At 42.4% G+C, this 115343-nt stretch carries 104 protein-coding genes and 3 tRNA genes (2 of these 107 only partly in view); 64 read left to right on the top strand and 43 right to left on the bottom strand.

Translation table 11 applies throughout. The features are described from left to right. The 5 genes from B158_RS0106745 to B158_RS13505 all read left to right on the top strand — a co-directional run. On the top strand, positions 1 to 446 hold the 3' portion of the coding sequence (locus B158_RS0106745) for a hypothetical protein (RefSeq protein WP_018624603.1). The gene continues 58 nt to the left of window position 1, outside the view; 446 of the gene's 504 nt are visible here — the last part of the coding sequence; its start codon lies off the left edge, out of view; its stop codon occupies positions 444 to 446. Further along, positions 436 to 1167, top strand: a complete 732-nt coding sequence (locus B158_RS0106750; protein WP_156823050.1) for a hypothetical protein — start codon at positions 436 to 438, stop codon at positions 1165 to 1167. The genes B158_RS0106745 and B158_RS0106750 overlap by 11 nt, the downstream gene beginning before the upstream one ends. 166 nt (positions 1168 to 1333) lie before the next feature. Continuing rightward, positions 1334 to 2296 carry a reverse transcriptase family protein gene (locus tag B158_RS0106760; RefSeq protein WP_018624606.1) on the top strand — a complete coding sequence of 321 codons (963 nt, stop codon included), beginning with the start codon at positions 1334 to 1336 and terminating at the stop codon, positions 2294 to 2296. Between the two features lie 169 nt (positions 2297 to 2465). Further along, complete coding sequence (locus B158_RS13500) at positions 2466 to 3056, top strand: Vgb family protein (protein WP_018624607.1); 591 nt, start codon at positions 2466 to 2468, stop codon at positions 3054 to 3056. Positions 3057 to 3140: 84 nt separating this feature from the next. After that, the gene (locus B158_RS13505) at positions 3141 to 3509 is read left to right on the top strand and encodes a Vgb family protein (RefSeq protein ID WP_018624608.1); all 369 of its coding nucleotides are present in this window, start codon (positions 3141 to 3143) and stop codon (positions 3507 to 3509) included. Positions 3510 to 3675: 166 nt separating this feature from the next. Here the strand turns inward: B158_RS13505 and B158_RS0106770 are convergent, their stop codons facing one another. Continuing rightward, entirely contained in the window at positions 3676 to 4959 is a 1284-nt protein-coding gene (locus tag B158_RS0106770) for an NAD(P)/FAD-dependent oxidoreductase (RefSeq protein WP_018624609.1), read from the bottom strand. A gap of 306 nt (positions 4960 to 5265) precedes the next feature. Here B158_RS0106770 and B158_RS13385 point away from each other — a divergent pair, with 306 nt between their 5' ends. The 5 genes from B158_RS13385 to B158_RS0106795 all read left to right on the top strand — a co-directional run bounded on the left by B158_RS13385 (position 5266) and on the right by B158_RS0106795 (position 10721). After that, complete coding sequence (locus tag B158_RS13385) at positions 5266 to 5685, top strand: hypothetical protein (RefSeq protein WP_156823051.1); 420 nt, start codon at positions 5266 to 5268, stop codon at positions 5683 to 5685. A 127-nt stretch (positions 5686 to 5812) separates the two neighbouring features. After that, a complete protein-coding gene (locus tag B158_RS13175) occupies positions 5813 to 6376 on the top strand; it encodes a CPBP family intramembrane glutamic endopeptidase (RefSeq protein WP_169334650.1) in 564 nt (187 codons plus the stop codon). An 82-nt stretch (positions 6377 to 6458) separates the two neighbouring features. Then, on the top strand, positions 6459 to 7088 hold the full coding sequence (locus B158_RS0106785; protein WP_018624612.1) for a flavin reductase family protein: 630 nt from the start codon (positions 6459 to 6461) through the stop codon (positions 7086 to 7088). A 94-nt stretch (positions 7089 to 7182) separates the two neighbouring features. Continuing rightward, complete coding sequence (locus tag B158_RS0106790) at positions 7183 to 8628, top strand: bifunctional 2-methylcitrate dehydratase/aconitate hydratase (protein ID WP_018624613.1); 1446 nt, start codon at positions 7183 to 7185, stop codon at positions 8626 to 8628. A gap of 341 nt (positions 8629 to 8969) precedes the next feature. Next, on the top strand, positions 8970 to 10721 hold the full coding sequence (locus tag B158_RS0106795) for a hypothetical protein (RefSeq protein WP_156823052.1): 1752 nt from the start codon (positions 8970 to 8972) through the stop codon (positions 10719 to 10721). Between the two features lie 59 nt (positions 10722 to 10780). Here B158_RS0106795 and B158_RS0106800 read toward each other — a convergent pair whose 3' ends face one another. Further along, entirely contained in the window at positions 10781 to 11242 is a 462-nt protein-coding gene (locus tag B158_RS0106800; RefSeq protein ID WP_018624615.1) for a MarR family winged helix-turn-helix transcriptional regulator, read from the bottom strand. Between the two features lie 126 nt (positions 11243 to 11368). On the opposite strand from B158_RS0106800, the gene B158_RS0106805 reads away from it, so the two are divergent. Further along, entirely contained in the window at positions 11369 to 12535 is a 1167-nt protein-coding gene (locus B158_RS0106805; RefSeq protein ID WP_018624616.1) for a dipeptidase, read from the top strand. 84 nt (positions 12536 to 12619) lie between these two features. Here the strand turns inward: B158_RS0106805 and B158_RS0106810 are convergent, their stop codons facing one another. Beyond that, positions 12620 to 12889, bottom strand: coding sequence for a DksA/TraR family C4-type zinc finger protein (locus tag B158_RS0106810; protein ID WP_018624617.1), 270 nt, complete (start codon positions 12887 to 12889; stop codon positions 12620 to 12622). A 52-nt stretch (positions 12890 to 12941) separates the two neighbouring features. Beyond that, positions 12942 to 13724 (bottom strand): pseudouridine synthase, encoded by a 783-nt coding sequence (locus B158_RS0106815; protein WP_018624618.1) that lies wholly within the window; start codon positions 13722 to 13724, stop codon positions 12942 to 12944. Between the two features lie 471 nt (positions 13725 to 14195). Here B158_RS0106815 and B158_RS0106820 point away from each other — a divergent pair, with 471 nt between their 5' ends. After that, positions 14196 to 16688: an Ig-like domain-containing protein gene (locus tag B158_RS0106820; RefSeq protein ID WP_018624619.1), complete on the top strand. Its 2493-nt coding sequence runs from the start codon at positions 14196 to 14198 to the stop codon at positions 16686 to 16688. 182 nt (positions 16689 to 16870) lie between these two features. Here the strand turns inward: B158_RS0106820 and B158_RS0106825 are convergent, their stop codons facing one another. After that, positions 16871 to 17407 (bottom strand): hypothetical protein, encoded by a 537-nt coding sequence (locus B158_RS0106825; RefSeq protein WP_018624620.1) that lies wholly within the window; start codon positions 17405 to 17407, stop codon positions 16871 to 16873. A gap of 194 nt (positions 17408 to 17601) precedes the next feature. Here B158_RS0106825 and B158_RS0106830 point away from each other — a divergent pair, with 194 nt between their 5' ends. Next, complete coding sequence (locus B158_RS0106830) at positions 17602 to 18525, top strand: hypothetical protein (RefSeq protein WP_018624621.1); 924 nt, start codon at positions 17602 to 17604, stop codon at positions 18523 to 18525. A 12-nt stretch (positions 18526 to 18537) separates the two neighbouring features. Here B158_RS0106830 and B158_RS0106835 read toward each other — a convergent pair whose 3' ends face one another. Next, positions 18538 to 19293, bottom strand: a complete 756-nt coding sequence (locus tag B158_RS0106835; RefSeq protein WP_018624622.1) for an SDR family NAD(P)-dependent oxidoreductase — start codon at positions 19291 to 19293, stop codon at positions 18538 to 18540. A gap of 61 nt (positions 19294 to 19354) precedes the next feature. Between B158_RS0106835 and B158_RS0106840 the strand changes: the two genes are divergently transcribed. Both B158_RS0106840 and B158_RS0106845 read left to right on the top strand, forming a co-directional pair. After that, the gene (locus B158_RS0106840) at positions 19355 to 19858 is read left to right on the top strand and encodes a GNAT family N-acetyltransferase (RefSeq protein ID WP_018624623.1); all 504 of its coding nucleotides are present in this window, start codon (positions 19355 to 19357) and stop codon (positions 19856 to 19858) included. A 65-nt stretch (positions 19859 to 19923) separates the two neighbouring features. After that, positions 19924 to 20220, top strand: a complete 297-nt coding sequence (locus B158_RS0106845; RefSeq protein WP_018624624.1) for a DUF6694 family lipoprotein — start codon at positions 19924 to 19926, stop codon at positions 20218 to 20220. Between the two features lie 69 nt (positions 20221 to 20289). Here the strand turns inward: B158_RS0106845 and B158_RS0106850 are convergent, their stop codons facing one another. Both B158_RS0106850 and B158_RS0106855 read right to left on the bottom strand, forming a co-directional pair. Continuing rightward, entirely contained in the window at positions 20290 to 20859 is a 570-nt protein-coding gene (locus B158_RS0106850) for a PhnA domain-containing protein (protein WP_018624625.1), read from the bottom strand. Positions 20860 to 20941: 82 nt separating this feature from the next. Then, positions 20942 to 21475, bottom strand: a complete 534-nt coding sequence (locus B158_RS0106855) for a hypothetical protein (RefSeq protein WP_018624626.1) — start codon at positions 21473 to 21475, stop codon at positions 20942 to 20944. A 382-nt stretch (positions 21476 to 21857) separates the two neighbouring features. Between B158_RS0106855 and B158_RS0106860 the strand changes: the two genes are divergently transcribed. Beyond that, positions 21858 to 22379, top strand: coding sequence for a hypothetical protein (locus tag B158_RS0106860; protein ID WP_018624627.1), 522 nt, complete (start codon positions 21858 to 21860; stop codon positions 22377 to 22379). On the opposite strand, the gene B158_RS0106865 is transcribed toward B158_RS0106860, so the two are convergent. After that, positions 22376 to 24184, bottom strand: coding sequence for a tetratricopeptide repeat protein (locus tag B158_RS0106865; RefSeq protein WP_018624628.1), 1809 nt, complete (start codon positions 24182 to 24184; stop codon positions 22376 to 22378). The genes B158_RS0106860 and B158_RS0106865 overlap by 4 nt on opposite strands. A gap of 274 nt (positions 24185 to 24458) precedes the next feature. On the opposite strand from B158_RS0106865, the gene B158_RS0106870 reads away from it, so the two are divergent. The 10 genes from B158_RS0106870 to arfB all read left to right on the top strand — a co-directional run bounded on the left by B158_RS0106870 (position 24459) and on the right by arfB (position 34184). Then, complete coding sequence (locus tag B158_RS0106870; RefSeq protein ID WP_018624629.1) at positions 24459 to 26663, top strand: M3 family metallopeptidase; 2205 nt, start codon at positions 24459 to 24461, stop codon at positions 26661 to 26663. 671 nt (positions 26664 to 27334) lie between these two features. Next, positions 27335 to 28522: a GNAT family N-acetyltransferase gene (locus B158_RS0106885; RefSeq protein WP_018624631.1), complete on the top strand. Its 1188-nt coding sequence runs from the start codon at positions 27335 to 27337 to the stop codon at positions 28520 to 28522. A gap of 75 nt (positions 28523 to 28597) precedes the next feature. Then, positions 28598 to 29296, top strand: coding sequence for a DUF502 domain-containing protein (locus B158_RS12950; RefSeq protein ID WP_228127075.1), 699 nt, complete (start codon positions 28598 to 28600; stop codon positions 29294 to 29296). A 6-nt stretch (positions 29297 to 29302) separates the two neighbouring features. Next, entirely contained in the window at positions 29303 to 30298 is a 996-nt protein-coding gene (locus tag B158_RS0106895; RefSeq protein ID WP_018624633.1) for a serine/threonine protein kinase, read from the top strand. A gap of 76 nt (positions 30299 to 30374) precedes the next feature. Beyond that, complete coding sequence (locus tag B158_RS0106900; RefSeq protein WP_018624634.1) at positions 30375 to 30881, top strand: C40 family peptidase; 507 nt, start codon at positions 30375 to 30377, stop codon at positions 30879 to 30881. A gap of 20 nt (positions 30882 to 30901) precedes the next feature. Continuing rightward, positions 30902 to 31195, top strand: a complete 294-nt coding sequence (locus B158_RS12955) for a GIY-YIG nuclease family protein (protein WP_018624635.1) — start codon at positions 30902 to 30904, stop codon at positions 31193 to 31195. Between the two features lie 24 nt (positions 31196 to 31219). Next, positions 31220 to 31900: a M48 family metallopeptidase gene (locus tag B158_RS0106910; protein WP_018624636.1), complete on the top strand. Its 681-nt coding sequence runs from the start codon at positions 31220 to 31222 to the stop codon at positions 31898 to 31900. Between the two features lie 32 nt (positions 31901 to 31932). Then, positions 31933 to 32502: a hypothetical protein gene (locus tag B158_RS0106915; RefSeq protein ID WP_018624637.1), complete on the top strand. Its 570-nt coding sequence runs from the start codon at positions 31933 to 31935 to the stop codon at positions 32500 to 32502. A 287-nt stretch (positions 32503 to 32789) separates the two neighbouring features. Next, positions 32790 to 33764 carry an oxygen-dependent tRNA uridine(34) hydroxylase TrhO gene (trhO, locus tag B158_RS0106920; RefSeq protein WP_033414001.1) on the top strand — a complete coding sequence of 325 codons (975 nt, stop codon included), beginning with the start codon at positions 32790 to 32792 and terminating at the stop codon, positions 33762 to 33764. Between the two features lie 3 nt (positions 33765 to 33767). Beyond that, on the top strand, positions 33768 to 34184 hold the full coding sequence (arfB, locus tag B158_RS0106925; RefSeq protein ID WP_018624639.1) for an alternative ribosome rescue aminoacyl-tRNA hydrolase ArfB: 417 nt from the start codon (positions 33768 to 33770) through the stop codon (positions 34182 to 34184). Here the strand turns inward: arfB and B158_RS0106930 are convergent. Both B158_RS0106930 and pheA read right to left on the bottom strand, forming a co-directional pair. Next, positions 34181 to 35242, bottom strand: coding sequence for a 3-deoxy-7-phosphoheptulonate synthase (locus B158_RS0106930; RefSeq protein WP_018624640.1), 1062 nt, complete (start codon positions 35240 to 35242; stop codon positions 34181 to 34183). The genes arfB and B158_RS0106930 overlap by 4 nt on opposite strands. Then, complete coding sequence (pheA, locus tag B158_RS0106935) at positions 35232 to 36434, bottom strand: prephenate dehydratase (protein WP_018624641.1); 1203 nt, start codon at positions 36432 to 36434, stop codon at positions 35232 to 35234. The genes B158_RS0106930 and pheA overlap by 11 nt, the downstream gene beginning before the upstream one ends. 722 nt (positions 36435 to 37156) lie before the next feature. Here pheA and B158_RS0106940 point away from each other — a divergent pair. Beyond that, positions 37157 to 37336, top strand: a complete 180-nt coding sequence (locus B158_RS0106940; protein ID WP_018624642.1) for a PspC domain-containing protein — start codon at positions 37157 to 37159, stop codon at positions 37334 to 37336. Positions 37337 to 37417: 81 nt separating this feature from the next. On the opposite strand, the gene ggt is transcribed toward B158_RS0106940, so the two are convergent. Further along, positions 37418 to 39160 (bottom strand): gamma-glutamyltransferase, encoded by a 1743-nt coding sequence (gene ggt, locus B158_RS0106945; protein ID WP_026309287.1) that lies wholly within the window; start codon positions 39158 to 39160, stop codon positions 37418 to 37420. A 105-nt stretch (positions 39161 to 39265) separates the two neighbouring features. Here ggt and B158_RS0106950 point away from each other — a divergent pair, with 105 nt between their 5' ends. Beyond that, positions 39266 to 39739, top strand: a complete 474-nt coding sequence (locus tag B158_RS0106950) for a peroxiredoxin (protein WP_018624645.1) — start codon at positions 39266 to 39268, stop codon at positions 39737 to 39739. 61 nt (positions 39740 to 39800) lie between these two features. Here B158_RS0106950 and B158_RS0106955 read toward each other — a convergent pair whose 3' ends face one another. From B158_RS0106955 to B158_RS0106985, 7 genes are all read right to left on the bottom strand, one after another. Further along, positions 39801 to 40457: an MlaC/ttg2D family ABC transporter substrate-binding protein gene (locus B158_RS0106955; protein ID WP_018624646.1), complete on the bottom strand. Its 657-nt coding sequence runs from the start codon at positions 40455 to 40457 to the stop codon at positions 39801 to 39803. Positions 40458 to 40670: 213 nt separating this feature from the next. Continuing rightward, the gene (locus B158_RS0106960) at positions 40671 to 40997 is read right to left on the bottom strand and encodes a TusE/DsrC/DsvC family sulfur relay protein (RefSeq protein ID WP_018624647.1); all 327 of its coding nucleotides are present in this window, start codon (positions 40995 to 40997) and stop codon (positions 40671 to 40673) included. A gap of 10 nt (positions 40998 to 41007) precedes the next feature. After that, a complete protein-coding gene (gene tusB, locus B158_RS0106965; RefSeq protein WP_018624648.1) occupies positions 41008 to 41280 on the bottom strand; it encodes a sulfurtransferase complex subunit TusB in 273 nt (90 codons plus the stop codon). A 9-nt stretch (positions 41281 to 41289) separates the two neighbouring features. Beyond that, positions 41290 to 41655 carry a sulfurtransferase complex subunit TusC gene (tusC, locus tag B158_RS0106970; RefSeq protein WP_018624649.1) on the bottom strand — a complete coding sequence of 122 codons (366 nt, stop codon included), beginning with the start codon at positions 41653 to 41655 and terminating at the stop codon, positions 41290 to 41292. A 5-nt stretch (positions 41656 to 41660) separates the two neighbouring features. Next, positions 41661 to 42053, bottom strand: coding sequence for a sulfurtransferase complex subunit TusD (tusD, locus tag B158_RS0106975; protein ID WP_018624650.1), 393 nt, complete (start codon positions 42051 to 42053; stop codon positions 41661 to 41663). A gap of 137 nt (positions 42054 to 42190) precedes the next feature. Continuing rightward, positions 42191 to 43906 carry a dipeptidyl-peptidase 3 family protein gene (locus B158_RS0106980; protein ID WP_026309289.1) on the bottom strand — a complete coding sequence of 572 codons (1716 nt, stop codon included), beginning with the start codon at positions 43904 to 43906 and terminating at the stop codon, positions 42191 to 42193. 38 nt (positions 43907 to 43944) lie between these two features. Further along, on the bottom strand, positions 43945 to 44676 hold the full coding sequence (locus B158_RS0106985) for an FAD-binding oxidoreductase (RefSeq protein WP_018624652.1): 732 nt from the start codon (positions 44674 to 44676) through the stop codon (positions 43945 to 43947). A gap of 208 nt (positions 44677 to 44884) precedes the next feature. Between B158_RS0106985 and B158_RS0106990 the strand changes: the two genes are divergently transcribed. Together B158_RS0106990 and B158_RS0106995 are read left to right on the top strand one after the other, a co-directional pair. Next, positions 44885 to 46117, top strand: coding sequence for a choice-of-anchor H family protein (locus B158_RS0106990; RefSeq protein WP_018624653.1), 1233 nt, complete (start codon positions 44885 to 44887; stop codon positions 46115 to 46117). A 168-nt stretch (positions 46118 to 46285) separates the two neighbouring features. Then, positions 46286 to 48523 (top strand): carbohydrate binding family 9 domain-containing protein, encoded by a 2238-nt coding sequence (locus tag B158_RS0106995; protein ID WP_018624654.1) that lies wholly within the window; start codon positions 46286 to 46288, stop codon positions 48521 to 48523. 65 nt (positions 48524 to 48588) lie between these two features. Here the strand turns inward: B158_RS0106995 and B158_RS0107000 are convergent, their stop codons facing one another. Continuing rightward, positions 48589 to 49572 (bottom strand): HpcH/HpaI aldolase/citrate lyase family protein, encoded by a 984-nt coding sequence (locus tag B158_RS0107000; RefSeq protein ID WP_018624655.1) that lies wholly within the window; start codon positions 49570 to 49572, stop codon positions 48589 to 48591. 173 nt (positions 49573 to 49745) lie between these two features. On the opposite strand from B158_RS0107000, the gene B158_RS0107005 reads away from it, so the two are divergent. The 5 genes from B158_RS0107005 to B158_RS0107025 all read left to right on the top strand — a co-directional run bounded on the left by B158_RS0107005 (position 49746) and on the right by B158_RS0107025 (position 55578). Beyond that, positions 49746 to 50867, top strand: a complete 1122-nt coding sequence (locus B158_RS0107005) for an HpcH/HpaI aldolase/citrate lyase family protein (protein ID WP_018624656.1) — start codon at positions 49746 to 49748, stop codon at positions 50865 to 50867. Positions 50868 to 50875: 8 nt separating this feature from the next. Then, positions 50876 to 52531, top strand: coding sequence for an acyl-CoA synthetase (locus B158_RS0107010; RefSeq protein WP_018624657.1), 1656 nt, complete (start codon positions 50876 to 50878; stop codon positions 52529 to 52531). A gap of 25 nt (positions 52532 to 52556) precedes the next feature. Beyond that, complete coding sequence (locus B158_RS0107015; RefSeq protein ID WP_228127076.1) at positions 52557 to 53465, top strand: HpcH/HpaI aldolase/citrate lyase family protein; 909 nt, start codon at positions 52557 to 52559, stop codon at positions 53463 to 53465. Between the two features lie 52 nt (positions 53466 to 53517). Beyond that, positions 53518 to 54579 (top strand): MaoC family dehydratase, encoded by a 1062-nt coding sequence (locus tag B158_RS0107020; RefSeq protein WP_018624659.1) that lies wholly within the window; start codon positions 53518 to 53520, stop codon positions 54577 to 54579. A 96-nt stretch (positions 54580 to 54675) separates the two neighbouring features. Beyond that, positions 54676 to 55578, top strand: coding sequence for a DMT family transporter (locus tag B158_RS0107025; protein ID WP_018624660.1), 903 nt, complete (start codon positions 54676 to 54678; stop codon positions 55576 to 55578). Between the two features lie 11 nt (positions 55579 to 55589). Here the strand turns inward: B158_RS0107025 and pyk are convergent, their stop codons facing one another. From pyk to B158_RS0107045, 4 genes are all read right to left on the bottom strand, one after another. Continuing rightward, a complete protein-coding gene (gene pyk, locus B158_RS0107030) occupies positions 55590 to 57035 on the bottom strand; it encodes a pyruvate kinase (RefSeq protein ID WP_018624661.1) in 1446 nt (481 codons plus the stop codon). Positions 57036 to 57218: 183 nt separating this feature from the next. After that, on the bottom strand, positions 57219 to 60404 hold the full coding sequence (locus tag B158_RS0107035; protein WP_018624662.1) for an efflux RND transporter permease subunit: 3186 nt from the start codon (positions 60402 to 60404) through the stop codon (positions 57219 to 57221). Between the two features lie 11 nt (positions 60405 to 60415). Beyond that, positions 60416 to 61633 (bottom strand): efflux RND transporter periplasmic adaptor subunit, encoded by a 1218-nt coding sequence (locus tag B158_RS0107040; protein WP_018624663.1) that lies wholly within the window; start codon positions 61631 to 61633, stop codon positions 60416 to 60418. A 220-nt stretch (positions 61634 to 61853) separates the two neighbouring features. Then, complete coding sequence (locus B158_RS0107045; RefSeq protein ID WP_018624664.1) at positions 61854 to 63902, bottom strand: alpha/beta hydrolase family protein; 2049 nt, start codon at positions 63900 to 63902, stop codon at positions 61854 to 61856. 129 nt (positions 63903 to 64031) lie between these two features. Between B158_RS0107045 and B158_RS0107050 the strand changes: the two genes are divergently transcribed. From B158_RS0107050 to B158_RS0107060, 3 genes are all read left to right on the top strand, one after another. Next, positions 64032 to 64107: transfer RNA gene (locus B158_RS0107050), tRNA-Ala, on the top strand. Positions 64108 to 64208: 101 nt separating this feature from the next. Continuing rightward, positions 64209 to 64284, top strand: a tRNA-Glu gene (locus B158_RS0107055). Positions 64285 to 64676: 392 nt separating this feature from the next. Beyond that, positions 64677 to 64752, top strand: a tRNA-Glu gene (locus B158_RS0107060). Between the two features lie 232 nt (positions 64753 to 64984). Here the strand turns inward: B158_RS0107060 and B158_RS0107065 are convergent. Then, positions 64985 to 65188 carry a hypothetical protein gene (locus B158_RS0107065; protein ID WP_018624666.1) on the bottom strand — a complete coding sequence of 68 codons (204 nt, stop codon included), beginning with the start codon at positions 65186 to 65188 and terminating at the stop codon, positions 64985 to 64987. A gap of 253 nt (positions 65189 to 65441) precedes the next feature. Here B158_RS0107065 and B158_RS0107070 point away from each other — a divergent pair, with 253 nt between their 5' ends. Continuing rightward, positions 65442 to 65993 (top strand): nitroreductase family protein, encoded by a 552-nt coding sequence (locus tag B158_RS0107070; protein WP_026309292.1) that lies wholly within the window; start codon positions 65442 to 65444, stop codon positions 65991 to 65993. A 42-nt stretch (positions 65994 to 66035) separates the two neighbouring features. On the opposite strand, the gene B158_RS13455 is transcribed toward B158_RS0107070, so the two are convergent. From B158_RS13455 to B158_RS0107085, 3 genes are all read right to left on the bottom strand, one after another. Next, positions 66036 to 66212, bottom strand: a complete 177-nt coding sequence (locus B158_RS13455; protein ID WP_018624668.1) for a CBU_0585 family protein — start codon at positions 66210 to 66212, stop codon at positions 66036 to 66038. A gap of 105 nt (positions 66213 to 66317) precedes the next feature. Beyond that, a complete protein-coding gene (gene asnS / locus B158_RS0107080; RefSeq protein ID WP_018624669.1) occupies positions 66318 to 67715 on the bottom strand; it encodes an asparagine--tRNA ligase in 1398 nt (465 codons plus the stop codon). Between the two features lie 58 nt (positions 67716 to 67773). Beyond that, the gene (locus tag B158_RS0107085; protein WP_018624670.1) at positions 67774 to 67971 is read right to left on the bottom strand and encodes a DUF1289 domain-containing protein; all 198 of its coding nucleotides are present in this window, start codon (positions 67969 to 67971) and stop codon (positions 67774 to 67776) included. Positions 67972 to 68153: 182 nt separating this feature from the next. On the opposite strand from B158_RS0107085, the gene B158_RS0107090 reads away from it, so the two are divergent. Together B158_RS0107090 and B158_RS0107095 are read left to right on the top strand one after the other, a co-directional pair. Continuing rightward, positions 68154 to 68669 (top strand): GAF domain-containing protein, encoded by a 516-nt coding sequence (locus B158_RS0107090; RefSeq protein ID WP_018624671.1) that lies wholly within the window; start codon positions 68154 to 68156, stop codon positions 68667 to 68669. 7 nt (positions 68670 to 68676) lie between these two features. Further along, positions 68677 to 69102 carry a VOC family protein gene (locus B158_RS0107095; RefSeq protein ID WP_018624672.1) on the top strand — a complete coding sequence of 142 codons (426 nt, stop codon included), beginning with the start codon at positions 68677 to 68679 and terminating at the stop codon, positions 69100 to 69102. A 66-nt stretch (positions 69103 to 69168) separates the two neighbouring features. Here the strand turns inward: B158_RS0107095 and B158_RS0107100 are convergent, their stop codons facing one another. After that, positions 69169 to 70248, bottom strand: a complete 1080-nt coding sequence (locus tag B158_RS0107100) for a tryptophan 2,3-dioxygenase family protein (RefSeq protein ID WP_018624673.1) — start codon at positions 70246 to 70248, stop codon at positions 69169 to 69171. 174 nt (positions 70249 to 70422) lie between these two features. Next, positions 70423 to 71712 carry a citrate synthase gene (gene gltA, locus B158_RS0107105; protein ID WP_018624674.1) on the bottom strand — a complete coding sequence of 430 codons (1290 nt, stop codon included), beginning with the start codon at positions 71710 to 71712 and terminating at the stop codon, positions 70423 to 70425. 338 nt (positions 71713 to 72050) lie between these two features. Here gltA and sdhC point away from each other — a divergent pair, with 338 nt between their 5' ends. The 9 genes from sdhC to B158_RS0107150 all read left to right on the top strand — a co-directional run bounded on the left by sdhC (position 72051) and on the right by B158_RS0107150 (position 84773). Then, the gene (gene sdhC / locus B158_RS0107110) at positions 72051 to 72428 is read left to right on the top strand and encodes a succinate dehydrogenase, cytochrome b556 subunit (RefSeq protein WP_026309295.1); all 378 of its coding nucleotides are present in this window, start codon (positions 72051 to 72053) and stop codon (positions 72426 to 72428) included. Then, positions 72419 to 72772, top strand: coding sequence for a succinate dehydrogenase, hydrophobic membrane anchor protein (gene sdhD / locus B158_RS0107115; protein ID WP_018624676.1), 354 nt, complete (start codon positions 72419 to 72421; stop codon positions 72770 to 72772). The genes sdhC and sdhD overlap by 10 nt, the downstream gene beginning before the upstream one ends. A gap of 3 nt (positions 72773 to 72775) precedes the next feature. Continuing rightward, positions 72776 to 74554 (top strand): succinate dehydrogenase flavoprotein subunit, encoded by a 1779-nt coding sequence (sdhA, locus tag B158_RS0107120; protein WP_018624677.1) that lies wholly within the window; start codon positions 72776 to 72778, stop codon positions 74552 to 74554. A 30-nt stretch (positions 74555 to 74584) separates the two neighbouring features. After that, entirely contained in the window at positions 74585 to 75283 is a 699-nt protein-coding gene (locus tag B158_RS0107125; RefSeq protein WP_018624678.1) for a succinate dehydrogenase iron-sulfur subunit, read from the top strand. 289 nt (positions 75284 to 75572) lie between these two features. Next, the gene (locus B158_RS0107130) at positions 75573 to 78392 is read left to right on the top strand and encodes a 2-oxoglutarate dehydrogenase E1 component (protein WP_018624679.1); all 2820 of its coding nucleotides are present in this window, start codon (positions 75573 to 75575) and stop codon (positions 78390 to 78392) included. 38 nt (positions 78393 to 78430) lie between these two features. Continuing rightward, positions 78431 to 79678: a 2-oxoglutarate dehydrogenase complex dihydrolipoyllysine-residue succinyltransferase gene (odhB, locus tag B158_RS0107135; RefSeq protein WP_018624680.1), complete on the top strand. Its 1248-nt coding sequence runs from the start codon at positions 78431 to 78433 to the stop codon at positions 79676 to 79678. A 120-nt stretch (positions 79679 to 79798) separates the two neighbouring features. Beyond that, positions 79799 to 80965 (top strand): ADP-forming succinate--CoA ligase subunit beta, encoded by a 1167-nt coding sequence (gene sucC, locus B158_RS0107140; protein WP_018624681.1) that lies wholly within the window; start codon positions 79799 to 79801, stop codon positions 80963 to 80965. Then, positions 80965 to 81837 carry a succinate--CoA ligase subunit alpha gene (sucD, locus tag B158_RS0107145; RefSeq protein ID WP_018624682.1) on the top strand — a complete coding sequence of 291 codons (873 nt, stop codon included), beginning with the start codon at positions 80965 to 80967 and terminating at the stop codon, positions 81835 to 81837. The genes sucC and sucD overlap by 1 nt, the downstream gene beginning before the upstream one ends. A 191-nt stretch (positions 81838 to 82028) precedes the next feature. Next, positions 82029 to 84773 carry a M16 family metallopeptidase gene (locus B158_RS0107150; protein ID WP_018624683.1) on the top strand — a complete coding sequence of 915 codons (2745 nt, stop codon included), beginning with the start codon at positions 82029 to 82031 and terminating at the stop codon, positions 84771 to 84773. Positions 84774 to 84848: 75 nt separating this feature from the next. Here the strand turns inward: B158_RS0107150 and B158_RS0107155 are convergent, their stop codons facing one another. Then, positions 84849 to 86378, bottom strand: a complete 1530-nt coding sequence (locus tag B158_RS0107155) for a DUF4139 domain-containing protein (RefSeq protein ID WP_018624684.1) — start codon at positions 86376 to 86378, stop codon at positions 84849 to 84851. A gap of 97 nt (positions 86379 to 86475) precedes the next feature. On the opposite strand from B158_RS0107155, the gene B158_RS0107160 reads away from it, so the two are divergent. Together B158_RS0107160 and B158_RS0107165 are read left to right on the top strand one after the other, a co-directional pair. Beyond that, positions 86476 to 87045, top strand: coding sequence for a YceI family protein (locus tag B158_RS0107160; RefSeq protein ID WP_018624685.1), 570 nt, complete (start codon positions 86476 to 86478; stop codon positions 87043 to 87045). A 56-nt stretch (positions 87046 to 87101) separates the two neighbouring features. After that, a complete protein-coding gene (locus B158_RS0107165; protein ID WP_018624686.1) occupies positions 87102 to 87452 on the top strand; it encodes a hypothetical protein in 351 nt (116 codons plus the stop codon). A gap of 114 nt (positions 87453 to 87566) precedes the next feature. On the opposite strand, the gene hutH is transcribed toward B158_RS0107165, so the two are convergent. From hutH to hutC, 3 genes are read right to left on the bottom strand one after another with little or no spacing between them, the layout of a single operon-like run. Continuing rightward, positions 87567 to 89099 carry a histidine ammonia-lyase gene (hutH, locus tag B158_RS0107170; protein WP_018624687.1) on the bottom strand — a complete coding sequence of 511 codons (1533 nt, stop codon included), beginning with the start codon at positions 89097 to 89099 and terminating at the stop codon, positions 87567 to 87569. Positions 89100 to 89113: 14 nt separating this feature from the next. Beyond that, positions 89114 to 90799, bottom strand: coding sequence for a urocanate hydratase (hutU, locus tag B158_RS0107175; RefSeq protein WP_018624688.1), 1686 nt, complete (start codon positions 90797 to 90799; stop codon positions 89114 to 89116). Between the two features lie 25 nt (positions 90800 to 90824). After that, positions 90825 to 91556: a histidine utilization repressor gene (gene hutC / locus B158_RS0107180; RefSeq protein ID WP_018624689.1), complete on the bottom strand. Its 732-nt coding sequence runs from the start codon at positions 91554 to 91556 to the stop codon at positions 90825 to 90827. 185 nt (positions 91557 to 91741) lie between these two features. Here hutC and hutG point away from each other — a divergent pair, with 185 nt between their 5' ends. Continuing rightward, on the top strand, positions 91742 to 92950 hold the full coding sequence (gene hutG / locus B158_RS12960) for an N-formylglutamate deformylase (RefSeq protein WP_018624690.1): 1209 nt from the start codon (positions 91742 to 91744) through the stop codon (positions 92948 to 92950). A gap of 119 nt (positions 92951 to 93069) precedes the next feature. Then, positions 93070 to 93495, top strand: coding sequence for an azurin (gene azu, locus B158_RS0107190; protein ID WP_018624691.1), 426 nt, complete (start codon positions 93070 to 93072; stop codon positions 93493 to 93495). Between the two features lie 91 nt (positions 93496 to 93586). Here azu and hutI read toward each other — a convergent pair whose 3' ends face one another. Beyond that, on the bottom strand, positions 93587 to 94816 hold the full coding sequence (hutI, locus tag B158_RS0107195; RefSeq protein ID WP_018624692.1) for an imidazolonepropionase: 1230 nt from the start codon (positions 94814 to 94816) through the stop codon (positions 93587 to 93589). Between the two features lie 48 nt (positions 94817 to 94864). Here hutI and B158_RS0107200 point away from each other — a divergent pair, with 48 nt between their 5' ends. After that, on the top strand, positions 94865 to 96274 hold the full coding sequence (locus B158_RS0107200) for a formimidoylglutamate deiminase (protein WP_026309296.1): 1410 nt from the start codon (positions 94865 to 94867) through the stop codon (positions 96272 to 96274). Here the strand turns inward: B158_RS0107200 and B158_RS0107205 are convergent. The 4 genes from B158_RS0107205 to B158_RS0107220 all read right to left on the bottom strand — a co-directional run bounded on the left by B158_RS0107205 (position 96246) and on the right by B158_RS0107220 (position 100217). Beyond that, entirely contained in the window at positions 96246 to 97982 is a 1737-nt protein-coding gene (locus B158_RS0107205) for a response regulator (RefSeq protein WP_018624694.1), read from the bottom strand. The genes B158_RS0107200 and B158_RS0107205 overlap by 29 nt on opposite strands. Beyond that, entirely contained in the window at positions 97979 to 98992 is a 1014-nt protein-coding gene (locus B158_RS0107210; RefSeq protein WP_018624695.1) for an ABC transporter substrate-binding protein, read from the bottom strand. The genes B158_RS0107205 and B158_RS0107210 overlap by 4 nt, the downstream gene beginning before the upstream one ends. 129 nt (positions 98993 to 99121) lie before the next feature. Then, a complete protein-coding gene (gene ung / locus B158_RS0107215) occupies positions 99122 to 99787 on the bottom strand; it encodes a uracil-DNA glycosylase (RefSeq protein ID WP_018624696.1) in 666 nt (221 codons plus the stop codon). A gap of 130 nt (positions 99788 to 99917) precedes the next feature. Then, on the bottom strand, positions 99918 to 100217 hold the full coding sequence (locus B158_RS0107220) for a DUF6763 family protein (protein ID WP_018624697.1): 300 nt from the start codon (positions 100215 to 100217) through the stop codon (positions 99918 to 99920). Positions 100218 to 100401: 184 nt separating this feature from the next. Between B158_RS0107220 and B158_RS0107225 the strand changes: the two genes are divergently transcribed. Next, positions 100402 to 101610 carry a hypothetical protein gene (locus B158_RS0107225; RefSeq protein ID WP_033414010.1) on the top strand — a complete coding sequence of 403 codons (1209 nt, stop codon included), beginning with the start codon at positions 100402 to 100404 and terminating at the stop codon, positions 101608 to 101610. 48 nt (positions 101611 to 101658) lie between these two features. On the opposite strand, the gene B158_RS0107230 is transcribed toward B158_RS0107225, so the two are convergent. Continuing rightward, positions 101659 to 103596 carry a transglycosylase SLT domain-containing protein gene (locus B158_RS0107230; RefSeq protein WP_156823054.1) on the bottom strand — a complete coding sequence of 646 codons (1938 nt, stop codon included), beginning with the start codon at positions 103594 to 103596 and terminating at the stop codon, positions 101659 to 101661. A gap of 371 nt (positions 103597 to 103967) precedes the next feature. Between B158_RS0107230 and phhA the strand changes: the two genes are divergently transcribed. The 6 genes from phhA (at position 103968) to B158_RS0107265 (ending at position 110352) form a co-directional block, all read left to right on the top strand. After that, the gene (gene phhA, locus B158_RS0107235) at positions 103968 to 104771 is read left to right on the top strand and encodes a phenylalanine 4-monooxygenase (protein ID WP_018624700.1); all 804 of its coding nucleotides are present in this window, start codon (positions 103968 to 103970) and stop codon (positions 104769 to 104771) included. A 381-nt stretch (positions 104772 to 105152) separates the two neighbouring features. After that, positions 105153 to 106214: a 4-hydroxyphenylpyruvate dioxygenase gene (hppD, locus tag B158_RS0107245; RefSeq protein ID WP_018624702.1), complete on the top strand. Its 1062-nt coding sequence runs from the start codon at positions 105153 to 105155 to the stop codon at positions 106212 to 106214. Between the two features lies 1 nt (position 106215). Further along, positions 106216 to 107346 (top strand): homogentisate 1,2-dioxygenase, encoded by a 1131-nt coding sequence (locus tag B158_RS0107250; protein WP_018624703.1) that lies wholly within the window; start codon positions 106216 to 106218, stop codon positions 107344 to 107346. Between the two features lie 48 nt (positions 107347 to 107394). Further along, positions 107395 to 108384, top strand: coding sequence for a fumarylacetoacetate hydrolase family protein (locus B158_RS0107255; RefSeq protein WP_018624704.1), 990 nt, complete (start codon positions 107395 to 107397; stop codon positions 108382 to 108384). A 16-nt stretch (positions 108385 to 108400) separates the two neighbouring features. After that, entirely contained in the window at positions 108401 to 109048 is a 648-nt protein-coding gene (gene maiA, locus B158_RS0107260) for a maleylacetoacetate isomerase (protein ID WP_018624705.1), read from the top strand. 44 nt (positions 109049 to 109092) lie between these two features. Further along, the gene (locus tag B158_RS0107265) at positions 109093 to 110352 is read left to right on the top strand and encodes a DUF3466 family protein (protein ID WP_018624706.1); all 1260 of its coding nucleotides are present in this window, start codon (positions 109093 to 109095) and stop codon (positions 110350 to 110352) included. A gap of 66 nt (positions 110353 to 110418) precedes the next feature. Here the strand turns inward: B158_RS0107265 and B158_RS0107270 are convergent, their stop codons facing one another. Next, positions 110419 to 112074, bottom strand: coding sequence for an electron transfer flavoprotein-ubiquinone oxidoreductase (locus B158_RS0107270; RefSeq protein ID WP_018624707.1), 1656 nt, complete (start codon positions 112072 to 112074; stop codon positions 110419 to 110421). Positions 112075 to 112255: 181 nt separating this feature from the next. Between B158_RS0107270 and B158_RS0107275 the strand changes: the two genes are divergently transcribed. Both B158_RS0107275 and B158_RS0107280 read left to right on the top strand, forming a co-directional pair. After that, complete coding sequence (locus tag B158_RS0107275; protein WP_018624708.1) at positions 112256 to 113005, top strand: electron transfer flavoprotein subunit beta/FixA family protein; 750 nt, start codon at positions 112256 to 112258, stop codon at positions 113003 to 113005. After that, on the top strand, positions 113005 to 113934 hold the full coding sequence (locus tag B158_RS0107280) for an electron transfer flavoprotein subunit alpha/FixB family protein (RefSeq protein ID WP_018624709.1): 930 nt from the start codon (positions 113005 to 113007) through the stop codon (positions 113932 to 113934). The genes B158_RS0107275 and B158_RS0107280 overlap by 1 nt, the downstream gene beginning before the upstream one ends. 64 nt (positions 113935 to 113998) lie before the next feature. On the opposite strand, the gene B158_RS0107285 is transcribed toward B158_RS0107280, so the two are convergent. After that, positions 113999 to 114796: a DUF1338 domain-containing protein gene (locus B158_RS0107285; protein ID WP_018624710.1), complete on the bottom strand. Its 798-nt coding sequence runs from the start codon at positions 114794 to 114796 to the stop codon at positions 113999 to 114001. A 114-nt stretch (positions 114797 to 114910) separates the two neighbouring features. Next, positions 114911 to 115343, bottom strand: partial view of an inositol monophosphatase family protein gene (locus B158_RS0107290; protein ID WP_018624711.1) — the 3' portion only. Its footprint extends 344 nt past the window's final position; 433 of the gene's 777 nt are visible here — the last part of the coding sequence; its start codon lies off the right edge, out of view; it ends in the stop codon at positions 114911 to 114913.

Genomic DNA, 115343 nt, shown 5'->3' on the forward strand with positions numbered 1-115343 from the left:
AGAAGGACCTTTTCGCAAGAAGCGCATTCAATCGGTTTTATTATTCAGCGTTTTTAAAGACAAGAAGCACCCTAAAAATACTCAATCCTAGCTGGGGAAAATCGAAACATGCCAATTTACCGGAATTATTAGAAGGTAAGGTTATTAGTTTGGTTAAGGCTGAGTTGAAAAAACAGGTCGCTCAAGGGTTAATTACGATTGGACATAAAAGTCACAAGATTAACTCTCTAACCACAGCAACAACAGAGCTTGCAAACTTATTGAGAAGTGCATATGAGTTGAGGTGTATAGCAGACTACGAGCCTGAAATTAGCGTGGTAATAGAAGATGATAAATTTTCATTACAAGACATAACAATTGATGAAGCTGGTAACTGGCATAGTAGAGTGGGACATTTTTGTGGAGTAATACTAAGCGCCTGGAGGTATGCTGGACTTGTTCACTAAACAACTAATACTTGAAAATACACCAAAAGAGTTGCACGCATGTATTTCTAATGTCCGATATAGAGATGCTGATGAAACTATTTTAATTTTCATAAATAAAAGACACATTTCTAATACTAAAAAGAAAAATTATATTTCAGAACGTCAAATAAGAAGATTGATAGTCAATCTTAAGGATATTTTTTCAAAAGAAGTTGAGGTTATTTTTCAGAGTGATATAGAGATTGAAGAAAGTTTAAAATCATTATTGAAACTTAAATATGGAGATGACTTATTGTCACTTTTCATTTCTTTTAAAAATCACAATACAGCTCATGCTTGGATAGAGGTTACAGAGCTTAACGAAATATTGAAAGAAGGATTAGAAAAAAAATTAAAAATACTTTTAGATGAGTTGAGTATTTACTTAGAAGAAATAGAATGGATAGATGCTTTTTCGAAGATGCCAAATACTATGGCAATTTTAAGATATATTAAGATACATCAGCCTGTGAACTTGAGCTTTTTAATGCGAGAACTATCTACCCGATATGAAAATTTGAATGAGAAATGGCTCTCGAAAGAGCTTGACAAATTAAGGAAGAGTAACTTGCTAATATGGGATAAAAAACAAGAAAAATATTGCATTACTGAAAAGTCCTTAGGTCTTATTCCATCAACCGTTAGTGCAAATAGTTCTGATGTAGAGCGGGTTCTTGCATTAGGAAAGAAAACATGGTGAAATATTTTTTAGGAGTGGTGCTAATGGTTTGCGAGGGTGTGTATCATGCCCGTGAGCAAAGAGCTAATATAGAAGGGTGTTGGATACTTATCCTGCGCTCCTTCGAAGCACATGATAAGTATCCAACACGCACAAAGAAACTGTTTTGTATTAAGGCGTCAGTGCTATGAATGCTCCACCGCTCCTAGTTTCTTACTCAACTGTTGAGTCTTATTTATCTGCACTGTCTCAAGATTCAGTATCATCTTATCAAAAAGAAATTAATGATCTAGTAGCTAGAGGGTTACCTCCTGTTGTAAATACAAAGCTATTAGGCTTGCTTTTTGGTCTTTCCAATAAATTTATTACTTCATTATTAATAGATAAGAAAAGGCATTATCGTAATTTTAATTTAAGAAAGAAGGGTAAAGTAAGAACTATAAATGCTCCTAAAATGTCCTTAAAAGTTATTCAAAAATGGTTTGGCTCTCATTTGGCTTCAAGCATTGATTATGCAAGCTATGTTTATGGATTTATCCCAGGTAGAAAAGCTTTAGATGCTGCTAAAGTTCATTGTGGTAGTAGGTGGGTTTATTCTATTGATATTGAAGATTTCTTTCCATCGACGCCTTCCGAGCTTGTTTATGAGAGCCTAAAATCATTAGGATATACTGAGCTTGGAAGTAAAATTATTACAGAAATCTGCACATTAGATGGATATTTACCTCAAGGAGCGCCTTCAAGTCCGGCACTATCAAATCTAGTTGCTAAGAATTTAGATAGGCATCTTTATAAGTTATCAACAGATTTGGGGGTAAAATATACAAGATATGCTGATGATATAGTTTTCTCAGGAGCTGAAGATTTTCCAAAGAATTTACCTGAGATTATAATTGAAATCTTTGCCGATACACCATGGAGTTTGTCCGAACGCAAGAATTACTTCGCTGATACCCTCCTAGGGCATCGATTAAAGGTTCATGGACTTTTGGTAAAAGAAGATGCCGTCAGATTAACGAAGGGATATAGAAATAAAATAAGAGCTTATAAACATCTTTTAGAACAAGGAAAAATAAAAGATAGTGATCTACAAAGAATAAAAGGTCATTTAACTTATGCTAAATTAATAGATAATGATTCAGAACTTTGATTCTAATTTAATACGTTACTCAATTATTTCTTTTACTTTCTAAGTGTATACTTGCTTATGTAGTTAACAAAGCTGGTCATGAGTATTGGTTGGCCGTCATAAGGCCTCTTTGCTCTTCCCTGAACTTCCTTCTATACTGAGCTCCTGTGTCTAACTGCAGGAGTTCTTTATGTTTCACACCTCTTTGAAGTATCTTGTCTCTTCTATTTTCCTTTCAGGGCTTTTAGTTGTTTCAGCTGATGCTGCTGATAAGTCAACGCAACCGGAACAACTTCCATCATTATTAGATGTTAAGGCTTATGAGGTTGAGTGGGGCGGTCGTCCGCGTGATCCTTTTGTGGCTCCTGATGGGATGGTGTGGTTTTGTGGTCAGGCAACGAATTACATTGCTCGACTTGATCCTGAGTCGGGGGAGATGACGAAGTTTGAGATTCCTGAGGGTAGTCACCCGCATAATTTGATTGTGGATAGTGAAGGCTTCGTCTGGTATGAGGGAAATCGGAATGGACATATTGGGCGCATCAACCCTGAAACTGGCGATATAAAACAATACCCAATGCCAGAAGCCGTTCAAGATCCGCATACGTTGGTTTTCGATTCGAATGAGAATATCTGGTTCACTGCGCAGCATTCAAACGTGATTGGGCATTTAAATGTTGATACTGGTGATGTGCGTTATATCAGCATGACCAAGAAGCGTTCCCGTCCTTATGGTATTAAAACCGATGCTAATGACAATGTCTGGTCTGTATTACTTTGAACCAACAAGCTGGCTTTTGTTGATAAAGAAAGTTTTGCCTTAAGTGAAGTTACCATTCCTCGTGACAATGCTCGACCACGCCGTATGGAGATAACTGAAGACGGTAATGTCTGGTATGTGGATTTTATGGGCGGATATTTAGGCCGGTATAACCCTGAAAACAAAAAGTTTGAGGAGTGGCTATTGCCAGCAGGCGAGAGCAGTCGTCCTTATGGTACGGCGTTAGATGAAGATGGTGTTATCTGGATTGCTCAGACAGGCCCATACCCTAACGAAATGGTTGGCTTTGATACGAATAAGGAACAGTTTATCAGCAGCACAGTCATTAAAGAGGGCGGTTCGATTCGTCATATGTACTACGATCCTAAAGCCGATTCCTTTTGGTTTGGAATTGATACTGGGTATATTGCCAGAGGAAAGGTAATAGATAAGGACTCTGAAAAAGGAGAGTAAAGCTAGTTACTGGTAGGGGCAGGCCGATGTGCCTGCCCGGTTTGATACCACTGGATAGCAGATTTAAAAGCAGATCCTGACTTTCGTCAGGATGACAAGTGTTTGGTTTTTATAGGTTGGGTTTACCCAAAGGGCAGACACACAAACCGCTGGATGACGAAAAAGATTACTCTGTTTTCTCTTTCATCCAGTCTTTAAGCTCATACCACCAATAGCTCATTTGGGCTGCTATTGGGCCGAATGGGCCACCATTCCAGGGTAATCCCCAAGGCTGGAAGTTTTTATAAGTGTCATTTTGTTTGGTGATAGCCGCAGCTAGGATTTCACCGGCGGTAGTAGTCGGCGCTACACCATGACCGCCAAAGCCTATGCCATACCAGACATTTGGAGCAAGCTCGCCAATTTGTGCCATCTGATGACGGGCATAACCCATCCAGCCTTGCCAGTTATAGTCGACTTTTACGTCTTTGAGCTCTGGAAACACTTTCGCCAGATCGTGGCGTAAAATGTGATCCAAATCTTTCGGTTTCTTTGTATTCGCGTTAATTCGACCACCCCATAAAATTCGTGTGTCTTTTAACGGGCGGTAATAATCAAACGCGAAACGAGTATCGTAAACCGCCGCCTGAGTATTGATATAGTTCTGCAAGTCATCCCCAAGCGGCTCGGTGGTCATGACGTATGTAGCGATTGGCAGAATAGAATTCGCCACAGGCTTGCATAAGTCACCAATGTAGCCACCGCCAGACAATACAACGTTCTTTGCCTTAATGTTGCCATTGACGGTTTTAATGATTTTAGTGGCGCTCTTGTAGTCGATATCCGTTACCGCGCAATCTTCGAAAACTTGCCCACCTTGAGATTGAATCTGCTTTGCAATACCGCGGGCATAATTCAGTGGATGAAAGTGCATCGCGTTGGGTTCAAATAAAGCGCCATGGTAGCGGTCGGTTTTGAGCTGCTCGCGAAGCGCTTCAGGCTCAATGTATTGCCACTCTGTGCCCATCTTGTCACGCATAAAAGCCTGCTCATCAAGGAGTAGCGATTGATCCTTAAACCAATTAGCCCATAGGACGCCTTCATCCACCAGGTCACAGTCGATGTTGTATTTTTTCACACGCTCACGGATTAGGTTGACGCCTTCAATGGTCAGGTCGTAAAGTTCCTTCGCTTTAGCTTCACCAACCTGTTTAATGAGCTTTCTAGGACCTAACGAATAGCCACCGAACACAAAACCACCATTGCGCCCTGAACAGCCATAGCCAACTTTATGTTTTTCAATTACTGCGACATTGGTGTGGCCACGCTCAATTAAACTCAGAGCCGTCATTAGACCAGCATAGCCACCGCCAATAATACAGGTCTCAACCTCTAGATTCTGAGGGAGTGGGTTGGTTTCCAGTTTAGAGTTCAGCGTAGCTGCGTAATAGCTGTTAGGGTAGTTGGCCATAGTGACTGAGATCGGGAAATGATGCGCCAAATCATAATGTAAGCAGGGCAATAGTCAACCGAACTGGATGTCTATTTGAGCAGGTAGGATGAGCAGTGAGTTTTCCCAAATATTAGATGTAGGGGCAATTCATGAATTGCCCGTACGCCTGAATTAATGGAATATTCAGTAGCGTGAATCTTTGGTAACCGTGTTGGGTAGCCCGTATTAGAGCCTAATTGACCTTATCAATGATTGAGCCAGGCTAGACCTAACTCAATCTAAAGGTTACTCTGTCTTCACTAAAATATTAATGTCTTAATTCAGATGAACCGTTTTCGACTCTACCGATACCTGCTGGGTATAAACCTGCCGCCAATCCTCGGCGCAATACTATTTTATATTTATGTTGATTTTACGGACGATGGAACGGTAACACTCATTGACTCAGGCGATGACCCGTTTCTTCCTATCCGTGCATTGCTAGAAATTATAGGATTTGCCTACATGTTTGTTGGCATTCAGGCGCTGATAGCTACGGCGATTATGGAATTCCTCGTTTTAACAAAAGTAAAATTCTTTGTCCTACAGATGGTTATTGCAGGTTTCCTGGGGTTAATCAGTGGTGGCGTTCTTGGCGAATGGCTGTTTTTGGTAATCGGTCTTATCGTTGGGTTTTGTGCGGGTTACGGGTTAATTCTTATTAAGAACAAAGAAACAGCAATTAATGTAGCCAGCAAAACATGATAGGAATTATATTACTTGCCATTACCTGGTTACTATTGCGCATAGAAGGACGCTCGTTATCTGCAATGGTTTGAACCAACCCTTAATTAGAACGCAGGAATTTTTGGCTGGCTTTTGTATTGCTGCGTTGTTTGCAGTTGCTCAATTCACACTTGCTGCTGAGGTTGCTGATTTTTCATGGAAGATCAATTCTAATTATGGCTTTAACGAACTTGCTAACAGTTTACGCTGGGTTTTCAACTCAGTCATTTTTGAAGAGCTTATCTTTAGAGGGTATCTACTCTATAAGTTGATTCAGTGGCTTGGTCCCAAAAGGGGAGTTGCTTTATCTTCGATTAGTTTTGGAATCTATCACTGGTTTTCATATCAAGTATTTGGCCAATGGATGAATATGTTGTTTGTCTTTATCATGACGGCAACGTTTGGACTGATGCTGGCGTATGCTTTTTATAAAACCCGCTCAATCATTCTTCCTATCGCTTTGCACCTAGGATGGAATATTGTAACTTTAACAGTGTTTTCGAATGGCTCTATCGGGGAGCAATATCTTTATTCTGACCCAGAAGGCGGCATCAAACTGTTATCAGGTTATAGTGCATTATTGATAAACTTGGTCCTACCATTGTGCTTGCCCCTTCTTGTTTTGATGGTGTTGAAGAAAGCGCAGCTTAAAGGTAGGGTGAATAGTTAATATATTCTATCCAGAAACGTTCACATTTCCTCGACTTTTCTAATGGACAATACTGCTAGGCCAATTTTATAGAGTCAGCAGTATGTATATCGATAAAGAGCAAATCAATCGTTTAGATAGAAAGTTTCGGTTGAATCTGATTAACAGTATCACTGGTATTAAGCCAGCTAACCTGATTGGCACCAAGTCGCAAGAAGGAGTATCTAATCTGGCGATCTTTAGCTCAGTAGTCCATCTCGGCAGTGATCCAGCCCTTATCGGTATGATAGTACGCCCAGACAGTGAAGTGGCTAGAAATACCTTCGATAATATCAAGGACATGGGTTACTACACTATCAACCATGTTCCTCTGACTTTGACTCGTCAGGCCCATTACACCTCTGCTAAATTCCCTGCCGATATTTCAGAATTTGAGCGGTGCGCAATTGACGAAGAATATCTGAAAGGTTTTCCCGCACCATTCGTCAAAGACTCCCACATTAAATTTGGTCTTAAACATGTTCAATCAATACCCATCGAATTAAACGGTACAACCTTAGTGATTGGTGAGATTCAATTGGTAGTGGTTCCAGATTATGCGGTCAATGAAAAAGGGTATATTGATTTGCAAACTTGTGACACAACGGGAGTTGCTGGGTTAAATCAATATTACTGTTTGAGTAAAGAAGCGGAATACCCTTATGTAAGGTTGGAAGAGGTGCCAGAGTTTTAGTCAGACAGCTCTAAGTTCTTAGCACAACACATGACAATAATGATGAGCAGCGTTAGTATTGAACGATAATTTATCGTAAGACTAAGGAAAGGTTATGAGCACTAATGTTGAGTCGAATGTGCGTCAGGAGCCTGATCAGGTTCTGGTTGATATTGCTGAGTATGTTGCTGACTATGTGGTTAACAGTGATGAGGCAATGGAGACGGCGCGTTACTGCCTGATGGATACTCTGGGCTGCGGCTTTCTCGCGTTACGTTATCCTGAATGCACCAAGCACCTGGGGCCAGTCGTCCCTGGAACGATGGTTCCCTTTGGTTCGCGAGTTCCCGGTACTCAGTTTGAACTCGACCCTATCAAAGCCGCATTTGATATCGGTTGCATGGTGCGCTGGTTAGATTTTAATGACACCTGGCTGGCAGCGGAGTGGGGGCATCCGTCAGATAACCTTGGTGCCATATTGTCAGTAGCAGACTTTTTAAGTAGGCAAGCCATTGCCGAAGGTTATTCGCCTATGACCATGAAGGATGTACTTGAAGCCATGGTTAAAGCGCATGAAATACAAGGTGTATTGGCACTAGAAAATAGCTTTAATCGAGTTGGCCTCGACCACGTTATCCTCGTAAAAATAGCATCCACCGCAGTGGTTACCCATATGCTTGGTGGCGAAAAGGAGGATATTATTGATTCCGTTTCACAGGCTTTTGTGGATGGGCAATCATTACGCACCTATCGGCATTCACCTAATACAGGCTCAAGAAAATCGTGGGCAGCAGGCGATGCCACCTCTCGTGCGGTTCGCATGGCTATGATTACCATGACCGGAGAAATGGGCTATCCCGGAGCGTTAACCGCAAAGGGCTGGGGCTTCTACGATGTATCATTTGGTGGAAAAGAATTCCAGTTCCAGCGCGATTACGGCTCTTATGTTATGGAAAATATCCTATTCAAGATTTCTTATCCTGCAGAGTTTCATGCGCAAACTGCAGTAGAAGCAGCCATTCAGTTGCACGACCAATTGAAAAACAGACTTGATGACATAGTGAGAATTGAGTTGACGACACACGAATCAGCCATTCGTATTATTTCCAAAGAAGGGCCATTGCATAATCCAGCCGATCGTGATCATTGCTTACAATACATGGTCGCTTGCGGACTCCTGTTCGGTGATTTAGTGGCGGAATACTACGAAGACGATATCGCAAGTGACAAGCGAATTGATAATTTACGCGATAAAATGTCAGTCGTAGAAGATAAAGATTACTCAGAAGAGTATCACAATCCAGAAAAACGAAGCATTGCCAACGCCATACAGATCTTCTTCAAGGATGGTAGCTCAACCGATAAAGTCGAAGTTGAATATCCATTGGGTCATCGATTCCGTCGGGATGAAGGGATTCCAGTTCTGGTAGATAAATTTAAAAAGAATGTGTACACACGATTCCCTAAAAGACATGGTCAGGAAATTATCGATCTTTGTTTAGATGAAGAGGCATTTCTCGAAACACCGGTGAATGAGTTTATGAATTTGTTAGTGATTTAAAACTTCGCTTCGATAACATGCTTTTGTATTCCATGACATGAAACCTTGGGGTATTCATAAATTAAACATAATCGTTACAGTACAATCGAACCTAACTTATTACACAGTTTTGTCCATAGAGAACTAATATACTGTTTTAACAAATACTAAGAAATTCAGGTTAGAAGGATATGACTATTAAGTTTTCCACTTTTTTTATCCCTCAAGCAAAGATCATAAAACGTTGTTGTATAACAATGACGTTTGCTTTTTTAAGCACTTGTTTCATGGTTTCAATGGCGCAGGCTGTTTGTACGACCGAATCCCGAGGCAGTACTCCTAGCGGTGCCTGGGAGTTGCTTATGAATGAAATTGCTGCAATGGGTAGTTTCCCAGAAGCTAGCTTCGAAATTGGTAGTCAAAAGGTCTATAGGATGCGAAAGACGGGAGATGTTGGCACTAGTGACCGTTGGCTACAAAGTTTAAGAAGGCTTGCTCCTCGTATCGAAGAGCTTCAACGTTATTTTCCGACGGCTGCTGAGCGGGATGCTGCGGAGAGAAGGGAAAGGGAGGGTGATGAAGAGGCGTTAATTTATACACCAACGCCACCTGACAGACCTGTACTAATAATAGAAAGTGAAATCAACATTATTGATAATCCAGCATTTACTCACTGTACTGCAAGAGATCAAATTCATGACCTGGCAAATTATTTGGGTGATGACCTGGATAAAGAATTGCTACGAGGATTGTGCATAATCTTTATTCGATCGCATGTCATTGAGGGTGAGACCAAGAGTCGTTTTATTTTGTCGCATGAATGGATGCATACCATGCAGCATGGTTCTTACAATATTGCTGAAATGGAGCAGTTATGGTGGATTGAAGGTTCAGCTGATTGGGGCGCGCATAAGGTTGTCGAGGGCTTTACCGAGCGTGACCATAAGATTGAGCAGTTCTTTGATCGGCAGCCGGATTGCTCGTTGACTCAGCATGACTATGATGCGCAAACTTTCTTTTTCTGGGGTGAGCAAACGTTTGGTACGGATTGGGGAATTTCACTCGGTATGGGTGGGCCAGAATATCTCGATGAGCCGGAGCGAGCTGCACAAATCTTACCGCCCGAGCAATGGCTAGATTGGGCCACTTCTCAGGCTGATCATAAGATTACTATGCCCGATGAGCGTGATTTACCCTTCAATGCTAAAGTTGAACTGCTCGATTTAGAGCATTCTTGTGAAGCATCAATTGAAGGCCCTCCATTGTCAGTTCAATTACGAGAGCTACGCTTTCCGGAGGATGCTGCTTCATTAGTGACTATCGAGCCTGGAGAAGCACAGCTGGCTTATCGATTGCTTGATGCAGATGATGCTGGTCTACCAAGTTCTTGGACTCGAGTTACAGATACTGTAGAAATAGAACCGACCAGCGAGCCTTTGCTTTTAGCAGCGATTATGCCCTCAGGCAATGACTTAAACATTCAAATCAAACTGGAAAATAGTGATAGAGCTAATTGTGCTTGTCATATTGGTCGTTGGGAGGAGGTAGCTACCGCGGACTCCGAAGCCCAGGACACCTTCGCGGGGGCTCTTGAAGCGATAGATAATGCTCGAGCTTTCGTACCCCCTGAACAATTAGCTGAGCTTGAAAAAGCCAGACAGATGATCAGCTCATCAGATACCAAAGACAGGTTCCGTTTTAGAGGAGCGGCTGAGCAAATCTTTGAGATGGGTGGAGAAGGTGAAGTGACTTATGATAATGACGGTCCCATTGTGACCTTTAAAGGAGGAGGGGAATTTATTATCGAAGATCCTCATCGAATTTATGGTGACAAAACGGAGGTTGATTATCACACCTATATCCATTCAGGACGTTGGGACATTATTGGAGGCAAATTAAAAATTGATCTGCAAAAGTTTACTTTTGAAGGGACTGTTGAAGGCCCCATATCAGATGGCCCACAAAGTATTTCAGGGAGTAATCGTAACACGAGCTATGTTGGCGGAGGTGGCGACTGGATTATTTCTTGTGAAGGCGCTGGACTGAAACTGATTCCCGCTGATCCCTATGAACGTGGACCTGGAAAAGATGCGGTATTGAAAGTCCCTGAGTAATGAAACTTTTTATGCTGAGTATATCATTGTTCATTGAAATATGATCATTAGGGAGCTGACTACTTAATACCTTTAATGCGCTCCCATAATGATTTGCCTTGCAGGCTTTTTATGGCTTGATCAATGGCTTCAAATACATCAATGCCTATGTCTTTTGATACGGTATCGACCAGTTGTTCTGATTGATTGAGATAGGTTTGGACCTTTTCAGTTTGTGACTTACCCTTTACTGTTAATGAATAAAGGGTCCGCCTTTTGTCTTCTTTGTCCGGCCGCTGTTTGATCAGTCCCAGCTTGATCAATTTAGGAAGCTTTTGTTTCACCAGCTGGTGTGATTGTTCAAGATCTCTGGCAATATCCGCCAATGATGCTTGCTCTAATTTGTGCAGACACAGAAGGGTTGAGCATGATTTGATAGGGACTATGATTCCCAGGTTATCGAATATCGGTTGGGTTTGTTGTTCAATCAGGTTGCTGAGGTCTTCAGCTCGTTTTCCTAATAGCGCTTTGTTGCTCATCATCTTCTAACCCTTGTTTCTATGCTAGAAAGTATATTGTTTGACTTAGGATAAGCAATAAATGTAACATGTTGCGCAATATGTTGCAAAATATACTGGTTTCGACAGAACAAACTAAGGGATAACGGAATGAATAGACGGTCTTTTCTTACTAACACGGCTTTAGCATCTGCAGCCTTGGGATTGAATTTAACCTCTGGCGGTTTATTAGCTTCGACCAATGAAAAGAGGATGATTAGCCGTGAACAATACAAGAAATGGTTTGTGTTTGATGGATTAGGCGTTTTATATGACATCAACGATCCGACTGGCGGCATTCAGGATAATTGGCGCATGACGGATCGTTTAAGAAACGATTTGTTGGCGAGTGGCTTGAGTTGTTACCGCCAGACGACAGGAGCTCCTTTTCCCGCGTACCCCGGCGATGACGTCTTTGAAACCAGCGTAAGTATATTAAGCCAGCATCATAAACTCATCGATGCCAATTCAGATGTACTGACTTTGGTTCGAAATTTTGATGATATTATAAAGGCCAGAAAAGAAAACAAAGTTGCAGTTACCTTAGGCTTTCAAAATAGTCATGTGATTGGTAGTAATCTTGATCACATTGAAACTTTTAAGCATCTTGGCATTTTAACCATGCAGCTGACCTACAATGGCCAAAATCAAATTGGCGGTGGGGCAAATGTTAGTCCACGTTTACCTTTAACCGAGTTTGGCCATGAGGCTGTTGAGAAAATGAATGAACAGAATGTCTTGATCGATCTCAGTCATAGTGGAGTTCGAATTTGTCTTGAAGCTATTAAAGCCAGTAAAGCACCAATAACCATCAGCCATAGTGGTTGTCGTGCTCTAGCAGATTTTCCTCGTAATAAGACGGATAAAGAATTGCGTAGGATGGCCGATAAAGGTGGGTTATTTGGTGTTTATTTCATGCCTTTCCTGGCACCTGATAGCAAAGCAACGTCAGAGCATCTGGTTGCGCACATTGAGCATGCAATCAATGTCTGCGGTGAAGATCATGTTTCGATTGGCACCGATGGTGGTTATACGGGTATTGACGATATGCAGAAGGTAAGAGCCAGTACAGACAAGATGACTCAGCATCGAATCGATAATGGTGCTGCTGCCGCTGGTGAAAAAATCGGTAATTTGAACTTTATGCCTGATATTGTTGGTCCTGAACAGTTTTACTTGCTCGCCAATAAGCTTGCAGAAAGAGGCCACAACAGCACTCGAATTGAAAAGGTATTGGGGTTAAATGCTTATAATCTTATGCGAGAGGTTTGGGGATAACCTAATATTTTTTTGGGTTAGTGGTGCTCGTAGGTGTTACATTGAAGAGCTTTTGCGTTGTGAGTCGATCTAGTTAGCAAGTAATTATCGTAGTTGGCTATCTTTGCTCCCGCGACGATTCATACCGGCGGAGGCTTTTATTTCTTTCTCATACTCTTCCTGGCACTTAATACAAAAACGTACACCTTTTATCGCCTGTCTGCGAGGCTCAGGTATTTTGACATCGCACCATTCACAGTGTGTAAGTGACTCACCTGCAAGGTTCATTTCGCTACGCGCACGCTCAACGCCATCTTTGATGGTGCTTTCAATTTGTTCCTGTACGGCGCCTTCGCGCGCCCAACCTGAAGCCATAGGATTAAAGAGTAGTCGTATATATGTTACTGACTATTGTGGGGCTTTTTGTCTAAATTTCAAGCTGTACGCGGCTGGTGAAAATACAAGGCTCGTTGCTGAGTGGGTCTACGAAGCTGAGTTTGTTGGCCAATAATTGCAATGGTTGGTTGAAGTTATCAGCTTGTCTTGGTTGTAGGGAAGGGTAAAACCGATCATTCAGTATTGGAAAGCCGATAGACATCATGTGCAGTCGTAACTGATGGGTGCGCCCGGTTATAGGAGATAGCGTGAACAGTCCACGCTTGTGGTTATCCTCTTCACAATGGATAAGTGATTCTGCATATTGAGCATACTTATTATTTGGAGGCGTTTCATGGTTCTGGAAAATAAACTGAGGCTCTGAGCGAGCGAGATAATTGTTAACATGCCAGCTTTTTCCGCTAAGACATTCGCCTGCTTGAGTCTCGGCTATAGCCTGATAATGTTTTTTTATGTTTCTCTGGGCAAACAATTGATGATACTTGCTTCGAGTTTGCGGGTTGGTTGAAAACAAAACAAGTCCTGCGGTGTCTCTGTCCAGACGATGAACCGCCTGAAGATTTTGGTTGCCAGTTTTATTGATTAATCTCTGTTGTAAACACTCGTTAACAAAAGCACCACCCGGCATAACGGGCAGGAAGTGTGGTTTGTAAGCAATTAAGAAATGCTCATTGTGTTCAATAACCATCTCCGTAAAAGGAATCTTCGCCTCTTGTCCTACCTCGCGGTGATAATATAAAACCCTACCTGCCTGATAGTCTGCATCGACTGTAACCCTGGCGCGGTTTTCCCAATAGACTTTCCCCTCAGCCATTCGATTCATCCACTCAGATTCAGAGACATGAGGAAATGAATTAACCAGAAACGACAGAACCGACTGATAACTGCTATGAAGCGGAAGCGTTACTTTCGAGGGCTTATAGGCTTTGGGCACAATAATAGTATATGCGTTGGTAAGGGTGACATTGTATGGGTTTGGTGGACAAAGGCAAAGTTTCGCTCCCCAAGCTTTAAACCTCAAATGCCTACTCTATATAAGTCTTAACACCTGTCCCAGCGAGCGGCCATTTGTGTATCTCTTTGGAAGGGTTGATTAACTAATTAGTATTTTAGTTAAGTTATTGATGTTACAGGAAATTCAAGTCGTATTTGCATTTTTGTGTCAGAAAAATTTACGTTTTTCTTTACAAAATACTTGCATTGCACACAATGCAAAAGTAAAGTCTTAGTCGTTTTTTTGACCAGCAAATGGTCGTTTGGATTTTATACTAAATAGGAAATAACAATGAAAAAGGTCATTCCCTTTCTTGCTAGCGCATTAGCATTCTTGTCACAACACGCAATATCTCAAGAATCTGTTTTAGTCGACACTGGTGAAACCTATGGTCATGGCCCATATTATGGCGTGGAGTCTTATGGCAGTGCTTCATATGTAAATGACGGGAGCCAAGAGTTTAAGGTATTTGATGTTTCTGACGCGTCAAACATAACATTATCAGGTACAGTCGATGTTGGCTGTACTGTAGATGATTTGGACTTAGATGGCTCTACCCTTGTTGCAAAGTGTCCATTTGAAATTCATTTTTATGATTTAACGGATAATTTAGGTCCTGAGTTAGTAGGCTCATACGATTCAACTGGCTATGCAGTAAATAGTGTGGAACTTTCTGGAGACCGTTTGTATATTGGTGGCGGTAATAGCGATATAGCTATTTTCAATGCCACTGATTTAGCAAATATCCAGGAAATAAACACCCAAAACTTCACTTCTATTAGTACTTGGGAATTGAAAAAATTTGGTAATTACCTCTATACAGTAACAGATTTCGATAAAGTTAAAATCTTTGATATTTCGAATGAACAAAATATTGTTCTAGCTTCTGAAATTCTGGCGGAAGCAACTCTTTTCAAAGATGCTCTTATTATTGATACCACTCTATATGTAGCTGCAACTGAAGGTTTGGTTGTATATGATGTCGCTAATATGGCAAGCCCAAGCTATGTTAAGACCATTAATGCAGGTAGCATGTTTGATACTATTGATATGCTAACGTCTCTTCATTCAATTGGGAATGTACTTTATACAGGAAAAAGTAATGGTAGAATTTTCCAGTTTGACATTACTACTCGGCAAGCTCCTGTTTATTTGACACAAAATCGTTTTTCTACGGGTAATACTTATAAGATAACTGATAACGGGACAAACCTGAATTTTGCCTTTGGGGTCGATGGCTTAGTGACAGCAAGCATCGAAGTGAGTACAAAGTTAGACCATTACGCACAATCAATTCTACCCTATAATCTCAGTATGAGTAATGGGACCGTTTTGGTCAGTGACCAAACTGGTTTGTTCCACATTATTGATATCAGTGATGCAAATACTTTTAGCCCAAGAAGCAGAGAGCCATATACTAGCAATACATATGATGGAGAAATAGACGGTAATATTGCATGGTTAGGAACTGGCTCTTATTTAGAAACCCGTGACCTATCAGCTGATGCGTGGACACTGATTGATATACAACAGCCGGACTCATTTAGTAATATCACATTCCTTAGTAAGGATGATAACGTTTTATACTTAGGTACAAATCGTGGAATGGTTTCAATGTATGATATTACTTCAAACATACCCACTTTAATCTCATCAGTAAATTTTCCAGCAAACCCAGAAACCGGTGGGAATCACTTTATAACTGATATTGTACCTTACGGCGATTATTTACTTGTCTCTAGTACTGAATCTGAGCTTTTGGTAGCAGACTTTAGCAACTTGGAGTCTCCAGCAGTAATTGATATTCCTAAGATGTCCGAAGCTACAAGCGCGAACTTATTTGTATCAGGTAATATGTTACTTTCTACTGGTTATTGGGGAGCTTATCTAATTGACATATCAGATATTACAAACCCTGTTTACAATAATTCTCAATTATCGGAATTAGGATTAATATCAGCTGGAATAAAGCTCAATGATAGCCAGGTGCTTTTGAGTTCGTCAGAGGGGCTGATTACCGTTGATATAACTGACCCCGATAATATTTCGATAGTTTCAAAATTGACTAATACGCCAGAATTTTCAAAGTTAGCTACTGATGGAAACTTTTTAGTAGCTTCGATTCAATTTGCAAGTGAGTTAAAGCTTTATAAATTTAACAAAGCTCCAATGACATCAAACTATCAGTTTAATGTAAATGAAGACCTGAGTTTAGTAGAGGTTGTTAATTCTACAGATCCGGATGGAGATGAAGTTACTTATTCAATAGTGCAACAGGCTTTGAATGGTAACGTTAATATTACTACATCAGGGCAGTTTACATATCAACCAACTAATAATTTTAATGGGCAGGATTCTTTCATATTTAAAGCTGAAGATACTTACGGAAACAGTTCAGAGGGTACCGTAACTATTACAGTAGATGCTGTGAACGATGCTCCAACTGCTACAAATGTTTCATTGACTACTACTGTTGACTCTTCTGTTACAAGTTCTTTCAATGCCTCAGATGTAGACGGTGATGAATTGACTTACGAAAATACTAATCCGTCCAACGGCTCACTCAATGTATCAGGTTCAAGCTTCACTTATACACCTGCTGCAGGCTTTAGTGGCCAAGACAGTTTCCAATACACTGTAACCGACTCTGCTGGTGTATCTGTTACTGCAACCGTTACTATTACTGTAAACCAAGCATCATCAGGTGGTGGTGGTGGCTCAAGTGATCTTTGGTTGCTTGCGTTGCTTCTTCTAGGGTCTTCTTTCAGAAGACAATTTAAGTAATTCAATTTGATAAAAATTAAGCCACATTTCGGTGTGGCTTTTTTTATGACCAAAAAAAAGCTCCCGGTGAGGGAGCTAAAAAGTGATATAAGATAGTTGGGTTAGGAGGGATATCTTATATCTAGGGTAAGAACCTTTCCTCAAAGGTTATGACTAATCCATTAGAACAATCTATAAAATTCTTAATGAGTGGTCTGCATGAAATCAAACGGGATCACGGTATCAATTTCATCACTCAGTAAAGTCAATTGTGGATGGTTCTGGTTAATCGACCGCACAATCGCTTCTAAATCATTTTCCTTAATATCTATGAGCAGCAAATATTTGCCTTCTTCAACCAAATTGTAATATTTGCGTAGCTTATAATTTTTACTTTCAAGGCCCAGTAGGCCGCCTAACCAGGTACCAAAACCACTCAGTAATATAGTGGTAGCGACGAAGCCAAAGGTACTGTAAAGACCATCAAGGGCTTGCATGTTGTACAGCGTAGTAGCTACCAGTAAGCCAATAACTGTTCCTGCAATGAAACCTTTAAAGCTGCCATTGAGAACGTTGGTTTTGTACCAGAAATTTGCTGTGTTTAAACCACGACGCAATACTTTGCCTTGTTTCTTGGCGATGACATGTAAATCACTGTCTAAAATACCGTGTGCCTTAAGATCCTGATATGTGGCTTGTACATGTTTGAGTTTGTCTGACTCATATAGTAAACGACTCATAATAAAACTCCTGTAACACGAATTTAGGATTAACCTATCAGCCGGGGTGTGAAAAATATGTAAAGAAGAAGGGTAAGGGGATATTTTTGTTGATGCTTTTCTATGATGTTTTACAATGGATTTGACTATAACAAAGAATGACTACTTTTAAATTAAGTATATAACACTAAATATTTTAGATTGGGGAGAGCATTATGGAGTGGGAAATCAGTAAGGACCGTAACAATAATGAAGAGGCTCAAATCACACGAGATGTTGGGCCCGAGCTTGAAGAATGCAGAATTAAAATCAGAAGAGGTTTCTGGACAACTGTTGTAATCACAGTATTAACTTTGGCAATGACCATTTACGCTAATTATTCTGGTGGAATCATTGCAATTTTAAATTCAGAATTTTTTTATGACGTAGTAATTTTCGCCATTCTTGCCATAGGTATCTACTACAAAAGTCGTGTTAGCGCTGTCTTAGCTCTAAGTTATTATGTAGTGGGACGTATACTTCTTTACTCGGACACTGGCAAAGTATCTGGCATAATCTGGGTCTTAATCATTACGGCTCTGTTAGCTCAAGCAGCACTTTCTACTTTTAAATATCATCGTATTAGAAAAGAGTTTAATCCCGAATATAAAGCTACCAGTAAATTAACATGGTGGATGGCAACACCTATTAATATTGTTTTAGCATTCCTCTTGTTATTCATTGTAATGACTGAATCAGGTGTTTGGGTACCCGCGACGTTAGTAAAAGAAGACTCACTTTCAACTTCGCACTTAGAGACTTTACGACAGAATGATATTTTGAATGAGGGAGAACGCATTGAGCTATTTTTCTCGGAGGGTTTAACCTCCATATTAGAGGGCGGCAATATTGTAACGGATACAAGAGTTATCAGTTATGAGACCCTTGATGAGGAGTTATATGTGTATTCTGCGCCATTTTCTGAAATTTCCTTCGTTGGCATCGAAGAGAAAGGAACTAATCTAACATTTAGTCAAATATATGTAGAAACATATGATGGACAAGGTTTTTATTTGTTAGCTCCCCATGAAGAAGCGGAAGACGAACAGTTTGTGGAGGCCATTAAAGACAAGGCTAAGAGTGCACAGTCTGAATCTTAATTCAATTTGGCTTCACCATTCTATGGTGGAGCCATCCCAGGCAAAAAACTTACCGTTATCTTCAATAAATAGATTATCAATAATTTGGAACATTTTGCTGACAGAGTAATGAGATGAAAAGAGTTTTTCAGGCTTTACATTCTGCTGGAAGGGCTTTGAAAGATTGGTATCCGTTGTCCCTGGGTGAAGTGCTATAACGGCAGTGTTTTTATTTCTACGTACAGCTTCAATGGAAAGAGTCTTCACAATCTGATTAAGTGCAGCTTTACTGGCCCGATAGCTGTACCATCCCCCCAGGTGATTATCTCCAATGCTACCAACTCTTGCTGAAAGACTGGCAAAGACAGAGGGCATTGATTCAGACTTCTTGAGCAGTGAAATGAAGTACTTGGCAATTAATGCTGTGGAAGCGGTATTGATTTGAAAGACCTTATTGAAGTTTTCTAAATTAAAGTCTTCAATTTTTTTCTCTGGTTGTAGTCCATTAGAGTCATGCAATATGCCTGTGGCATTGACGATTAAATCAACATGGCCATATTGGCTGCTAACATGTTCCGCCAGTTGCTTTAGATGTTCCTCATCAAGCACATTCAATTGAACTGACTGTAAACCATTATCCATAGGTTTGATGTTTGGTAATGTTATATCATCAGCAATATCGGCTGCTGGCCTTGAACAGGCATAAACCACAGCATGACGCTCAAGAGCTTGTTTGACAAACTCTTGTCCAATACCACCATTAGCGCCAAATATGATTGCGATACTCATAGTGTTATTATTACTGAATGCTGTGAATGACAAGTGAAGATAATAATAGGAAGAAAGCCTCATGCAACCGATCTCAATTACCAAGGCAAAAGAAGAAGATCTAACCGCGATTGCCAATTTGGCCGATATTATCTGGCGTGAGCACTACACACCGATTATTGGACCTGAGCAGGTCGAGTATATGCTGCACAAGTTCCAGTCGGCTTCAGCAATGTCACAGCAGATTTCAGAGGGAGTTAGCTATTATACTTTGTGGCTAGATGACTTATTGGTAGGCTACCTTTCATTTTATACCAAGGGAGAGGTGCTATTTCTTAGTAAAATTTATGTCTTGTTACAGTTAAGGGGGCAGGGTGTTGGTCAACAGGCTGTTGAGTTTATTAAGGGGCAGGCTAAGGCCCAGGGGCTTGAACGAATACAGCTAACGGTAAATAAGAATAATACAGGTAGTATTACCGCTTATGAGCGAATGGGCTTCAAGAAGACTGAAGAGGTTGTTATGGATATAGGGGGTGGATTTGTTATGGATGATTATGTGATGGAACTTTTTTTAGGTGACTCTTAATTTTCGTTAGAAGCTCACATTATTTTCAAGTAAGATGGGTGTTGCTTAAATAAGAGGGAAGCACTATGACAATTTTAATCCGTTCTATATTTGTACTATTTTTGGCTCTAAGCTTAGCTGCGTGTAACAGCGAACCTACATTTGATGCAACTAATGATCAAACCATGGAAGCTTCTATGGAAGAAATGACGAAAGACATGACTGAAGAAGAAAAAATGGAGCTAGGTCAGGCGGTGATGAGTATTGCAATGCAAGTTGGTTTCAGTTCTATGGGTGATGAAGAAAAAATCGAAAAAGAATTGAAAGAGAAGCTTCATGGTAAGACTGCTCAAGAGATTATTGACCAGGCAAATGGTAAATAAGTAGAAGCTTTAAGATAAAAAAACCGGCTCATGCCGGTTTTTTTATGGCTCAATTTAATAGCTTGTGATTTAAGACTTCTTCACATAGGCAGCGATAATAACAATTCTCTGTCCATTAATGCGCCCTTCGATGTGGAGTGGGTTGTCGCTTAAGGATATGCCACGCACCGCGGTGCCTCTTTTGGCTGTGAAACCGCCACCTTTGACGTCGAGGTCTTTGATGAGTACGACATTGTCACCGGCCTGTAGTGGCGTACCGTTGCTGTCGAGAGTCGGTTCTCGTGAGTCGTCGGCAAGGGCCATTTCTGCCCATGCGCGTGTTTCATCATCCATGTACATCATATCCAGCTGTTCCTGTGCCCAGGTTTCTCCAAGGCCAGCCAGTACTTTGAGTCTGCGCCATGACACAACCTGAACTGCAGGAACCTGACTCCATATAGAGTCGTTTAGACAACGCCAGTGGTGAATATCTACTGGTTCCGGGTTTTCAAGTTGGCTTGAACAGGTTTCACAAACTAACACGCATTTGTCAGAGTTGGCTTCGGCGGGTGGAACTTCATAAACGGTCAGTCCTTTATTGGAGCGGCATAATTCACATCGGTTTTCAGCGCGCTCAATTAGGGTATTAAGAATGCTCATGGCATGGCTCCCTGAAAAAGGCGCTATTATGCCTTTTTTCAGGGATTAAGGAAAACGAACAAATGTATATTGCTAATAAACGCTAGTGCATTCGTTCCATGATATGAACTGGAATGGTTGTTTCTACTTCATCACTAACCAGTTTAAGGCTTGGGTGGTAGTTCATTACGCCTTTGACATGCTTTGCTTCGGATAAACTTAAATCAATCAGCAGCAAATAGTCACCTTCGTCAACAAAGTGATAAAAGTCTTTCAGTGCATGGTTTTTTGATTGTAAGCCGATAAAGCCACCGAGCCAGGTTCCAAAGCCTGTAAATATTGCCAGTGTGAACAGAACTCCTACAAAGCCGTAAAAGCCGCTAAATACATCGAAAGCCGCGAAAAACAAGCTGGCAAGAATGCCCGCTGCAAGGCCATAACGAACGCCCTGACTCCAGCCATTCAGAATATCTGTTTTGTACCAGTTATTGGCCACATTAAGTCCTCGCCTTAGGAGCTGGCCATCTTGCTTTGCGATGACATGTAGGTGGGCATCTTCAACACCTGCATCACGGAGATCCTTATAGGTGCTTTCAATTTCTGCGAGGTTGTCGCAGCGGTAAAGTAAGCGTGACATGATAAACCTCCTTATCTCGTAACACTTAGGCTTATTTTAGCACTTCTGCGTACAAAAAATGTACAGCTGTCCTCGTTTTAGAATATAAATTAAGCGTGCGGTGCGTTTAGAATTTTTGCTTAACGTGCGAATCGTCTTGCTTCGAAGTAGGGCAGAAATGATTGGTTTATTAGTTGGATGTGCTATGGGCATTGATGTCAAAAGAACTAATCATGTGTCTTGCAGATGCACATTAAAAAACACTTAACTCATAACCATATGATTTAAATGGCATTTACCCATTTTTACCCTGCTTATTGCTGGCTTTCTGTGTAGATTATGGATTAGAGTGACACTGCCAATAAGAATAGTTTCCATACAATCTTGGAGTCTAAAGTAGATTATGAATAAATTTTGCATTTCAGTAGCAGGCATTGGCTTGCTGACGTTATCTTCAACAATAAAAGCTCATGAATTACCCACTGACGCATTGAATACACAGAGCAATGTCGCGATAGCGGTATCGTTTAACTTCAACCAAAGCCAGCTTAACCACCAGTACGATAATTATGCCCAGTTTTTTGATTACAAATCCTGGCTTATTTACAAAAAAGGCTCAGAGCTTGAAGAAAGTTGCAGTATACAGAGTGAAAAGCTTGCGCAGCAGAAGACCTGTGGACAAGTTGATCACTTCTATCAGGCTGCCATGGTTGGAACTAATACCTGTAATGCCTATGCAGTAATTCATGCGGCTCAATACCCGCAAGGCTTGATCCCTCGCTTTACTGGACCAGCTACTTTTGTAGACAACATGCAGGCCAGTAGTGGCCATCATGACAACTATGACTTTTCCCATGGGCTGACATTTGACTGTGTCTATGAAATTAAAACTCTGGATCCAGTAAAAGTACAAAGTTCTTTCTAAGATTGGATTCCTTCAATTGACCGAGCCTTTATCATTGCCATGACTTGCTCAAGCTTGTCCTCGAGTATGGCTCGGTCAGCTGCCTCTAGGTTGCACTCTGCCAAAACGTAATGGCTTGTTCTGACCACATTTCTCCAGCGGGGATTTTGAGGGATTTTTTGAATGTTAAGATATTTATCCAGTGAGCGAGTTCTTAGTCGTCCTTCATCAATCGACACTCGCCAAATTCGGCTTTTTTCAGCCAGTTCAACCCTGTCTGATTGAGTGGTTTTCTCCCAAAGATTCACGGTTTCTATTAACAGCTCAACTAATGACTGTCTGAACTCTTCATCACTCCAGGACTGGACGTCATTTCTTTCATCATTTTCTGAGTGGCTTTGTTTCTGGTTATTTTCCTGTGTCACTTCAGATTCAAGCAGCAATAGTTTTTCTTTATGAGACTTGATTGACGCGAGCAGTGCCTGTTGTTCTTTTCGCTTCCGATAAACCAGAAATATCACCAGGAAGGTCAGGGCAAGCAAAATAATTAATGAGCCTAGAATGATATTCGACAGCGAACGGATTTTATTATCTTGTTGCTCTCTGGTCAGCTGCTCAGAAATGAGCTGACGCTCCAGACGTTCTTTAGCAATTTGCTGGTTGATTAGTTGTAGATCGGTTTGGTATTGGGCCTGTAATTCCTGCTCTTTGTACTGGTAATGTTTGTTTAAATGTTCAATGGCCTTTTGATATTGCTCTTGCTGCTGGTAAATAGTGTATAGCAGCTGATGCGAATTGCTCAGAACTTGAGGTTTATTCGCAGCTTGAGAATAACTAATGGCATTGTTGGCCTGTTGTATGGCCTGGTCAAAATCTCCCTCAAGATAACTGATGTAGGCATCAATGTAGGCTATCTCATCTTGGTAGTTTGAATTATTGCTGGCGAATTTTCGTGATTGTTCAATAAACTGACGCGCTAGTGAGCTTTGCTTTTGTTTGATATGGACTAGCGCTAGATTCTTGAGTGCTCTAACTTTTTCATTATCAGAAAGTCTGGTAGAGAAGGTGTATATAACCTTTTTGATATATTGGCTTTGCTTTTCGCTGTTACCGTGAAGCGCATATATGACTGCAAGATCTTCATATAAGTGTGAGATATTCGAGAGTACCCTGACATCATAGTCTTCTGTCTTCGTGTAATCTAAAAAGGTATCCAGAGCCTGTTCATAGTAATCTATGGCCTGTTCAATATTGCCGAGATCTTTGTTTAACAATCCAAGATTGTTAAGTGTTGTTCCTATGTAATACAGATTTCCGATTTGTTCTTTGTGTTTGAGACTTTCCTTGTAGAAAAGCAGGGCATTTTTATAGTCGAGTAGCTTAAAATATACCAGACCCAGATCGTTACTGCTTTTAGCTTGCCACGTAATGTCTTTTTCTCGTTGAGAAATACTATAACTCCGCTCCAGGTATTGTTTTGCCTGTTCATATTCTGTCTGATGCAGAAATTTGAGTCCAACCAGTCGATTCCATCGGTATTGGATTTGTGTATCGGCTAAATAGAATTCACTTTGTTTTACTTTAGCTAGATAGTAGTCAGCGTCTGAGTAAAGTCCCTGCTGAGAGTAAAGATCTGCGATTTCAAGCCACAGTTGGGTTTGAGCCTGAAAATCTCTGTCAGAGGTTGTCTTAAGAAGTGAACGACAGAGTTCTAATGCCTCAGTATGGGATAAAGAAGTGACGCCTTGCTGACACTTATCCACAGGCTCGCCGGCCAAGCCAATGCTGCATAGACCCCAAAGCAGTAAAAAGACCCCAATTCGCATAATATTTATTGTTTTGCCTAATGAGCGCAAAGCATAGCATATCAATAGCTTAACTGAGTATTAACAGAATGTAGCAGTTCGAATTAGCTCAATTTAGAAGAATGAACGTCATTGATTGTGTTTAGATTTGTTACATATTTGCCGACTGCTTGCCTTGCCTATTGGTCTTAGAGTCCGTATAAAAAGACGTTTGAGTTGATTTTGGGAAGTTCGGCATGTAGCTGAGCGACCACTGGGGAAATCTAAGTAAGGTAATAAACCTAAGGTAATTATGATGAAAAAACTATCTATCGCTGCGGCAGTAATGTCTGCGCTTTTAGCGGCTGGCTGCTCAAATGGTGACAATGATCAGAAAGTTACTGCTGAGTCGGAAAAGGCTCAGACGGTTGCTTCTAGTGGTGAAGCGCAGTCTTCAACTGAAAGCACTGATGTCACTGCAACTAACCCTTTCTTTGAAGACTGGGATACTCCATACGGCATCCCGCCTTTTGATCAAATTAAAGATGAGCACTTCAAGCCAGCATTTGAAAAAGCAATTGCCGAGGTTCGTGCCGAGGTTGAAGCGATTGCTAATAACCCGGAAGAGCCTACCTTTGCTAATACCATTGAAGCGATGGAATACAACGGTAAGCTATTAAATAAAGTCAGTAATGTGTTCTACAACCTGACTTCAGCCCATACTAACCCAACATTACAGGCGATTTCGAAAGAAATTGGTCCTGAGTTGTCGTCTTTGCGTGATGATGTCAATCTGAATGACAATCTGTTTAAGCGTGTTTCTGCCCTTTATGCCAAGAAAGACGAGCTAGGTTTGCGCCCAGACCAAATGCGCTTGCTTGAAGACGGTTACAAATCTTTCGTGCGTGGTGGTGCTGAGCTTAACGATGAACAGAAGCAAAAGCTACGTGACCTGAATAAGCAAATGACCCAGCTCTCATTGCAGTTTGCCGAGAATGTACTGGCTGAAACTAACAACTGGGAACTGGTCATTGATAATGAGGAAGATTTAGCTGGTTTACCACAATGGTTTATTGACGCATCTGCGAAAACAGCCGAAGAGCGTGGTCACGAAGGTAAATGGGTTATTACCACGCACCGTACCAGTAAAGATCCATTCCTGATTAATTCAACTAAGCGCGATCTTCGCGAGAAGGTCTATTACGCTTATACGCATCGTGGCGATAACGACAATGAGTATGACAACAAGAAAATTGCCATTGAGTTAGCAGAGCTTCGTGCACAAAAAGCCAATTTGATGGGCTACAAGTCACATGCTGACTTCGTACTTGAGGAGCGTACAGCCAAGAATGCTGATAACGTTTCTAAGTTGCTCGACCAGGTTTGGCCGGCAGCCATTAAGCAGGCTAAAGCAGAAGTAGCTGCCATGCAGGAAATGATCAATGAAGAGGGCGGTGACTTCACTTTTGCCGCGCATGATTGGCGTCACTATGCGGAAAAAATCCGCAAAGCCAAATACTCATTGAACGAAGAAGAAGTAAAACCTTATTTCTCTTTGGACAGTACGCTTGAGGGTGTTTTCTATACGGCAAATCGCCTATTCGGCATGAACTTCAAAGAGCGTTTTGATTTACCAAAGTACCATGAAGATGTCCGCACCTTCGAAGTGACAGACGAGAAAGGTGAATTGATTGGTATTTATCTGGCTGATTTCTACGTGCGTGACAGCAAGCGTGGTGGCGCCTGGATGAATTCGTACCGTAAGCAGTTTGTGACAGAAGATGGTGAATACGTTAAGCCGATTATCGTCAATGTTCTGAACTTCCCACGTCCAGTAGGTGATGAACCAACATTATTGACCTTCGACCAGGCAAGCACATTGTTCCATGAGTTTGGTCATGCCACCCATGGCTTGTTATCTGATGGTGTTTACCCATCACAAACCGGTACTTCAGTGCCTCGTGATTTTGTTGAGTTCCCATCGCAGGTTCTTGAGAACTGGATGTTAGAGCCGGAAGTATTGGCTCAATTCGCTAAGCACTACAAGACAGGCGAGGTTATCCCTCAGGACATGATTGATAAAATCCAGGCTGCTGCTCAGTTTAATCAGGGCTTTGCAACTACCGAGTACATGGCGGCAACCTTGTTAGACCTGGCCTGGCATACTCAGGAAGTTGGCGATGAAGTAAAAGATGCAGATGCGTTTGAACAAGCGGTTCTTGAAGAGGTTGGCTTAATCCCCGAGATTGCTCCTCGCTACCGTACCACTTATTTCTCGCATATCTTCTCAGGCGGTTACTCAGCAGGTTATTACAGCTATATCTGGTCTGAAATCTTCGCTGCTGATGCTTATCAGGCTTTCCGTGAGAATGGCATCTTCGATAAGGAAACTGCGGATAAGTTTGTTGAGTATATCCTGTCAAAAGGGGGTACTCAGGATCCATTAGAATTGTATAAGAAATTCCGTGGTAAAGAAGCTGATCCACAGTATCTGTTGAAAAGCCGTGGTTTGATTGACTAAATAGATTAGCTAATCATATAACACAAAAACAGCTGCCTTCGGGCGGCTGTTTTTGTTTCTAACGTTAATATTTATCACTTTAAAACAGACCTGCTTCACAATTTAAAATCAATGGGTTAAGAGATATTCTCTTAATCTGTATCAGTACTGCCGATCTCCGTTCGGATTTGATTTGAGGGTTTTCATAAGGATTAGAGTAACTTAGGCAAAATGTAATAATTTGTTACTTTTAGAATTTTGCAATTGTGACTTGTTAGATAAATAAAACTAATGTGTATCCTTAAAAAATATCCAGCGAAATTGTCTTAAATTTGTCACATAAGAGGCGTAGAATTAACCCCGTAACAAAGACATAGCGTTATTTACTCAAGGAGATAGACATGAACGAGATTACTGAAGGTGCATTAGAGATTGTAATTGCGGCCATCATTGTTTCAGTGCTAGCCATTGCATTACTATAAATTATTGAAATCATCAGAGTATATAGAATCTTCTGATGATTAGTCCTTAACAGGACACCCCCTATAGATTGTTTTGATTTGTTTTGTTTGATTTACCCAAAAACTTACCCCCAATTTTAGCCCACTTTGCTTTTGAGTGGGCTTTTTTTTGCTTAAGGTTTCGTGATAATTTGTCTGAAATGTCACTATCGATACTCATTGAGTCTTTCTTTGTCCCCAAAAATAAGTAGCACCAGCCCAGATCGAGACTTAACAATTAAGTTTATTGAATCCATATCGGATATTGCTGAATCTGAATGGCTGCAACTGGCAAGTATTGGCTCTTCATTAAATCCATTTGTTGATCCACGTTTTTTGTCGGTGCTCGAAAAGAGTCAGTCTGTAACCGCCGAAAAAGGGTGGAAGCCACTACATGTTGCTGCTTACACTGGAAATCAGTTAGTGGCTTTCATGCCTCTTTATCTAAAAGGTCACTCTTTCGGCGAATTTGTTTTTGATTGGGCCTGGGCTAATGCTTATCAACGGCATGGTCTCGAGTACTACCCCAAAGCCCTGACAGCCTCACCCTTGTCGCCAATCACCGGGCCTCGTCTGTTGCATTGTGGCTTAACCACGGAGCAGCAATTGGCAATAGTCGCTGCTGTATCTGATTGGTTGCAGCAAAATCACATCAGTTCCTGGCATATCAACTTTCCCGATCCTGAAGGCCGTGCTTTACTTGACCAGACAGACCTGCTCACTCGGCGAGATGTCCAGTTCCATTGGCGGAATCAAGGTTATACCTGTTTTGATGAGTTTCTATCGAACTTAAAAGCCAAGAAACGCAAGAACATCTTACGAGAGCGGCGTCATGTGTCTGCCCGAGGCTGGACCTTTGAATGGCTATCCGGTATTGAGGCTACCATGGAAGATTGGCAGTGTTTCTATGAACTCTATAAAAAGACTTTTGATGAGAAAGGCAGCTGGTCACAGCTGACGCCAGAGTTCTTTCCTCAATTGGCGGAGAGTATGGGGGAGCAAGTGTTGTTGCTGTTTGCTAGAAAAGATGCACAGCGGCTGGCTGGAGCTTTTTTCATAAAGTCGGAAACTCATCTATATGGACGCTACTGGGGGGCTTTAATTGATGAAGAGTTTTTGCATTTCGAAACCTGTTACTACCAGGGAATAGAGTATGCCATTGCTCATCAGCTTGAGGTGTTCGAGCCGGGAGCGCAGGGCGAGCATAAACTGGCTCGTGGTTTTAATCCTGTATTGACTTATTCTTACCACTATATAGTCGAACCTGCATTTCGAGAGGCGATTGATAAGGCGCTTCGTTACGAATCGAAAGAAATTGAGCAGCTTTTCGAGTATTACCAATCACACTCAGCTTACAAACTGGAACCAAAGGATCCATAGTCGCTTTGCACTAAGTATGCTATTGTTTTGGCATCTATTCGTAAGTGGAATAACGATAATATGAAAGTTGGTGGTATGAAAAATATTAGTGCAATTTTCCTACAGGGACTGATTGCCATCCTTCCTATCTTATTGACCATTGCGCTGGTTGGCTGGTTGTTGACTACGCTTGAAACTTATCTTCGAGAGCTCCTGCTGCTCGTCATTCCTGACGATGCTTATTGGCCAGGTCTGGGCCTGATTTTGGGGTTGCTTTTGATTTTTGGTTTGGGTCTGTTGATTAAATTCTATTTGGGGCAGGTGATTCTTTCTGGTCTTAATAAGCTGATGGAACGTATTCCGCTCGTTAATACGGTTTACAGTGCCTTTAATGATGTTATGCGCTTTTTGTCTCCTGATAAAGAAGAGGACCTGCGTCAGGCGGTTCTATGTGAGGTGAAAGAAGGTGTTGAGGTGATTGGCTTTATCACCGCCAGTAATGTCAGTCTTGGTGAGCGTGATGATCTGGTCGCTGTTTATGTACCGATGAGCTATCAGATTGGTGGTTTTACTTTTTTCATGCCTAAGTCCAAGTGCAAAGAGTTGGATATGTCGCCTAGCGAAGCGATGAAAAAAGTACTGACTGCATCTATGGGTTCAGACAAGTCTGTAGTCACACCGGATTCAGTTGATGACAAAGAAAGTGGTGATAATAAGCAGGATAGCCGTGAAGCTGAGCGAAAAGATGAAGCTAAATCCAAAGAAAAGAACGGCAATGAAAATGACAAAGGCTAAGGTTGTATGAGTAATACTCCTTTGGCTCATCCTTTCGATAAGCTAACTCCGGACTTTATTCTCGACGCAGTTGAGGCTTTGGGGTTTTATAGTGATGGACGAATACTGACCCTGAATAGCTACGAGAATCGCGTCTATCAGATTGGTATTGAAGAGCAGCAGCCAGTTATTGCCAAGTTCTATCGTCCAGAACGCTGGACTCAGGAGCAGATCCTTGAAGAGCATGAATTTACCACGGAGCTGGCAGAAGCTGAGTTGCCAGTGGTTGCACCTCTGTCATTGCACAGCAAAACCCTGTTTGAGTACGAAGGCTTTTATTATGCGCTATATCCGCGTAAGGGAGGTCATGCTCCAGAATTGGATGATCTCGATAGCCTGTTTACCCTGGGGCGCTTTATAGGTCGGATTCATGCTGTTGGAGAGAGCAGACCTTATCAGTTCCGGCCAAGTTTGACGGTTGATAGCTTCGGTCAGGAAAGTTTTGAGTATTTAATGGAGCACGCAGTTCCGCGAGAATATCATTTGCCTTATCGGACTCTGGCTGAAGATATTCTCAAAGAAGTACGTAAGCAATGGCAGGCGGTTGGCGAAGTGGACTATATTCGAACCCATGGTGACTGCCATATCGGCAATATCCTGTGGCGTGATGATAATCCGCACTTTGTTGACTTTGATGATTCTCGAATGGCTCCAGCGGTTCAGGACCTCTGGATGCTGTTATCCGGAGAAAGACCACAAAAGATTACGCAGCTTTCTGAGATTATTGAAGGCTATGAAGAGTTTCAGACTTTCCCGATGAAACAGCTTAGGCTCATTGAGCCATTGCGAACGCTGCGTATGTTCTATCATAGCGCCTGGTTGGCAAAGCGCTGGAGTGATCCCGCTTTCCAGCAGGCATTCCCTTGGTTTGACTCTATTCGTTACTGGGAAGAGCAAATTCTGGACTTGAGAAGTCAGTTTGCTGAGTTGCAGGAGCCAGCGCTAGAGTTGTTAAATGTTTAATGACTGTTACCGGTCGCTCAAAATGAGTGTGCACTGGTTTAGGGTAAGTTCAGTTTTCATCTGCTAGGGTAGGGCAATGAATAAATCACTTCCACAATATATCGTTATCTTGGCTACCAGCTTTTGGCTTTTTGCCTGCTCAAGTGCGCCCGAGCGCACTCAAAGCACCCAGCCACAACAGGGTTATAAAAGCATCAGGCCAGCTCCGGACAAAGGCGAAAATATTGCTTTAATGGCACAATCCATGATCGGCAAGCGTTATCTTTATGGTGGTTCATCGCCTCAGCAAGGGTTTGACTGTAGCGGACTTGTTTATTTCACCCATACTCAGGTTGGTGATTATGTTCCAAGGACATCTCGAGATCAGTTGTACGCATCTCGTAAAATAACACTGAATGAACTGCAGCCCGGAGATTTATTGTTTTACCGTATCAATGGTAAGCCATCGCATGTTGGAATTTATATCGGCGATAAAAAGTTTGTCCACGCGCCATCAAGCGGCAAAACTGTCTCGATTACGACTATGGACAACCCTTATTTTAAGCCACGCCTAATTCGCGCTGGCAGGCTCTACAAAGAGTAATTTATGAGTAAACCAATGCTATGAGCTGGCATCTGTACATTTTACGTTGTGGTGATGACACCTTATATACGGGCATCACTAATGATCTGCATAGACGTTTTGAAGAACATCAGTCTAACGGCCCAAAATGCGCTAAGTATTTGCGTGGCCGTCAGCCTTTAACTATGATTTTTCACACTGAGTTTGAAAGCAAATCGGAAGCGCTTAAAGCAGAGATTAAAGTTAAGCGACTAACCCGAGAGCAGAAAAAACTGTTAGCATCCGGGAAGCTAATCGTTAATGAGATCCCTCCTAAAAGCAAAGTAAAGCTATAAGCCACAGGTTATAAATCTTAATCAATGCAGCACGAACCTTTTAAGCTAACCATCACGCGCAGTAACCGCAAAACCCTGGTCATTTATATTCGTGATGATGGAGTAGAAGTGCGCGCGCCCTTAAAGGCTCCGCAGAACTGGATTGATGAATTTGTCGAACTGAAAAAGCCCTGGATTCTAAAAAAGCTCAAACTTCAGCAGCAAAAGAACAGCGAACGCTTGAAGCTTAAAGAGGGCGAAACGGTTTTATATTGTGGAAAAACTCACGTTTTGCAGCTGTCGCAAGGTAAAAATGCGATTAAAATTGAAGGTGAAAAACTTAAAATTCAAGCTCGCCAATTGGACGAAACCTATCTAAAAAAACAATTCCAACAATGGCTATTGCAAACAGCAAAAGCAGAGTTTGAACCGAGAGTCTGGCAAATCGCATCAATTATGGGGTTGGATAACCGAATAGAGGCAGTAAAATTTCGCAAGACAAAAACCAAGTGGGGACACTGTACTACCAAAGGTGTCCTGCAATTTAATCCACTTTTAATGATGGCACCAATATCTGTACAGGACTATTTAATCATCCATGAGCTGTGCCACCTCAAATACATGAATCATTCGAAACCTTTTTGGCAGCTGGTAGCAACCAATTGCCCCGACTATCTAGAATCGGAACAATGGCTGAAAGAGCATGGACATCGGATTTGGTGTTGAGTATTGGGTGTAATACGTAGTTTGGAGAAGTCATGAAAATTATAATGTTGGCTATAATACTTTTAGCATTGCTAGGAGCTGTGGATGCTAAGACAAAAGACTATGAATATTATTCATTAAGCTCAGGAAACATTTCTATATCAGTTTTAGACTCAAAGTCCGCCCAGCTAATTGAGTTCGGGACTGCTGATGTCACTGATATAGATGTTTGTTCTAAAGAACAGTTTAAAGTTTGCTTGATTATGTATAACTCTATAACTGTGGTTCCTAATGATTTATTTAAACAATTAAACACTGCCACATTTTGTGAAGACATATCTTGGCAATATGATGCTTATACTTTCAGAGTAGAGCTTTCTGAGGGGCATGGGATTCATTCTTGCGATGACAATGTAAAGCAATTAGAAGTAGCGGTTTTTGGTAAGAGTATAAACGTAATTCGAGTTAGTGTTTTTGACAATGAAGATAAACTCGTATCAAGTTATTTATTTTCAGAACTTAAAGGCTTAATTGCATTCTCTAGCTTTTCGGGTAGTGAATATTGGCTTTCCTCCCATTGTGGTTACGGGGCATCAGAAAAGTGCTATAGCAGAAATGAGTAACTTTAGCCTTTAGGGTTAGATATAACCATTGAGGATAGTATGTTGGTGGCCTTAATCCCTTATTTCTCTAGCTTACAGCTTTGTGATTTGGTTGAAAAATAAACATCACCCCTACACAAATCCTTCAATAACCGTTACAATCGCGCCTGAATTTTGCACTGGTTTTACGTTCCAGCGAGCGAGAGGTAACAATGAGTCAAACCAAATCTGTATCAGCAGAGTCGTCTGCTGTGTCTACATCATCTTCTGTTTATAACGAAACGACGCACCCGATTGTGGTCTGCGCCATGTATAAGTTTGTCACTCTTGAGGATTTTGAAGCTATTCGTCAGCCCTTGCTGGACGTGATGCTTGAAAATGATATTAAGGGGACTTTGCTGTTGGCGAAAGAGGGAATCAATGGCACTGTGGCGGGTACCCGTCAAGCGATTGATACGCTACTGGCCTGGTTTAAGCATGACGAGCGCCTGGCTGATATTGACTACAAAGAGTCGTATGATGAAGAGATGCCGTTTTATCGCACCAAAGTCAAACTGAAGAAAGAAATCGTTACCATGGGCGTTGAGGGTATTGACCCGAAACGAGTGGTGGGTACTTATGTGAAGCCAAAAGACTGGAATGCGTTGATTTCTGATCCTGAGGTGGTGCTGGTTGATACTCGTAATGATTACGAAGTACAGATCGGGACTTTCAAAGGGGCTCTTAATCCTAACACCGAAACTTTCCGTGAGTTTCCTGAGTATGTAAAACAAAACCTTGATCCGAATAAACATAAGAAAGTTGCTATGTTCTGTACTGGTGGTATACGTTGTGAAAAATCGACGGCTTACTTGAAAGAGCAGGGCTTTGAAAATGTGTTCCACCTGGAAGGCGGAATTCTGAAATATTTAGAAGAAGTGCCACAAGAAGAATCCATGTGGGAAGGCGAGTGCTTTGTTTTCGATAATCGTGTTGCAGTCGATCATGAGTTGAAAAAAGGTCAGTATGATCAGTGCCATGCCTGTCGTATGCCAATCACGGAAGAAGAAAAGCAACACGAAAAATATGAAAAGGGCGTTAGCTGCCCACACTGCTATGACAAGCAGACGCCAGAACAACGTCAGCGTTACGCTGAACGTGAACGCCAGGTACAATTGGCAAAAGCGAGAGGCGAAGAGCATATAGGCTCTGATGTGCTAACTGCTATTGCCATGCGTCGCCAACAGAAGAAGCGTATGCGTGAAATGCAAAAGCAGGCGCAGAAACACAAGGCTAAAAGTTAAATCATGTCGCTGGTCATTTCCAACAATGTTGCAATTCCTGATTCAGAAATAGAGTTAACGGCCATCCGTGCACAAGGCGCGGGTGGTCAGAATGTCAACAAAGTGGCCAGCGCAATTCATCTGCGATTCGACATACCAGCATCTTCCTTACCTGAGTTCTATAAATCAGAGCTATTGGCGCTTAATGATAATCGTATCACTCAAGATGGAGTGATAGTTATCAAAGCCCAAAAGCACCGTACTCAGGATCGCAATCGTGACGATGCACTTTCTCGATTACGCCTACTTATTCAGTCAGTTGCCAAGCCCAAAAAAAAGCGCATTAAAACCAAGCCAACCAAGGCTTCGAAAGAAAAGCGTCTTAATAAAAAGACTCAGCACTCGCAAAAGAAATCAATGCGAAAAAAGCCATTATTTTAGTCTAAAGCTGCAAAAGCCTCCCTCAACAGTTGCTCGGTAACCTCCCAGTCAATACAGCTATCAGTTACCGATTTTCCATACTCAAGCTGAGCGCTTAAAGGTTGACTCCCTGATTTTAAGTGGCTCTCCAACATGACACCTATAATGTTTTGGTTGCCATTGGTGATCTGGCGAACAACATCCTTCATCACAGTGGGTTGCTTGTTGTAATCTTTGTTTGAGTTTCCATGACTACAATCAATGATAACTGCTGGATTGAGCTGTTTTTGTCTTAGCTTCTCAATACATTTAGCAACGCTCTGGGTATCATAGTTTGGTGTATTCCCACCACGTAAAATAATATGGCAATCTGGATTACCTCGAGTGTGGAGCAGGGCACTTTGTCCTGAGTTATCTATACCAATAAAACTGTGGGGTGATGAAGCGGCCGTAATTGCATTAATTGCAGAATCTAATGAGCCATCTGTACTATTCTTAAATCCCACTGGCATGGACAGGCCCGAAGCCATTTCGCGGTGAGTTTGGGACTCCGTAGTGCGTGCACCTATCGCAGACCAACTAACTAAGTCGGATATATATTGTGGTGTGATTGGGTCAAGAGCCTCTGTTGCAACCGGAAGGCCAAGCTCTGCAAGCCATAATAGTAAGGAGCGAGCTTTGCGTAGCCCCAAGTTAATGTTATTACTACCATTAAGATCAGGATCATTGATTAGTCCTTTCCAACCTACAGTTGTTCTTGGTTTTTCGAAATAGACTCGCATAATAATAAAGAGTTTGTTCGATAGCTCTTGATGTAACCGATAAAGATTTGTTGCGTACTCTTTTGCACTAGCAATATCATGAATGGAGCAGGGGCCAGCGATAACGATAAGTCGCTTATCATTTCCTCTAAGTATTTGTCGGATAGCATTGCGACTATTAACTATGGTTCTTGTTACCTGTTGTGATATGGGTAGCTGATGCTTCAGTTCATAGGGTGGAGTCAGTATATCCAGTCTTTCAATATTTACGTTATCAACCAGGTTGAGGTTATTCTGCAATTGCAATTCAAGCTTCATTTTTGGCTTCCTTATGGTTTAGGGCATTTAAATCAAGTTTTGTTGCAATGACATCATGTTTTGGGTAGCAACCAAGAAGGTGAACCTGGTTAGCAACCTGCTTGAGATCGACTAAAGCCAGTGAAAGATCCTGTTCAGAAACATTGCCTTCTAAATCAATGTAAAATCGCTCGTGCCAAGGTTGTGTTGGAATGGGTCTGGATTCCAGTTTGCTCATGTTTATTTGATAGTTCTTGAAGACCTGTAAGCAATCTAATAAGGCTCCGGCATGTTGACCGGTATCTATAGATACTGTTGTTTTAGCGGGGATAGCTGATGGAACCTCGATCCACTCTTTTGCTATCAATAAAAACCTTGTGTAGTTTTCCTGATAATTATTGATTGCGTAAGATAGGACTTTTAACCCAGATTGTTGGGCTGCTTGCTCACTTGCAATGGCACCAATTGTCGGGTTCTGATATTCGGCAATCAGTTTTATAGCTGAACTTGAGCTACTTCGAAAGTGGCTTTGAATTTGTGGGTGGTCCAGAAAGAATTGTTTGCATTGAGCTATTGCCTGAGGATGCGAATAAACATCTCTTAAAGATTCAATCGAAGATTGCTCAGTACCCACCAAACAGTGTCGAACTTTAAGTTTTTCTTCACCAACAATGTTTAAGTTGTATTCACTGAGCAGGTCATAAATTTCTGTTATATTACCAGAAGTGGTATTTTCAATAGGCACAATGCCTAAGTCTGATTCGCCATTATTTACTTCCTTAAAAATCTGAATAAAGGAATTGCAGTGAGTAGTTTCAAGCTGTTGGTCTTTTGTTGAAAAGTGATTCTTTAACGCAATATGACTGTATGAGTCAGGTTCACCAAGTACCGCAACTTTTACCAGGCGCTGTCCATTAGCTTTTTGCTGTTGAAGAAAGTAATCATATTGCCCTCGAACAGAGTCTTCTATGATACTGTGAAATAAGGTTAAAGTTGTATTTGGTGCAATCCCAAACTCTTCGCCTTTTTCTATGAGTCTGGCAAGCAGTTTTTTCTCCTGCTCTTCGTCCCTTATCTTTGCGTTATTCTTTAATTTATAGGCGGCAACTTCAAGACTTAGTTGTCGTCTTTTTGCAAACGAATCTAGAATCTTCAAGTCTAGATTACCGATCGATTCCCTTAGCGATTTTAGAGTGTTTATTGGTTTATTCATATGTCATCTCATTCTTCAGGTTAGATAAAAGTGCCGGCAAAAAAAAACCTCCCGGTTGGGAGGTTTTTCAGTTGTTCTTAGTGTTTACTTTTATTGGCTCGAACAAGACTCCTCCGAAGGGATCAGAGTAAAGAAATAAAAGTAAAAGTTATAAGTTTGCTTGTTCATTATTCAATCCTATGAGCCACTTGTGGATCTGTCAACCTTATAATTACAGCTAGCTTTTCTAGTATTCTTCCTAGTTATAAGCTATTGGGTAAGTATATAAATATATGTAGATTTATCTCAGAATTGCTTCTAGAATGCCTTTCGTTCGCTTTCCACAGTTAATTACATTCTTAGCTAGTGGCTGAAAAGGATACTTTAGTTTAGCTAAACGGAAAGAATTGGGCGTTAATCACTCGGGATTGATAGTCCGTATAAGAAATTGATAAGTGGTTTATTCTCGCTAAGCCAACTCAAATTCGCTTATCTCAATATTTCAATTTGTAATTAACACATATAGCTGAAGGAAAGTTAACTTTAGACCTTTCTTGTTAGTATTTAAGGTTCTACCCCAGAGTCGCTATCGACTGTATGACTGAGCAGTCTTTAGCGACTCGACCCTAATTTCTTTATATAACCATTTCATGAACTAACACAAAGATTTACAAACTCCATGTTGGTCAATGGCTTAGCTGTTGTTATGCTAAATATAGTCAGTGAAATCGATGAGGGAAATTATGGCAGAGTTAAAACGTACAAAAGATCGTGTGATTGCCGGTGTTTGTGGAGGCCTTGCTAAGTGGTTGGGCTGGAATCCAAATACAACGCGAATTCTTTATGTTCTATTAAGTATCTTAACCGCTTTTTCAGGCGTACTGGTCTACCTGATTTTGTGGATAGTCATGCCTGAAGAGTAGACACTGGTTATTGGACAGATACAAAAAAGCCTCTGGTCATGATTAACCAGAGGCTTTTTTTTGTTTTCTACAGGATGCTAATCAGTAGCCAGCAGCTTGTCCATCTTTGCGTGATTCAGAAGCGCCATAATAAACACCTTCTTCTTCATCCCACATGATTGCCTGGTAACCACCAAAACCGCCATTACCAAAACGTACATCATGGCCTCTTTGTTGCAGGTCACGCAGGACTTCCTGTGGAATACCTGATTCAAACTCTACATAACCACCGTTTGTTAGATAAGCTGCTTGGCTTTCAGTAGGCTCGGTTGAGCCCATGTGTTGCCAACGAGGAGCATCTCCGGCTTCTTGAACATTCATATCATAATCGACCATGTTAATCAGAATTTGCACATGGCCCTGTGGCTGCATGGCGCCACCCATTACGCCATAGCTCATGAATGGCTTGCCATCTTTAGTAATAAAGGCAGGGATGATGGTATGGAAAGGACGTTTACCTGGTTCATACACATTGGCGTGGTCTGGATCCATTGAGAATAACTGACCACGATCCTGGAACACAAAACCCAGTCCTGGTGTTACGACACCAGAGCCCATGCCACGGTAATTACTTTGAATCAAGGAAACCATGTTGCCATCCTTGTCGGCTGTGGTCATATAAATGGTATCGCCTTCTTCAAGTCTAGGATTGCCAGCCTGGACGGTACGGGCTGCTCTATTGCCAATGAGCTTGGCTCGTTCTTTACCGTATTCTTCTGATATAAGTTCTTCAATAGGTTGTTTACTGAAATCTGTGTCCACGTAAAATTTTGCACGATCTTCAAATGCCAGTTTTTTAGCTTCAATCAATGTATGCAGTGATTCCGTGGTGTTAAAACCCATAGCCCTCAAATCATAGTTCTTAAGAATTTGTAGCATCTGTAGTGCCGCAATACCCTGACCATTTGGAGGTAATTCCCACAGGGTGTAGCCTTTGTAATCGACTCCCAGCGGCTCAACCCAGTCAGAAGTATGTTTGGCGAAGTCTTCATAACGAAGGTAGCCTCCTTCTTTTTTCATAAAGGCATCGATTTTCTTGGCTATTTCGCCTTTATAGAAAGCGTCTCGGCCTTTGTTGGCTAAGATACGATAGGTATTGGCTAAATCAGGATTTTTGAAAATTTGGCCTTTACGTGGAGCCTTGCCATCAATGGTAAAGGTTTCAGCAAACGCCCCTGGCTGTGGGCTGAGGCGAGGAACGCTGAGGTTCCAGTAATAGGCAATCAGTTCTGTAACAGGGAAGCCTTTTTCAGCATAGTCGATAGCAGGTGCTAGTACTTTTTTCATTGGCAACTTGCCAAATTTTTCATGCAACTCAAACCAGCCATCAACCGCACCAGGCACAGAGATAGGTAGCATGCCATAAGGAGGCAGATCGTCGCGGTTAAGTTTATCCAGTTCTGTTTTTAATTGATCATATGATAATCCAAGAGGGGAACGTCCGGACGCATTCAAGCCGTGCAGTTTTTTATCTTTCGCACTCCAGACAATAGCGTATAAGTCGCCGCCGATGCCGTTCCCTGTTGGCTCCATCAATCCTAATGCTGCATTAGCTGCAATAGCAGCGTCTATGGCGTTACCGCCATCTTTCATGACGTCTAATGCAATCTGGGTGGCTAAAGGATGACTAGTAGCTGCCATGCCATGTTGTGCAATGACTTCTGAGCGTGTGGCGAAATCTTTACCGGTAATTCTATCGGCTGCTTTTGCGCTGACCATACCAAAACCGCTTATTATTGAGCATACGATAATGGCTGTGGCGCAGGACTTTATGAATGGTGTCATGGATATTCTCCTCTGTTTAGAGACTCACTCTAATAAACTTTGCGCTCGAAATAAATATAGCGTTAAGATAATAGACCAGAAATCACAGTCAAATAGAGGAAAACTATGATTGGAGTAGGCGATACGTTACCAAATGTAACGTTAAAAGTGATGGGCGAAGATGGCCCAAAGGATATTACCACCGATGATATTTTTGCGGGCAAAAAGGTTGTTTTGTTTGCCGTACCGGGTGCTTTTACACCGACCTGTAGTGCTGCACATTTACCAGGCTTTGTGGTCAATGCAGATGACATCAAATCAAAAGGCGTTGATACCATTGCCTGTATGTCGGTTAACGATGTTTTTGTTATGGATGCCTGGGGTAAAGCACAAAACGCCGATGAAATCATGATGCTAGCTGATGGTAATGCTGACTTTACCGAAGCAATGGGCATTGAAATGGATGCTACCGGATTTGGTATGGGCGTCCGCAGCAAGCGATTTGCCATGATTGTTGACGATGGTGTGGTAAAAGCATTAGAAGTTGACGAGAAAGGTTTTGAGAAAAGTTCTGCTGAGAATATTCTTAGTAAGCTATAAATCGTTCTGTTGAAAATAAAAAAGGCCAGCTTTCATGCTGGCCTTTTTTATAAGTTGCTTTTTATGACTTTTCATTTGGTGCTTCGTCACTGATTTCAGTGGCACTTTTAGCTTTTTTGTTTTCTTCAGCAAGCTCTTTCAAGGTTGCTTCAATACCAACCTGAGCAATTCTCTCACGATATTGTGTCGCATAACTCTTAGCCATGCTGACGCCTTCAATAATAACATCCGTCACCAGCCATTTATCATCAGAGCCATACTTCAAACGGTAATCGATTAAGATTGGCTCGCCTTCTTGTGGAATGATCACTGAGCGTACGTTAGCAGTATTGCCACTGGTTGAATACTGAGTTTCTTCATAGGTAATTGGTTGTCCATCATAGTTTGCTAATCCTTTAGCATAGCTGTTCAATAACAGGCTGATGAACTCCTGTATAAAGGTTTTGCGCTGCGCTTCAGTTGATTCTTCCCAGTATTGGCGACCAAGAATACGTTTGGCCATGTACTCGGTATCAACCTCTGGAAGTAGGTACTGCTCAATTAAACCTTTCGCATATTCTGAATCAGTTTTGATTCTTTCTTTATTAGAAAGAATTTCTGCACTGATCTGCTTTGTGACTTCTTCCATGTGGATTTTTGGATCTTCTTTAGCCATAACTGTCTGGCTCAGACCAAAAAGTACTAACACTGCAAGCACTTGATTAATAATACGTTTCATAGGTTCACCTTAACCATTTATGTCGGGTTGTTATTCTTGGACGCATCAACGTCACATTTGCCATTAACTCAATGGCGGCTATTTTACTATTGCTAGCTATCCTAAACAATGAAACTTAACGCACGCTTAATGTGAATTTGTAACAGGCTGTGCGAATAAGTCAGCTAATAACCACATGATTTAAAATCAATGGGTTAGCTATTTTATTTGAGGTTAAATACAACGTGCTGGTTTGGGCAGGCCGGCAATTTTAGTAGCCTGCTTGGCAGGGCCTTCAGGAAATAGTATGTGTAAATAGATGCTAGTGCCTTTTTCTGGAGACCATTCTTTGGCTAAATACTTCACCAGGGGCCGGATGGAAGGGCTGGTATTGAACTCTTCGTAAAACTTGCGCACATACCAAATGACCTGCCAGTGATCGTCTGTCAGTTCTATACTCTCTTCTTTTGCAATGGCATTGGCGATTTTTTCATTCCACACACTGGAGTCTGTTAAGTATCCCTGCTTATCCCGAGCAAGCTCCGCCAGTAAATCAATCATTAGCTTACCTTCATAACCATGTAATGGATTTATCAAACGTTAAAGTGAGCTCTACAAACCGAGGGTAATCAACCAGCTCCCAACTAGCTTGACTCTTATCTTTTACTCCGCGTGCGATTAAGTCTTCTTCCAGAGCAAATTGGTTCTTGCAATGAGTTTGAGCGCTATCGCTTGTCGCCAGAACTACCGCATCTTCAATCAGCAGTATCCCATCATTTTCACCAATAAAGGGAAGGGCTTCGCTTAGTTTTTGGGGATTATTGATTATGTAAAGACTGTTCATTAAAGCCCCCTAAAGCGTTAACACAAAATCGCTATTTGCGATTCTGGATTTGATGACATCGGCTGACACATACTGTAACTCATCAATGCCTAACAGGTCGTTTTGACTTAGGTTAAATTGATGCAACGCATTCTGGTCAACTAATATTTGCTCAATGTCATATAGAGGAAGAGCTTTAAACGTTGCGGAATGATTTTTGATATTGAGTATATCTGGCTGTTGGTTGTTTATTAACTGATAGACGCCTTGCCCGGTAAATATTGCTGTTATTGGCATATCAAAAGCGGCAGCCATTAAAGCTATATCCAGCAGTTCGCGACCCGCTTGCGAGCCGTAAGGTGCTTTGTTGAATACAATACAGATGGATTTGCTCATGATGATTATCCAAATGTAATCACGCGATCACTTTCCAGCATCGCTTCGGTTAATTGACCAAGTCCACTAATTTCAAAAGCAGGGTCAAGATTATCGCCGGTTAAAGCATTGCGCTCTGCTTCTGAAGCATTAACGATGCCTCGCTTGTTGGCAGCAGTGACGCAGGCTATCAGTTCAATATCTTTTTCTATAGCCAGTTTTGCCCAGGACTTTGTTAAATTGATTTCGTCCGCTGGAGGAGCATGTAAACGACTTGCCACCAGAACGCCGTCTGCATAAAAGAATACGCGCAGAAGATTATGTCCTTGCTCTAACAAGGTTCTGGCAAACTCAATAGCGCTAAATTGTCCCTGTGAAGAGTAGGGGTTAGCGGTAACAAGTAAAGAAAAGGTGGCCATTGTCTGGTTGTCTGATTGCTCGCAGTCAAGATGTGCGCATTTTAACAGAGTGCTCGACTGAGGCCTAGTAATCATCACTGGCGATTCACAGGTATAAAAAAGGCGCCCGCAGGCGCCTGATATGTTTTGTGTATAGACTATTTTATGCCAAGTACTTCTTTGCCCTGATTGAATACAACATCAACAGGTATCTGCTTTTCTTCTAACATCTTCAAATCGCTGGCTAACTGATCGTCAACAATACCTTGTTCATCCAGAAGTTTCTTAGCCGCTTCGTAATCACCATCACCTTGAATGGTCAGGATTTTATTGGACAGGGCGTCAACCGCTTGAGACATTTTGTCGAAATTCACCTTGTAGTAGCCTGTTTCCTGATCGCGGCTGAAAGCGCCAGCTTCTTTGAAGAAGTTAAAGCGGACCATGTTTGCTCGGCCGTGTGCGCTAGATGCCCCAAAGCGGACAGAACGGAAGATGCCAGCGAGGAAGGTCACGTAGTTATCCATAAGCTCGCCATCTTTTATTTCGCCTTTTTCATAAAGCTTACTAACCATGTAGAGCCCCAAGATATCAGCTTTACCTTCTTCCAGGGCTGATGCGGTATCTTTGAGCGCTGCTCGCACTGTATTTGAACCATCGATAGTATTTTTGATACCAAGCCCATGAGCTACTTCATGGAACATGGTGTTGGCAAAAAAAGCATCAAATGTGATGTGCTTGCGTTGCTCCGGTGCAATCAGCTGCTCAGAAATCGGTACCAGAATTTTATCAAACTTAGCGCGCATCGCATTTTTAAGCTGTAATCGACGAGTGCCTTTCGCCAGTTGTACCTGTTCATCATTCGGTAGGTTAATGGCTATAGTTTTAGAACCTGCATTGCTATCACCTGCATAATACACAACATCATATGCATTCAGGTCACTATCTGTACCTGGCATTTCTTGCTTGTATTGATCTTCAACCGGTAAGCCTTTTTGCAGTTCAGGAAGGAAGGCCGCGAAGCGAGATAGACGTTCACTCCACTCAAGATCCTTGATCAGAACATAGGCAGAGAAGGCTGTTTTGTAACCAAAGAGCTGGTCTTCATAGTTTTCGATTGGACCAATAACCAACTCTACTGGATTCGTTTTCATATCCATCCAGGCCAGATCTGAAGGCTGGTAATTGTCAGTCAAAAGAGCATCGGCACGAAGCTCGAGGTATTGCTTAAAGCCTTCGTTTTCGGCAAGTTTTGAAGCTTCTTTTAATAGTTTACTGGCTTGTTCCAGTTCTTCCTTAAATGCAACTGAATAAGGTATTAGTGTTAAGTTACCGTTTTCGCCGCGACGCACAATTGAGTATAAACCGTCTTTATCTTCTTCTTCCCAGGCTTCAAACTGTGCCACTGTCATATCTGACGGATAAAACTGTGCGCCTTTATTCTTTTGCTCATAACCTTCAATGAAAGCTTTATTACCGTCAAGTCTATCCCATGGGCCATAGTTGATAATCGCAAACTGCTTAGCTTTTGGATCGTCAATTTTAGAAAGAAGCTCTTCTTTATTGCCATAAGACTGCTTCCAGAACAGGTTGTCCATAATCTTTCCTGCATCGATCAGCAGTGCGATCATTTGCTTCTGATTATCAGACAGATGAGATAAATCGCTTGTTAAAGTGAAAGGTGCATAAATATCAAAACGACTGTATTCAAAACTCTCTTTGCTCACACCTTGATCAGCTTTCGAAGTTTTGACTTCAGTTGCGACTTCGGTTTTTGGTGTTTCTGTTGCTGGAGTTTTAGTCGTTTCTGATTCATTGCTACAACCACCAATTGCCAGTGCAAAAGCAACGGCTAGGCTGCATACAGTCTTTTTCATTAATAAAGTCTTATTCATAGTCGTGTCCCATTCTTATCTTAATATTTACTAAATACGTACTTTTCTCGTTTAACCTGTTTAACACCGAACTCTTTGTCTTTTAATAGATTAAAAACATCATCCACCATATTGGGATTACCGCATAAATAAACCATATCGGTTTCAGGATTAGGTTGAAGGCTTTCTAAGGCATTCTGAACATATCCTTTATCGCAACCTGTTGGTAAAGGTTCCTGCCTGCTTAAGCAGCGATGGAAAAAGATATTGTTCTGCTCAGCTGCATGTTTGAAATCATCCAGGTAGAACATGTCTTCCTCATACTGAGCACCAAACAGGATATGAAACTCAGTATCAGGATAATTTTTAAGCTGATTGAGCATGCAGCGATACGGAGCAACCCCCGTACCTGTACCAACCAGAAATACTCTCTGTGGTAACTCCTTGGGTAGATATAACAGTCCAAAAGGGCCGGTAATATCGATTTCTATACCAGGTTTGGCATTAAAGAAGAACTCGGTAGCTTTACCGCCTTCAACATAAGCTACAACTATCTCAAGATATTGAGTATTTTCAGGGCTTTGTTCAAGATTCGCGATGGAATAGCTACGTTTTAATGGCTTGTCGCCCTCGTGTGGGAGAATGAAGGACACAAACTGTCCAGGAATGTAGGTGAACTGTTGTGGCTCCACAAACTCGAATACTAGTTTGTGGACTTTCGGTGTTATCTGTTCGTTTTCGGTTAATTTCACACGAAAAGTAGGTAATGGCATAAGTGCTCTCGATCTTCTATTTTGCTGTCATTATAGGTTATAGCAGTGAAATTTCCACACGCTAAAGTGTCTAGTATTCATCATTTCAATTCAGGAAGGATTCAGTTGACCATTGCTTTAATGAAGCCATTGATGAGCAATGAGTAAGTATTATCTACCCTCTAAAGTTGGTAAAAAATGTTACCAAGCTGGGTTAAAGGAGTCGATTATGAGTATAAGCAAAACATTAGTACCACTTGGAGTCACACTTTCTGCAATATTATTTGCCGGGCAGGCTGTGGCGGATGAACCACAGGTTAAAATATCCGGAAAATCAGCCACTACCAGTGTAGAAATGCAGCAAAAGGAAACTGGTGAGGTTGCTAACAAAACCGATAAGGTTCCTGCTGCCAGTAATCGAACTTCGTCTTACTCTTCAAAGCAGGTCACAACTGACCTTAAAGCTGAGCTTCAGCTTGAGCTAGATAAGACTACTGCTAAAACTCGTAGTGAAATGCGTGCACAAAAAAGTAATCTTCCAGAGAAGTCTGAAAAGAGCTTAAGTTCAGGAATGAACCACTTATATGTATATGATGGCTCTGTATACTTGTCAGAAGATTACGATGGTGATGGCTATTATACTAAGCTAAGCGTGAATTTTGATGTGGACGCATATTACAATGAATATTATGACGTATATGCAGAAATGTTTATCCGAAAAAATGGCGATAGTGAATGGACTCATTATTACACCACAGATGTGTTTACTATTTATGGTGATAACTCTTCTGATGACTACACGGTAACCACAAAGCTCAATAGTGGTTTTCCTCCTGGTCGATATGAAGTGTTAATTGATTTGTTTGAATACGGTTATTCCGGTGTTGTGGATACCTATTCTGAATATGACGATGCAGACCTTGGCTGGTTGCCACTTGAAGATAAAACCTATGAGGCTGGCAATGTATCCAGCAATACCTGGGTAACTACCGTTAAAACTGAGATCTGGACTGATAGCGATAATGATGGTTTCTATCGTGACTTCACCATCAGCTTCGATGTAGATACTGAGCAATCCTCAAGAGATGTTTACGCGATTCTTTATCAGAGAGTACCTGGCTACAGTTGGGAGTATGAAACAGAAACGGCTGTCTTGACAGTGGTTGGTGCCAGTGCTGATGACGTGATTTCAATTGATGCTGAATGGCAGTCAGGCTATCCGACGGATTATTATGACTTCCGCATTGAGCTTATAGATGCGGATACGGGTGAAGTGTTGGATGATGTTTCCAGTGAGTTTTCATCATTACTCGAGGTGCCACTGGAAGATGCAGGGCGCGATACTCGTAGCACAACGGTAACTCCGCCACCTTCATCAACCAGTTATGGTTCAGGCGGTGGTAGCTGGAGTTTATTGGGCTTGTCACTTCTGGGGTTATTCGCCTGGTTCAGACGTCGCTAATTCAATCAAAAATCAAGTCATAAAAAGCAGCTGTTTCAGCTGCTTTTTTGTTATTGGACGGCTTCTTGTAGTTCAGTCATGCTTGTAATATCCTGTTACAAGTTTAACCATCATAAGATTCTAATTTAATTACAATAATCATCATTTTGAAGGAAATCGAAAACAAGAATGCATTTACTGAAGTCCAGCTGCTGTTTGCTTGCGTTTGCGTCGTTTTTTGTCGCTACCGAAGGCCAGTCTCTAGAAAATATTAATATCCCAAAAGTAGAAGGGGACATTACCCTGGATGGCAAACTTGATGAAGCCATTTGGAATAATGCTATCAAAGTCTCTTTGGATTATGAGACTCGACCCGGAGAAAACACTCAAGCTCCTGTTGCAACCACTGCATACGTTGCTCAAAACGGTGACTCTTTGCTGGTTGCCTTTATTGCTGAAGATCCAGACCCTTCTAAGCTGTATTACTCCTTTCGCGATCGTGACGGGTGGGGTGACGATCAAGTTGGTTTTAAGGTAGATACATTCAATGATGGGCGAAAAGCATATAACTTTTTTGTTAATCCAGTTGGAGTTCAGTCTGACAGTATAGAAGATGACATTAGCCTTTCTGAAGATACTTCCTGGAATGGTATCTGGTACAGTGCTGCTCATATAACCAAAACAGGCTATAACGTTGAAATAAAGTTGCCCTTTAAGGTCCTCAGGTTTCCAGAAAATAGTGATAAATGGGGCATAGACTTCGTACGGTTCTATCCTCGAGGTTATATGTATCGACTGGCTCATTCACCACAGAGACGGGATATCAATTGTTATGTATGCCAGATAACAAAAGCCGAGGGTTTTGAAGGGATTGAAAGTGGTCGTAATCTTGAGATGACCCCCTATATAGTTGCACAGGATTCGCAGACACGAAGCCCACCAGCAGAACCTGCATGGCAGGGTGATGGAGTTGATTGGGAAGCCGGTTTAGATCTGCGTTGGGGAATTACAGATTCCTCGGTTCTGAATGCGACTATAAATCCAGACTTTTCTCAGGTCGAAACAGACGCTGCTCAACTGGATGTTAACACTCAGTTTTCTTTATTTTATTCGGAAAAGCGCCCATTCTTTTTAGAGGGTGCTGAGTATTTCAGAACACCTTTTACCTTGCTCAACACACGGACAATTGCTAACCCTGATTTTGGAGCCAAATACATAGGAAAGAACGAAGGCCATTCATTTGGTATCTTAGCGAGTCGCGATCAACAAACCTCCTTTTTAATACCAGGTAGCCTAAGCTCCTCTCTGGCTAGACTTACTGATGTTGATGGTAGCGACCTTGAGTCTGACGTATTCGCAGCAAGATATGCTTACGACCTTGGTGAAAAATCTCAAATTGGTGGCATGATTACTCACCGTAGTGCTGATGGCTACCGAAATAGTGTGGCAGCCATTGATGGCAAATATATGATCACCAACGTGGATGAGCTACGTTATGAAGTTATGTATTCGGATACAGAAAATCCTCAGCAACTTCAGCAAGACTATGGCCTGGCGCCAAGCAGCGATGGTCTTGGATATCGAGTGAATTATTCTCATAATGGACGCGATTGGGATGTTTTCGCAACCCACATTGACTTTGATAATGATTTTAGAGCGGACCTGGGCTACAAACCTCAGGTCGGATATGACCGACAGGCCTTTGGTGTTAAACGAAATTGGTATGGAACAGAGGCTAATAATGATTTTTTCTCTGATTACAGCTTGCAGGTCAAGGGCGAGCGAGTTACTGAGTATACCGATCAAAAACTTTGGGATCTGGCAACGATAACTTTAAATGCCAATGGCGAATATCGCTCAGGATTCACTTTAGTTGGAAATGTAAGTTATGAGTTTTATCAGGATAACTGGTTTCCACAAAAGTATTACTCGCATAGTGGTTCTTTTTACCCGGTAAATGCATTAAGAGTGGGGTATAACATTCGCTGGGGTGATGGTGTTGATTACAGAAATGCCCGAGCAGCGACTTATCAGGAATACGGGGTTTATAGTAACTGGCAAGTTACCCCGCATTGGTCATTCGGCGGAGAGTGGCAGTTCACCGACTTCGATGTTGAGCAGGGACAATTATTCAAAGCTGATATCTTTAACTTTGATACACGCTACCAATTTGATCAGTACAGTTATTTAAAGTTTGTAATCCGTTATACCGATGTTGATTATAATGCTCCTCTCTATTCAAACCCTAATCAGGTGAGCCGTGAAACTATTATCGATAGACAATTGTTATACGGTTACAAATGGAATCCAAGAACGGTTTTCTATTTAGGTTACTCGGATAATGGTTTTGAGGATAATACGGTTAATCAATTTGAAAGAACGGGCAAAACTTTCTTCTCAAAATTCAGTTATGCATTTCAGTTTTAAGTTTAGTTAGAAGACAAAAAAGCAGCCAACTTAGGCTGCTTTTTTTATGCATGAATACTTTTTATTTAGGCGAAGAATCGTTTTTGTGCTTGTTCCGGGATTGATAAGCCACTGACATGAGCGCGCTCAAGCAGTTGCCAGTAGTAACGGTAAGTGGCCCGATCATGCAGTTCACCTTCGTATTGGATAGGTCCCCAGTGATTATCCTGTGCGGCAATGAGAATATTGGCCGCATCATTAACCTCTGAGTAATCTGGCTTCATGGCATCCACTATCGACTGGATTTGAGTAGGGTAAATGCTCCACATACGCAGGAAGCCGAACTCGTTACGTGCGCGCTCAGCATCTTTATATGTCTGGTAGGGATTTTTCAAATCTAATGTGACGTTGTGCGATGGAACAACACCGTTGGCCAGTGCTGCTGCCGACATCTCAACTTTGGCACGAGCGAGCAATGGGTGATCAAATTGGCCTGGACTCCTCATGCATGAAGCTGGTATGGCTCCCTGGTGGCTGCTGACAAAATCCATCATACCGAAGTCCAATACCTGAACCGTTTCAATTTTGGCAATATCCCATACTTCTCTTAACGCTCCATGTGTTTCAATCAGGACGTGCACAGGTATTGAACGCTCAATTCCGTTCTGTTGGCACACGGTTTTAATGTAATCGACCATTTCCTGAATGTGGGCCGCACAGGTTGTTTTAGGAAGTGTAAAGTAGGTAACAATGTTGCCAATTTTTGGAATCAGAATATCAAGATCAGCTTTCCAATGAGGATGCTGATAATCATGGATGCGAACGCCAGCCATTTTGTGCTTATTCGCACCGCTGGATAATACTGTGGCAATCATTTCGGCATGCTCTTTTTCTTTGCCTGCCTGCGCTCCATCTTCACAATCACAAGTGATGTCAAATACCGGTCCAATGGTGTCCTGCATTTCGAGTGCTTTTCGGATTAATTTCTCGCTGCCGGCAAAGTGTTCACAGCTTGGAATGACTGGAAATGGCTTCTCAGCATCAAATAATGCATCTTTCGGATGAACCATTGAACTCACTATATTCTCCTTATTTATCAATTAGATAACATGTATTGCAACCTATTGTTCAGGTGCGTTGTCCAATTAATACTAGCGCGGAGCGAATAAAATTCAAACAAAAATTTGAAATAATCGTTTGAATATGATTTATTTATGCAAAATAACTGGTCGGATTAGTTAAAATGATGCAAGAGCATTCTTTCTTGGAAAAAGTAGACGAACAGATCGTGTTGGGGGGCTTCTGGCCAGGGATCCAGTTGTATTATCCGCCAGTAAAGTACTCTCCCGCAGATGGGGTCTATGAAACGATGGAGCAGGCCTCTGCGCGTATGAGGAAATACGCACATAATACCAGTGCACATACCTTACTTTTTGACCTTGAAGATGGTTGCCGTCAAAAAGCTATGAGCCGTGAGCTGTTACGGCAAGAGCTTCCTTTATTTGAAAATCGAACATTCCAAATCGCAGTCCGTATCAATCCATTCCGCACCGATGAGTATGAAGAGGACCTCAAACTTATTCGCGATATGTCGGATTACATTGATGTGATTGTATTGGCCAAGGCGGGCGAGGTTTACGGTGCAGCAGAAATTCGTGACTTATCGTCCTGGCTAGTTAGTGTTAATCCTAAAATTGAAATTCAGCCAATCATTGAGCATCCTCGCTCACTCAAGATTTCTCCAGAATTGATGCAGTATTCAACTGTGCGTCATGTCGTGTTTGGTATTCATGATTTCTCTAAAGCGATGGCAATTCACTTAACACCTGAAGGTTGGATTGATGAGTTAAAAACCTATCTTCGTATGTTGTTACTGGAAGCGCGTATTGCTGGGACTGGGGTGATAGGTGGCGTTGAGGTTTTAATTAATAAAACGCCAATGCCTGAGAGTTATATCGAGCCTCATGACGTTCGTCGTTGGTTAGATTTGCATGGTGAACGTGAATCACATGTTGTCCATCAACATGCATTAGTTGAGGCGCAAATGGGCCTTACCGGTAAACAGGTCATCCATCCTTTCCATATTCATTTGTGTAAAGTGGCTTTCACACCATCGCCTCTGCAGATTGAGCGAAACGTTAATATTCTCCAGGCCGCAATCGATGCCGATGCACTATTAGGCGGAGCCATTAAGTTTGAAGGCGAAATGCTCGATCCACCAATGTTTGGTAAAGCACTGCAGAGTCTGTTGCGTGCCTATGCATTAAAATCATTGGATGAAAAGGACAAAGCCTTTGCGTTGGATGTCTTGAAACGATTACCAGTTCATGTGATCCGTGAAAACTGGCCATACGGAATGATTTAAGGATTATTATGAAATATTCCTTTGAGGAAATTGTTCATTACAATCAACAAACCAATGAGTGGCAATGGCAATTACCGGCATACTTCAACATTTGTGAAGCCTGTGTTGATCAACATGCTTCATTGGAAAAAGCCAATCAGCCTGCTTTGATTGTCGAAGACGAGTCTCTGGGAACAAGCCAGGTTACATACTCGCAACTTGCGCAAAAAACTTCTCAATTCGCAAATCTACTACAATCGATAGCTCTTTCACCGGACAATCGTATTCTGATTCGCCTACCTAACTCATTGGAATACCCGATTGCATTTTTCGGTGCCATAAAATATTCAGCAATTGCGGTTCCAACCTCAACCTTACTTTCAGCCAGTGAAGTGTCCTATTTGGCAAATGATTCTCAGGCCAGTGTTTTAGTTACTCATAAAACAATGTGGTCAGAACTTGAAAATGATTTAAAGGACTCGTCTGTGCAGACCGTCTTGCTGACTGGCGAAGGTGAACTACCACAATCAAAAAGATTTAAGTTAATTGATTTTAACCAGGCGCTCGATTCACAATCGGTAGATTTCACCCCTGTTAAAACAACAGTAAATGATCCTGCCTATCTGGTATACACATCAGGTACAACAGGTTATCCCAAGGGCGTACTGCATGCCCAGCGAGCTTTACTTGGTCGATTGCCAGCAAGTCGCTACTGGTTTGATTTTCAGGATGGAGTATCTGAGCGAATCATGCATTCAGGTAAGTTCAATTGGACCTATGTCTTAGGTACAGCCTTGATGGACCCCTTACTGCATGGTCATACCGTGATAGCCTACGAAGGTCACAATGATGCACATACCTGGCCGAAGCTGATTCAAAAACATGAATGTAGTATTTTTATTGGTGTGCCAACCATTTACCGACAAATCATCCAAAAAACTGATTACGCAGGAAAAGATTTACCTTCGTTGAAACATTGTATGAGTGCAGGTGAGCATTTATCGGATGAAATGCAGAAATCATGGGAAGAACGCTTTAATGCGCCCATTTATGAAGCTATTGGCATGTCTGAAATATCCTATTATATCTCTCAACATAAAAAAGCCAGAGTGGTTCCAGGTGCCGCAGGCTTTATTCAGCCGGGCCATAAGGTTGAGTTATTAAATGATCAGCTTGAGCCTGTAGAAAATGGTGAAGAGGGCATGATCTGTATTCGTGCTGATGATCCTGGTTTGTTTCTTTCCTATTGGAATCTTCCTGAAGAAACTGTAAAAGCTGTTCATGATGGTTGGTTTTTTACGGGTGATTATGCCAAGCGAGATGAACAGAATTACGTTTGGTTTCTAGGCCGAAAAGACGACATCATCAATACTTTTGGTTTTCGGGTATCGCCACATGAAGTAGAGCGAGTCATAAAGGCACATCCGGATGTCGCAGACTGTGTAGCTTTAGGTGAAGACGTTGGAAAAGACAAAACGCTAATAGTGGTGTGTGTTATTCCGGAGCCCGATCACAATGTGACTGAAGAACAAATTTTGGATTATGGGCTGCAAAAGTTAGCCAAGTATAAAGCTCCAAAGAAAGTATACCTGGTGCGTGATTATCCACGTACCAAAAATGGCAAAGTACTTCGCAAGAAGTTACTGCAACACCTCGAACAGTATTTAATTTCTAGTGATGAATGACTAGACACTAATTTTCAAAGGATAAATGATGGAATCAACGCTGAATTATCGTCCTCGCAGAACAATGTTGTATGTCCCTACACACGTTGAACGTTATCTGGAAAAAGCCAGAGGGTTGGCGGCCGACAGTGTTATCTTTGATTTGCAGGAGTCAGTGCCACCTCAACATAAACAAACCGCACGCGATGGTTTGATCAAGGCATTTTCTCAGTCAAAAGACTTTGAGTATTCGGAGCGGATTGTACGCGTTAACCCCCTTCATACTGAATGGGGCAAAGAAGATCTGGAAGCTATTAAAAACCTCGATATTGATGCGATATTACTTCCCCGGATCGAATCCGCTGACTCCCTGATTCAATACATACAGCAGATCGATGCTATTCGATCGGATAAGCTTGATATCATGATTAATATCGAAAGTCCGCTCGGTGTTATGCATGCTGAAGAAATCTGTGCAGCCAGTGATAGAGTTAGTTGTGTGGTGATGGGGGTGACAGATTTATCCAATGAATTAAAAATTACTCAAACCAACGATCGCTCTGGTTTATTGACCAGTTTGTCATTGGTTGTTCTGGCAGCACGAGCTTATAAAAAATGTGTTATCGATGGCCCGCATTTTGATTTAAAAAATATTCAGGCTTGCGAGTTTTCCTGCCGACAGGCTCGCGATCTAGGCTTTGATGGTAAGGCTGTTGTTCATCCTATCCAGCTGGCATATACCAATGACGCCTTTACACCGAAGCTCGATGACATTAATCGTGCTAAAGCCATTATTGAAGCAATCAATCAAGCCAATGAAGAAGGGCGCAATGTTGCTGTAATTGATGACCGCTTAATCGAGCCTTCTTTGAAAGAGTGGGCTGAGCGAGTGCTAACGCTATACAACACAGTAAAAGAGTTAGGCCAAAACGAGTTAATTGGGGCTAGCCGATAAGTATGATTTCAGGTAGTGTTTAAACAATAAGACAAACTAATAGCGACAGCACATGAATAAATCATCCGCCGGACGGTTCTTTGAAGACTTTTCATTAGGGCAACTTATTGAGCATCCCATTCCGCGTACTATTACGGAAGGTGATGCCAGCCTGTATATAGCCTTAACCGGTAGCCGCTTTAGTTTGTTCTCAAGCCATCACCTTGCTCGCAAAGTTGGTTTTGCAAAACCACCAGTTGATAACCTATTACTATTTCACATTGCCTTCGGTAAAACGGTTCAGGACATTTCACTCAATGCAGTGGCTAATCTGGGATATGCCGAGGTGCAGTTTGTACTGCCAGCGTTTATTGGTGACACGATTTCAGTGCTTTCAGAAGTTATTGGTTTAAAGGAAAACTCAAACGGAAAGACTGGCATTGTTTATGTTCATTCTCGCGCTACGAATCAAGATGGCCATTTGGTAGCCAGCTGGAAGCGCTGGGTTATGGTGCATAAGAAAGAAGAGGGTATGCAGAATACTTATGCGGTTCAACCACAGCTCAACTCAGAAGTTAGTCCTGCGCACTTGGCTATGCCCGATCAGTTTAATGCTGATAACTACAGCTACATCTCTAGTGGAGAAACTTTTGTTTTCAAGGATTATCAAGTTGGGGAGTGGATTGATCATATTGATGGTTTGACGATTGATGCAACTGAACACACCATGGCTACTAAGCTCTATCAGAACAATGCCAAAGTCCATTTTAATTATCACCAGATGCAAGATAGCCAGCACCAGCAACGTCTGGTTTATGGTGGCCACATTATCTCGTTATGCCGCTCTCTTTCACATAATGGTCTAGCCAACGCACAATGGCTAGCGGCCATCAATGGTGGAGCACACCTCAACCCTACCTATGCAGGCAACACTATCTATGCGGCAACTCAGGTTCAGAATAAATACGATCTTGGGTTTGGTATGGGCGCACTAAGGTTAAAAACGATTGGTTTTAAAAACATTCAATGGTCTTCCATCAAAGAGCAGGTCAGTTCGGCAAATAGTGTTAAAGACTATCCTGATAATGTAGTGTTGGACTTAGACTATACCGTACTGATCCCTAATCCAAAATAGTTTAATCATGTAGGCTTACTTAAGTCTTTGTGGTAAGTTGCGTTCTCTTTGGCTCAATTCTTGGGCCACAATTTATTATTGTGTTGAGATCATGTTATGACATTTGGTTTGGGCGAGCTGTTTGCACTATCGTCAGCTATTTGCTGGGCCACAGCAATTATATTATTCAAACATTCCGGCGAAACGCTCAGTGCCAGCGCACTCAATCTTTTCAAAAATATTTTAGCGACATTTCTCTTGGTACCAACCGCATTCTTTATTGAAGGAATTCAGCTTCCCCAGCTTGATGCCTATCAATGGACGATTGTTGCTATTAGCGGTTTTGTTGGAATCGCTTTGTCTGATACCTGGTACTTCCTGGCCCTCAGAAAAGTTGGAGCTGGTAATACTGCCATTGTTTCCAGTCTTTACAGCCCGTTTGTCATAGTACTATCAGTATTATTCCTCAATGAAACATTACACTGGACTCAGTTTATTGGCTTTTTGATGGTATTGATTGGCATCATTTTGGTTACCTGGCAGCGAAATAGGAAGAATGTTGATGCCCCGGTACTTTGGCAGGGACTTGCTTTAGCTGCCGGCGCTGTATTTCTGAACGCCGTTGGCGTGGTTATGGTCAAGAGAATTCTCGAAGGTGATGGCTTTTTCTGGATTATCAGTTTGCGACTTATTGGTGGAATTCTGGGTTCAATTGGTCTTTTACTGATAAGTCAGAAATTGATAAAAGTGGTTAATGAATTAAAGCAACCGAGAGATTGGCGAATTTTGATTATTGCCAGTGTGCTTGGTACTTATATTTCGATGATTCTGTGGCTTTCAGGCTATAAATACACGGATGCTATTATCGCATCTGTTTTGAATGAGACTTCAGTTCTGTTTATTGTTTTGTTTGCCTGGATTTTCCTTAAGGAAGAAGTGAGTCGGCGCAGATTAGCTGGTGTGGTTTTAGCCTTCCTTGGCGTTTTGGTATTCGTCTATAACAGTGGTGGTCAGGGCTAGGGCTAGCTAGCTTAATGAACCTGGCCTACACGAACAATCTTCATGGCATTAGTTCCACCCAGTACTCCCATTGAGTCACCTTTAGTAATGATGACCAGATCACCATCTTCCACAAAGTTTCTCAGACGTAATTCTTCAACCGCTAAGCGGTTAACATCATGTTTGGCCAGTACAGTCGGATCAAACTCAATGGCTTCAACACCTCGATAAAGTGCTACTTTACGAAGAGTCTGCTCGTTTCTACTCAAGGCAAAAATTGGCATGCCTGAACGGATACGTGATAGCCATAAAGCAGTAGAGCCAGATTCTGTTAAGGCAACGATTGCTTTAACCCCTTTTAGGTGGTTAGCGGTATACATGGTTGCCATTGCAATGGCTTCGTCAATCAATTCAAACGACATTTCATTGCGGTGACGTGACATGCGAATCATGGATTGTTTTTCCGCGCCGAGACAGACATTTGCCATAGCCTGAACAGTGCGAGCAGGGTTGTCGCCAGTTGCCGTTTCGGCGCTAAGCATCACTGCATCAGTTCCATCCAGCACGGCATTGGCAACATCAAACACTTCAGCTCGGGTCGGAATAGGGTTGTGGATCATGCTTTCCATCATTTGCGTTGCAGTAATCACTACGCGATTTAAAGCACGTGAACGCGAGATAATGTGTTTTTGTACGCCAATTAGCTGTGCATCACCAATTTCAACGCCCAAGTCACCACGCGCTACCATGACAGCATCAGAGGCCATGATAATGGCATCGAGAATTTTGTCGTCATTAACGGTCTCAGCACGTTCAATCTTGGCAACCAGGTTACTATTACCACCAGCTTTTTGCAGAAGCTTACGCGCTTCATGCATATCATCTGCGCTTCTAGGGAACGATACTGCTAAATAATCCACGTGCATAGCCGCAGCAATTTTAATGTCAGCTCTATCTTTATCTGTCAGGGCTGGGGCCGAAAGACCACCTCCCAGCAAATTAATACCTTTGTTGTTGCTCAGCACGCCACCTATGATCACTTCAGTCACGATTTCAGTTGAAGTTAAACGCTTCACCTCTAGCTGAATACGGCCATCGTCGAGCATCAAATGATTACCTTCCTTCAAGTCAGAAGGAAGCTGTTTGTAATCAATACCAACACGCTCTTCGTCGCCAGCTTCTTTTTCCAGCTCTGAATCCAATATAAAAGTAGCACCAACCTCTAAGTTGATTTTGCCTTTTTTAAATCGGGCAATGCGAATTTTTGGTCCCTGAAGATCACCTAGTATGGCGACATATCGATTCATATCTCTTGATATACGACGGATTTGCTCTGCACGGTGGATATGATCCTTGGCTTCTCCATGCGAAAAGTTAAGGCGGAATACATTGGCACCAGCTTGAATTAATGAGCGAATGGTGTCGTCGGATTCTGTAGCGGGACCTAGAGTTGCAACTATTTTGGTGCGTTTAAACATATAATTTCTGCTCGGTTTTTGATCGATATGTTTGATAGGTAACAGTGTAAAGACAAGCTTTAGAAAAACAACACTATTGTAGTGAAAAAAGAGTAGGGCTGCTATTGATCAATATTAAGTTTTTATAAAATGGGGCACACAAAAAAAGGGGCGCAATGCCCCTTTGTAATATAGCTTAAGGTCTTAATTATTTTCGTATGCTTCTTCCTTATTACTTAGACTTTTTGCATCACGACCCAGGAACCAGTCTTTGATACTGCCTAAAGTTACGTATAGGCAAGGGACCCAGATTAGCGTAATTACCGTGGCAAAAACGATACCGAAGGCTAGAGAAACAGCCATTGGTATTACCAGTTGGGCCTGCAAGCTTGTTTCGGTGGTAATAGGTAGCAAGCCGAAGAAGGTGGTTAACGACGTCAGGATAATAGCGCGGAAACGTCTTGTACCAGCATTAATTGCTGCCTCAATTCGAGACATGCCTTCAGCACGCGCACGTCCAATGAAGTCCACCATCAATAAGCTATCGTTCACGACAACACCTGACAAGGCAATAATGCCAAAGAAGGAGAACATGCTTAGATTAATGTCTAGCAGCAGGTGTCCGACCATGGCACCAATAATACCGAATGGAATGGCTGACATGACGACAACTGGCTTGATATATGATTTCAATGGGATAGCCATTAAGCCATAAATTAAAATCAATGCAATTAAACCGCCAATTCCTAATTCTTTGGTCAGCTTTTGCTGGTCCTCACTTGGACCACCTGGCTCAAGTTTCACCGTTGGGTGCTGAGCTAAGATATCAGGAATGACATTTTGCATCATATCTTCATGGATTTCGCCAGAAGTAATAGCAGCCTGAGGGCTAACATCTGCGCTAATACGATTGGCACGAACGCCATCAATTCTAGAGATACGCGAAAAGCCTTCCTGTACATCATAATTGGCTACATCAGTGAAAGTTACGTATTCGCCTGACGGTGTTCTGATCGGCATTTGTTCCAGGTTACCGATAGAGCGTCTGTCATCTAATGGATAGCGAACAAAGACTTTGACTTCCTCGTTATCTCGAAGGAAACGTTGAGCCTCTGAGCCATAGAAAGCATTTCGCACTTGCTGAGAAAGAATTTGTGTACTTAGTCCAAGGTTATAACCGTGAGGCTTAACCTCTACTACGATTTCTTCTTTACCACCGGAAAGGTTATCACTGATATCGTAAACACCGTCATATTCGGCAAGTTTGGCACGAATTTTTTCAGTTACGATTTGTAATTCCTCGATATCTGTACCAACCAGTCGATAACCGACACCATCACCACCCGGTCCGCCACCACCGCCGCCAAAACTGATTTCTTCAACTGCGGGAAGGGTACCGACTTTGTCACGCCAGCGGTCGATCAGATCAAACTGGTTAATGGGCAAGTTTTCACTTTTAACCAGCTCAGTCCACATGTAAGCACCGGTATTTTCACGAGTCCACATAAATGCATGCTGGAATACACCAATACCATGCTCAGCTTCTACTTCACTGTGCAACTCATTTAGCTTATCCCAGACAATTTGCACATTGCTCATGGCCTGTTCAGCAGTAGCACCTTCTGCCATTTTGATTTCGACAAACACACCATCATTTGGAATGTTCGGGAATAAGCTGGTTTTAACCCAACCACTTCCGATAAAACCAATGGTCGTAATAAATAACAAACAAACAAAGGTTAAAATTGTCAGGCCTCTGTAATTAAGGAATGTCTCCAGCTTGGGCTTGTAAACATTATTAATAAAGCGCGATAACAGGTCTTTGACTTTTAGACGAATAGAGCGGAAGAATCCCTTTACAGCACGAACTTTAGGGTTCTTAGTGTCTTCAAGTTTATTGAGCTTCATATGAGCTAAGTGAGCCGGCAAAATAAGCTTCGACTCAATTAACGAGAACATTAAGCAGAACATTACTACCAGACCCATGGATGCCATAGCATTACTCCAGGGGCCGCTGATTGCCAGCATTGGGTAAAACGCTGCAATGGTGGTTAAAACACCGAAGGTTGCAGGAAGGGCGACTCGTTTTGCCCCTTCGACAACACTGTCGATACTATGACCTTTTTCTTCAATCGACGCCCAGGCGCTTTCCGCAATAATGATGGCGTCATCGACCACGATCCCCAGCACTAGAATAAAGCCGAAGAGGGTGATCATGTTGATGGTCATGGCAAAACCAGGATACATGTACATCAGGGCAAAGGCACCCAGGAAGCATAACGGAATACCAATCATTACCCAGAAGGCAAGTTTAAATCTTAAGAAGAGTGCTAGTACTATGAACACCAGAATAATACCGGCAAGCATATTCTTCTGCATCATCTCGAGACGGCCTTTCAGGTAATAAGTACCATCGCCCCAAGCTTCGATTGAAATGCCCGCTGGTAAAGTCGGAGTTTTTTTGTCTAGATAAGAGTAGATTTGTTCTGCAATTAATAGATCATCAGATTCTAGAGATGAGCGAACCCTTAAACTGACAGTGGGTTTACCATCAAAGCGTGATAAGAAATTCCACTCTGCAAAACCATCGTCGATTGCTGCGATATCTGCCAGTAGTAAAGTCGTACCATCTGGGCGTGTGATAACTGGAATTTTTGCGAAGTCATAGGCGTCATAGGCTTGGTTTTTTGTTCTTACCAGAATGTCGCCACCCAGAGTTTTAATAGTACCGCTCGGTAAATCTAGAGAGTGACTTCTGACCGCATTGGCAACATCTTGAAGAGTTAAACCATATTTGCGTAACTGGTAATCACTGACTTGAATGCCAACTTCGTAAGGGCGAGCACCTTCAACTTCAACCAAGCTGACGTGAGGCAGTGCTAAAAGCTCGTCTTTGATATCTTTAGCATACTCTTTCAGGGTACGCTCATTGGCATCGCCAAAAACATTTAAGCGCATAACCTGGCGTTGCATGCGGTTTTCATAAATAACCGGACGTTCAGCAAGATCAGGTAGGTTAGGGATCGCATCCACCCTAACTTTTATCTCATCCATTACTTCAGAGACTTCATAGTTATCTTCAATTTCGATATTAATGCTTCCCATTCCTTCAGAAGCCGTTGAAGTCACTTTTTTGATCCCTTCAATATCCTTAATATTTTCTTCGATCAGGATAACAATGCCTTCTTCCACTTCCTGTGGTGCTGCTCCTGGATAAGGCACTTGGATACTTACTGAGTTAATAATAATATCTGGGAATACTTGTTGGCGAAGGTGACTAAGTCCAATAAAGCCGGCAACAATGATAAAAATCATCAGAAGGTTCGCAGCAACAGAGTTGCGTGCAAACCACGAGATGATTCCGCTATGTGTATCGTATTGTTTGACCATCTGCGAATTCCTTATTGCTTAGCTGTATCAGCGCTGGTGTTAAGAGCGGTATCGTTTGAATTTGCAGAGCCAGATTTCGCCTGAGTACCAACTTTCTGAACCTTCATACCGTTTACTGGGTTGTGAACCGGTGTCACGATAACTTCATCACCAGATTGCAGACCGCTATCAATGTAAATGGTATTTGCTTCTGTGCGTGCAAGAGTAACTTCTTGCAAACGAACTTCACTTTCATTTTCAAGAATTAAAACTGTATTACCAAAGTAAAGTGCCTGTCTTGGTAAGGCAATTAAGCCTTCTCGTTCTTTACCGGCAATTTCGGCTCTCACGAAAGTACCAAAACGAAGTGGTGTGCTGTTATCTCTTTTGTTTTCCAGGTTGTAGGGATCCTCAATTTGAGCAACCAGGTAAGTTAAACGGTTGGTTTGTTCAACTACGCCTTCTGTACGAACAAGTTTGCCAAACCATATTTGTTCCTTGCCAGCATAGGTGCCAACTAAGCGTACCGCTGGCTGTTGCTGAGGATTGTCGATGTCTGGTACATCTAAAAAGGCAAGCTCCTGATCAGGGACAGGTAAGCGAACTTCTGCGTATTCTGTTCCATAGACGGTTGCAACTTGGCTTCCCACATTCACGAATTGACCCAGGCCAACCATTTTGCTTTGAATAAGCGCATCAAAATTAGCTTTAACTTTAGTGCGGTCTAAATCACGGCGAGCACGCATCAGGTCTGCCTCAGCTGATTGAACAGCGGCTTCGGCCTGTTTTAATTGAGGAAGTCTTAATACGAGATCGGAAGGCTCGCCTTTACCAATTTTTTTCCAGTCCTTACGTGCTTGCTCAGTTCTGGCTTTAGCGTCCTGGTAGTTTGCCTGTGCTTGTGCTAGCGCTGCTTCGGCGCTACGCATATTAGCAACATAGTTAGCAGGGTCAATGGTAAAAAGCACTTCGCCTTTTTCAACAAACGCACCCACACGGAAATTATCCGAAACGTCGGTAATACGCCCACTGACTTCTGCGACCAGTGTTGAGTTCTCTACTGGAAGAACCGGTCCCTGGCTATCGACAATGAACTGAACATCCTGAGCCTCAACAGCTTTAGTATCAACCACAATAGCCTGAACGAAAGGTTTCTTCTTCGGTGGCTCTGGCTTCATACTTACGAGGCCGACAATTATTACTATGGTTGCAACTAGTATTGCAGCACCAACAAGGATTCTCTTGGTCATTATTTTTTCCCGCTTTCAAAAATTTTAGGATTTCTCCAACTCTCGGTCATTATAACGCTCGGTAATTTCTAGAGCCTAATGTTCAGTAATGACAAAAGGTTAACAAATGTTTCAATACTGTATTTTAAAGGGTGGAATGTGAAAAAAAGGTGCCCGAAGGCACCTTTTTACGTCTTTTAGATAGTAATTGGCTATGAAAGGTTTAGTTCGATAGTTAAATTTATTCCTCGTTCAACCATTGATGTAACCAATTATTGACAACCTGATGCCATTGAATGCTGTTATTTGGCTTTAAAACCCAGTGATTTTCGTTTTCAAAAATTAACAACTGGCTCGGTATATTTTGACGTTGAAGTGCAGTAAATGTTGCCAGAGATTGAGTTTCAGGGACTCTATAGTCTTTGCTACCTTGAACAACGAGCATTGGTGTTTTCCAGTTCTTAACATAATGCACAGGGTTGAATTTTTCAAAGTTCTCGGGCTTATCAAAATAGGTACCGCCATTTTCCCACTCAACAAACCATAGCTCTTCAGTTGAGTAATACATCATACGGTTGTCAAAAATACCATCATGGTTAACCAGGCACTTAAATTGTTCTGTCCAATTGCCTGCAATCCAGTTGATCATATAACCGCCATAAGAAGCTCCCAGCGCGCAGGCATTGTCTGTATCAACAAAGTCGTAGTTTGACTCGATATAGGCCATGCCTTTTTGCAAATCTTCAAGAGGTTTGCCGCCCCAGTCACCAGTAATTGAGTCGGTGAAATCCTGGCCATAGCCTGTAGAGCCGTGGAAGTCGATCATGACTGCGACAAAACCCTGCCCAGCATAGGTTTGTGGATTCCAGCGGTAATGGAAGTGATCACCGAAACTGCCTTGTGGTCCACCGTGAATCAAAAACGCAAGTGGGTAGGTTTTATCTTCATCAAAATCGACAGGTTTAACGATATAGCCATAAACGGTTTCGTCTTTCCAACCTTTGAAGCTGAACTGCTCATAGTCGCCAAACTCAAGTTCAGACATGACTTCTTGATTGACTGCTGTCAGTTGACGTTTGTTACTGCCGTCCAGGTTCATCACAAACAGATCTGCAGGCTGGTTCAGATCGTCATATTGATAGACGATCTTGTTTTGGCCGACATTAAAAGCTGAAACATAGCCGTTATCGGTTAACTGCTGTTTCTTTTTCGTCGCAAGATCATATGACCAGATAACGTTTTTACCGATATGGTTGCCATAAAGAAAAACCTGGTTACCGTCATGACTGAACTGGAAGCCGTAAAACGAACGATCCCAGTCTTTAGTGACGTTTTCAGTCTTGCCAGATTTTAAGTCGCGAATCTTAAGTTGGCGACGATCAGCTTCAAACCCAGGTCGTTCCATTGCCAGCCAGGCAAGCTTTTTCCCATCTGGACTAAAAACCGGCTGAGTGTCCCAGGCCAAATTTTCTTTGGTCAGATTTTTAACTTTGCCACCGCTGATAGACACTTCATATAAATCGAAATTAGTAGAAATAGGCTCTTTGTTATCGGCAATTCGCAAAGTAAAGATCACTTTTTTTCCATCGGGACTGATGGTGTATTCCTCATCGCCACCAAATGGGCTGGAAGGGACATTACCGTTTAAACTGTGTGAAAGGGCAGTAGCGTCAGTAAACGGTTTGTCAGAAAGCTCTGCACTAAACAGGCGACTTTGAGTGCCGTCCAGCCAATGATCCCAATGACGCACAAAAATTTTGTCATACAGTTTGCCTTCCTGTTTGCTGTTACTGGCTGCTTCAGATTTATTCTTGCTGCATTCTAAGGTGTCACATTCAGGATAAACCGATGCGCTGAAAACCAGTGTGTTACCTTTTGGGGAAAGCTTATAGGTTCCAATGCTTACAGGCAGATCTGAAACCTGCTCAACATCTCCAGACTGAACTGGGTGACGCCACAATTGATTGCTGCCACTACGGCTTGATAAGAAATAAAGGTATTTGCCATCGGCAGACCACTTTGGACTGGTATCAGAAGCTGGGTCAGTGGTAATTTGCTGGGGAGTGCTTTCAGCATCTATGGTATCGACCGTGTAAATGTCATAAGTTCCTTTATCGGCTTCCAGATCAGTGGTGCGCAGCATATAGGCAACAGTTTTTCCGTCAGGCGAAAGAGCAGGGGAGGCTACCCGCTTCATGGTTACCATATCTTCAGCCGTGAATGGCTTAGAGGCCTCAGCTCCGCCAGCATTTAATGCCAGTAAGCCTAATAATAAATACAAAGGTTTCATATCTGACTCTGTCTTATGTCTATGTTAGGTGGCCAAAACTATACTGAGCTTTTCGAGCTAAGTCGATAATTTGCATCAATTTTCAGTTGACAGTAACAAGCTCCGTGCTAAAATGCGCGCCATTGTTTTGGGGCTATAGCTCAGCTGGGAGAGCGCTACACTGGCAGTGTAGAGGTCAGCGGTTCGATCCCGCTTAGCTCCACCAAATTTACTTGACTGCTTTGTTAAAAGAATCGTCGCTTACTATAGTAAGCTTCCTCATCTTTTGCCTCGCATTCAAATAAATTATTATTTTGAAAAGTTTGTGTCCCGTTCGTCTAGAGGCCTAGGACACCGCCCTTTCACGGCGGTAACAGGGGTTCGACTCCCCTACGGGATGCCATATAAAGAAAACCCAGCCCTTGTGGCTGGGNTTTTTTATATCTGTGTATATTGTAGGGGAGCCCTTAAACACTTCGACGACCAACAAGGATGTTGGAAGTGCAAGAAATGCAGGAGCAATTTCTTGCCGACCGCCAGGGCAGGATTTGTTCCCGACAAATCTCTGCATTTCCCAAATCCCTGTGGGGCGGTGCCATGTAAAGAAAACCCAGCCCTTATGGCTAGTTTTTTATATCTGTATATTTTGTATTTTTCTTAACCTATCTGGTTGATAAATAGTCATTCTCAACGAAAAGGATAAAAAAACAAAAAAATCCTTATAATTTTTTTGACAAACGAGGGTAGGGGCATTATTATTGCGCCCGCGTTTGAGAGAACAGTTTCAAACATTGTGTCCCGTTCGTCTAGAGGCCTAGGACACCGCCCTTTCACGGCGGTAACAGGGGTTCGACTCCCCTACGGGATGCCATATAAATAAAACCCAGCCATTATGGCTGGGTTTTTTTATATCTGTGTATTTTGTATTGGAGCCCCTAAACACTTCGACGACCGCCAGGCCAGGACTTGTTTCCGAAAGATTTCTGAATTCTCTCCATCCATGGAGGTCAGATGTTGGAAGTGTCGAAAAAGCAGGCTTACTGCTTCCATGACTCAAACAAAAAAGCCCAGCAAATGGCTGGGCTTTTGGTTTGCTATTAGGTCTAGGCAGTTTCTTCTGGTTCTTTATCAGAAGGTGCCATGAAAAATAAAACTGCACCAATTACTACTAAGCCACCACGAATTGTCCAGGCAATATTCTCGCCCCAGTTATTGATCCAGCCGAGTATTTTTAACTCATAGTCAAAAAAGAATAGAGCGATTGATGCTAACCCCAATATTGCAATAAAAGAGCCTAAGTTTTTCATAATATTTCCCCATATATTGTGTTTTGTTGTATTGTTCAAGAAACAACCTACTTAATAACTGCATAAAAATCAACCGGTTAATTCTTTGCAGAACAATTATGTTTCAGAGGCTTCTGTTTCAAAACTGTCGCAAAAATTGAGTAGTGTGCTTCTCTCTGACCCAAAAATGGCAACTATTTATTCATTTTAGGTTGTAACAAATATGCTATAGTCGCTAGCAATTATGACTATGAATTCTAAGAGTATTAGTGAGATGTTAGACACATTAATTAATCGAGTTTCCTGCGGTCGTCTTAAGTCCCCGGCACCTAATAAAGAAGAGATGAACCAGGTGTTTATGGCTGCATTAAGGGCTCCTGACCACAAGCGGCTGATGCCTTGGCAATACATTGTTTTCGAGGGGGAGAAAGCACTTAATGAGTTAGGCGAAAAGTATCGACTGGCAAGCATTTCTGAAGACCCCAATATTCCTCTAGAAAAACAGGAGCGAGCATTGTCATTACCCCATCGCGCACCTATGGTTGTAGTGGCTGTTGCAAAGGCTCGGGGACATGAAAAAGTTCCTCATATAGAAGAAGTTCTTTCAACAGGAGCAGGCGTACAAAACCTTATTTTGGGATTAGATAGTTTAGGTTATGGGGCTTACTGGAGAACTGGCCCATTGGCGTTTAATGAGCATTTAAAGCCATTATTGGGATTGGAGCAAAATGATACTATTGTTGGCTTTATCTATGTTGGAACGCCTGACATGGAGCTTAAATCAAAGCCTGTGCCAGAAGTTGATGACTTTGTGAACTGGGCTTAAATTTTTGGAAGAGTAAGCTTGATAGAACTTTGCTGGGAAGGCTTAAAAGTCTTCCCATAATTTCGATTTCCTATCTTTATAATCTGGGTTGTCGCGCTTTTCGTTGATTTCATCATACTTTGCTTTTTCAGCTCGACGGGAAGGTGAGTCAGGTTTGATCTTTTCATCAAGCTCTTTAAGAAAGTCTGTGATTTCACTGGTGTAGTTGTTTTTTGACATCACTTCGCCTCAGATTGGGTAAGACATTTTCTCTGGATAATTTGATACTAGCGTAAAGAATTAAAAAAGGCCACTGATGTGGCCTTTGTCATTTGTAATACGCGATTAAAACTTAACGTTGTTCGGTACACGTGGGAAGGGGATAACGTCTCGAATGTTCTGGACGCCGGTAACGTAAGATACACAGCGATCAAAACCCAGACCAAAACCCGCATGAGGTACGGTGCCGTAACGACGCAGGTCGCGATACCACCAGTAATCTTCAGCTGGTAAGCCCATTTCTTCAATACGCTTATCGAGCACGTCCAGGCGTTCTTCACGTTGCGCACCACCGATGATCTCACCAATGCCTGGCGCTAAAACATCCATTGCGGCAACAGTTTTTCCATCGTCGTTCAAGCGCATATAGAAGGCTTTAATGTCTTTTGGGTAGTTCATGACAACCGTTGGACGGCCAACATATTCTTCTGCAATGTAGCGCTCATGCTCTGATTGCAGGTCGATGCCCCATTCCACAGGGTACTCAAACTTCTTGTCAGCTTTTTTTAGTACTTCGATCACATCAGTATAATCCATGCGCTCGAAGTTGTGATTGATGACATTTTCAAGGCGGTTTATGCAGTCCTTGTCGACGCGTTGCTGGAAGAAGGCCATGTCATCGGCACACTCATCGAGAACTGCCTTGAAGATGTACTTCATCATGGCTTCAGCCAAATCGGCGTTATCTGACAAATTAGCAAAGGCAATCTCAGGCTCAACCATCCAGAACTCAGCCAGATGACGACTGGTATTTGAGTTTTCCGCACGGAAAGTCGGTCCAAAAGTATAAACCTTGGACATTGCCATACAGTAAGTTTCAACGTTTAGCTGACCAGAAACGGTCAAGAATGATTCTTTACCGAAGAAATCTTCACTATAATCAATGTTGCCTTTGTCATCTTTCGGCAAGTTGGTCATATCCAACGTGCTAACACGGAACATTTCACCGGCGCCTTCTGCGTCAGATGCGGTAATGATTGGGGTATGAATCCAGAAAAAGCCTTGCTCGTGCATAAAACGGTGAATTGCTTGTGCCAAGCAGTTGCGCACACGTGTTACGGCACCAATCAGGTTGGTGCGAGCACGTAGGTGAGCATTTTCACGTAAGAACTCAACGGAGTGTGGCTTAGGTTGGATAGGGTAGGTATCGGGATCATCAACCCAGCCAAGAACTTCAACCGCTGTTGCCTGAATTTCAAAAGACTGACCTTTACCCTGCGACTCAACCAGCTTGCCGGTTACCTTGACGGAACAGCCAGCGGTCAATTTAACCACTTCTGACTCATAATTAGCCACATTATTATCGACTACTGCCTGAATTGGATTAAAGCAGCTGCCATCGTGAATATTAACGAACGAAAGTCCAGCTTTCGAATCACGACGAGTACGTACCCAGCCTTGTACGGTGACTTGCTCACCGACGCCGGGTTTGCCCGCGAGGGCGTCGACAATAGATACTAACATGATAATAAGGCTCCGATTTACCTTCTATTTGAAATGAGAATGTTTATTAATATTGGTGTTAAAACTTTTGTTTTCCTTCGAGTTTCAGGCGAAGGTTGACTGCTTTTTTCTGGTCATCTGTAAAAGTATGCCAATTAAGCACTTCGTCGAATGTTCGACCGCAACCACGACACACTTCATCACCCAAAACGGTACTACAGACGCCAATGCAGGGCGAGGCAGTAGGACTTCTTTGGCCTTTGCTTGAAATGGACACGATTTCTCCTGCAAAACTCACGAAAAAACAAACGCCGTATGTTACCGTGACACGCGGCAGATGGCTAGTGATAATCATAATACATGAGCACAAGATGTGGTAATACACAGTTACGATTCAATGCTTGTAATTATTGACCTCGTCGGCTATCTTGCCGCTATTCTCAACTTGATGTGCATACCATGTTTCAACTAGACGAGTCACAAATTCAAGAGTACCGAAACGACAAACCTGAATACTATCGCCAGCTGGCGCTTCAACTGGATGCCTTATTAGCTGAAGATAGCAACTGGATTACCAATATGTCGCAAATGTCGGCCTTTATTTTCCAGATGCTTCCGGAACTCAACTGGTCAGGGTTTTATCTGGTTAACCCTGACAAAGCTGACAGTCTGATTCTTGGGCCATATCAGGGCAAGGTGGCTTGTGTCCATATTCCTTTTGGCCGTGGTGTCTGCGGAACCGCTGCTGCTACGCTTGAAACTCAATTAGTTGAAGACGTACATCAGTTTGATGGCCATATCGCCTGTGATGCTGCCTCTCAGAGTGAAGTAGTCATTCCTGTAGTGGTGGATGGGCAATTGAAGGGTGTATTGGATATCGATAGCCCGATTACCAACCGATTCGATCAGGATGATGCAGATGGCCTGACAGATTTGTTAAAAACCTTTATCAAACGTACACAATTTCCTAAATAGGTGTGCAATGAGTATTCGTCCGTTTCATTTAGCCATTCCGGTACATAATTTAGAACAGGCCAGAGCGTTTTATGGTCAGGTATTAGGATTTAGCGAAGGTCGTTCCAGTGACCATTGGATTGATTATGACTGTTATGGCCATCAGTTGGTGGTGCATCTTGATGAAGCTATGCCTGTTAATCAGGATAAAGCCAATAATCAGGTAGATGGACATGCCGTTCCAGTGCCGCATTTTGGAGTAGTGCTGGATATGCCTACCTGGCAGGACTTAGCAGACCGGTTAACGGAGCAGGGCATTCAATTTGCCATCGAGCCTTATATTCGCTTCAAAGGTCAGCCCGGTGAACAGGCCACTATGTTCTTTTATGACCCATCTGGAAATGCGTTGGAATTTAAGGCTTTTAACGACCTAAGTCAGCTGTTCGCCAAGTAAAGTGAACAGCAAAAAAAAGCAAAGCCTAGGCTTTGCTTTTTTCAATATCTATACAATATTCAATGGCTAGAAGTTCATTGCCTTAATAACTTCATCCGGCAATTCAGGAAGTGCCGAGCGCGGAATCAGGAAGGTAGTCAAATTGAATAAATCGCGGAAGAAGCGGTTGTTCTGAGTCGTTTGACGAAGATAGTCGTGCCCTGCAGAACCACCAGTACCAATCTTGGAGCCAATCATACGCAACACCATAGTGGTGTGACGATAACGCCAGGTGGTGAACTTCTCATCAATTTCAACCAGTCCCTGTAATAATCTAAACGGACCATTGAGCATAGGCTGTTCACGGTAAAGGTTAATGAACAGGGCGCTGAGTGTTGCTTCCTGGCTCATGCGGAATCGCCCCTGAGTTTTGAGCTTGTCATACTTGTCTTTGTCAAACAGTGCATCAAAAGTGGCGCGGGTATTCTCCAGGTCATTCAACTGGAAGGTTTTTTCAGCATCACTGAGGTAATCCGCTTCTTTAAGTACCTTCTCATCATGATTGAGCATGGTTTCAACGGCTTCTTTAAATATGTTCCAGAATTTAAAATCACCAAACTCAAGGAAAGGCATACGCTCCAACCATTTTTCAACCGCATCAAATAATGAGGGTTTCTCTTCAAGATCCATTAAGTAATTGCGGTCCTGTTCATTCAAGCGACTGTAGAAGGACTTTTTGTCGAAGTTAATGCGGTATTCGGACTTAAGTCCAAGCAGAATTTCAATCTCTTTGAACTGAATACTTTGAAAGCCTGAAGCTGGAATCAGGTAGTCACGGAAGTCGAGAAAATCCAGCGGAGTCATGGTTTCCAGAATATCAATTTGATCAACCAGAACATCTTGTATGCGATGAACGCGTTCAAGTCTCAGATTAACGGTACTGATTTTACTTTCATCAACATGGCTTTGGGAGAGAACCGGTAGGATTGAGTGAATCTCATGCAGTATTTGCTTAAACCATAACTCATAAGCTTGATGCACGATGATGAAAAGGGTTTCATCATGGGCTTCAGCACCGTATTTCTGGCTTTCCGGATGCTGTGCGTCTAGTAATTTATCCAGTTGTAAATAGTCTGGGTAATAACAGGGTTTGGTATTTTTTTGCATGGTCCACCGCTTATATTAAGAATGACAGGCTGTTTTGCCTTGCTCTTTTTTTAACTGTTAAACACTTTTGTTTGGCAAATAAAAAGGAGCACTCGAAGTGCTCCTTTAAATTATAGACCTTTGAAAAAAATATTGTCAGCAATAATTTTTCAAAGTTAGGTGTTTGTTACTCGATTAACGCTTATTAATATCTACGTAATCGCGCTCTGTAGCACCTGTATATAACTGACGAGGACGTCCGATGCGACGGTCATCTTCACCAATCATTTCGTGCCACTGAGAAACCCAGCCGACAGTACGCGCTAAGGCGAAAATTACTGTAAACATATTGGTTGGGATACCCATGGCATCGAGGATAACACCAGAGTAGAAGTCTACATTCGGGTAAAGCTTCTTCTCGATGAAGTATTCGTCTTCAAGGGCAATTTTTTCTAGTTCAAGAGCTACCTTGAAGATTGGGTCATCATGCTTGCCCAGTAGATCCAATACTTCGTGAGCACTTTCACGCATCACTTTAGCGCGTGGGTCAAAGTTTTTATAGACGCGGTGACCAAAGCCCATCAAGCGGAACGGATCATTCTTGTCTTTGGCACGCTCAATAAACTCAGGGATACGGCTTACATCGCCGATTTCGCGCAACATGTTCAAGCAGGCTTCGTTAGCACCACCGTGCGCAGGACCCCATAAGCAGGCAATACCTGATGCAATAGCAGCAAACGGGTTAGCGCCTGAAGAGCCGGCTAGACGAACCGTGGAGGTAGAAGCATTTTGCTCGTGGTCTGCGTGAAGAATAAAGATGCGGTCCATGGCTTTCACCAATACTGGATCAGGTTTCCAGTCATTGGTAGGCATGCTGAACATCATATTCAGGAAGTTCTCAGCAAGGCTCATGTCGTTATCAGGGTAAACGAATGGATGACCAACGCTGTAGCGGTAACACATTGCAGCAATCGTAGGTACTTTGGCAATCAGGCGCAGAGCACTGATGTCGCGGTGCTGAGGGTTATTGATATCCAATGAATCGTGGTAGAAGGCAGAAAGTGCACCAACTACAGAAACCATAATGGCCATCGGGTGGGCATCACGGCGGAAGCCATTGAAGAAGTTCATCATTTGTTGATGAACCATGGTGTGATTGTTTATTTTGGCAACGAAGTTTTCATATTCTTCTTTGCTTGGTAATTCGCCATTTAACAGAAGGTAAGCAACCTCTTCAAAATTTGACTGCTCTGCAAGCTGTTCAATAGGGTAGCCACGATATAGTAACTGTCCTTTTTCACCGTCAATGTAGGTGATTTTTGATTCACAGGCGCCAGTTGATACATAACCAGGGTCATAAGTGAAGTAGCCAGCTTTGCCTAACGCTCGTACGTCGATAACGTCTTTGCCCAAAGTAGGGGAAAGTACGGTCAAATCCAATTCTTCGCCATTGGGTAAGCTAAGTTTAGCTGTTTGTTGCGACATAAAGTCTCCTTTGGACTATAAATTGCTTACTTTTTACTCAATAAATCGAGTCTAATCTCAATCAGGTGGTGCATTCTACAAAATTTTGTCACATTTTACATGAGATATTTTTGTGACAGTTGATGATGATCAATAAGATTTTGGCATATATAGGAAATCTATCGGGTTAATTAATTGTAATCACCGACAAGCACTTATATAATTTGCGTCCGAAACTTTGTATCACTACGGGGTTCCTGTCTGCAGCGTATTTCGGTCGCATTTCACGCACTCATGCAAGGCAGGACACAGAGACTCTCACGCCCTGGCGACCTGGGCAAAAATAGATAAGATACGTCGTGAATCAAAAGAGACCAACAAACCTGAATCTTGCAACGATAAGATTCCCTGTACCTGCAATTTCTTCTATCTTGCACCGTATTACAGGCGTCATATTATTCTTCGCTGTACCTATCCTATTGTGGATGCTACAAAAATCCTTTACTCCAGCTGGCTTTAATGAACTGAAAACCATGTTTGCCGAGTCATTCTTATGGCAGTTCGTTTTATGGGCTATCACCACTGCTGTTGCATATCACGTTATTGCAGGTGTTCGTCATCTGTTGATGGATATGGGCATTGGTGAGACGCTAGAAGGCGGCCGTCGTGGTGCCTGGCTGGTAATAATTCTATCTGCGATTGCTGCAGTCGTATTAGGAGTATGGGTATGGGCGTAGTAACAGCATCAACAAGCCTTGGTCGTTCGGGCCTGCATGACTGGATCATCCAGCGTGTGTCAGCAATTGTAATGTTGGCCTATGTAATTTTCCTTGGCTACTTTATCTGCACAACTCCTGAGTTGTCATTCCCAGTATGGCAAGAGTTGTTTGCATCGACCTTTATGAAAGTTTTCTCGTTATTGGCATTATTGTCAGTAATAGGACATGCTTGGATCGGTCTGTGGATTGTGTCCACTGACTATATGCCAAAACTGGCAATTCGTTTTGTCTTCCAAGTACTTATTATTCTCATCTGCCTGGCACTATTAGTGTGGGGCATTCAGATTTTGTGGAGCCTATAAAGCATGTCTAACCAAATCTCCTCTATTCCAACACATACCTTTGATGCGGTAATCGTTGGTGGCGGTGGCGCTGGTATGCGTGCATCGCTGCAATTGGCACAAAGTGGCCAAAAAGTCGCATTGATTTCGAAAGTATTTCCTACTCGTTCGCACACAGTATCTGCTCAAGGCGGTATTACTGTTGCTCTGGGTAATTCTCACCCGGATGACTGGCGCTGGCACATGTTTGATACCGTTAAAGGTTCGGACTACATTGGTGACCAGGATGCTATTGAGTACATGTGTGAAAATGGCCCAGCAGCAGTTTATGAGCTTGAGCACATGGGTTTGCCTTTTTCTCGTTTAGATAATGGCAAAATTTATCAACGTCCATTCGGTGGTCAGTCTAAAGAATTTGGTGGCGAGCAGGCTGCTCGTACTGCTGCGGCAGCTGATCGTACTGGTCATGCCTTATTGCACACCTTGTATCAGGCTAACCTTAAAGCCAACACTCAGTTCTTTAATGAGTGGTATGCAATGGATTTGGTACGCAATGAGGAAGGTGACGTTTGTGGTGTCACCGCCATGTGCATTGAAACGGGCGAAATTGCTTTGTTTAAATCGCGTGCTACGGTATTTGCAACTGGTGGTTCTGGTCGTATCTATGCATCAACTACCAATGCATTGATCAACACTGGTGATGGCGTTGGTATGGCGTTGCGTGCAGGCTTGCCGGTTCAGGATATCGAAATGTGGCAGTTCCACCCAACCGGTATTGCTGGTGCGGGTACTCTGGTAACAGAAGGCTGTCGTGGTGAAGGTGGTTACCTGATCAATAAGGATGGCGAGCGCTTCATGGAGCGTTACGCTCCTAATGCTAAAGACTTGGCATCGCGTGACGTTGTAGCCCGTTCGATGATGAAAGAGATTCTGGCTGGCCGTGGTGCAGGTCCAAATGGCGATCACGTTTTCCTAAAGCTTGATCACCTTGGTGAAGAGGTCTTGAACTCTCGTCTACCAGGTATTAGCGAGCTTTCGAAAATTTTCGCTCACGTTGACCCTGCAAAAGATCCAATTCCAGTAGTTCCAACCTGTCACTATATGATGGGTGGTATTCCTACCAATAAGTTTGGTCAGGTCATTGACCGTACGCCAGCCGGTGAAGAGAAGGTTGTAAAAGGCTTCTATGCTGTGGGTGAAGTGGCATGTGTATCTGTACACGGTGCAAACCGCCTGGGCGGTAACTCATTGCTTGACCTTGTGGTCTTTGGCCGTGCTGCTGGTTTACACCTTGAAGAATCGCTACGTGAAGGCTTGCCTTTCTCTGACTATAACGACTCAGACGCTGAGCGTGCTCTAAATCGTATTAATCGTTGGGATAGTACTAACGAAGGTGAAGATCCTGTTGAGCTTCGTCGTGAACTTCAAAATACCATGCAGAACCACTTCGGTGTATTCCGTACCGGTGATTTGATGAAAGAAGGTCTGGACAAGATTAAGTCATTGCGTGAGCGTTTGAAAAACGCACGTTTAAAAGACAAATCAAAAGCTTTTAATACTGAACGTATTGAGTGTCTTGAGCTTGAGAACTTGATGGAAGTGGCTTACGCAACAGCCATGGCTGCTGAGTTCCGTACAGAAAGTCGTGGTGCTCATAGTCGTGAAGACTTCCCGGATCGTGATGACGAAAACTGGTTAGCGCACTCAGTTTATTACCCAGTAACTGAAGAAATGGGTAAGCGTGATGTCAACATGAGCCCAACCAAAATCGAAGCTTTCCCTCCGAAAGCCCGTACATATTAATCTGTAGCTACAGAATACGGAGTGAAGCAAATGAAATTTAGTATTTATCGCTACAACCCAGAGACTGATAAAAAACCTTATATGCAGGAATATGACTTAGACGTTCCTGAAGGTTCTGACATGATGTTGTTGGATGCTCTGGTAGCATTGAAGAATCAAGACCCAACATTATCTTTCCGTCGTTCGTGCCGTGAAGGTGTTTGTGGTTCTGATGGTATGAATATCAACGGTAAAAACGGCCTAGCATGTATTACTGCATTGTCTAGTCTGAAAGCACCGATTGTGATCCGTCCTTTACCTGGTTTGCCAGTCATTCGTGACCTGGTTGTGGATATGGCTCAGTTCTACAAGCAATATGAGAAAATTAAGCCATTCTTGATTGCGAATGATGAACCACCAGCAAAAGAACGCTTACAGTCACCTGAAGACCGAGCAAAACTAGACGGTCTTTACGAGTGTATCTTGTGTGCCTGTTGTTCAACATCATGCCCATCATTCTGGTGGAATCCTGACAAATTCGTTGGTCCAGCAGGTTTGTTGCAGGCTTATCGTTTCCTTATTGATAGCCGTGACACTCAGACAGAAGAGCGTCTCGCAGAATTGGATGATGCTTACAGCGTATTCCGTTGCCGCGGTATCATGAACTGTGTGGATGTTTGCCCGAAAGGTCTAAACCCAACGCGCGCAATCGGCCATATCCGTTCAATGTTGCTGAAAAGCGGAGTTTAACTGAGCTGATTTAACAGCAATTAATAGACGAAAAGACCGGGGCCTCAAAGCTCTGCTCTTTTCGTCTTTTTTTGCCAGAACGGCGATATTTTTTGATACATCAATTTTTTTGATGTCAGTTAAAGAAGGATTAGCTGTAGTATGTTGAAGGCAGTTAATTCATAAAAACAATGAGTTAATCAGGTTTTCTTAAACAGGACTTTTACAAATTAAAGACTTAATACTGTGTTAAGACTCCTGATTTTTAGTTATCATAGCGACTTAAATACCTAGAGTGGTGTTACGATACATGAAAAATGGGTTAGAGGCGATGTTCGAGAGCGCCTACCTATCCGGTAGCAGCGCAAGCTATCTGGAAGAATTATACGAGCAATACTTAGAAGATCCTCAGTCTGTTGATTCTGACTGGCGAGAAAAATTCGATGAGTTCGCCAAGAACGCTGATACAAAAGATGTCTCACATAGTGACATTCGTGAGCATTTTCGTCAGATTGGTCTTAACCGTCAAAAGATTGCCTTTACTCAAGGTGGTGGCTCCTCTGTTGCTGATCCAAAGCAAGTTAAAGTACTGCACCTTATAGAATCTTATCGTGCACGTGGTCATCACCACGCCAACATTGACCCTTTGGGCTTATGGAAACATCCTTACCCAACGAATTTAAGCCTGGAAAGTTTTGAGCTATCTGAGGCTGATCTGGATACCAAGTTCCATGTGGGTAATTTAGCGGGCCCTGACCAGCAAACTCTGAAAGAAATCCTACAGCGCCTGAAGGAAACCTATTCCAATACCATTGGTGCAGAGTTCTTACATATCAATGACTTAACAGAGCGTCGTTGGATTCAGGAAAAACTCGAAGAAGCTAACTCTTCTCATCAATTCCGTGAAGAAACTCGTAAAAAAATACTGGAAGGCCTAACAGCAGCTGAAGGGCTAGAGAAATATCTGGGCTCAAAATTTCCAGGAGCAAAGCGTTTCTCATTGGAAGGTGGCGATAGCTTAATTCCTATGATGCGTGACATGATTAATCAGTCAGGCATAAATGGCGCCAAGGAAGTTGTTATTGGTATGGCTCACCGCGGTCGTCTTAACGTTCTTGTTAACGTTATGGGCAAAAATCCGCAGGTGCTATTTGACGAATTCGCAGGAAAGAATGCAGTTGTTGAGAACGGCTCTTCCGGTGACGTGAAATACCACATGGGTTATTCCAATGATGTGGAAACAGAGGGTGGCCCAGTTCACCTTGCATTGGCCTTCAATCCATCACATCTTGAGATTGTTAGCCCAGTAGTTCTGGGTTCTGTGCGTGCTCGTCAGGAGCGTCGTAACGACAAAGACTGTGATCAGGTTATCCCAGTACTAATTCATGGGGATTCAGCCGTGACCGGACAGGGTGTGGTGATGGAGACCTTCAACATGTCACAAGCACGTGGCTTCTATGTTGGTGGTTCTGTCCATATTGTTATCAATAACCAGGTTGGTTTCACCACATCTAAACTTCACGATACACGTTCCACCGCCTACTGTACTGACGTTGCAAAGATGGTTGAAGCTCCGGTATTTCATGTTAATGGTGATGATCCAGAAGCAGTGCTATATGTAACCCGACTTGCTCTTGAGTTCCGTAAGAAGTTTAAGAAAGACGTTGTTATTGATTTAGTTTGCTATCGTCGTCATGGTCACAATGAAGCTGATGAGCCAAATGCGACTCAGCCTTTGATGTATCAAAAGATCAAAAAGCATCCAACACCTCGCAAAATCTATGAAGATAGGCTGATTGATAATAAGGTTTTGTCTGCTGAAGACGCTAAAAAAATGTTGGATGATTATCGTGATTTGCTAGATGCTGGCAAATCAGTAGTCAGTAACCGCATCGAAAACCATAAGCGCGAATATAACGTTGATTGGTCGCCATTTTTAAACCAAACTTGGCAATCACCGGCTGATACAGGCTTGAGCCAATCTAAGTTCGAAGAACTCGCAGAACGAATTTGTTATTATCCTAAAGACTTGCCTCTACAGTCACGCGTCAAAAAGTTGATGGGTGAGCGTAAAAAGATGGCAAAGGGTGAAGTCAACATGGACTGGGGCTTTGCGGAAACTATGGCCTATGCTTCATTACTTGACCAAGGTTTTGAAGTTCGACTTTGTGGTCAGGATAGTGGACGCGGTACTTTCTTCCATCGTCATGCGGTTTTACATGATCAGGATGATGCAGAAGTTTATATTCCACTGCAACACATTAAAGATGACCAGCCTCAGTTTACAGTTATTGATTCGGTATTATCGGAAGAAGCTGTATTAGCCTTTGAGTATGGCTATTCAACTAATGAACCGAACTCAATGGCTATCTGGGAAGCTCAGTTTGGTGATTTTGCCAATGGCGCTCAGGTAGTAATTGACCAGTTTATAAGTTCAGGTGAACAGAAGTGGGGCCGTTTATCCGGACTGAGTCTTTTCTTGCCTCATGGCTATGAAGGGCAAGGTCCAGAGCATAGCTCAGCACGCTTGGAACGCTTCTTGCAGCTTTCAGCTGAGCATAATATTCAGGTAGTTGTGCCTTCAACTCCAGCGCAGGCTTTTCATATGATTCGTCGTCAGATGATTCGTCCATTGCGTAAGCCTCTGATTGTAATGACGCCAAAGAGTTTACTACGTCATAAATTGGCAGTATCAACTATTGATGAGCTGACAAATGGGCAATTCCAGAACGCTATTGATGAAGTTGATGGCTTGGATAAAAACAAAGTAACACGTATCGTAATGTGCTCTGGAAAAGTCTACTATGACTTGCTTGAAAAGCGTCGCGAACAAGAACTGAACAATGTTGCTATTATTCGTATTGAGCAGTTGTATCCTTTCCCGCATGAAGAAGTGAAAGAGATTATGGCTCAATATAAAAAGGCAAAAGAATTTGTATGGTGTCAAGAAGAGCCACAAAACCAGGGTGCCTGGTATTGCTCACGTCATAACCTCGATGAAGCTGTTCCTAATGGCTCAAAAGTTGATTATGCAGGTAGAGAAGCATCAGCAGCACCGGCTGTCGGTTATGCTTCTATTCATAATGAGCAACAGGCAAAACTTGTAAAAGATGCGCTTGGCATCAAATAACGAATTGAATTAATTTAGGTAAGGTAAAAGGTTAAAACATGGCTATCGAAATTAAAGTTCCTGTGTTACCTGAGTCAGTAGCTGATGCTACGATTGCAACATGGCACGTTAAGCCAGGTGAGTCTGTTTCAAGAGATCAAAATCTGGTCGATATTGAAACTGATAAAGTTGTTCTTGAAGTTGTGGCTCCGGATGACGGCGTAATTTCTGAAATTATCAAAGAAGAAGGTGACACTGTACTTCAGGAAGAGGTTATCGCTAAGTTTGAAGCTGGTGCATCTGGTGACGCAAAAGCTGAAAGCAGTGATGACAAAAAAGACAGCTCATCAAAAGAAGAGTCTTCCAAAGAAGAGAAAAAAGAAGAAGCTAAAGAAGAAACCTCCTCAGCAGATTTGGATGTTTTATCTCCAGCTGTTCGCCGTCTGGTAGCCGAGCACAATCTTGACCCTAAACAAATTCCAGCAAGCGGCAAAGGTGGTCGTTTAACTAAGGAAGATGTTGAAAAATTTATTAAAGACGGTGGTGCATCAGCTAAATCATCAGATAGCAAGAAAGATTCTGGTTCAGCACCTGTATCAGCCGGCTTGCGTGAAGAAAAGCGTGTTCCAATGACTCGTCTGCGTAAGCGTATTGCTGAGCGTCTTGTTGAAGCGCAACATACTGCTGCAATCTTAACGACTTTCAATGATATCAACATGAAAGAAGTTGTAGATTTGCGTGCTAGATATAAAGAACAGTTTGAAAAAGTTCATGGTACACGTCTAGGCTTCATGTCTTTCTTTGTTAAGGCAACTGTAGAAGCTCTAAAACGTTACCCAGCAGTAAATGCCTCTATTGATGGTGATGATATTGTCTACCATGGTTACTATGATATAGGTGTTGCAGTTTCTTCACCACGTGGTTTGGTAGTACCTGTATTGCGTGATGCAGACACACTAAGCCTTGCTGAAATTGAAGCTAAGATCCGTGAATTTGGTGAAAAAGCTCGTGATAATAAGCTGACTGTTGAAGACATGACAGGTGGTACTTTCACGATCTCTAATGGTGGTGTTTTTGGTTCCTTAATGGCCACACCAATCATTAACCCTCCACAAAGCGGCATTCTTGGTATGAACCGTATGGAAGATCGACCTGTGGTTATTAATGGCGAAATTGTAATTCGTCCAATGATGAACGTTGCATTGTCTTACGACCATAGAATTATTGATGGACGCGAATCTGTGGGCTTCTTGAAAACGATTAAAGAGTTCATTGAAGACCCAGCTCGCATGTTGCTGGATCTATAAGCTCCAGAATCTAAGCACTGATGCCGAACTTATGTTCGGCATTAGCGTTTTTAGTTACCTTAAGTTTTAAATTCTACGTGCTTGTAAAAGTACTTATGCCAAAGTAATAGGAACATAAACATGAACCTACATGAGTATCAAGGTAAACAGCTTTTTAGAGAGTATGGTTTGCCAGTATCGGAGGGTTATGCAGTCGATAACCCTCAGTCTGCGTTTGAAGCAGCTGGCCGCATTGGCGGCAGTATGTGGGTGGTAAAAGCCCAGGTACATGCCGGTGGTCGTGGTAAAGCTGGTGGCGTAAAGCTAGTAAAGACAAAAGATGAAGTTAAAGAGTTTGCTAAGCAATGGCTTGGTAAGAACCTTGTAACTTATCAAACTGATGCAAACGGTCAGCCAGTCAGCAAAATTCTGGTAGAAGAGTGCACTGACATTGCTCAAGAGCTTTACTTGGGTGCAGTCGTTGATCGTTCTAGCCGCCGCGTTGTGTTCATGGCATCAACTGAAGGCGGTGTTGAAATTGAGAAAGTTGCTGAAGAAACTCCTGAGAAGATTCTTAAAGCAACCATCGATCCACTAGTTGGTGCTCAGCCATATCAAGGTCGTGAACTTGCATTCAAGCTAGGCTTGGAAGGTAAGCAGGTAAAGCAATTCACTCATATCTTCTTGCAATTGGCAAAGATGTTTGTCGAAAAAGATTTAGCACTTCTTGAGATTAACCCACTGGTTATCAAAGAAGATGGTGATCTGCATTGCTTAGATGCAAAAATTAACATTGATGGTAACGCAATGTACCGTCATCCTAAATTGGCAGAGATGCATGATCCTTCTCAGGAAGATGAGCGTGAAGCGCATGCTGCAAAATTCGAACTTAACTATGTAGCACTTGATGGCAACATCGGCTGTATGGTTAACGGTGCGGGTCTTGCGATGGGCACTATGGACATCATTAAATTGCATGGCGGTGAGCCAGCAAACTTCCTTGATGTTGGTGGTGGTGCTACTAAAGAGCGCGTTACAGAAGCATTCAAAATTATCCTTTCGGATTCAAATGTAAAAGCCGTTCTGGTTAATATCTTCGGTGGTATCGTACGTTGTGACCTGATTGCAGAAGGTATCATTGGTGCCGTTAAAGAAGTTGGCGTTAAAGTTCCAGTTGTTGTTCGCCTTGAAGGTAACAATGCCGAACTTGGTACAAAGGTTCTTGCTGAGTCTGGCTTGAACATTATCGCAGCTGAAGGCTTAACAGACGCAGCGAAAAAAGTAGTTGCTGCAGCGGAGGGCAAATAATGAGTATTTTAATTGATAAAAACACCAAAGTTATTTGTCAGGGTATTACCGGTTCTCAAGGTACATTCCATACTGAGCAAGCAATCGAATACGGCACTAACATGGTTGGTGGTGTAACACCTGGTAAAGGTGGTCAAACTCATCTTGGTTTGCCTGTCTTCAATACAGTTAAAGATGCGGTTGAAGCAACCGGTGCTGAAGCTTCAGTAATCTATGTTCCTGCGCCTTTCTGTAAAGACTCAATTTTAGAAGCTGCCAATGCTGGTATTAAGCTAGTGGTTTGTATTACTGAAGGCATTCCTACTATGGATATGCTTGAAGCTAAGATTGTCTGTGATGAATTAGGTGTGCGTCTTATCGGTCCTAACTGCCCGGGCGTTATTACTCCTGGTGAATGTAAGATTGGTATTATGCCGGGTCACATTCACTTGCCAGGTAAAGTAGGTATCGTTTCTCGTTCGGGAACTTTGACTTATGAAGCCGTTAAGCAAACAACTGATTTCGGTTTTGGTCAATCAACCTGTGTTGGTATCGGCGGTGACCCAATCCCTGGTTCTAACTTCATCGATATCCTGAAAATGTTCCAGGAAGATCCAGCAACAGAAGCAATCGTTATGATTGGTGAAATTGGTGGCTCTGCTGAAGAAGAAGCTGCCGCTTTCATAAAAGAAAACGTTACTAAGCCAGTAGTTTCTTACATTGCTGGAGTTACAGCACCTCCGGGTAAGCGTATGGGCCATGCTGGCGCCATTATTGCTGGTGGTAAAGGTACTGCTGCTGAGAAATTTGCAGCATTAGAAGACGCCGGTGTTAAAACCGTGCGTTCGCTAGCTGATATCGGTAGTGCTTTGAAGGAAGTTACAGGCTGGTAATCAGTTAATTAGTTGTATCAGAAACCGTCCAAGGTAACTTGGACGGTTTTTTTATGTCTGTGGGATATGTATAGAAGTGAAAGATATTGTAATACTTATTAACAAATAGCGACTACAAAGTTACATGGCTTTTATGGATACTCCATGCTCCTATTGGATTATGTTTTGGTATTGATAATTAAGAGGGATATATGACTCTAAAACTTAAAACAGCAGCCTTAGCTCTGGTTTTAACCACCAGTGTGTCTACTGCTTTTGCTAAATTACCTAAGGGCGTAGAAAAGGTTACTACGGTCGAGGGAATTTCTGAATATCGCCTGGATAACGGTCTGCAGGTCCTGCTATTCCCGGATCCAACTCAGGAATCGATTACGGTAAATATTACCTATCATGTGGGTTCAAAGCATGAGAATTATGGTGAAACCGGTATGGCTCACCTACTTGAGCACCTGGTTTTTAAAGGAACCCCGGATCACAAAAATATCCCTCAAGAGTTAAGTGAGCGTGGGGCAGAACCGAATGGTACTACATGGTTAGACCGCACTAACTATTATGAAACGTTTGCTGCTACGGAAGATAATCTAAATTGGGCATTAGATTTAGAGTCTGATCGTATGATTAATTCCTTTATAGCCAAGGAAGACCTGGATAGTGAAATGACCGTTGTCCGCAATGAGCTAGAAAACGGTGAAAACAGTCCAATGCGTGTTTTGATGCAACGCTTAATGTCAGTTGCTTATGACTGGCATAATTATGGCAAGTCTACCATTGGCGCACGCTCAGATCTTGAGAACGTTGATATCAAAAATCTACAGGCTTTCTATAAGAAATATTATCAGCCAGACAATGCTACTTTAATCATTGCCGGTAAAATTGATGAAGAATCGACTATAAAAAAAGTCGACAAGTATTTTGGCGATATCAAAAAACCAAAGCGTATATTACCTGAACTCTACACAGAAGAACCCATTCAAGATGGCGAGCGTAAGGTAATCATTCGCCGTACGGGTGATGTACAGGTCGTTGGTGGCTTATATAAAACTCCTGCTGGGCCTCACGCAGATTACGCAGCAGTTCAAATCTTGTCACAAATCATGGGTGACTCACAGACTGGTCGTTTGCGTAAAGAGTTGGTTGAGAAGGATTTAGCCGCTTCTGCTGGCGGCTTTGCGTTTCAATTAGCTGAGCCTGGTGCCTTGTTGTTTATGGCTCAGGTTGCAAAAGATAAGGATCTTGCAAAAACAGAAGCTGCATTCGTAGATGTGATTGAAGGTGTTGCCAACAACCCAATTACTGAGGAAGAAGTCGAGCGTGCTAAAACCAAGTTATTGAAAGGTATCGAATTAAGTTTCAACAATACTCAAAGTGTTGCCCTTCAATTAACTGAGTGGGTTGGTATGGGCGACTGGCGATTATTGTTTTTGAACCGCGATCGCTTGGAGAAAGTCACTGCAGAAGATGTGCAAAAAGCAGCTGAAGAGTACTTGGTCAATGACAATCGTACGGTCGCGCTGTTTATTCCAGAGGAAAAGCCTGACCGTGCTGACTCTATTGCACGACTGAATAGTGAAGACATTCAAAAAATGTTGGAAGGTTACACTGGTAGGGAAGCTGTAGCGCAGGGTGAAGATTTTGACGCTTCTTATGACAATATTGATGCACGCAGTGAACGCACAACGCTTTCTAATGGCGCCAAAGTGGTTTACTTACCTAAGAAAACACGCGGTGAGTCTGTGGTTATGACTATCAACTTGGATATAGGTAACCTTGATGACTTGCGTAATGCAGGTGTTGTACCTTCATTGACTTCAAGCATGTTGATGCGTGGTACTGAAAACTTTACCCGTGAAGAACTTCAAGCTGAGTTTGATCGCCTGAAAGCAAACGTGAGTGTTTCCGGTGGCGCTACCAGTACTGGTGTACGTATTCAGACTGTTAAAGAAAACTTGCCAAAAGTTCTTGAATTGGTAGAAGAGGTTCTTAAGCAACCAGCTTTTGATCAAAAAGAACTGGAAGTGCTTAAAAAGCAACAAATTGTTGCTCTTGAACAGCAAAAACAACAACCACAAACGCAAGTATTCCTGCAGCTAAATCAGCACTTAAACCCTTATGACCCAAGCCATCCTTTGTACAGTATGAGCATTGATGAGCAGATTGAGGCGATTAAAGCAGTTGAAGTTGATAACCTTAAGGCTTTCCACAGCAACTTTATTGGTGCCAAAGAAGCGGATATTGCTGTCGTGGGTGATTTTGAACGTGATTCTTTACACAAGCAGCTAGATTCAATCCTTGGAAACTGGGATGCTGATGTTGAGTATAAGCGTATCGAGCGAAGCGTTGCAGATGTTGAAGCGATAAATAAATTTATCGACACACCAGATAAAGCCGGTGCTGCTTTTGCTGCCATGACTAAGTTAGAGTTGAGTGATCAGCACCCGGATTATGCAGCTTTGAAAATGGCAAACGAAATCTTTGGCGGTGGATTTTTAAACAGTCGTCTAGCGACACGACTACGTCAAAAAGATGGTTTGAGTTATGGAGCCGGTTCTTTCTTTAGTGCAAGCTCTTATGACGAGAATGCCACTTTTGGTGCATACGCTATTGCTGCTCCTGAGAACTTACCTCGTGTAGAAGTTGGTTTTAAGGAAGAATTAGAACGTGCATTGAAAGATGGCTTTACTCAAGAAGAGCTGGATAAAGCGCGCGATGGTGTTCTACAGAACAACCGCATTGACCGTTCAAAAGATGCGCGCCTTGTTAGCAGTCTAGCCGGTAGCCTCGATCTTGAGCGTACTATGGAATGGTCAAAAGAGTACGAAGAAAAACTTAAGGCACTTACTTTGAAAGATGTAAATGATGCATTCCGTCGTCATATTAAGATGGACAACATTTCAATCATCAAAGCAGGTGATAAAGCGAAGTTAGAAGCTGAATAATCATATCGCTTCTTTCTACCTAAAAAAGCCACGACCCAGGTCGTGGCTTTTTGTTTGCTAAGAGTAAGTTAATTTCTACCAGTCATAATCAACAGAATAATTAACTTTAGTCTCACCATTAGCAGGCACTGTTACTTTAAAGTGTATATGACGTGAGTCCTGCTTTTCATAATCGTGTGACTTGCGTGTAATTTTCCAATTAGACCAGCGGTACAATGTTTCTCGTATAACTACTGTAACAGCTTCATCCTTGTGATTCTTCAGCGTAATTTCAAAGCTCTCGCTTAGTTCTTTTTTCTTGGAGTCTATCTGATAGCTGGTCTGTTTACGTTCGCCTTTAACATCAAACGCATTACCCATTTTTATCAGAACTTCTTCATCCTTTGGTGTATGGTCGATCATGTCTTCACCAATAAACTCAAGGCTTCCGTCGGTATCCCGTTGGTTAACACGAATTCTTCCTGCAGGAAGAGGGACTCCTAACTGGTTGTCATCCTCATTGGTGAAACGCAAATATACATTGACGTCTGAGGCAATATTTTTCCCATAACTTTCATTGGTGTTGATACCCTGATACCCATAAAGTTGGCTTGATGCGTCAAAGACAAGTTCTTTATTACACTGAATATCTTTAACCGATGGGAACAGTTCGAGCTGTTTGGTAGAGTTATTAGGCAAATCGGCCGGACGACCGAGGGTGTAAAGGTGATATTCAAAGAATGCTTTCTCTTCGAAGCCCTTGTCCATCATGGCTTCTTCTGAAACGCGAGATGCCATAACTCTTGGAGGCTCATTCTGTTGAGCGCGATTAACATCACCGGCAATCAATTTAAGTTTAGCTTTGTTAAAACTAGCACCAGACTGGTTAATGATACTTACCCAGCTCGATAGATCCATATGACAGCCCTTGGATTCATCATAAGTTACATTGTAATCCGTCCACCAGGTCATCCCCTCGGTTTGATAGCTTAGTTCAATAGTCTGCTTTCCAGCTGCGGGAGAGTAGAGATCCCAGATAAGTGTCGGCTTTGTACGAAGGCCTTCTGGCAAGTCTGGAAAAATTATGCCGGCATAATATCCAATAGTTCTAATATTTCCTTTTTCCGTTTTCAATACGAGATTACCATCGGCGCTTAATAGCTCACCCTTGATATCTACCAGCTCGTCTCCCTGTACTTGTTGAATGGTAACTGTTTTGCCTAGAAATCGTTGCAGGAGTTGTTGCTGATTGACCAGGTCAAACTGGTAGCTTTGCTCCAGAACTCGAGTTTGCTTATTGTCAAGGGAGCGAAATGATACAGTTGTTGGGTCAATAAAAGCCGCAACATCACTCACTTGAATACGGTTTTGTCCTTTATTGAGTTGGTAGTTTCGAACTGACTTAACGACTCCATAACCGGGCACTCTATAATAACCTCGGTTTTGACCGGGAACTGGTCGATAAAGGTCGGGATTGATGGCACCTGGCTGGGCACTGCTATAGATGGTAATGGCGTCCTGTTCTTCGGCGCTGGCGCTTGAGTTACATCCCAGTAGGGTAAAGGCTATCAGAGATGGGATTATACTCCGTAAGAATAGTGGTTTTGTGTTTGACGTTATTTTCATAGTCTTAACCTTATGTTGTAATTTCATCCATATAAACGTCAGATTAACCGAAAAGGGTTAAGACCGACAACCAGTTGTTAACTGTCGAGGTACTCTTGTGTTGCTAAAGAATATTGTAGTTTCTATCGTCTTTTTATCAGGCTTAATTTTTTCAACAGGGCTACTTGCTAATGAACCACTAGAGTTTAGAGCGGAGGAGAGCTTTATTAAGTTTAGTGGAGTTCAAAATAAGAAGACTGAATTTAATGGTCAGTTTCAATCATTTGAGCCTATTATCGTTTTTAATAAAAATCAGTTAGAGCAGAGTTCAATACGCGTAAATGTCGATCTTGCCAGCGTTGAGAGTGGGAGTGAAAAGCGAGATGGTATGCTCAAGAAAAACAACTGGTTTGATGTTGAAAACACACCTCAGGGAGTGTTTAAAAGTCAGCAGATACAGTTAGATTCTGACAGTGTTTATAAGGTTGAAGGGAGCTTAACTATTAAAGGAATTGAAAAACCTGTGACGCTGTTCATGAATTATGTGGAACTGGGTGGCTTGATAGAGCTATCAGGAAGCTATACATTAAACAGACTCGATTTCAATCTTGGACTTGGTGCTTGGAAGAACCCAGATTGGGTACAGCACGAAGTCGAAGTTAATTATAAAGTAGTTTTAAAACAATAACCCTGGCTCGCTATCTATAAGTTTTAAGCGGGCTTTAACCATATAGCAAAGCCCGTATGAAACATTCTGTTTTATCGGTTGTTACGGTATGTTTAATATCGTTCAACGCACAAGCTAATGTTCTCAAAATTGACTCGCACATGGCTGATCAAATTACATCTATCTGTAAATTTGTTCAGGGAAAGGGTCACCCAGAAGACTTGCGTCTTAAAGGTATGGCCTGGTGCAAAGTCGGTGTTGACTATCTACCCGATGAGTTTTCAGATCAGAAACTTCAAGTTAGAAAGCTATACAACTCGAAAGAGTTTAAAGAGTTAAAAGAGAACAAAAAGTTTGCAAAATATTTAAGTAAGGCTCGACGTAGAATTGCTGAGGTGTCGCTAGGAATGGCTAGCTTCAGTGAATAAATAGAGAAAAAATTAAGTCCCACCAGTTTACTAACATAGCGATAGTAAAGCAGAGCAAATGGCGCTCTTAATTGAGCGCCTTTGCATTTTCAAGCCGAATATTTAATGATTTCCTTAGCCAAGACTTGGCAAGTCTAGCTCGCTAACCATCTCATTGAATACACCTTCATCGATTAATGATTTTATGGATTCGATATCGGGTCCAAAATGACGGTCTTTCTCGTAATAAGGAACTTTTTCACGAATCAAATCATAAGCTTTCTGTAGGCGAGGGGATGTTTTCAGAGGTGCTCTGAAATCTATTCCCTGTACTGCAGATAGCAACTCAACGGCAATTACACCGGCGGTATTAAAGTTCATGTCGCGAAGGCGTCGCGCGGCAAAAGTTGCCATGGATACATGATCTTCCTGATTAGCGGATGTTGGTAAACTATCCACTGATGCAGGATGAGCCAGCGTTTTATTTTCCGAAGCGAGTGCTGCTGCTGTTACCTGGGCGATCATAAAGCCAGAATTGACGCCACCATCTTGAACCAGGAATGCTGGCAATCCGCTTAAATGTTTATCAAGCATCAGTGCAATACGGCGCTCTACAATGGCACCTACCTCTGAAATGACGATAGCAAGCAGATCCGAAGACATGGCAACAGGCTCAGCGTGGAAATTACCACCTGAAATAATATCGCCTTGTTCAGGGAACACTAATGGGTTATCTGACACCGCATTGGCTTCGGTGAGAAGCACTGATGCTGCAAAACGCATGTGATCCAAAGCAGCACCCATTACCTGAGGTTGGCAGCGTAGCGAGTAGGGGTCTTGTACCTTGTCGCAGTCTTCATGCGAATTATTGATTTCGCTGTCTTTAACCAAGTTAAGCAAACTTAATGCAACCTGTTGTTGGCCTTTATGACCTCGCACCTGATGAATGCGTGCATCAAAAGGTGCAACACTACCCATAACCGCATCGACAGAAAGGCCGCCGGCAACAATCGCAGCAGCAAAGTTATTTTCGGCACCAAACAATCCCGCCAAAGCCAGAGCCGTTGAGCATTGAGTACCGTTCAATAACGCTAGTCCTTCTTTAGCGCCAAGCGTTAAAGGTTCCAGACCAGCAATTTTTAATCCTTCAACCGCAGAAATGACCTGGCCTTTATGGCGAACCTGGCCTACACCAATCAAGGTGCAGCTCATATGGGCCAGTGGAGCTAAGTCACCTGATGCGCCAACGGAGCCTTTTTCAGGAATACACGGATAGACCTGGTGATTGACTAAGCTGATCAGGGCATCAACGGTTTCGCGACGCACACCAGAATGACCCTGCGCTAGGCTTGATAGTTTGAGTACCATCAATAAGCGAACCACATTATCAGCCAGTAGCTCACCAATACCAGCAGCATGAGAGAGCACTAGGCTTTCCTGTAGCAGCTCCAGTTTTTCCTTGGGAATGCGTGTCGATGCCAACAAACCAAAGCCGGTATTGATGCCATAAACCGTTTTATTATTGTTAATCACATCAGCGACGGTTTGCGCGGCGCGGTCTATCACTGGGTAGAAATCATTATTCAAATTGATTGACACTGATTCCTGATAAATGCGTCTACAATCAGCTAAAGATAACTGACCAGGGGTTAAGGTAAATTCGAACATAGTGTTACTACCTCTTAAGAATTTTGTTCATTGAGCATGGGAAGATCGAGACCTTGCTCTTTGGCGCATTGTTTAGCGATGTCATAGCCTGCATCAGCATGGCGCATAACACCCGTTGCTGGGTCATTGAATAGCACACGCTCAATACGCTTGTCAGCTTCTTCGGTACCGTCACAACAAATCACCACTCCAGAATGTTGCGAGAAGCCCATGCCAACGCCGCCACCGTGGTGCAATGAAACCCAGGTCGCACCACCAGCAACATTTAGCATCGCATTTAATAGTGGCCAATCGGATACCGCATCCGAGCCATCCATCATACCTTCGGTTTCGCGGTTGGGGCTGGCAACAGATCCAGAATCCAGGTGGTCACGTCCAATAACAACTGGTGCTTTCAGCTCACCGTTACGAACCATCTCATTGAAAGCCAGACCAAGCTTATGACGCAGACCAAGTCCAACCCAGCAAATTCGCGCAGGCAAACCTTGGAATTGAATACGTTCACGCGCCATATCCAGCCAGTTATGAAGGTGCGGATCGTCTGCGATGATTTCTTTGACCTTCTGATCGGTTTTGTAAATATCTTCTGGGTCACCGGAAAGAGCAGCCCAGCGGAATGGACCGACGCCACGGCAGAAAAGAGGGCGGATGTAGGCTGGCACAAACCCAGGAAAATCAAAAGCGTTGTTAACGCCTTCTTCAAGCGCCATTTGACGGATATTGTTACCGTAATCAACCGTTGGGATACCTTGATGGTAAAAGTCCAGCATCGCTTGGACTTGAACAGCCATTGATTTCTTCGCTTCTTTACTCACAAGTTCAGGATTAGCTTGCGCTTCTTTGCGCCACTGTTCAACCGTCCAGCCAATGGGAAGATAGCCGTTGACAGGATCATGAGCAGAAGTCTGGTCTGTCACCAGATCAGGCTTAATACCACGCTTGTAGAGTTCAGGGAAAACTTCAGCAGCATTACCAAGTAGGCCAATCGAAATAGCCTGCCCCTTATCAAGTGCTTCGTTAAGTTGAGCAATGGCTTCATCAACACTGGTTGCTTTTTTATCAACGTAGCCAGTGCGGATGCGGAAATCGATGCGCGTTTCATCGCACTCTACCGCTATCATGCAGTATCCAGCCATCGTCGCAGCCAGTGGTTGCGCACCGCCCATGCCACCTAGACCACCGGTCAGGATCCACTTACCTTGGGTTTCGCCATTAAAGTGCTGACGTCCTGCTTCGACAAATGTTTCATAGGTACCTTGCACGATGCCCTGACTACCGATATAGATCCAGGAGCCTGCAGTCATCTGGCCATACATCATCAGGCCTTTCTTATCGAGCTCATTAAAATGCTCCCAGTTAGCCCAATGAGGAACCAAGTTAGAATTAGCGATTAACACCCGAGGTGCATCGCTATGAGTCTTAAATACCCCCACTGGCTTACCAGACTGAACGAGTAGAGTTTCGTCATCGTTTAGACGTTTAAGAGTGTCTACGATCTTGTCATAGCACTCCCAATTTCTGGCTGCTCGACCAATACCACCATAGACCACTAAGCCTTGAGGATGCTCTGCAACGTCAGGGTCAAGATTATTCATCAGCATACGAAGTGGTGCTTCGGTAAGCCATGATTTGGCATTTAGCTTAGAGCCATGTGGCGCACGAATGACGCGATCGGGATCAAAACGATTCTTGTCAGTCATATCTGTATTCCTCTTTATCGAGTCTCTATAACTCGGTTAGTTGATGTTCGGTTTTAAAACGTCCGGTGATACGGAAGCGGCTGGCAGGGTGATAAAGCTGGCTGTAGCTGACCAGAATTTCATTTGACCAGGTTGCTCGGTCAATACATAGCACAGGCTCATTTTCCTGTAGCTTTAAGGTCACCTGCATGAAAGGGTCAGCTTCGCGTGCTTCAATCTGATGCTCTACTTCGGTCAGCGGTGCCACCTTCGACAAATAGACATTCGGAGTAATGTTTGAATAGTCCTGTTTCAAATAATCTGGCGCTGCTTTGGGGTTTACATAACGTTGCTCTATTTGTATTGGCTTATCGTTATCTTTATGCACCATGATAGAATGGTAAATATCGTCACCTTCCTCAAGCTCAAAACGATTCAATAGGTGAGAAGGGCATTGCTCCTTTTGGAGCAAGATAAGTTCATTCGAATAGTGTCCACCGCGCTCCACAACTTCTTCAGCTATATTGCGAATTTTAAGCATCGGCGAGTAAAGCTTTTTTGGAGCTACAAAGGTACCGCGACCCTGCACCCGATATAAGATGCCTTCTTCCGTAAGTTCATCCAGGGCACGACGTGCCGTCATGCGGCTGACTTTGCAGGTTTCAACCAGTTCATTCTCAGAAGGCACCCGTTTATGCTCTTTCCAGCGTTGCTGTTCGATGCCTTGTTTAATAAACTCTTTAACGGTGATGTAAAGGCGAGTATTCTGTTCTGTCATTAATGCTTCCAATACACTTTCAGTGTCTGTAATTCCTGGCAAATATTGGGCAATAGTATTTGCCGTTTGACTAATTTTATGGGTCTTGTATGCTAGGTTGTATATACAACCAAAAATACAACTCAAAAGCAACTCCTTAACATCATAAATTTATATCGTGAATCAGTAGAGAAATATCCATTCTTATGAATATCAATCAGTTAATTGAACAATTTGAAGCCCAGTCTATTGCTGGTGGCGACTTTAATCATAGAAATCATCTTCGCGTAGCCTGGCACTACATCAATCACTACTCGGTTTCGAGTGCTCGTGAGCGCGTTCATCAGGGGCTGATTAAGCTGACCAAGGTTTTAGGTGCGGAAGAAAAGTACCATCGAACCATGACCGATTTTTTTATCGACTATCTGCTGCAGGTAAAATGGTATTTAAACACTGACTCCTGGGAGCAGGTAGAAGAGCGTTGTGGGTATTTATTGAATGATGCCAAGTCGTTAATAGGTATCTATTATTCAGAGTCGTTACTGGGCTCAGATCATGCACGGAAAGAATATATAGAGCCGGATCGGTTAGTGCTTGACCGAGCTACACTTATGCTACAACCCGAAGACTACCCTGTGTTTGATATGCAACTTCATGATTCACCGATTATTGTTTCAATGCCACATCATGGACAGTTCATTCCGCACGATATTGTTAAACAGATGACTGCAGCCGCAAATGACAGCGCTGATACCGACTGGTATCTAACCGATTTATATGAGTTTTTAGATGAAGTTGGCGTTACACGAATCAATGCTAACTATTCGCGCTATACGATAGATCTCAATCGGGATAAATCCGGCGAGGTTCTCTATGCGGGTGCGGACAATACTGAGTTATGCCCAACCAGTAACTTTGATCGTGAGCCTCTATACGCAGAAGACAACTTGCCAGATAGCGAAGAAATTAGTCGCAGAGTTGCTCATTATTGGCAACCCTATCATGACCAACTACAGAAGCTCATTGCTCGTGCAAAAGAGCAATTTGGCTATTGCCTATTATTTGAAGCGCATACTATTCAGTCGCATGTGCCTCGTTTTTTCGAGGGCCGTTTACCGGACTTTAATTTCGGCACTAATAACGGTGCAACAGTCAGTTCGGAAATTGCTGCATTACTGGAAGAATTTGATACCAGAGAGTTTAGTAAAATCATTAATGGTCGTTTCAAGGGTGGCTATATTACTCGACATTATGCTGATCCGGAGAGTCAGGTTTATTGTTTGCAACTGGAATTGTCACAGATTACTTATCTTGATGAGCAATTACGATTGTTTGATAAAACAAAAGCTCAACAGGTCCAAAAGCCTATCAAGGATTTGTTCCAAAAGTTAGCCGAACTTTTGCATAAGAAATAATAATCAATGGAGTTCGATTCATTAAAAGATATACAGCAAAAATGTGTCTAAATTCATGTCTTGTTCACCCTAAATTGGTATGCTAAATGCGTGTTTAATCAAACGTAAAAGGTGACGAAATGCGTAAGATTCTATTAACAGTTGTTTTAGCTTTATTTGCTATGCCTTTGTTTGCAAAAGATGTTGTTGTAAACAGTAATGACGCAATGAAATTCGACGTTAGCGAAATTAAAGTAAAGGCTGGTGAAGAAATAAAATTAACCTTGAATCACACTGGTAAATTGGCTAAAGACGTCATGGGCCATAACTTTGTGGTATTGGCACAGGGCACTGATGTTCAAGCCTTTGCTAATGCTGCTATTCAGGCAAAAGCCAATGATTACATTCCTGAAGGTAATGACAGTGTATTAGCTCACACCAAAGTCATTGGCGGTGGCGAAAGTGACACCATTACTTTTACATTGAAAGAAAAGGGTACGTATGAGTTTATCTGCAGTTTCCCTGGTCACTCTTTCATGATGAAAGGTGTCATCATTGTAGAATAAATCGTTGAGTAAGCGTCTTACTTAACACTCTCAATAGAAAAGAGCGTTCATCTGAACGCTCTTTTTTTGCCTGGGCTAAGGATAATGGGTCTTAACCTTTGAATGTTCGAGTCCAATTGCTTCCGCCAAGCTGGTAACTTAGTTGGTTAGGATGATCGATATCCCATAAAACCATATCTGCTTTTTTTCCAACCTCTAGGGTTCCTATTTCCTTACTTAAGCCGAGTGCTTTAGCGGCATTGATGGTCACTCCCTGTAATGATTCTAACGGAGTCATTCGGAATAGAGTGCAGGCCATATTCAACATTAGCAATAAGGATTCGGCGGGTGATGTTCCTGGATTACTGTCAGTGGCAATTGCCATCGGAACCTGTTTGTCCCGTAGTGCCTGGATGGGCGGTAATTTAGTTTCTCTCAGAAAGTAAAAAGCGCCGGGTAACAGCACCGCAACTGTGCCACTTTTGGCCATTTTCTCGATGGATTCTTGCGATAAATACTCAAGATGATCCGCAGACAGCGCATCAAAGTCTGCTGCAAGGCCAGCACCTGACTGATCGGATAATTGTTCCGCATGGAGTTTGACCGGAAGTCCAAGCTGTTTCGCGGTTTCGAAGACTTTTTGGGTTTGCTGATAGCTGAATCCTATGTTTTCACAAAATGCATCCACTGCATCAGCCAGCTCAAGTTCCGCGATGGTTGGTAGCATTTCGTTGCACACTAAATCGATATAATCATCAGCGCGGTCTTTGTATTCTGGAGGGAGTGCGTGCGCACCGAGAAATGTAGTGGAAACTCTTACCGGAAATTCTTTGCCAAGTCTTCTGGCAACTTTCAGCATTTTGATTTCAGTTTCGGTATCCAGTCCGTAGCCTGATTTAATTTCAATGGTGGTGAGCCCCTCTTTAAGTAAAGACTTCAAACGCTTTGATGCAGTTTCAAACAACTGCTGTTCAGTTGCGGCGCGTGTTGCCCTTACTGAAGAGAGAATGCCTCCACCTGCTTTTGCAATTTCTTCGTAACTGGCACCGTTTAGACGCATTTCAAACTCATTCGCTCGATTGCCGCCATAAACAAGGTGAGTATGACAATCAATCAAACCTGGAGTTAACCATTGATTATGGGCATTAATGACAGTCTCTGCGTTGCTCTCTAGTTCATTGGCGGCGTTCAGTTGCTCTTGAGTGCCTATAAATTCTATAACCCCTGATTTAACACCTAAACAGGCATTTTCAATGATGCCATAATCGCCATGAGTTGCCATGCTGGCAATATTCACATTATGAATAAGGTAATCAAAGGGTTTAGTTTCTGGTTGGCTCATATTATGATCCCGTTTCTTACAAAGATTAACAGACAGGTTGACCCATCAATGACTTCTAATACTGAAACACATATTTTCGCCAAGCAGGTTTTAACAGACTCCGGCTGGGCTAATGATGTTCTGATAAGGGTCGATTGTAATGGCGTTATCCTAGAATTGAAACCAGACACGCAGCTTGAGGCTGATTTTTCTGGCATACGTCTGCAAGGAGCGATCATTCCAGGTTTGCCGAATAGCCATTCTCATGCTTTTCAGTGGGCAATGGCTGGTTTAGGTGAAAAAAGCGGCAAGGGTGGCGATAGCTTCTGGACCTGGCGTCAGGCAATGTATGGTTTCGTTGATGCGATTCAGCCTGAAGATCTGCAAGCAATAGCATCGGCGCTTTACATGCAAATGTTAAAAGCCGGTTATACTTCTGTCGGTGAGTTCCATTACTTGCACCATGATATCAGTGGCAACTTGTATGCAAACCCTGCTGAGATGTCCCAACGTATTTTTGAGTCTGCAATAGAATCCGGTATAAATTTGACCTTATTGCCAGTATTTTATCGCTACAGTGGTTTTGGTGAGCAGGCGCCTAATTCGGGTCAAAAGCGTTTTCTTCATGACCAGGACGCATATGCCAACTTACTTGATAAAGTTTCAGAGCTTTCTGAGCAATATCAGCAGTCATACGGTATAGCTCCCCACTCGTTGCGAGCAGTTAATGGAAAGGATCTAGAGTTCGCCATTAATCATTTGAACAGTCTTAATAACCAGGCACCGATTCATATTCATATTGCGGAGCAGATGAAAGAAGTTAATGACTGTTTGGAGTTTCATGGTAAGCGCCCAGTAGAGTGGCTGACCGAACAACAGGATGTTAATGAGCGTTGGTGTCTTGTGCATGCCACCCATATGAATGCAGAGGAAGTTAAGCGGGTTGCTGAGTCAGAAGCTGTGGTCGCTATTTGTACAACAACTGAAGCAAATCTGGGTGATGGCTTTTTCCCAATGCTTGATTATAAACATCAGCAGGGGCGATGGTCGATAGGGAGTGATAGTCATATATCTGTTGATGCCGTAGAAGAGTTACGCTGGCTAGAATATCAGCAAAGATTATCTCAGCAGTCAAGAACGGTATTAGTCGAGAAAGAATTTAGCTCAAATGGTTTATGGTTGTGGCAGCAGGCTGCACGTTCAGGGGCACAAACTTTAGGGCAAAAGACAGGAGCGATTACAGTTGGTTGTCAGGCTGATTTCATTGAGCTGAATACGGACAGTTTTTCATTAATGGGTAAAGGAAGCGATCAACTGATGGATGCATTTATTTTTAATCATCAATTTAGTAATGATGCAATTCGTTCAGTGTGGGCAAAAGGGAAGTGCCAAGTCGAAAATGGCATTCATCGAAATGAAGAAGAAATAAGAAAGGCTTACAGTAAAACTATTAATCGCCTGCGTCAGTGCATAAATTGATTAACTTTGTTTTAAGCTGGTGTATATCGATCGGCTTAGGAAGATAGTGAGCGTTTAGGGATTTAAATAACTCTGTTTCCTTGACGCTTGAATCACTGCTGATTACTAAAATACTGGTTTTCTCCATTTGGTCATTAAGTTCACTGGCAAAGTTTGTAAAAAAGAAAGGATCAGGATCATGGAAAAATTCTGAGTTGACCATGATGATATCGAACTTTTCGTGGCGAATTTTTTGTAGAACTACTTGTTTTGCCGATGCTTTCTCTGTATTAACACCCAGCTTTTCGAGATAGCCCATCAGTACCATCTTATCAATAGGATCTGAGTCAAATATCAGGGCATTAATATCAGTTTCAATTGGCGTTACACTCTCTGTCCAGACTTCAGGTTCATCCGTCGCTAATGTTGCAACAGGAATTTCAATTCTGACTTCTTTTTCAAAGTAAAAATACTCGCCCCCAAACTTTCGCAATAAGTGTTTGGCTGCAATTAAGTGAACATTGTTGCTGTAACAGGTAATCGGTGACTCATGAGAAAAGTGGAACAAGCTTTGAGTATTTACACCTTCAATAAAGTAATCAGCATCCGATTCGATCGAAATTCTTAGAATAGTGTTATCTTTTATTGCTTGCCTTTGATCAAAAGAAATACTGAGCTGATGCCCAGCGCAGACCTTTATTAATTGCTCAACCAGTAATAATAAAAAGCGTTTAAAATTATCTCTATCAATTATTAGCTGACGATTAATACGGTCACCACTATAGGTATCATAAATCGTCACTTGTTGGCTTTTTGCCAGGCCAGAGAGCTCGGTTATTACCTGTTTTAATAAATCTCTTGACCATATAGAACTCTTGCGATCGCCAATATGCTGTGTGATGGACTGATAGAATAGCTGGATAGTTTCATCATCATGTTCTATAGGGTTTTCAAGCAAGAAGCCAAGGAATTCCTGTAATTCAGTATTTGCATCGCGTCTGGCCTGAGCCACTTCCGTTTTAAGCAATGTTAGTTGATGTTCTAAGTTTTTATTCTGTAAAAATATATCGATAATCGCTTTAATTAAAGCCTGGGCTTCCTGTGTTTTAGTGTTATAGAGAATATTTCTTGGTAATACCGAACGGTTTAGGGACTCGGTCATTTTTTTCATAATGCGACTGGTGTAGCTGAGGCGGTAATACATATATGCCCAAAGCATTGTTTGATAAGTTTGTATTTCCTGAGAGGTAGGACTATACGCCAGAGGGGTCATGCTTAGGGTTACTTCGCCTAGTCGCCTTTCCAGCTTGACGCTTTGCAATATTTCTTCATTTAAAAGTAAAGAATCACTTAAAGAGCTACTTGGGCTTTGATCTATCGGCTGGGTAAAATTAATTAGCTCAACATCTTCAGGTATTGATAACAGGTCTCGATTATCCAACTGTGCCATGACATTTGATTGATTGTCATAGACAGTAATCATGGCAAGCCCTTGGTTATTTCTTAGAGCTTCCAATGAGTTCTTTAGATCTACTTTGTTACCAAAAGAGAGTCCATATTCAAGTTCAATTGTCAGGTTTGCAAGAATGGACTGGCTGAGGTTTTTTTGCTGATAATAATGTTGTTGTTGGCTTGCTTTGCTCAATAAGTAATTTGCAACAAACAGAAGCGCTATTACGGCAAGAATGAATGCCAGGTTGTATTGATTAACATACTTTGCGCGCTTCACAATTGATCCTTCTCTGAGGGTATCTGTTCTAAGTTGTTTTCTTCATACGCTGAAAGGTTCAGCTTATTCAACTCAGATTGTAACGTCTCTTTAGAGACCATATCTAGCCCCAGGGAGCGAGCAACTTCCGAGTTATATTTAATATCATAATAAGCGCTATGTCTGATGAAGTTTTTGAATCCGTGAGTAAGCATTTTATTTGCGGATTCTCTCAAATCGTCTATCAACATTTCAGGAGTGGTAAAAGTGGTTGCAACTGCACCAGCATTTACAAGTCCTACAGAATAACCAATGATAACTTTTCGCTGGCGATAGCTGCTCAGTAAAACCCTTGGCAAAGTCTGGCTGTTATAAATGACAGGATCAGGCTGAGCTATTATAAAGTCTGAGTTTTGAGAGAGTGCAGGGAATTGCCTGGCTACCTCAGAGGCCTGTTTGATTTGGATCGTTTGCAAGTTCAAGCCTGTTGCATTTATTGCAGATTCATAACCCTCCAGGAAATAAGGGGAGTCCATCGAATACATGACACCAACAGATTTTGACAATGGCAATAACAGTTTACCGAGTACAATTTGTCGTTGTGGATCTGGGTCATAGAAAATGGCGCTTATTGAAGAGGGTGGGGGAATTTGACTCACCAGCTCTTTCCATTCCTGAGAAGTGATAAGAGCTGCCAGTACAGGGCCTTGGTATTCTGATTTAAGCAGTTCTTCGAGTGGTGAGTAACCTAAGCTTATGATGAGCTCGGATTGAGGCTTGAGAATTTTCCAGTCTTCCAATGAAATATTAACAATTCGATAGTCGTCAGCAAGAGAAGATAAAGAGAGGCTTTTGGCGATAGTTGAGTAATTACTGGAGAAGTGTTGCGCAATGATAGTAATTTGTTTTTGTGGCGGTGAATTTTCACCTTGCTCTTGAGCTGTATAGGCAAAAGGAAATCCTCCCGCCAATAGAAATAACGCTAAAAGCAGTTTGTTATATGTTTTAAAAGCCCTAAGAAAGCAGTCCATATTCCATCAATCTATTTCTAATATTCCTTGCTACGAATGCGCAGTAATATCAAATGTACGATATTCCAATAATTTATACACTCAGTTAATGCCATTTAGCCAGCAATAATCTGCCATCCTCAAGCATAACTAACACCATTTTATAGGTGTTTGGTCATTTTCTACAAGTATTTGATTTGTTTTAGAAAAATGCTTACAGCCAAAAAAACCGCGGTGTGCCGAAAGTGGCGACGGATGCGGTGCGGTTAAGATAGTGTGTTTAGGGTTTTTTATCAAGCTGGATTTGGCCTGTGCCTGTGAACCCCATAGCAGGAATATAATTGGTTGATCTGCCCTGTTCAGTGCCTGTATGACTTCATCCGTGAATATTTCCCAACCACGTCCTTTATGTGAGTTTGGCTTGGCTGCTTCTACGGTTAAAACAGTATTCAGAAGAAGTACACCCTGTTTGGCCCAACCAGATAAGTCGCCATTTATAGGTTGCGTACAACCGATATCACTGACCAGCTCTTTATAAATGTTTCGGAGTGAAGGAGGCAGCGGCTGTTCTGGATTAACGGAAAAGCAAAGTCCGTTTGCCTGATTAGGACCGTGATATGGATCCTGACCTAAGATAACTACTTTTACCTGTGCGAACTCGGTCAAGCTGAGTGCTGCGAAGACTTGTTCCTTTGGGGGATAAATGGTTTTTCCGGACTCTCTTTCGGATTCTATAAATGACAATAACTCTTTGAAATAAGTTTGTTTTTTTACTGGCTCCAGAACTTCAGCCCAGCTGCTAATTGGCTCAGACATTCTTAAATGATTAAGTGATTTAGTGGGGTAGATTATAACGAATGTCAGTTATATGGCTACAGGGTAACCTTTTAGAGTTATGCCAATTGGTTAAACAGCCAATGATTTTGGTATGAGCAAAAGGCCCATATTAGTAATCGTTCGAATCAATAATGTTAAGTACATCATCCAGAGAACCGGGTGCCAAGTCCAAGTCATCGCCACGGGTATAATCATCTACTTCAAGTGCGCCACTCCAATCTTCTGGTGGCGCTGCCTGACTCAATTCGAGTAATTGCCAGCTATTAATGTCAAATTCTTCGATCTCTCCGCCAAAATACTGTACTTCGATAGTGCCTTCATCGTCATCTAAGGCCACTACTTCAAAAATGGTGTCCAGGTCAGAGCGTTTATACCAATGGCCACGTTGTGGCGTTAATAATTGTGCCATGTGACCTCCTTTTTTGAGTCTTTAATCTTTCATATTCAGAGTAGCATATTGCTCAAAAAATGCACGATTCCGGCTATTGATATTGTCTATTATGCGAAGTGGATTAACAAAGATTGCTCGCTAGTAATTGTGGTCATCATTAATTACAATGTGCGCAAATAACAGACCAATTAGTATGGAACACATGTCTTTATCGAAATTATATCAATCTCTTATTTATAGCCTTTTGATTTTATTACCTTTACCAGCATTTTCTGCTGAGTGGCGTGGGGTTATTGCTACAGAAGGTCGCTACTACTTTGAGGAAGGTGACTTTGGGCAGGAGCAGGAGCTAGCTTCTATAATGATTGAGCCTGAGTTTTTTCATAGCTGGGATGAGCACAATCTCAGCCTTGTCTTTAAGCCTTTTTATCGCTGGGATAGTATGGATAGCGAGCGTACTCATGGCGATATACGTGAACTGATGCTGCAATATATTGGTGATGAGTGGGAAGTAAAGGCGGGTATCGGGAAGGTTTTCTGGGGTGTGGCTGAGTCACAGCATTTAGTTGATATCATTAACCAGACTGACTTTGTTGAGAATATCGATGGTGAAGATAAATTAGGTCAGCCAATGGTAGCTCTATCAACCGAGCGTGACTGGGGGTTGCTAAGTATTTTCGCGTTACCAGGTTTCCGTGAAAGAACTTTTGCTGGTGAAGAGGGGCGTTTGCGTTTTCCTTATGTCATTGACACCGATAACCCCATTTATGCAGATCCTGATGGGAAGTCCCGTCTAGATGGAGCCATTCGCTGGTCAAACTGGTTTGGTGACTGGGACGTTGGTGTGGCACATTTTTCAGGAACCAGTCGAGAGCCACAGTTTGTTCTGGATACATCAAATCCTAGTAACCCAACGTTACGTCCTGTATATGTCACCATAGATCAAACCAGTATAGATTTGCAGGCAACTAAAGGCGCCTGGCTTTGGAAATTGGAGGCTATGAGTCGCTCTGGTTTTGAGTCAAGTCGCTATTCAGCTGCAGTGGGTGGCTTTGAGTACACTTTTTATGGTGTTACTGACTCTGGTGCCGATTTAGGCGTTATCATGGAGTATCAATATGATTCTCGTGATATTTTACCCGGCGGTTTCAAGCAGGAGGATGTGTTGGTAGGAGGTCTTCGTCTGGCAATGAATGACATTCCTTCAACAGAAGTCTTGCTTGGGTATTCCTATGCCGACAATCAACAATTTATCAATCTTGAAGCCAGTCGTCGTTTAGGTGATAGTTGGAAGTTGGTAGTAGAAGGGCGCTGGTTTGAAGGAATTGATGAAAACCGTCCCATGGATAGCATTTTTTATCCATTACGTAACGATGATTATTTGTCGATAACCTTTGAAAGGTACTTTTAGCCAATCAGTAACATAATCATTAAAAAAGGCGCCTTGAGCGCCTTTTTTCTATTTGTCACCAGTCTCGGTGGTCAAAATATACTCAAAGATATCATCATCAAGCCCAAGTTTGAGCGCATAAACCTGACGATAGGTCATGACCCTCTTAATATAATCTCGGGTTTCAGTGTAAGGAATGGCTTCTATCCAAACTTCAGTTGGGTAACGCCCATACTTTTTCCATTCCTCAATCCTGCTTTTCCCCGCATTGTAGGCTGCTGAAGCATACACTGGGTTTTGTTCAAGCTCCTCATATCGCATTTGCAAATAGCGACTGCCCATTTGAATATTAATGGATGGATCAAGCAGGTCACTTCTATGCGAGTAAGGAATTTGAAACTTTCTTGCAAAAGCTTGTGCAGTATTCGGCATGATCTGCATCAGTCCATATGCACCGGCTGGTGATACTGCTCTGGGCCCGTATGCACTTTCCTGGCGAGCGACGCCCATTAACCAATGTGGGGGAAGTTGAATCTGTTTGCCCATCTTAATGTAGTCTTCTTTAAATGCGGTAGGGAAACGGATGTCTGTATCATCCCAAACTTGGGCACGGGCAATGGTCAGAATACTTTGGTTATACCAGCCCCATTCATTGGCAATCACTGCTGCAGCCTGAAATTCCTCAGGAGTTTTTAATTGATTTAACAAACTACGCCATTCTCGAGTAGCGTCGAGATAGCGCTCTATGTCGTACAGCTCTTTGGCCCTTTCAACGTTAGCAGACTGTCGAACTGACTCCATGACTTCTTCAGGAATAATTAATGGTGCGTGATTTAACAATATTGGTTGCTTGGTGCGGACCGCGGCTTTATATCCATAGTAGTCACGTTCTTTAGCTAATTCAGTCAATAATATTGTTGCTTCTTCTTTTTGTCCCAGTTCATCTAATGCAACGGCATACCAATAACGCCATTGCTCGCTACTTTGCTGGTCAAATGGTAATAACTCATAAAGCTGGGTAATTGTTTGCCAGTCTTGTGTGCGTAAAAAAGTAACCAATTTCCAATGATTAACCAGTTCGTCATCCAGTAAGTCTTTTAATTTATCCTTTGCCATATCCACAGCTTTAGGATTGTTTTGGGTAGCCAGGGCAAGGAACAGAGTTCGCTCAACGTCCGATTTGTGTGCTCCTGCCAGTGGAACTCGGCTCTGAGTTCTTTTCCAGGCGTTATAGGCATCCTCCCGATCACCCCATGCAAGACGCTTTACGGCATACACAAGAATGGGGGCTTCTTTGTTCGGTTTTTTACCGGGAAAGAAGTTGGAGCGGGTTACTACTTTTGGATTGCGGCGGACTTTAAGCCATAGATCTGCCAAGTACTGTTCATCACGGGGCAGGTAACGTTTTAAATAGTTGAGCAGTCCGATAGGTCCTTCATGAGCAGTTTGATAAAACCTTTGGTAGGCAACATCCTGTTGTAACTGATTGTTATCTATCCACTTCTCAAAAATCTTGTCACACTCCTTGGGTTGAGACTTGGAGACGTTCCAAAGATTGGCTATCTGCTCAGAAAGCTCCTTTATCGGCTTTCCCTGATCAAGCTGGTGATTCAATATTTGGCAATCATAGCTGGCTACTGCGCCAAATGGATAATATTGCTCCAAAAGGGCATAGTTCTTATTTTTCGCAAGCTCCCGAATTAAGTCCCATCGGAGACGGCTGCTCAAAGGAGATGATTCATATTTATTAATAAAATCATCAACTTGCTGCTGACTATTTTTGTTCAGGCTTTCCTGAATTTCCTGGTACTCAAGATAAGGTAGCAAAGAATAATGAACGAGACTCTTTTTGAGCTTCTGGTATTCTTGCTGTTTACCCTGTTTTAATGCCTTTTCAGCATCAAGAAATGCTTGCTGTTCAGCTGTATAGGCTGGTTTGGCCTGCGCTGTACTAAAAAGCGTTATAATAGCAATGAGCTGGACAAGTAATAGTGTTCGCATTGTCATTATCTTCCTTGATTGAATGATGGCAAATTGGTGTGAGTTATATGCTGACTCTTATACAATAGGTTGGTTTGATTTTTTTTCACTGTTTTAATTGCTGTTTTGAACATTTTTCCGGTTGGGTGGGCAGTAAGTTAACGCTTGAATTTATACCAACAAGCATAGCTTGTTTAAAGTTAAATTCACGTGAAAAGTGTTTCTAAACTTTAGTATTGCAGGATACTTAAAAGTTCCATCCGTTAAATCGAGAGTTTGGCAATTTTTACTTGTTTTCGTGGTCCAAGGTATTGATAATGTGGCGCGTAATTTGCGAAGCTAAATTATCTTGACCGATAAGTTAGCAACACTCATTAAAACATTGAAGAGGTAATTACATGGGTACAGGTACCAAGTATAAAGCTCGTCCGATGGATGAAGATGGCTTTATTCACTACACAGACGAAGAGCATCAGGTTTGGCACGAATTAATAACGCGCCAGGAAAAACTGATCAAAGGTCGTGCCTGCCCTGAGTATTTTGAAGGTCTTGACAAAATTAACCTGCCTAAAGACCGCATACCTCAACTGGAAGAAGTTTCCAGTGTCTTACGAAAAGAAACCGGCTGGGAAGTAGCCTGGGTCCCTGCATTAATTAATTTTGATAAATTTTTTGCTCTTTTAGCAGATAAGAAGTTCCCTTGTGCAACCTTCATCCGTACACGAGAAGAAATGGATTATTTGCAGGAACCTGATGTTTTCCATGAGATTTTTGGCCATTGCGCCATGCTGACAAATCCATATTTTGCTGAATTCACTAGTGCTTACGGTAAATTGGGTTACGCTGCATCTAAGGAAGACCGAGTATTCCTTGCTAGACTTTATTGGTTTACCGTAGAGTTCGGCTTAATTAATACTGCAGAAGGCCAGCGTATTTATGGTGGTGGTATCCTTTCATCAATAGGTGAAACGCCTCATAGTTTGGAAAACCCAGACGTTATCCGTAAACCATTTGATCCTATTGATATCTTAAGAACACCATACCGTATTGATATTATGCAGCCTCAGTATTTTGTAATTGATGATTTTAAGCAATTATTTGATCTGGCAAAGTCTGATGTGATGTCGATGGTTAAGGAAGCCAAACGGCTTGGTTTGCATAAACCTCTCTATCCACCAAAAGAAGAGAAAATGGCCAGTTAATACATAACTGAACCTTCTAATTCAAGCAGCCCGCGATATTGTTAATATTAGCGGGCTGTTGCATAATGTGGGGATCGTAATTAGCCACTTTAAAATCAAGCTGTTACAGGGCAAATAGCATATATGTTATTGATATTCAGTAAACAAATCACACCAACGTTTATCGTTGCCGACCAGATTCGCGCTCAGTGGAGCTAGCGTCATTCAATTATGGCGTATGCTGCATGCGCATTGTCCGCGAGTTTCGCCAGTTTATAAGCGAAGCGGGCTAACCCTTTAAATAGACGGGCATCATCACAAGTTAATGATTTCGTCTGAATACTTTCGACAGAGGCTGCAACAATAGATATGGAGCCTCTTATAAATTTCGAGGAGTCAAACATGACTGATACTACATTTAATCCACTAGGCACTGATGGTTTTGAATTTGTTGAATACACAGCACCTAGCGAAGAGGGTGTTAAAAAATTAAAAGAATTATTTGAATTACTTGGTTTTACAGAAATCGCCAAGCATAAGAGCAAAAACGTCGTTTTGTTCCGTCAGGGCGATATCAACTTTATCGTTAATGAAGAACAGAGCGGTTATTTCCATGAGTTCAGTAAACAACATGGACCATGTGCCTGTGCAATGGCATGGCGCGTTGCTGATGCTCAGAAAGCCTTTGATTATGCTGTAGAGAAGGGCGCAAAGCCTTTTGATCAAGAAGAGCAAATGTCGCACCCTGCGGTTTATGGCATTGGCGGCTCGGTTCTATACTTCATCGACAAGTGGGGCAACAAGCCTGAAAGCTTCTATGACGATGATTTTGAGTATTATGACGGTGTTGAAAAATTCCCTAAAGGTAGAGGCCTTCATACCCTTGATCACCTAACTCACAATGTTAAGCGTGGCGGCATGGATGTTTGGGCAACTTTCTACGAGAACATCGCTAACTTCCGTGAAATTCGTTACTTTGACATTAAAGGTAAGCAAACAGGCCTATTCTCTAAAGCCATGACAGGCCCTTGTAATAAACTTCGTATCCCAATTAATGAATCTTCAGATGAGAAGTCGCAAATTGAAGAGTTCTTGAAAGAGTACAATGGTGAGGGTATTCAACACATCGCTCTATCGACAGATGACATCTATAAAACTATTGAAGATCTTCGTGCCGGCGGTATGAAGTTTATGGATACTCCTGATACATACTACGACATGATTCCAAAGCGTATTCCTAAACACCATGAAGATGTTGAAGAGTTGCGTAAGAACCGTATTCTGATTGACGGTTCCTTGGAGCATGAAGAAGGTATCTTATTACAGATTTTTACCAATACTGTGATTGGTCCAATTTTCTTCGAAATTATCCAGCGTAAAGGTAATCAGGGCTTTGGCGAAGGTAACTTTAAGGCGCTCTTCGAATCAATCGAACTTGACCAGATTCAACGCGGAGTAATTTAAGATGCGTAAATGGATTGCGTTCCCTCACAAGGAAGGAACCATTTCACGTCAGGCCCACGCAGATTTGCCAGAAGAGGCGATTTATGAGCGTGAGGCCGGCCGAAGTGGTTTCTTCGGTCCAACCGCTCATTTTCATCATAAGCGTGCACCGACCTCGTGGGAAAAATGGGAAGGCCCATTACGCCCACGAGCTTTTGATTTGAATGATCTTGATAAGGCCAGTGCATCGCCATGGAGCGCCAAAGAGCTGTTGCACAATGCAAGCTGTAAATTCCGTATTTGGGAATGCGCTGAAGCAATGCCTGCATTGGCGCGAAATGGTGATGGTGATGAGCTGTTGTTCATCCATAAGGGTAAGGGTGATTTATTCTGCGATTACGGACACATGGAAATTCGTGATGGTGACTATGTTGTCATTCCTCGCGGAACTATGTGGCGCCTTGAGCCGCAAGAGCCAATGACAATGTTGTTGATTGAAGCAACCAACGACAGCTACCAACTTCCAGAAAAAGGTTTAGTTGGGCCGCAGGCTATTTTTGACCCAGCGATGCTGGATGTACCAAGCGTCAATGATAAGTTCCTTGCGCAGCAGGATGACACACCATGGTCGGTTGAAATTAAACGTCGTGACCAGTTGTCAAAAGTTCACTTCAACTATTCGCCGCTTGATGCGATTGGCTGGCATGGTGATTTATCTGTTGTGAGAATTAACTGGCGCGATATTCGCCCATTAATGTCGCATCGCTATCATTTACCACCGTCGGCTCATACGACATTCGTGGCCAGTCGTTTTGTGATATGTACTTTCGTTCCGCGCCCAATTGAGTCAGATCCGGGTGCTCTGAAAGTTCCTTTCTATCACAATAATGATGACTTTGATGAAGTGATCTTCTATCACGCGGGTGACTTCTTCAGTCGCGACAATATTGATGCGGGTATGGTCACATTCCACCCATCTGGTTTCACTCATGGCCCACATCCGAAAGCCTTCGAAGCAGGGCGTAAGTACGCCAAGAAGGAAACCGATGAAGTGGCAGTAATGATTGATACCCGTGATGCTTTAGAGGTTTCAGATGCAATGAGCAGTGTTGAAAATGTGGAGTACTGCAATAGCTGGAAAGCCAGCAAATAACTGTATCGAAATCATTAAACATATTTGACAAGAATTTAGGAAGTAATAATGAAATTAGCAACTTTAAAAGATGGTTCTCGTGACGGACAACTAGTTGTTGTCAGCCGTGATCTAACCCGTGCTGTTAAGCCTGGCTTTGTTAAGACAATGCAGGCAGCATTGGATGACTGGGATAACTTTAAACCAAAGCTTGATTTACTGTATGCGGACCTAAATGAAGGCAAAGCAACAGATGCTTTTGAATTTGATCAGACTAAATGTGAGTCACCATTACCACGAGCTTATCAGTGGGCAGACGGTAGTGCATATGTGAATCATGTTGAGCTTGTACGTAAAGCACGCGGTGCTGAAATGCCTGAATCATTCTGGACAGATCCATTGATGTATCAGGGCGGCAGTGATGCCTTCCTTGGACCACGCGAAAATATCAAGATGGCCAGTGAAGAGTATGGTATTGATATGGAGGCAGAGGTTGCGGTTGTTACGGGTGACGTTCCTATGGGTGCAACTAATGAGCAGGCTGAAAAAGCAATTCGTTTACTTATGACAGTGAATGATGTGTCGCTGCGTAATTTAATACCTGGAGAGCTTGCCAAAGGGTTTGGTTTCTTCCAGTCAAAGCCATCTTCAGCATTTTCTCCTGTGGCGGTAACTCCTGATGAGTTAGGCGATAAGTGGGATGGTAAGAAAGTGTACCTTCCACTAGTTACTCACCTTAATGACAAGCTACTAGGTAAGCCTGAGTGTGGTGTTGATATGGTGTTTGACTTCCCAACATTGGTTGCTCATGCAGCAAAAACTCGTCCTTTAAGCGCGGGGACTATTGTGGGTTCTGGTACTATTTCGAATAAAGATCAATCTACTGGTTCGTCATGTTTGGCGGAAGTTCGTATGCTTGAAATCATTGCTGATGGCAAACCTTCAACACCATTCATGCAATTTGGCGATCGTGTGACTATCGAAATGTTCGATGAGAATGGCGATAGTATCTTTGGCCAAATTAACCAGGTTGTTGAAAAATATCAGACCCAAGGTTAATTGAAGGAGAGGGTTTATGCTGAAACTGTATAGCTATTGGCGCTCAACGGCAGCTTATCGAGTTCGAATTGCGTTAAATCTTAAACGACTGTCTTACCAGATGATCCCTGTTCATCTAGTTAAAGATGGTGGTCAGCAGCATAAACCCGAATACCTTGAACAAAACCCACAGGGCTTAGTTCCCTTGTTGGATGATAATGGAAAGCTTTTAAGCCAGTCGATGGCTATTTGTGAGTATTTGGATGAAGCTTTTGATGGCCCTGCATTGCTTCCCACTGAACCTTTTGCAAAAGCCAAAGTCAGAAGCCTGTGTCAGGTTATTGCCTGCGATATTCATCCGATTGATAACCTTCGAGTTCTGAAGTATTTAAAAAGTGAACTTAAGGTCAGTGATGACGCCAAGGATAAATGGTATGCACACTGGATTCACGAAGGTTTTGGGGCCATTGAAAAGCAGCTACAAAGCTATAAAGATCAGGGGCCTTTTGCTTTTGGTGAGCAAGTAACATTAGCGGATGTCTTCATCGTAGCGCAAATGTACAATGCTCGTCGTTTTAACCTGGATTTGACCGCATATCCACGACTGGTTGATATTGAGCAGCATTGTTTAACCTTGGATGCTTTTAAAGATGCCAAGCCTGAGTCACAACCTGATGCAGAATAGTCAGTGAACTAATAACTAAATTCTTCAATACAAAGAGAAACAGAATGAAACAACAGCAACTTAAGAAAACGGTACTTGCGTCATTATTAACCCTAACAAGTGGGTTGGTTTTATCAGCCCCTTATGATGTTGTTGACTTGGGTGGACTAGGTGGTAATTATAGCGTCGCGTTCGGCATAAACGAACAAGGTGTTGCAGTTGGAACTGCTAATGGCCCACTAGATGAGAATGATGAAAGAGAGTTTAATGCACACGCGGTACTTTTCAATGAAAGTTTTACTTCGGATCTTGGCGTACTTGAAGGTGGAAGCTTGAGTGAGGCAACAGACATTAACTCTTCTATGATCGCAGTTGGGTACGCAAATGTAATAACAGAGACAGAACTTGAAAATGGTGGAACTGCGACGACTATCCAGAATTTCGCAACCGTTTTTGATAATGGCACAGCTCAAAAATTACCAAGTAATGAAAACCTTGTTCAAACAAAAGCATATGCTTTAAATGATAATAATTTAATAGTAGGTACTGGTTATTTTTTACCTGAAGGGAGTCAAGAGTCCTACGAAAGGGGATTTATTTACGATTACAATAACAGTATATACACATTGGTTGAACCATTAACTAATGAGCAGGAAAGGCAATCCTATTTAGTTGATATCAATGAATCTGGGCTTGCGTTAGGTTACTCAGATGCGCTATTGGACTCAGTGACATTTACAATTAAGTCATTTGTTTTTAACACCAGCAATAGTGAAATTTCTGAATTGCCAACATTTGAGGATAGTTATACTTTTGCTCAAGGTATTAATGTCCATAATGAGATTGTGGGTAGTGTTCAGTTCTCTCTAACGAGCCCTAGACAAGAAGCTTTTTACTATGATTTGAATAGTGGTTCTGATGCTTTAACATTTTTAGGTTTTTTTCAACCTGATTTTAATGACTCTAGAGCCCGAGATATAAATGATAATGGGCAGATTGTTGGCCGGGCTTTAGCCTCCTCGCCAACACTTAATGAGTATGCTGCTTTCATCTATGAAAATGATGAAATGAAAAACCTTAATGAGCTAATACCTTGTGACTCTGGTTGGAAATTAACTGAAGCAACTAGTATCAACAACTCAGGTCAGATTGTTGGCTTTGGTGTTAAAGATGGTGAAATAAGAGCTTTTAGACTTGATCCTACTAGTGGGGAAGCAGAAGTTTGTGAAACTGAAGAAGACAACAAATCAGGTGGTGGTAGTATCCCGCTAATTACTCTAATGCTTTTGGCATTTGTTGGCTTCAAGAGAAAGCTTAAGCTGTAGTCATATAGAGAGTTACACGAAGTGAAAAAAAGCGGCTTATAAGCCGCTTTTTTTGTCCATAATAAATTACATGTTGGGGTAGTTGGGACCACCAGTCCCTTCAGGTGTTACCCAATTAATATTTTGACTTGGGTCTTTAATGTCACACGTTTTACAGTGCACACAATTTTGTGCATTGATAACAAACTTCGGATTGTTTCCATCATCATCACGAACAACTTCATATACGCCAGCAGGGCAGTAGCGTTGAGCTGGCTCATCATATTTCTCTAAGTTGACTTCAATCGGTATTGAAGAATCTTTGAGTTGCAGGTGAACCGGTTGATCTTCTTCATGATTAGTGTTCGAGACAAACACTGATGAAAGCTTATCAAATGACAACTTACCATCTGGCTTAGGGTAATGGATTTTTTTACACTCCGAGGCCGGTTTCATCTGAGCATAATCTGGCTCTGGATCGCGTAAAGTCCAAGGTAGTTTACCGTTGAAGATATTCAGGTCGATAAAGGCATAAGCAGATCCGATTAAATTGCCCCATTTATGCTGAGCTGGACCGAAATTACGTTGTGCATACAGCTCTTTCCAGGCCCATGAATTCTTGTAGTTTTCCGCATATTCAACCAAATCATCATTGGCACGCTTGCCGTTGATGGCGGCAATGACTGTTTCTGCGGCAATCATGCCTGATTTCATGGCGGTGTGAGATCCTTTGATTTTAGCAAAATTCAAGGTTCCAGCGTCATCGCCAATCAACAAGCCGCCAGGGAACGACATTTTTGGCTGCGATTGAAGGCCACCTTTGGTGATCGCACGCGCGCCATAAGAAATGCGTTCGCCGCCTTCAAGGTATTGCTTGATGACTGATTGATGCTTATAGCGCTGAAACTCATCAAATGGACTGACGTGCGGGTTAGAGTAGGACAGGTCAGTAATGAGGCCAACAACAACATGCTGGTCTTCAATATGATAGAGGAAACCACCACCAGCAGAGCCTGACTCACTCAGTGGCCAGCCCGCAGTATGAACTACAAGTCCTTGCTTATGCTGCTCAGCTGGTACTTTCCACAATTCTTTGATACCAATGCCGTAGTGCTGTGGGTCTTTATCTTTATCCAGCTCATATTTTGCAATAAGCTCTTTGCCTAAATGACCGCGACAACCTTCTGCGAACAAGGTGTACTTGGCATGTAGCTCCATGCCTGGCATGTAGCTATCTTTCTTTTCTCCATCACGCCCGATACCCATATCACCGGTAGCAATACCTTTAACTGAGCCGTCTTCATTATAAAGAACCTCAGAAGCAGCAAAACCTGGGAAAATTTCAACGCCCAACATTTCCGCCTGTTCTGCCAGCCAGCGACAGACATTACCCAAGCTCACAATGTAGTTGCCATCATTGTGCATGGTTTTAGGTGCAAAGAAATTTGGGATTTTGGTAGCCTTATCCTGATTCTTGAACAGGTAAATATTATCTTCGGCAACCTTGGTCAAAAGGGGAGCGTTTTTATCCTGCCAATCAGGAATGAGTTCGTTAAGAGCTGTTGGTTCGAAGACGGCTCCAGAAAGGATGTGTGCACCGACTTCGGAGCCTTTCTCAACCACACAGACCATCAATTCCTGGTCATTTTGGGCTGCCAGCTGGCGAAGGCGAATCGCGGCTGATAGACCCGCAGGGCCTGCACCAACGATTACGACATCAAACTCCATAAATTCACGTTCCACTTAATTCTCCCCTTATCTGTTTTTTTACTCAAAAACGGTTAAAATCTGTTCAAATTTGGCTCAAATTGACCGTTTACTATTGACCTTAAGGCCTTAAAACGTCACCATTGCGGCCTATTTTACTAAAGATAGGCGCTCCAGTCGTCTATATCTGGCGAAATTATACATAGATAGGGTTTTCATGAAAATTCTCGTTGCAATAAAACGTGTTATTGATGCGAATGTTAAGGTTCGTGTTAAGGCGGACAACACTGGCGTTGAAACTGCCAATGTAAAAATGTCCATGAATCCATTCTGTGAAATTGCTGTCGAAGAAGCAGTACGCCTGAAAGAAAAGGGTGTAGCTAGCGAGGTGATTGCAGTTTCAATTGGCAACCAGCAGTGCCAGGAAAGCTTACGTACAGCTTTGGCCTTAGGTGCTGACCGCGCTATTTTGGTTAAGTCCGAAGATGAACTTGAGCCATTAGCGGTTGCTAAAGTCCTGAAGACAGTTGTTGAAAAGGAGCAGCCAGAGATGGTTCTTCTTGGTAAACAGTCAATTGATGGTGATAACAACCAGACTGGCCAGATGCTTGGCGCATTACTTGGCTGGGGACAAGGTACCTTTGCTTCTAAAGTTGAAGTTGCTGACGGTAAAGCTCAGGTTACCCGTGAGATTGATGGCGGCCTACAAACTCTGTCGGTCAAATTGCCAGCGATTATTACAACTGACTTACGCTTGAACGAGCCACGCTTTGCCTCTCTTCCAAACATCATGAAAGCAAAGCGCAAACCGCTTGATGAGCTCGCGATTGCTGATTTGGGTGTTGACGTTGCTCCTCGCACTGAAACATTAACTGTTGAAAATCCTCCAGCACGTAAAGAAGGCATCAAAGTCGAAACGGTTGCTGAGTTGGTGGACAAACTAAAAAATGAAGCGAAGGTGATCTAATGGCCACTTTAATCATTGCAGAACACAATAATAGCGAACTTCAGGCTGCGACATTTAACACTATTGCTGCGGCAAAAGAATTATCTGGTGAAACCGTAGTTTTAGTTGCCGGTCATAATTGTCAGGCAGTAGCCGATGAAGCAGCAAAAGCTGAAGGTGTTGATAAAGTTCTTTTGGCAGAAGCAGAACATTATGCACACTTGCTGGCTGAAGATTTGGACAAATTAGTTGTAGAACAGGCTGAAAATTTTACTCATGTTCTTGCTCCAGCAACAACCTTTGGTAAGAACATTGCGCCACGCATTGCAGCTCTTTTAGATGTTCAACAAATCTCTGACATTATCGCAATTGAAAGCGATGATACTTTTAAGCGTCCTGTGTATGCGGGTAATGCAATTGCAACTGTTAAAAGCAACGACGGTAAAAAAGTCATTACCGTTCGTGCTACTGCATTTGATGCTTTGTCACATGAAGGCGGTTCTGCTTCCGTTGAGTCGATTGGTACAACAGAACATGGTGCTTTAGTGGATTATGTCGGCGAAGAGTTAACCGAGTCTGAGCGTCCAGAACTGACATCAGCAAAAGTAATCGTTTCTGGTGGTCGCGGTATGGGAAGTGGTGAAAACTTCGCCATGCTTGAGCAATTGGCTGACAAGTTAGGTGCAGCAGTTGGTGCATCGCGTGCTGCGGTTGATGCTGGCTTTGTTCCTAATGACTATCAAGTTGGCCAAACCGGTAAAATCGTTGCTCCGGAATTATACATCGCCGTTGGCATATCAGGTGCGATTCAACACTTGGCGGGTATGAAAGACTCGAAAGTCATTGTTGCCATCAACAAAGATGAGGAAGCTCCAATATTCCAGGTCGCAGATTATGGTTTGGTAGCTGACTTATTTAAAGTGGTTCCAGAGTTGGTAGAATCACTTTAAGTAAATACTGCTCACACATAAAAAAACCGCCAACTGGCGGTTTTTTTATTGCTAACTTTATTTATTAAGCTGCTGCATTGGTTGATTCAAAGATTTTGTCAGCGCTGGCTGCTACGAACCCTTGGTATAGTTCACCATTCTCCATTGCAAATCTTTCTGCAAACTCATAGAAGCATGAACGGATAGGGTAGGTGCCGTCTTCAAATTTCCAGTCGACAATATTTGCCATGGTCGAGCTTTGCTTTAGGCATACTTCTTCGCTGCCTTTAATTTCGCCACCACTGGTATTGAGTTCGAAATTCTTTTGCTTAAGAAACTCGTTAACATCTTCAAGAGTCGCAAGATTTGATAGGTGATTGACAGAAACAGTAAAGTGGTTAGCGCGTAAGCCAAAAGCAGCAAGCCAGGCAGCATATTCACTTTCTTCTAGCAGCTTTTCGTAAGCTGTTCGTGAAATTTTACCCCAAGGGCGGCTTGGCAGTTGCAAACCATTTTTACCGATACTCCAGTTAGCTTCCGCGATTAAACCGCGGCAGAACATTTGTAGCTCTGATGAAAACTCTTCCAACAACAGTTCACTCACGAAGATTTTTGGGGCATCTTTATCGGTTTCATGAGCGAAGTGCTTTGCATACAATTTCTTCTCTTCGAAATGGTATTCGCCTGCTTCCTGATAACCGAATTGCTTGAGATGTTCGCCAATATGTTTAAGGTTAATCAAACCGTCATTAAAGGTTCTCAGTGCTATGTGATCGTTAGTGATAACACTTTCACCTAACTTTTTGAATTCATTGTGAATTGCCAATGCATCAGGAGTGATCGCAATATAATCTTCCCAAAGAGCATTAAACAGAGTATTCATATCAATAAGTACCTTTGTGCTTTGTGTGAATCTGGTAAGAGGACAGACCAATTGTATAATAATTGGCCCGTCGTTCTCTAGTGAATTCTGAAAATGAATGTGTGTTGTTGTGAACTAGACGTTTTTCACGGTTTGTAAGAAGTGTTTGAAAACCCCTGGATTGGCCGCAAGAATGCTGGCTGAATCTCCAGTGTACTGATTTCCCTTGATGTCACTGACCATACCACCGGCTTCTTTTACAATAAGTACGCCGGCAGCTGTATCCCAGTCGCTTAGTCCAAACTCCCAGAAGCCGTCCATACGACCTGCCGCAACATAAGCAAGATCCAGTGCAGCAGAACCTGCACGACGCATATCAATACAATGTGGGTATACTGCCTGGAAGTATTCCAGGTATTTATCAAGATCCTGACCTTCTCTAAATGGAAAACCTGTGGCCAAGATAGCGCCATCTAACTTCTTAGAAGCACTAACGCGAAGGCGGGTGTTATTTAATTGTGCTCCTGAGCCCTTGGCGGCACTGAACATTTCATCCTGAAGCGGATCA

Origin of the sequence: Kangiella aquimarina DSM 16071, from assembly GCF_000374105.1 — a bacterium.
GTDB classification, from domain to species: domain Bacteria; phylum Pseudomonadota; class Gammaproteobacteria; order Enterobacterales; family Kangiellaceae; genus Kangiella; species Kangiella aquimarina.

Excerpts from the sequence above, each read along its gene's own strand:
- B158_RS0107210 (WP_018624695.1), bottom strand. The coding sequence starts at position 98,992 with ATGGACTGCTTTCTTAGGGCTTTTAAAACATATAACAAACTGCTTTTA.
- B158_RS0107280 (WP_018624709.1), top strand. The coding sequence starts at position 113,005 with ATGGCCACTTTAATCATTGCAGAACACAATAATAGCGAACTTCAGGCT.
- B158_RS0106960 (WP_018624647.1), bottom strand. The coding sequence starts at position 40,997 with ATGATTGATTTACTGGCGGAGCTTGCTCGGGATAAGCAGGGATACTTA.
- odhB (WP_018624680.1), top strand. The coding sequence starts at position 78,431 with ATGGCTATCGAAATTAAAGTTCCTGTGTTACCTGAGTCAGTAGCTGAT.
- B158_RS0107090 (WP_018624671.1), top strand. The coding sequence starts at position 68,154 with ATGTTTCAACTAGACGAGTCACAAATTCAAGAGTACCGAAACGACAAA.
- B158_RS0106850 (WP_018624625.1), bottom strand. The coding sequence starts at position 20,859 with ATGAGCATTCTTAATACCCTAATTGAGCGCGCTGAAAACCGATGTGAA.
- pheA (WP_018624641.1), bottom strand. The coding sequence starts at position 36,434 with ATGAATAAACCAATAAACACTCTAAAATCGCTAAGGGAATCGATCGGT.
- B158_RS0107250 (WP_018624703.1), top strand. The coding sequence starts at position 106,216 with ATGCGTAAATGGATTGCGTTCCCTCACAAGGAAGGAACCATTTCACGT.
- B158_RS0106810 (WP_018624617.1), bottom strand. The coding sequence starts at position 12,889 with ATGGCTTCAGGTTGGGCGCGCGAAGGCGCCGTACAGGAACAAATTGAA.
- B158_RS0106940 (WP_018624642.1), top strand. The coding sequence starts at position 37,157 with ATGGCAGAGTTAAAACGTACAAAAGATCGTGTGATTGCCGGTGTTTGT.
- gltA (WP_018624674.1), bottom strand. The coding sequence starts at position 71,712 with ATGTCGCAACAAACAGCTAAACTTAGCTTACCCAATGGCGAAGAATTG.
- B158_RS0106995 (WP_018624654.1), top strand. The coding sequence starts at position 46,286 with ATGCATTTACTGAAGTCCAGCTGCTGTTTGCTTGCGTTTGCGTCGTTT.
- hppD (WP_018624702.1), top strand. The coding sequence starts at position 105,153 with ATGACTGATACTACATTTAATCCACTAGGCACTGATGGTTTTGAATTT.
- ggt (WP_026309287.1), bottom strand. The coding sequence starts at position 39,160 with ATGACACCATTCATAAAGTCCTGCGCCACAGCCATTATCGTATGCTCA.
- B158_RS0107165 (WP_018624686.1), top strand. The coding sequence starts at position 87,102 with ATGAAACATTCTGTTTTATCGGTTGTTACGGTATGTTTAATATCGTTC.
- B158_RS0107040 (WP_018624663.1), bottom strand. The coding sequence starts at position 61,633 with ATGACCAAGAGAATCCTTGTTGGTGCTGCAATACTAGTTGCAACCATA.
- hutI (WP_018624692.1), bottom strand. The coding sequence starts at position 94,816 with ATGAGCCAACCAGAAACTAAACCCTTTGATTACCTTATTCATAATGTG.
- B158_RS0106895 (WP_018624633.1), top strand. The coding sequence starts at position 29,303 with ATGAGTAATACTCCTTTGGCTCATCCTTTCGATAAGCTAACTCCGGAC.
- B158_RS0106865 (WP_018624628.1), bottom strand. The coding sequence starts at position 24,184 with ATGCGAATTGGGGTCTTTTTACTGCTTTGGGGTCTATGCAGCATTGGC.
- B158_RS0107100 (WP_018624673.1), bottom strand. The coding sequence starts at position 70,248 with ATGCAAAAAAATACCAAACCCTGTTATTACCCAGACTATTTACAACTG.
- B158_RS0106950 (WP_018624645.1), top strand. The coding sequence starts at position 39,266 with ATGATTGGAGTAGGCGATACGTTACCAAATGTAACGTTAAAAGTGATG.
- B158_RS0107015 (WP_228127076.1), top strand. The coding sequence starts at position 52,557 with ATGATGGAATCAACGCTGAATTATCGTCCTCGCAGAACAATGTTGTAT.
- tusD (WP_018624650.1), bottom strand. The coding sequence starts at position 42,053 with ATGGCCACCTTTTCTTTACTTGTTACCGCTAACCCCTACTCTTCACAG.
- maiA (WP_018624705.1), top strand. The coding sequence starts at position 108,401 with ATGCTGAAACTGTATAGCTATTGGCGCTCAACGGCAGCTTATCGAGTT.
- B158_RS12950 (WP_228127075.1), top strand. The coding sequence starts at position 28,598 with ATGAAAAATATTAGTGCAATTTTCCTACAGGGACTGATTGCCATCCTT.
- B158_RS0107230 (WP_156823054.1), bottom strand. The coding sequence starts at position 103,596 with ATGACAATGCGAACACTATTACTTGTCCAGCTCATTGCTATTATAACG.
- hutH (WP_018624687.1), bottom strand. The coding sequence starts at position 89,099 with ATGTTCGAATTTACCTTAACCCCTGGTCAGTTATCTTTAGCTGATTGT.
- tusB (WP_018624648.1), bottom strand. The coding sequence starts at position 41,280 with ATGAACAGTCTTTACATAATCAATAATCCCCAAAAACTAAGCGAAGCC.
- B158_RS0107070 (WP_026309292.1), top strand. The coding sequence starts at position 65,442 with ATGTTAGACACATTAATTAATCGAGTTTCCTGCGGTCGTCTTAAGTCC.
- tusC (WP_018624649.1), bottom strand. The coding sequence starts at position 41,655 with ATGAGCAAATCCATCTGTATTGTATTCAACAAAGCACCTTACGGCTCG.
- B158_RS0106790 (WP_018624613.1), top strand. The coding sequence starts at position 7,183 with ATGAGCACTAATGTTGAGTCGAATGTGCGTCAGGAGCCTGATCAGGTT.
- B158_RS0106820 (WP_018624619.1), top strand. The coding sequence starts at position 14,196 with ATGAAAAAGGTCATTCCCTTTCTTGCTAGCGCATTAGCATTCTTGTCA.
- asnS (WP_018624669.1), bottom strand. The coding sequence starts at position 67,715 with ATGTTAGTATCTATTGTCGACGCCCTCGCGGGCAAACCCGGCGTCGGT.
- B158_RS0107095 (WP_018624672.1), top strand. The coding sequence starts at position 68,677 with ATGAGTATTCGTCCGTTTCATTTAGCCATTCCGGTACATAATTTAGAA.
- B158_RS0107005 (WP_018624656.1), top strand. The coding sequence starts at position 49,746 with ATGATGCAAGAGCATTCTTTCTTGGAAAAAGTAGACGAACAGATCGTG.
- sucD (WP_018624682.1), top strand. The coding sequence starts at position 80,965 with ATGAGTATTTTAATTGATAAAAACACCAAAGTTATTTGTCAGGGTATT.
- B158_RS0106840 (WP_018624623.1), top strand. The coding sequence starts at position 19,355 with ATGCAACCGATCTCAATTACCAAGGCAAAAGAAGAAGATCTAACCGCG.
- B158_RS0106795 (WP_156823052.1), top strand. The coding sequence starts at position 8,970 with ATGAATGAAATTGCTGCAATGGGTAGTTTCCCAGAAGCTAGCTTCGAA.
- B158_RS0107285 (WP_018624710.1), bottom strand. The coding sequence starts at position 114,796 with ATGAATACTCTGTTTAATGCTCTTTGGGAAGATTATATTGCGATCACT.
- arfB (WP_018624639.1), top strand. The coding sequence starts at position 33,768 with ATGTCGCTGGTCATTTCCAACAATGTTGCAATTCCTGATTCAGAAATA.
- B158_RS13505 (WP_018624608.1), top strand. The coding sequence starts at position 3,141 with ATGGAGATAACTGAAGACGGTAATGTCTGGTATGTGGATTTTATGGGC.
- B158_RS0107155 (WP_018624684.1), bottom strand. The coding sequence starts at position 86,378 with ATGAAAATAACGTCAAACACAAAACCACTATTCTTACGGAGTATAATC.
- B158_RS0106910 (WP_018624636.1), top strand. The coding sequence starts at position 31,220 with ATGCAGCACGAACCTTTTAAGCTAACCATCACGCGCAGTAACCGCAAA.
- B158_RS13455 (WP_018624668.1), bottom strand. The coding sequence starts at position 66,212 with ATGTCAAAAAACAACTACACCAGTGAAATCACAGACTTTCTTAAAGAG.
- B158_RS0106800 (WP_018624615.1), bottom strand. The coding sequence starts at position 11,242 with ATGATGAGCAACAAAGCGCTATTAGGAAAACGAGCTGAAGACCTCAGC.
- B158_RS0106985 (WP_018624652.1), bottom strand. The coding sequence starts at position 44,676 with ATGCCATTACCTACTTTTCGTGTGAAATTAACCGAAAACGAACAGATA.
- B158_RS0107045 (WP_018624664.1), bottom strand. The coding sequence starts at position 63,902 with ATGAAACCTTTGTATTTATTATTAGGCTTACTGGCATTAAATGCTGGC.
- B158_RS0107010 (WP_018624657.1), top strand. The coding sequence starts at position 50,876 with ATGAAATATTCCTTTGAGGAAATTGTTCATTACAATCAACAAACCAAT.
- B158_RS0107025 (WP_018624660.1), top strand. The coding sequence starts at position 54,676 with ATGACATTTGGTTTGGGCGAGCTGTTTGCACTATCGTCAGCTATTTGC.
- B158_RS0107225 (WP_033414010.1), top strand. The coding sequence starts at position 100,402 with ATGTCTTTATCGAAATTATATCAATCTCTTATTTATAGCCTTTTGATT.
- B158_RS0106825 (WP_018624620.1), bottom strand. The coding sequence starts at position 17,407 with ATGAGTCGTTTACTATATGAGTCAGACAAACTCAAACATGTACAAGCC.
- B158_RS0106770 (WP_018624609.1), bottom strand. The coding sequence starts at position 4,959 with ATGGCCAACTACCCTAACAGCTATTACGCAGCTACGCTGAACTCTAAA.
- B158_RS0107220 (WP_018624697.1), bottom strand. The coding sequence starts at position 100,217 with ATGGCACAATTATTAACGCCACAACGTGGCCATTGGTATAAACGCTCT.
- B158_RS13500 (WP_018624607.1), top strand. The coding sequence starts at position 2,466 with ATGTTTCACACCTCTTTGAAGTATCTTGTCTCTTCTATTTTCCTTTCA.
- hutC (WP_018624689.1), bottom strand. The coding sequence starts at position 91,556 with ATGACAGAACAGAATACTCGCCTTTACATCACCGTTAAAGAGTTTATT.
- pyk (WP_018624661.1), bottom strand. The coding sequence starts at position 57,035 with ATGTTTAAACGCACCAAAATAGTTGCAACTCTAGGTCCCGCTACAGAA.
- trhO (WP_033414001.1), top strand. The coding sequence starts at position 32,790 with ATGTATAAGTTTGTCACTCTTGAGGATTTTGAAGCTATTCGTCAGCCC.
- hutG (WP_018624690.1), top strand. The coding sequence starts at position 91,742 with ATGAATATCAATCAGTTAATTGAACAATTTGAAGCCCAGTCTATTGCT.
- B158_RS0106835 (WP_018624622.1), bottom strand. The coding sequence starts at position 19,293 with ATGAGTATCGCAATCATATTTGGCGCTAATGGTGGTATTGGACAAGAG.
- sdhD (WP_018624676.1), top strand. The coding sequence starts at position 72,419 with ATGGGCGTAGTAACAGCATCAACAAGCCTTGGTCGTTCGGGCCTGCAT.
- hutU (WP_018624688.1), bottom strand. The coding sequence starts at position 90,799 with ATGACTGACAAGAATCGTTTTGATCCCGATCGCGTCATTCGTGCGCCA.
- B158_RS0106845 (WP_018624624.1), top strand. The coding sequence starts at position 19,924 with ATGACAATTTTAATCCGTTCTATATTTGTACTATTTTTGGCTCTAAGC.
- ung (WP_018624696.1), bottom strand. The coding sequence starts at position 99,787 with ATGTCTGAGCCAATTAGCAGCTGGGCTGAAGTTCTGGAGCCAGTAAAA.
- B158_RS0107275 (WP_018624708.1), top strand. The coding sequence starts at position 112,256 with ATGAAAATTCTCGTTGCAATAAAACGTGTTATTGATGCGAATGTTAAG.
- B158_RS0106815 (WP_018624618.1), bottom strand. The coding sequence starts at position 13,724 with ATGGCTGAGGGGAAAGTCTATTGGGAAAACCGCGCCAGGGTTACAGTC.
- B158_RS0106980 (WP_026309289.1), bottom strand. The coding sequence starts at position 43,906 with ATGAAAAAGACTGTATGCAGCCTAGCCGTTGCTTTTGCACTGGCAATT.
- B158_RS12955 (WP_018624635.1), top strand. The coding sequence starts at position 30,902 with ATGAGCTGGCATCTGTACATTTTACGTTGTGGTGATGACACCTTATAT.
- B158_RS0107265 (WP_018624706.1), top strand. The coding sequence starts at position 109,093 with ATGAAACAACAGCAACTTAAGAAAACGGTACTTGCGTCATTATTAACC.
- B158_RS0106990 (WP_018624653.1), top strand. The coding sequence starts at position 44,885 with ATGAGTATAAGCAAAACATTAGTACCACTTGGAGTCACACTTTCTGCA.
- B158_RS0107065 (WP_018624666.1), bottom strand. The coding sequence starts at position 65,188 with ATGAAAAACTTAGGCTCTTTTATTGCAATATTGGGGTTAGCATCAATC.
- B158_RS0107035 (WP_018624662.1), bottom strand. The coding sequence starts at position 60,404 with ATGGTCAAACAATACGATACACATAGCGGAATCATCTCGTGGTTTGCA.
- B158_RS0106870 (WP_018624629.1), top strand. The coding sequence starts at position 24,459 with ATGAAAAAACTATCTATCGCTGCGGCAGTAATGTCTGCGCTTTTAGCG.
- azu (WP_018624691.1), top strand. The coding sequence starts at position 93,070 with ATGCGTAAGATTCTATTAACAGTTGTTTTAGCTTTATTTGCTATGCCT.
- B158_RS0106785 (WP_018624612.1), top strand. The coding sequence starts at position 6,459 with ATGTATATCGATAAAGAGCAAATCAATCGTTTAGATAGAAAGTTTCGG.
- B158_RS0106915 (WP_018624637.1), top strand. The coding sequence starts at position 31,933 with ATGAAAATTATAATGTTGGCTATAATACTTTTAGCATTGCTAGGAGCT.
- B158_RS0107150 (WP_018624683.1), top strand. The coding sequence starts at position 82,029 with ATGACTCTAAAACTTAAAACAGCAGCCTTAGCTCTGGTTTTAACCACC.
- B158_RS0107130 (WP_018624679.1), top strand. The coding sequence starts at position 75,573 with ATGAAAAATGGGTTAGAGGCGATGTTCGAGAGCGCCTACCTATCCGGT.
- B158_RS0106930 (WP_018624640.1), bottom strand. The coding sequence starts at position 35,242 with ATGAAGCTTGAATTGCAATTGCAGAATAACCTCAACCTGGTTGATAAC.
- sdhA (WP_018624677.1), top strand. The coding sequence starts at position 72,776 with ATGTCTAACCAAATCTCCTCTATTCCAACACATACCTTTGATGCGGTA.
- B158_RS0107000 (WP_018624655.1), bottom strand. The coding sequence starts at position 49,572 with ATGGTTCATCCGAAAGATGCATTATTTGATGCTGAGAAGCCATTTCCA.
- B158_RS0106760 (WP_018624606.1), top strand. The coding sequence starts at position 1,334 with ATGAATGCTCCACCGCTCCTAGTTTCTTACTCAACTGTTGAGTCTTAT.
- sucC (WP_018624681.1), top strand. The coding sequence starts at position 79,799 with ATGAACCTACATGAGTATCAAGGTAAACAGCTTTTTAGAGAGTATGGT.
- B158_RS0107200 (WP_026309296.1), top strand. The coding sequence starts at position 94,865 with ATGACTTCTAATACTGAAACACATATTTTCGCCAAGCAGGTTTTAACA.
- B158_RS0106860 (WP_018624627.1), top strand. The coding sequence starts at position 21,858 with ATGAATAAATTTTGCATTTCAGTAGCAGGCATTGGCTTGCTGACGTTA.
- B158_RS0107020 (WP_018624659.1), top strand. The coding sequence starts at position 53,518 with ATGAATAAATCATCCGCCGGACGGTTCTTTGAAGACTTTTCATTAGGG.
- B158_RS0106855 (WP_018624626.1), bottom strand. The coding sequence starts at position 21,475 with ATGTCACGCTTACTTTACCGCTGCGACAACCTCGCAGAAATTGAAAGC.
- B158_RS0107125 (WP_018624678.1), top strand. The coding sequence starts at position 74,585 with ATGAAATTTAGTATTTATCGCTACAACCCAGAGACTGATAAAAAACCT.
- B158_RS0106830 (WP_018624621.1), top strand. The coding sequence starts at position 17,602 with ATGGAGTGGGAAATCAGTAAGGACCGTAACAATAATGAAGAGGCTCAA.
- B158_RS13385 (WP_156823051.1), top strand. The coding sequence starts at position 5,266 with ATGAACCGTTTTCGACTCTACCGATACCTGCTGGGTATAAACCTGCCG.
- B158_RS0106955 (WP_018624646.1), bottom strand. The coding sequence starts at position 40,457 with ATGAAACGTATTATTAATCAAGTGCTTGCAGTGTTAGTACTTTTTGGT.
- B158_RS0106900 (WP_018624634.1), top strand. The coding sequence starts at position 30,375 with ATGAATAAATCACTTCCACAATATATCGTTATCTTGGCTACCAGCTTT.
- B158_RS0107255 (WP_018624704.1), top strand. The coding sequence starts at position 107,395 with ATGAAATTAGCAACTTTAAAAGATGGTTCTCGTGACGGACAACTAGTT.
- B158_RS0106805 (WP_018624616.1), top strand. The coding sequence starts at position 11,369 with ATGAATAGACGGTCTTTTCTTACTAACACGGCTTTAGCATCTGCAGCC.
- phhA (WP_018624700.1), top strand. The coding sequence starts at position 103,968 with ATGGGTACAGGTACCAAGTATAAAGCTCGTCCGATGGATGAAGATGGC.